A 115343-nucleotide genomic window follows, 5' to 3' on the forward strand; every position below is an offset into this window, starting at 1 on the left:
GTGCGGGGGGATGGGTGGGGGTGGTGGATACCCAGCGTTACGGGGGGCTGGGGGTTTTGTCGCCTATGGGGGTGGGGGGTCTGTTGGGGGGCGGGTGCGGGTTGTTTGTGGCTGGGCGCGCAGTTCCTCGCGCCCCTGGAGGGGCGCTTCCCTCGGCGGTGTTACGCGTCCGTCAGCCTTGCCTCCTCCAGGTCCAGTGAGCGTTGGAGGCGGCGGCGGGTCGTGTCGCTGATGGTGTGGTCGTCGTAGAGGCGCTGTAGTTCTGCCGTCTCCACGGCGATCAGGTCGCGGCGGAGTTGGCGGTAGACCAGGTCGGCCGATTCGGCGTGTGCCGCTTGGGTGTTGTTGTCGGAGAGGCGGTCTCGGGCGTCGTCGAGGCGGGCGTTGAGGCCGCGGCGGAGGCGGTCGAGGACTACGTCCGGGACCGCTTCCAGCTCGGCCAGTTCGTCGAGGCGGCGGATGCCCGCGTCGGCCAACCGGCAGCGGGCGGAGGCCTCTTCGCGTTCCGTGTGGTCGGGTTCCAGGGCGATGCCGGAGCGGCGGACGACCGGCGCGAGGGTGAAGCCCTGGACGACGAGGGTGACGACCACGACCGATGTGGTGAGGACCAGGACGAGGGGGCGGTCGGGCAGGGTGGCGCCGGTCCTGGTGACCTCGGGGATCGACAGGGCCGCCGCCAGCGGGAGGACGCCTCGGGTGCCCGCCCAGGTCAACACCATTGGCACCCGCCAATTCACCCTGTGCACCCCGCCCTTGCGCTGTACGACCGCCGACAGCGGCGCCAGCCACAGCAGTCGTACGGCGATCAGGGTGCCCGCCACCGCGAGCGCGTAGAGGGGCCATGCGCGGTCGCCGTCGGACAGTGCCCGTACCTGGGCCGGTAGCGCCAGCCCGATGAGCGAGAACACCACGCTCTCCAGGAGGAACACCACCGTGCCGTAGACGGCGTGGAGTTGGAGCCGTATGCGGGCGTTGGTGAGGCGGTCGCCGCGGCCGCCGAGGACAACTCCGGCCACCACGACCGACGTTACGCCGGAGGTGTGGGCGCCCTCCGCGAGGACGTAGGCCGCGTACGGGGTGACCAGGGAGATCACCGTCTCCAGGACCGGGTCCTCGGTGCGGCGGCGGATCAGGGTGACGACGTACGCCACGGCCGCTCCGATGACCGTGCCGCCGCCCGCGAGGACGACGAACTCCCCGCCCGCCGCACCCCAGTTGGCCGCCGCCGAGGTCACGGCGACGGTCACCGCGACCCGGAACAGGACCAGCGAGGTCGCGTCGTTGAACAGGGATTCCGCCTGGACGAGCATCTGGATCCGGGGCGGCAGGGCGAGGCGTCGGCCCAGTGCGGTGACGGCGACCGGGTCGGTGCTGGCGAGGACCGCGCCGAGCACGAACGCCATCTGCCAGGAGAGCGGGGTGACCGTCGACGCCACCCAGCCCACCGCCGCCGCCGACGCCAGGACCAGGCCGATCGCGAGGATCCCGACCGGCTTCCACACCGCCTTCAGTTCGCGCCACGACATGTCCTCGGCGCTGGCGTAGAGGAGGGGCGGCAGGACGATCAGACCGATCACGTCCGGGCTGATCTCGATCGACGGAGTGCCCGGCAGCAGCGCTACGGCGAGACCGGCGACCACGAGGAGGGAGGGGGCAGGGATCCGCCAGCGGCGGGCGAACGTCGCGACCAGCGTCGCCAGTACCACGAGTGCCAGAACCGTACCGACGCCGCGCATGCCGTCCCCTTGTGGTCTTGGACGAGCCCATGCGGGCTCCCCGCCGACCAGACTTCCCGGCACACCGCGGTCACCCTAACCCGGCCGGGCGCCGTCAAGACAGTGTCAACGTCCTCGCGGGCGGCGCCAGAGACGCGTCAAGAAGCCTGCCCGAGGCGCCGCGGGGCGCTTGTCTGGGAGGCGATGAACGACGTACGACGCGGGCGACTGAAGGTCTACCTCGGGGCGGCCCCGGGTGTCGGCAAGACCTACCGCATGCTCGACGAGGCACGGCGCCGGGCCGCCCGGGGCGCCGATGTGGTGGTGGGGTTCGCCGAGTGCCACGGGCGTCCGCGCACCGAGGCGATGCTCGACGGCCTGGAGGTCGTGGCGCGGGCCCAATGCGCTTACCGGGGTGGGTACTTCGAGGAGATGGACCTCCCCGCGGTGCTCGCGCGCCGCCCCGAGGTGGCCGTCGTCGACGAGTTCGCGCACAGCAACGTCCCCGGCGGTGGCCGCAACGCCAAGCGCTGGCAGGACATCGACGTGCTGCTCGCCGCCGGCATCGACGTCGTCACCGCCGTCAACGTGCAGCATCTGGCCTCCCTCAAGGACGTCGTCGAGAAGATCACCGGGGTGCCGCAGCACGAGACGGTGCCCGACGACGTCGTACGCAGGGCCCAGCAGATCGAGCTGATCGACATGCCGCCCGAGGGACTGCGGCGGCGCATGGCGCACGGCAACATCTACACACCGGAGAAGATCGACGCGGCCCTCGCCAACTACTTCCGGCCCGGAAACCTCACCGCCCTACGGCAGTTGGCGCTGCTGTGGGTCGCCGACCGGGTCGACGAGGCCCTGCACACCTACCGCGCCGAGCATGCGATCGGCGGGGTGTGGGAGACGCGGGAGCGCGTGGTCGTCGCGCTCACCGGCGGCCCCGAGGGCGACACGCTGATCCGGCGCGCGGCCCGCATCGCCGACCGCTCCGCCGGCGGCGACCTGCTCGCCGTGCACGTGGCCCGCAGCGACGGACTCGCCGCCGGGGTGTCCCACGCCTCGCTCGCCCGGCAGCGGCGCCTCGTCGAGGACCTGGGCGGCAGCTACCACTCGGTGGTCGGCGACGGTGTCGCCACCGCCCTGGTCGACTTCGCCCGCACGGAGAACGCCACCCAACTCGTCCTCGGCACCAGCCGTCGGGGCCGGGTCGAGCGATTTCTGACCGGCCCCGGCACGGGTGAGACAGTCACGGAACTGAGCGGTGACATCGACGTCCACCGCGTCACCCACGAGCGGGCCGGACGCGGCACCCTGCTGCCGTCCCGCCGCCGCACTCTGTCCACGGCACGGCTGATTGCCGGGCCCGTGGCGGGACTTGTGCTGCCGGTGCTGCTCACCGTCTGCCTCGCCCAGGTGCGCGGCACGGTCAACCTCACCAGCGAGGCGCTGCTGTTCCTGCTCGCGGTGGTCGGGGTGGCCTGCATAGGCGGCGTGGCCTCGGCGGTCATCGCGTCGGTGACGGCCTCGCTGCTGCTCAACTACTGGTTCATCCCGCCCATCGGCCAGTTCACCCTGGACGACCCCAACGCCCTCTTGGCGCTAGGGGTGTTCACGGTGGTGGCGGCGACGGTCGCCGCCGTGGTCGACCGTTCGCTACGACTCTCCCGGCGCTCGGCGCGTGCCACCGCCGAGGCCGAGACGATGTCCTCCCTCGCGGGCAGCATCGTGCGCGGAGGCCAGACGATCCCGGCGCTGCTGGAACGCACGCGGGAGACCTTCGGCACGGACTCGGCGGAACTCGTCGACGAGCCACCGGACCACGAGGTCGGCTCCGGGGTCACCACGGTCCCGGCGGGGCCCGGCGCGTACCTCGTCCTGCGCGGACGCACCCTGTCCTCCTCCGAGCGGCGCGTCCTGGCCGCCTTCGCCGCGCACGTCGGCTCCGCCGTCGAACGGGCCCAACTCGCCGAAGCCGCCGCCGAGATCGAGCCGGTGAAGGCCGCCGATCGTTTGCGTACGGCGCTGCTGCGGGCCGTAGGACACGACTTGCGGACGCCGCTCGCGGCGGGGTGGGCGGCCGTGACGTCGTTGCGCGGGCGGGATGTCGAGTTCTCTGCGGAGGACCGGGACGAACTCCTCGCCACCGCCGACGAGTCCATGGCCAAGCTCAACCGACTGCTGGAAAATCTCCTCGACTTGAGCCGTCTCGAAGCGGGCGTCCTGCCGCTGAGCCTGCGGGCGACGAGCCTGGAGGAGGTGCTGCCGATGGCGCTCGCGGACGTGCCCGATGTGGACCTGAGGGACGTCGAATCGATACCGCCGGTGCTCGTCGATCCGCCCCTGCTGGAACGCGTGATCGCCAACCTCGCCGGCAACGCGGCCCGGCACACCCCGGCCGGGCGGCGGGTCATGGTCACCGCCAGTGCGCTGGGCGGGCGGGTGGAGCTGAGGGTCGTGGACCGGGGGCCCGGTCTCCCAACTACCGGGCGCGAGGGCCTCTTTGAGCCCTTCCAGCGGCTCGGCGACACGGACAACACCACCGGCCTCGGGCTGGGTCTCGCCCTCGCGCGGGGCCTCACGGAGGCGATGAACGGGACGCTCACGCCCGAGGACACGCCGGGTGGCGGACTGACGATGGTGGTGTCTTTGCCGCTGGCTGAACGGGTGGGGCAATCGGACGTGGCGCCGGTTGCTCCAACTTCGTACCGGGCTCCGTGAATTCGCCGGCGGCTGCGGCTCCGGGTCGGGCAGCCGGGGGCGGCTCGGCCTTGGTGGTGTTCTTGCCGCTGGCTGAACGGGTGAGTCAACCAGAACCGGCGACGGCCGCCCCCACTCCGAAGCGGGCACCGCAACTCCCCACCGGGCGCGGTGAATTCCGACAGTGGCGACTACGCCAACTCCGGACCGGGCACCGTGAATCCAGCCTGCGGGGACTACGCCAACTCCGGACCGGACACCGTGAATCCAGCCCGCCGCCGCTACTCCAGGCCGGACACCTTGAACACGGTCTCCGCCGTCTCGCGCTCGACGCGTTCCGCGACCCGGCGCAGGGCGGTCGCGCCGCAGGTGAGTGAGCCGGAGGCGATGGACTTGCGGGAGTCCTCGGAGACGTGGTGCCACAGGTCGGGGTTGGTGACCAGGACGTCGGGGTCGATCTCGACGTGGCCGCCCAACTCGTCGCGCAGCAGGAGCCGTTGAGAGACGCCGTCCAGACAGCGGACGGACACCAGGCGGTCCGTGCGGACGTGGCGTTCGCGCAGCAGGCCGCGTGAGGAGAGCCAGCCCTCGCCCGCGCGGACCCGGGCCGGGTACAGCACCACGAGGAGCAGGACGGCGAGGGTGAGCCAGAGCGCGCCGCGCCACAGGGTGAGACGGCCGCTCAAGTGGTCGACGAGCAGCAGGAGTCCGAGCAGCGCGCCCGCGCAGCGGAACGTGTCGCGCAGGTCCCGCGCCCACCGGCGGTCGTGCGCGTGTGCGTCGTCGGGGCGTCCCATGGTGGTGACGGTAGGGACTCCGGGCGTACGGAACCCGGGCCTTGACGCGACTCTGACGGGCGGCCGGTGGTTCTTGACGCCGTCGCAGCGGCGGAGGGCGGTTGCCCTGGTCACACCGTCGTCAAGTTCGCGTCAAAGAACGCGTGTTCGGCGCGAAGAAGACGCAAGGAGAAGGGGAAACCAGCCACGGCGGGACAGAACCTGGAGCGCACTCGCGCGTTCCCGTCACCGCGCGTCCGTACGTGAAGGAGCCACCAGCATGACCGTTCTCGCTGTCCAGCCGGGCGCGACGCCCGCCGACGAGGAGCCCCCGGATACCGGCGAACGCCACCGGCTGACCGCCCTCGCCGGCTTCGCCGCGCTGTCCCTGGACGCCATGGCGTCGGTGGCCTACGGCCCCGAGGCGATCGTCCTCGTGCTGGCCGCCGCCGGTGCGCACGGGCTCGGCTTCACGTTGCCGGTCACACTCGCCATCGCCGGCCTGCTCGCGGTGCTCGTCGCGTCGTACCGGCAGGTCATCGCGGCCTTCCCGGACGGCGGCGGCTCCTACGCCGTGGCGAAGACCCACCTCGGCGCGCGGACGAGCCTGGTGGCGGCGGCCTCGCTGGTGCTGGACTACGTACTGAACGTCGCCGTGGCCGTCACGGCCGGTGTCGCCGCTCTGACCTCGGCCTTCCCGGGACTGTACGACGACCGGCTGTGGCTCTGCCTCGCCGTGCTCGTGCTGGTGACGGCCGTGAACCTGCGCGGGATCGTCGAGTCGGCCCGTGCCTTCATCGTGCCGACCATCGTGTTCGTCGGCTCCATCCTCGTGCTGATCGCGGTCGGCCTGTTCCGGTCCGCGCCGGTGAGCACGGCGACCGCCGACGGACACGCCTCCGCGCTCGCCGACAACGCGACGAGCGTGGGTACTTTGCTGCTGCTGAAAGCATTCGCCAGCGGCTGCAGCGCCCTCACCGGTGTCGAGGCCATCGCCAACGCCGTGCCCTCCTTCCGCGCGCCCCGCGTGAAGCGGGCCCAGCGCGCGGAGGTCGCCCTCGGCGCGGTGCTCGGCGTGATGCTGATCGGCCTGTCGGTGCTGATCTCCCGCTTCCACCTCCAGCCGGTCCAGGGCGTCACCGTCCTCGCCCAGCTCGCGGACGCCTCCCTCGGCCACAACTGGGCTTTCTACGTCATCCAGTTCGCGACGATGATCCTGCTCGCCCTGTCCGCGAACACGTCCTTCGGCGGGCTGCCGGTGCTGTTGAAGCTGCTGGCCCGCGACAACTACCTCCCGCACGTCTTCGCCCTCAAGGCCGACCGCCAGGTGCACCGCCACGGCGTGCTCGCGCTGGCCGCGGTCTCGGCCGCGCTGCTGGTGTTCTCCGGCGGCGACACCAACACCCTCGTGCCGCTCTTCGCGATCGGCGTCTTCGTCGGCTTCACCGTCGCGCAGGTCGGCATGGTCCGGCACTGGCGCGGCGAACGCGGCTCCGGCTGGCGCGGAAAAGCCCTGCTGAACGGCTTCGGCGCGCTCCTCACCGGCATCGCTGCCGTCGTCGTCACCGCGACCAAGTTCGAGGAGGGCGCCTGGCTGATCGTGATCACGCTGCCCCTGCTCGTGGCGGCCTTCGAGACCGTGCACCGCACCTACGAGCACATCGGCGAACGGCTCGGCCTCGGCCGTATCCCGGAGCCCCCGCACCGCGACCGGTCTGTGGTGATCGTGCCCGTCTCGTCCTTGTCCCGCCTGACCTCCGAGGCGCTGACGGCCGCTGCCTCCCTCGGCGACGAGGTGCGCGCGGTCACGGTCTGCTACCCGGACCCCGAGGACCGCGCCCACCTCCACGCCCTGGAACGCGCCTGGGCCCAATGGGACCCCGGCGTCCCCCTGGTCCAACTCCCCTGCGAACGCCGCACGTTGGGCCGCCCGATCGCCGCCTACGTACGCGAGGTGTCCGCGACGGAACCGGACACCCGGGTGACCGTCCTGATCGCCGAGGTGGAACCCGTACGGCTGTGGCAGCGGCTGCTGCAGAACCAGCGGGGGGCTGTCGTCGCCCATGCGGTACGGCGGGACACGGATGCGGTGATTTGCAGGCTGCGGTTCCGGCTGTTCTGACGCGGGGGGTGTGAGGTGGGCGGAACAAAACGCCTTTTACGGTGCCGGCCGCCACAATCCAGCCCGTCCGGCGTTTGAGGACGAGGCCCCTTCAGGGCCGATGCGGGGGTCTGGGGGCGCAGCCCCCAGAAGCCCACGGGCCGGTGCCCCCGCCGCCGTAGAACCCCGCTCGCGACCCGAGGCCCCGCCCCGCCCCGCCGTAAGAGTCCCGTCAAAGCCGTATGCGTCGCCGTAAGGGACCCGTCAACGGCGGCCGAATCCGGTCACGGGCGCGGTTACCTCTAAGCGTCCGTTCCATTCGAACCTCATTCCAGGAGCTCACGATGGCCGATCTGGCCTTCGTCGTCACCACGATCGCGGTCTTCGCGCTGGTGGCCCTCGTCGCCAAGGGGGTGACGAAGCTGTGACCGCCGAGAACATCGTCGGCCTCGTCGTGGCCGTCGCCCTGCTGGGCTATCTCGTCCTCGCCCTGATCTTCCCGGAGAGGTTCTGAGAGCGATATGGGTCCCGTCCTCGCCGGTGTGCTCCAGCTGATCGCGCTCATAGCGGCGCTGGCGCTCGCCTACATCCCCCTCGGCAACTACATGGCCAGGGTCTACTCCTCCGACAAGCACCTGCGGGTCGAGAAGTGGATCTACAAGGGCATCGGTGCCGACCCGAACACCGAGATGCGCTGGCCGGCGTATCTGCGCAGCGTGCTCGCCTTCTCGGCGGTCGGGGTTCTCTTCCTCTATCTGCTCCAGCGTCTGCAGGGCATCCTGCCTGGCTCGCTGGGGTTCTCCTCGGTCAACCCGGCGCAGTCGTTCAACACGGCCGTGTCGTTCGTGACGAACACCAACTGGCAGTCGTACTACGGCGAACAGACCATGGGTCACGTCGTGCAGACCGCCGGGCTCGCCGTGCAGAACTTCGTCTCCGCGGCCGTCGGCATCGCCGTCGCGGTGGCTCTCGTACGGGGCTTCGCGCGCTCGCGCACCGGTGAACTCGGCAACTTCTGGGCCGACTTGGTGCGCGGTGTCATCCGCATCCTGCTGCCGCTGTCCGTGGTCGCGGCGCTCGTGCTCGTCGCCTGCGGTGCCATCCAGAACTTCTCCGGGATCCACGAGGTCGGTCAGTTCATGGGCGGCCACCAGCAGTGGAACGGCGGCGCGGTCGCCTCGCAGGAGGCCATCAAGGAGATCGGCACCAACGGCGGCGGTTACTTCAACGCCAACAGTGCCCACCCCTTCGAGAACCCGACGCCCTTCACGAACCTCTTCGAGATCTTCCTGCTGCTGGTCATCCCGTTCGCGCTGACCCGCACCTTCGGCGTGATGGTCGGTTCGATCAAGCAGGGCTACGCGATCCTCGCGACCATGGCCACCATCTGGGTCGGCTTCGTCGCCCTGATGATGTGGACCGAGTTCGCCCACCACGGCCCGGCGCTCCAGATCGCCGGCGGTGCGATGGAGGGCAAGGAACAGCGCATCGGCGTCGGCGCCTCCTCGATCTTCGCGGTGTCGACCACGTTGACCTCGACGGGCGCGGTGGACTCCTTCCACTCCTCGTTCACCGGTCTCGGCGGCGGAATCACCATCCTGGGCATGCAGTTGGGCGAGATCGCACCCGGTGGTACCGGCTCCGGCCTCTACGGAATGCTGATCATGGCGGTCATCGCGGTGTTCATCGCCGGGCTGATGGTCGGCCGTACGCCCGAGTACCTGGGCAAGAAGATCGGCACCCGCGAGATGAAGCTCGCGGCCTGCTACATCCTGATCACCCCGGCCCTGGTGCTGATCTTCGCGGCCGCCTCCATGGCGCTGCCGACCCCGCCGCACTCGATGCTGAACTCCGGCGCGCACGGCTTCTCCGAGGTGCTGTACGCCTTCACCTCCGCCGCGAACAACAACGGCTCGGCCTTCGCCGGTCTGAACGCGAACACCGACTGGTTCAACACCATGACCGGGCTCGCGATGGTGCTCGGCCGCTTCCTGCCGATGGTGTTCGTGCTGGCGCTGGCCGGTTCGCTCGCCGAGCAGAAGCCGGTGCCGGTCACGGCAGGCACCCTGCGCACCGAAAAGCCTTTGTTCACCGGCCTGTTGGTGGGCGCGATCCTCATCATCACCGGTCTGACCTACTTCCCGGCGCTGGCGCTGGGACCGCTGGCCGAGGGGCTGGCGTCATGACCACCCGCACAGACAACCAAGAAAACCAAGAGGACTCGATGTCCACTGCCACTCCGACCCGGGCGCCGCACAGCGATGTGCCGACCGGTCACAAGGACGAAGGGCGGGTCGGCGCGGGCCTGTTCGACCCGAAGCAGCTGATCAAGTCCCTGCCCGACGCCTGCCGCAAGCTCGACCCGCGGGTGATGGTCAAGTCGCCCGTGATGTTCGTGGTGTGGATCGGGTCCGTGCTGACCACGGTCTTCTCCTTCAAGGACCCGGGCGACTGGTTCGGCTGGGCGATCAGCGCCTGGCTGTGGCTGACCGTGATCTTCGCCAACCTGGCGGAGGCCGTCGCCGAGGGCCGCGGCAAGGCGCAGGCCGACACCCTGCGCAAGGCCAAGACCGACACGGTGGCCCGGCGCCTCACCGGCACGACCGAGGAGCAGATCCCCGGCACCGAACTGCGCATCGGCGACCTGGTGGTGTGCGAGGCCGGCGACATCATCCCCGGCGACGGTGACGTCGTCGAGGGCGTCGCGTCCGTGGACGAGTCGGCCATCACCGGCGAGTCCGCGCCCGTCATCCGTGAGTCCGGCGGCGACCGCTCGGCCGTCACGGGCGGGACGAAGGTCCTCTCCGACCGCATCGTCATCAAGATCACGACGAAGCCCGGCGAGACCTTCATCGACCGGATGATCGCCCTCGTCGAGGGCGCCGCCCGGCAGAAGACGCCCAACGAGATCGCGCTGAACATCCTGTTGGCGTCCCTCACCATCGTGTTCCTGCTCGCCTGTGCCACGCTGCCGCCGTTCGCGGATTACGCGGGCACCCACCTCACGATGATCGTGCTGGTGGCCCTGCTGGTCTGTCTGATCCCTACGACGATCGGCGCACTGCTCTCCGCGATCGGCATCGCGGGCATGGACCGGCTGGTGCAGAGGAACGTACTGGCCATGTCCGGCAGGGCAGTTGAGGCCGCCGGTGACGTCTCGACCCTGCTGCTCGACAAGACCGGCACCATCACCCTCGGCAACCGCCAGGCCTCCGAGTTCGTGCCGGTCACCGGCACCACCGAGGCAGAGGTCGCCGACGCCGCCCAGCTCTCCTCGCTGGCCGACGAGACGCCCGAGGGCCGCTCCATCGTCGTCCTGGCGAAGGAGAAGTACGGTCTGCGCGAGCGCCACCAGGGCGAGTTGGCCCACGCCGAGTGGATCGCGTTCACCGCGCAGACCCGGATGTCCGGCGTCGATGTGGACGGGCGCAAGATCCGCAAGGGCGCGGCCGGTTCGGTCGTCACCTGGGTCCGGGAGCGGGGCGGCGAGGTGTCCGAGGACGCCGGCGCGCTCACCGACCGGATCTCCGCGGCGGGCGGCACCCCGCTGCTCGTGGCGGTCGAAGACACCGACGGCGCACGGGTGTTGGGCGTCATCCACCTCAAGGACGTCGTCAAGGCGGGCATGCGCGAGCGGTTCGACGAACTGCGCCGCATGGGCATCAAGACCGTCATGATCACGGGCGACAACCCGCTGACCGCCAAGGCGATCGCCGAGGAGGCGGGCGTCGACGACTTTCTCGCGGAGGCGACTCCCGAGGACAAGATGGCCCTCATCAAGCGGGAGCAGGCCGGCGGCAAGCTGGTCGCGATGACCGGTGACGGCACGAACGACGCGCCCGCGCTGGCCCAGGCGGACGTCGGCGTCGCGATGAACACCGGCACGTCGGCCGCGAAGGAGGCCGGCAACATGGTCGACCTCGACTCGAACCCGACCAAGCTCATCGAGATCGTCGAGATCGGCAAGCAACTCCTCATCACCCGGGGCGCGTTGACGACGTTCTCGATCGCCAACGACGTAGCGAAGTACTTCGCGATCATCCCGGCGCTGTTCGCGGCGGTCTACCCGGGCCTGGACAAGCTCAACATCATGCACCTGGCCTCGCCCGACTCCGCGATCCTCTCCGCGGTCATCTTCAACGCGCTGGTCATCATCGCGCTGGTCCCGCTCTCCCTGCGGGGCGTGCAGTACCGGCCGGTCAGCGCCGACAAGATGCTCCGCCGCAACCTCGGGATCTACGGCATCGGCGGACTGATCGCCCCCTTCATCGGCATCAAGATCATCGACCTCCTCATCTCCCTCATCCCCGGAATCGGCTGATCGGCTATGAACAACTCGGTATCCAACACAGCCCGGTTGCTCTGGGCGGGCCTGCGCGCCCTGCTCGTGCTGACCCTGGTGACCGGCGTCATCTACCCGCTGGTCGTCACCGGGATCGCCCAGGGGATCTTCCCCGGCAAGGCGAACGGCTCGGAGATCAAGTCGGAGGGCAAGGTCGTCGGCTCGTCCCTCATCGGGCAGTCGTACAACCTGCCGTTGAAGAAGGGGCAGGAGACCCCGGACCCGGATCTGAAGTGGTTCCAGGGCCGGCCGCAGAACGGGCTCGGCACCAACAGCATCAACACGCAGTACTCGTTGATCCTGTCCGGCGCCACCAACCTCTCCGCCGACAGCAAGGTCCTCGTCCAGCAGGTGAAGGACGCCAAGGCCGCGGACATCAAGGACAACTCGGTGCCCGGCTACACGGTCAAGGCGTCCCAGGTGCCCGCCGACGCGGTCACGTCCTCCGGCTCCGGCCTCGACCCGGACATCTCCCCGGCCTACGCGGACCTCCAGGTCCACCGCATCGCCGAGAAGAACGGCGTGTCCGTCAGCCAGGTGCAGAAGCTGGTCGACGAGCACACCGACGGCCGCACCCTCGGCTTCATCGGCGAGCCGACGGTGAACGTGCTGGAGCTCAACATCGCGCTCAAGTCCCTTGTGACGAAGAGCTGATGGCGTTACACGACCGGCAGGGGAGTCGGCGGCCCGGGGGAGATCCCGGTGCCGCCGACTCCCACCGCCATGCCAGGGACCACACGAAAGGCACACCCCCATGACACGGGTGCTGGTGGTGGAGGACGACCCGCAGCTCGTACGGGCCCTCGTGATCAACATGCAGGCCCGGCAGTACGGCGTCGACGCCGCCCCCGACGGCGCCACCGCGCTCCGGCTCGCGGCGGCGCGGCAGCCGGACGTCGTGATGCTCGACCTCGGACTGCCCGACATGGACGGCGTCGACGTCATCAAGGCGCTGCGCGGCTGGACCCGGGTCCCGATCCTGGTGCTGTCGGCCCGGCAGGCCTCCGACGAGAAGGTCGCCGCCCTCGACGCGGGCGCCGACGACTACATCACCAAGCCGTTCAGCATGGACGAACTCCTCGCCCGGCTACGGGCGGCGGTCCGCCGCGTCGAGGACGTGCCGCTCGCCCCGGCGACCACCCTCGTCACCACCGACGACTTCACGATCGACCTGCTCGCCAAGAAGGCCACCCGCGACGGGCACGACATCCGGCTCACCCCCACCGAGTGGCATCTGCTGGAGATCCTGGTCACCAACCCGGGCCGCCTGATCACGCAGAAGTACCTGCTCCAGGAGGTGTGGGGGGTGACCCAGAGCAACAAGACCAACTATCTCCGGGTCTACATGGCCCAGTTGAGAAGGAAGTTGGAGGGGGACCCGTCGAGCCCCCGCTATCTGATCACCGAGCCCGGCATGGGCTACCGCTTCGAAGGATGACATGGGACGCGGCAAGCTCCGGATCTACCTCGGCGCGGCACCGGGCGTCGGCAAGACGTACGCGATGCTGTCCGAGGCGCACCGGCGGATCGAGCGGGGCACCGACTGCGTGGTCGCCTTCGTGGAACACCACAGCAGACCCCGCACCGAGGTGATGCTGCACGGCCTGGAGGAGATCCCGCGCCGTGAACTCGCCTACCGGGACACGACGTTCACCGAGATGGACGTCGACGCCGTCCTCGCCCGCCACCCCGAGGTCGCCCTCGTCGACGAACTGCCGCACACCAACATCCCCGGCTCCCGCAACGCCAAGCGCTGGCAGGACATAGAGGAGTTGCTGGCGGCGGGCATCGACGTGATCTCGACCGTCAACATCCAACACCTGGAATCCCTGGGCGACATCGTCGAGTCCATCACCGGCGTACGCCAGCAGGAGACCGTCCCGGACGAGGTCGTCCGCCGCGCCGACCAGATCGAGCTGGTCGACATGTCACCGCCCGCGCTACGGCGCCGGATGGCCCACGGCAACATCTACAAACCGGACAAGGTCGACGCGGCCCTCTCCAACTACTTCCGGCCCGGAAACCTCACCGCCCTGCGGGAGTTGGCGCTGCTCTGGCTCGCCGACCGGGTCGACGCCTACCTCCAGGAGTACCGCAGCGAACACCGTGTCTCGGCGATCTGGGGCTCGCGGGAGCGGATCGTCGTAGGACTGACCGGCGGTCCGGAGGGACGCACGCTCATCCGCAGGGCCGCGCGCCTCGCCGAAAAGGGCGCGGGCGGTGAGGTGTTGGCGGTCTACATCTCCCGCAGCGACGGACTGACCTCGGCCTCCCCGAAGGAACTCGCCCAACAGCGCACCCTGGTCGAGGACTTGGGCGGCACCTTCCACCACGTCGTCGGCGAGGACATACCGGCCGCACTGCTGGACTTCGCGCGCGGGGTCAACGCCACCCAGATCGTCCTCGGCGTCTCCCGCCGCAAGGGCTGGCAGTACGTCTTCGGGCCCGGCGTCGGCTCCACGGTCGCCCGCGAGTCCGGCCCCGATCTCGACGTCCACCTCATCACGCACGACGAGGCGGGGAAGGGACGCGGACTGCCCGTGAACCGGGGCACGCGGCTGGGGCGCGCCCGCATCGTCTGGGGCTGGCTGGCCGGAATCGGCGGACCGCTGCTGCTCACCTGGCTGTTGAGCAGTGTCGCCCCCGAAGTCGGCCTGGCCAACGACATGTTGCTGTACCTGTCCCTGACCGTGGCGGCGGCCCTGCTCGGCGGACTCTTCCCCGCACTGGCCTCGGCGGCGGTCGGATCGCTGCTCCTGAACTGGTACTTCACCCCGCCCGTCCACACCTTCACCATCGCCGACCCCAAGAACATAGTGGCCATCGCGATCTTCGTGGCCGTAGCGGTGTCGGTCGCGTCGGTGGTGGATTTGGCAGCCCGTCGCACCCACCAAGCGGCCCGGCTGCGCGCCGAGTCCGAGATCCTCTCCTACCTCGCGGGCAATGTGCTGCGCGGCGAGACCAGTCTGGAGGCGCTCCTGGAACGCGTCCGGGAGACCTTCGGCATGGAGTCCGCCGCCCTGCTGGAGCGCGCGAGCGACGTCGAACCCTGGACCTGCGCGGGCAGCGTGGGCCCCCGCCCCTGCCAGAACCCGGAGGACGCGGACGTCGACGTACCGGTCGGCGACCACATGGCCCTCGCCCTCTCCGGCCGGGTCCTGCCCGCCGAGGACCGCCGGGTCCTGGCCGCCTTCGCCGCACAGGCCGCCGTGGTCCTGGACCGCCGCCGCCTCCGCGAAGAGGCGGACCAGGCAAGGGCGTTGGCGGAAGGCAACCGCATCCGCACGGCACTCCTGGCCGCCGTGAGCCACGACCTGCGCACCCCGCTCGCCGGCATCAAAGCGGCGGTGTCCTCGCTCCGTTCCGAGGACGTCGCCTGGTCGGACGAGGACCAGGCCGAGCTGCTGGAGGGCATCGAGGACGGCGCCGACCGCCTCGACAACCTCGTCGGCAACCTCCTCGACATGTCCCGCCTCCAGACCGGCACGGTCACCCCGATCATCCGCGAGGCGGACCTCGACGAGGTGATCCCGATGGCCCTGGGCGGCGTCCCCGAGGACAGCGTCGAACTCGACATCCCCGAAAGCCTGCCCATGGTCCCCGTAGACAAGGGCCTGCTGGAACGCGCCGTCGCCAACATCGTCGAGAACGCGGTCAAATACAGCCCGGAGCGAACTCCCGTACTGGTCAAGGCAAGTGCCATCGCCGACCGCGTCGAGATCCGGGTCGTCGACCGCGGCCCCGGCGTCCCCGACGAGGCCAAGAACCGCATCTTCGAACCCTTCCAGCGCTACGGCGACGCCCCGCGCGGCGCCGGGGTAGGCCTCGGCCTCGCGGTCGCCCGCGGCTTCACCGAGGCCCTCGGCGGCACCCTCAGCGCCGAGGACACCCCAGGCGGCGGCCTCACGATGGTCCTCAGCCTCCACCTCGCCCCCGCACCCGCCCTTGCCCCCGCCGAAGGTTCCACCTACAGTCCCGCTCCGTAAGATTCGGCAAGCAGCCCGAAACTTTCGAGAACGGGCTGTACGGAGGGGCGGAGACCCATGCGGACCTACGACAACCCGGTCATCGGCGGCTTCCACCCCGACCCCAGCGTGTGCCGGGTCGGCGAGGACTACTACCTCGCGTGCTCCAGCTTCGAGTACTTCCCGGGGGTCCCGCTCTTCCACAGCCGCGACCTCGTGCACTGGCGCCAGATCGGCAACGCCCTTGACCGGCCAGGGCAGTTGGACCTGCCGGACGACACCCCCGCCTCGGCCGGCATCTACGCCCCCACCCTCCGCCACCACGACGGCCGCTTCTATCTGATCACCACCGACGTGCGCGGCAAAGGCACCTTCTTCGTCACCGCCGACCGCCCCGAGGGCCCTTGGTCGGACCCGGTCCTCGTCGACATCCCCGGCATCGACCCCGACCTGGCCTGGGACGAGGACGGCAACTGCTGGTGTGCTCTCGCCGGGGTGACGGTCTCCCGCATCGACCCGGCGACCGGCAAGGTCCTGGAGGGCCCGCTCCCGATCTGGTCAGGCACCGGACTCCAGCACCCGGAGGCCCCGCACCTCTACCGCGTCGGCGACTGGTGGTACCTGATGATCGCCGAGGGCGGCACCGCACACGGCCACAGCGTGTCGATCGCCCGCGCCCGCTCGCCACGCGGCCCCTACGAACCGGCCCCCGCCAACCCGATCCTGACCCACCGCAGCACGGACCTCCCCATCCAGAGCACCGGCCACGCCGACCTGGTCACCGCCCCCGACGGCACCTGGTGGATGGTGCTGCTCGGCACCCGTCCCCGGGGCTGGTTCCCCGGCTTCCACGTGCTCGGCCGCGAGACGTTCCTGACCCCGGTGGAGTGGGTGGACGGCTGGCCCCGGGTCGGCCCGGTACGGGAACAGCACCCGGCACCGGAGGCCTGGCATCCCTTCCAACTCCCGCCTGTACGCGACGACTTCGACGCCCCGACCCTCGCCCACTCCTGGATCTCCCCGCGCAGCCGACCGGACGCCAGCTGGTCGCTGACCCGGCGGCCAGGCTGGCTGACTCTGGACGCGAAGTCCGCCCCGGTGTTCCTCGGCCGCCGCCAACAGCACCCCGACTGCCGCGCGTCCGTCCGGATCGACCCCGGCTCCGGCCGCGCCGGTCTCTCCGTCCGCATGGACGAGGCGCATCGCTACGACATCGAGGTCGCCGGGGGAGCGGTGAGCGTGGTCGCGCGGATCGGTCCCGTACGGCAGCGGATCGCCTCGCGCGCGGTACCGCCGGGCCCGGTCACCCTGACCGTCGACATCGCCGCGACCGACGCCGACACACGGGCCCCCGACATCCTCACGTTCTCCGTGGAGGGTCCCGAAATGGCCGTAGAACTGGCGGAGTTGGACGGACGCTATCTTTCCACGCAAGTGGCGGGGGGATTCACCGGACGGGTGATCGGCATGTACGTGACCGAGGGGGAGGCGGCCTTCGACTGGTTCGACTACCAGGAGGCACTGCGATAGCGGTCGACTACGCGGGGTGACCGACCCCGGAAATGCGTCGGGGCCGGTGCGCACCTCATGTGTGCGGCCGGCCCCTCATGTCCCTGAAATGCTCAAGCGGGAAATGCTCAAGCGGCTGTCACCACTTGGCGGTGCGGGGCGATGATCTGCCCGTCGGGCAGGAGCTCACCGGTGTCCTCGAACAGGAGAACGCCGTTGCACAGCAGGCTCCAGCCCTGTTCCGGGTGGTGCGCCATGAGGCGGGCGGATTCCCGGTCGGCGGATTCGGCTGTGGGACACGGTGGCTGGTGCTTGCACATTGGTGGGATCTCTCGCTCTGTTGTGGTCATGTCCGTCCCCCGTGGTGTTGAGTCGGTCCGAACCCAGTGTTGCCCCATGGACGTCAATCCGCAGGGATTTAGCAGCACCGCTTCTCACAGGTTCATGACGCATCACCCGCGCGGACGGTTCATCCCAATTCCCAGCTCGTACGAGCTTTTTCGTGCTCGGACGAGCGTTACGAGCGTGAAAGGGCCGGAAACGCGATCGTACCCCGCCACCGGGAATTCGGTGACGGGGTACGAGGGTGACCGGAGGGGAAAGTCAGGCGGGAGAACCGAGCAGCGGCGCCGGAGTCACCCGATGGGTCAGCACCGGCAGCAACTCGGCGACCCGGTGCGGACGGTGGGCCGCGATGCCGGGCGGTGCCGGGGCCAGCGGGACCAGCAGATCGGACGCGACGGGGTGGCCGCCGGAGCCGTCCTCGGTGAGGTCGCCGTGCAGCCAGAGGGTGAGCATGTAGAGGCCGGGCACTGAGAGAAGGCGCGGCTGGTAGGCGCCCTTCATGTTCTCGGCCTGGCGCAGCGCCCGCTCGGTGGAGGCGATGTACGGACCCTCGAAGAAGTGCGAGAACGCCCACCCGTCGGGGGTCAGCATCGTCTCGGCCGCGGCGACCGCGCGGTCCCCGCAGCGGATCAGGAAACGCCATCCGGCCAGCCGGGTGACGGCCGTCCCGTCCGCGGACACGCGGTCCAACACATGCAGGGGCAGCGGGAGTTCGGGTGTTGCCGGTCCCTGGGCCGCGCGCAGGGACGGCGTCTTGGCCTCGCGGACCGCGGTGGGGGAACCGAGTGCCGTGAGAACGGAGCGCAGGGCGGGCGCGGGAGCCGGGGGGACATGCAGCGGCATGGTGGGTCGCCTCTCATTCGACAGGCACTGATGGCGCGAGGGCGGGGCGGGGGCGGACGGCGCTGTCAGCTCTCGGGGTCAGGGAGGCCGGGCCGGGTTCCGTGAGCATGGGTGCGGCCTGCCGCACGTCACCTAGACGGCAGGTTCCAGGACCGGGGCGCCAACCTTCTGCCTTGTTCGCGGAGTTTATACGACACGGGTTCAGACGATGTTTCGTCTAACCGTTTCCCGTATGAACAACAAGGACCTATTAGGCCAGCGATTCACGGGAATCATCCCGGTTCCGAACGGGCCCTACGGCGATGACCTCGGGATATGTCACCGATGGGGTCGGCCAATTCTCGTCGGCGTTTTTCACGAGGTTCTCATTGCGCGGGAACTGCTCGCTGCCGCATGCCTCGTGAATGTGCCGCGGGTCACGTTCGGCCAGAGTAGCGGGCGCCGGGCCGGTCCGGGGACGTTATCGATCGCCAGGTCTGGGCATCATCCTTCCTGACCCGGGGACGAGTGGGACGAGGAGGTGAGGCATCGTGGGGGAGAAGGTCGTTTCGGGAGGATCGTTCGAGCTCGCCGACCGTCAGCGCTACCGCGCCAAGCTGCGGCGCTGTCTGACGGGGCTGGAGCGGCTGCTGGCCGAGAAGCGGTTCGACCGCCCGAAGAACCTCATGGGGCTGGAGATCGAACTGAACCTCGTCGGTTCCGACGGCATGCCGAGAATGCTGAATGGCGAGGTGCTGGAACGCATCGCGAGCCGAGATTTCCAAACAGAACTCGCCATGTTCAATCTGGAAGTCAACATTGCCCCACACCGATTGGAGGGCCGGGTATTCGACCGGCTCGCCGAGGAGATCCGTACGTCACTGGCATATGCCCATCGGAAAGCGGGCGAGGTCGACGCGGGAATACTGATGATCGGCATTCTGCCGACGCTCGACCGGGACGACCTGGTCTCCTCGAACCTCTCGGCGGTCGACCGCTACACCCTGCTCAACGATCAGATCGTGGCCGCCCGCGGCGAGGATTTCGTCCTCGACATCGAGGGCGTCGAGCACCTCACCTGCACCTCGGGCTCCATCGCGCCCGAAGCCGCCTGCACCTCCGTGCAGTTGCACCTCCAGGTCACCCCGGACCGCTTCGCCGACGTGTGGAACGCGGCCCAGGCCGTCGCCGCCGTCCAGGTCGCCGTGGGCGCCAACTCGCCCTTCCTGTTCGGCCGTGAGCTGTGGCACGAGTCCCGGCCCCCGCTCTTCCAGCAGGCCACGGACACCCGCCCGCCCGAACTCCAGGCCCAGGGCGTCCGCCCCCGCACGTGGTTCGGCGAGCGGTGGGTCACCTCGGCCTACGACCTCTTCGAGGAGAACCTGCGCTTCTTCCCGCCCCTGCTCCCGATCCACGACGACGAGGAACCCCTCGACGTCCTCGACGCGGGCGGCATCCCCACCCTCGCCGAACTCGTCCTGCACAACGGCACGGTGTACCGCTGGAACCGCCCGGTCTACGGCATCGCCGACGGCGTCCCGCACCTGCGCGTCGAGAACCGCGTCCTGCCCGCAGGGCCCACGGTCACCGACGTCATCGCCAACACCGCGTTCTACTACGGCGTCGTCCGCGCGCTCGCCGAGGAGTCGCGCCCTGTGTGGACCCGGCTGCCCTTCGAGGCGGCAGCCGCCAACTTCGACACCGCGTGCCGCCACGGCATCGACGCCCGCCTGCTCTGGCCCCGGCGCGGACGCCTCGGCGGCACCACCGAGATCGACGCGGTGGCCCTCGTACGCGACGAACTGCTGCCGCTCGCGGAGGCCGGACTGGACGCGTGGGGGGTCGAACCGGCTGACCGGGACCTGTACTTGGGCGTGATCGACGAGCGCTGCCGCCGTCGTGCGAACGGCGCGACCTGGCAGTCCGCCACGTTCCACCGGGCGCTGGAACAAGGCCTCGGCAGGGAGGCCGCGCTGGCCGCGACCACCCGTCGCTACAGCGAGTTGATGCATCTCGGGGAGCCGGTCCACACGTGGCCGGTGGGGTTGCCGGAGCCGGTGCCGCTGGGGTGAGGTGTGGGGGGTGGGTTGTCGGGGTGGGTGAACTGCCGCTGTTTCAGCCCGCGTTGGCCGACGCGCCCGCCGCCACGATGGCTTGGAGGATCACCGACTGGATCTGGGTCGGGTTGGTCACCTCGTGGCCCGAGCCGCCGGTCGCCTCGGCGATCTGCCGGGCCTCCTCCTTGTCGGCCTCCGGACCCACCCCGATCATGATGAGCGGCACCGGCCGCTCGGGGCTGGCGAGTTGACGCAGCTGCTGGATGAGCGTGGTGCGGGAGATGCTGCCCGGGTCCTGGTTGACCCCGTCGGTCAGGATGACCAGCGCGTTGAACTTCCCCTTCGCGTAAGAGGACGTGGCCGCCTTGTACGCGGCGAGCGTGGTGTCGTAGAGCCCGGTCGCGCCGTTCGGTACCGGCTTCAGCGAGCCGAACGCCGCTGACAGGGCGTCCCGTTGGGTGCCGTCGCCCTTGTGGTCGCCGAGCCGCTCGGTCGGGACGAGGACGCGGTAGTCCTTGTCGCCGTCGAGCTTCGTCGAGAACTCCCACAGCCCGATCTCGTCCTCGGGCGTGAACGTGGCCAGGGCCTGCAGCAGCGAGGCCTTCGTGACGTCCATCCGCGACTGCCCGGTCCCCGGCACCGTCTCCGCCATCGAGCCGGACGCGTCGACGACCGTGGTGATCCGCGCGCTCTGCACCGTGATCGTCCAGGTGCCCAGGGCCTCTTGGAGCGCCGTGTCGGAGGCGGGCTCGGGCGCGGCGACGGCGTACGGCTGCGGACTGCTGCCACCGGCCTTCGCGACCACGGCCTTCGGCGCGGCGTCGTCATCCGTGCGGAAGCCGTACTTCTCCATCAGCTTCTGCTGCGCCGGCTGGCTCAGATAGGTCATGAACCGGATCGCCGCCCGGCTCTGGTCCGTGGTCAGCCGCTCCTGGTCGACCAGGTTGTACGGGTAGTCGAGCCGCGGGGAGCCGTCCTTCGGGTAGAAGAGATCCAGGCTCCCGTCGCTGTCCGCCGACGCGTTGTACGCGAACGCCGACTGCTCGCTGAGGACCAGCGCCTGGTTGCGCTTCGGATTGCCCTGCTCGGTGCCGGACGAGTTGCGCGGCAGGGTGTCCAGGACCTGGCTGTCGGTGTCCGAGGTCCGCTGCGACAGCGTCTTCATCATCGCCGCCGCCTGTGTGGCCCCGCCCTTGACCTTCGAGGCGGCCGTGCTCAGCTGCGTGAGCGCCAGCAGTCCCGTCGCGCTGCGCGCCGGGTCGGCCGCGCCCAGCCGCAGCGAGTCGTCCTGGAGGGTGGCACCGGCCAGGTCCAGCCAGCTGTACGTCTTCTGCGGCCACCCGAGCGACTTCGCGGCGGCCGGGACCGTCGCCACCCCGACCGGCGTGGAGGCCACGTTGCCCGCGGGCGTCACCTCCGTGGCGGCGCTGTCGGCGGCCGACGAGACCTCGTTCACCCACAGCTCCGAGTCGGGCACCCACACCTGCGCGTCCGGGTGTTTGCCCGCCTTGAGCGTGTCCGCGAACTTGTACGACTCCTGGGCGGTCACCGAGATGTTCAGACACTGCCCGTCGGACGTGATGCCCTCGTCGCGGGCCTGCCCGGCCGCGGCGCGCAGGGCGGGGGTCATGTCGGGGGAGGCGGCGATTCTCAGCCGTACCGCGTCCTTGCGGCAGGAGGAACCGAAGGAGAGCAGCCCGCTCTGCACCGCCACCGCGGTACCGCTGGCGACGGTCAGCACGAGCACCGTGGCGATCGCCACCGTACGGCGGCGCGCGCGAGGACGGGGGTCGCTGCCGCCCGCCCCGTACTGATCGGGCAAGCTGTGACGTCCCATGACGGTGATGCCCCTCCCTGTTGAACCACGTGCCGGTATGCGGCCGTATGGCAGACATGGGGGAGGTGCACCCCGAATCGCGTCCGTCCCCCCAACGGCCTGTCACGCACGATCTTCGTAAGTTCTTTCGAGACCCTAGCGGGGCGAAGATGGGCATGAGGCGGGATTTCCGAACTGAAGGCAGGTGTGCAGGTGGAGGCAGGGCAGGTGGCCGAATCTTTTCCGCTGGAGCGGCCCACACGGCGGATTCTCCGGTCCGAGGCACTGCTCGTTCTGGGGCTTTCGCTAGGTGCGAGCGGTGTGTCAGCCCTGATCAGTTTTGTCGGATCGGTCACGAAACCGGGGGGCCTCAAGGACCAGGCGGCCACCCTCAACGCCTCGGCCGCGCCGGGCCGTCCGTGGCTGGATCTCGCCTGGCAGCTGTTCGGCATCGCCTCGGCGCTCGTGCCCGTCGCCCTCGTCGCGCACTTCCTCCTGCGGGAGGGCGAGAGCCTGCGCACGATCGGCTTCGACCGCACCCGGCCCTGGCCCGACCTGGGCCGCGGGGCTGCGATCGCGGCGGTCATCGGCAGCACCGGCATCGCTTTCTACCTGTCCGCCCGCGGTCTCGGCTTCAACCTCACGGTGGTGCCGGAGGCGCTGCCCGACGTCTGGTGGAAGTACCCGGTCCTGATCCTCTCCGCGATGCAGAACGCGATCCTCGAAGAGGTGATCGTCGTCGGTTATCTGCTGCGCAGGCTGGGCCAGTTGGGCTGGACGCCGGGCACCGCGCTGGTGGCCAGTTCCGTACTGCGCGGTAGCTACCACCTCTACCAGGGCATCGGCGGCTTCGTCGGCAACATGGTGATGGGCGTGGTGTTCGTGTACCTGTACCGGCGGTGGGGTCGCGTGGGTCCCCTGGTGGTGGCGCATTCCCTGCTCGACATCGGGGCGTTCGTCGGTTACGCGCTGCTGGCGGGGAAGGTGGGCTGGCTGCCGACGGCGTAGGTCGGGTAAGTCGCTTGCGGGGCAGGTCTGTTGAGGATCAGGCGAGCAGCTCGCCGTCGATGACCGTGACCGCGCGTCCGGTCAACAGGGTCCGGTCGCCCCGGAGTTCGGTACGGACGCGCCCGGAGCGGGGGGAGGCCTGCAGCCCGGTGAGGACCGTGCCGCCGAGCCGCTCGGACCAGTACGGAGCCAGCGCGGTGTGCGCGCTGCCGGTGACCGGGTCCTCGTCGATCCCGACGTTGGGGAAGAAGCAGCGGGAGACGAAGTCGTAACCCCGGGTGGGGTCTTCGGCCCGGGCGGTGGCGATGATGCCGCGCTCTGAGTGGGCGCCGAGAGCCTTGAGGTCCGGGGCGAGTCCTACGACGGTCTTCTCGTCGGCGAGTTCGACGAGGAGGTCGCCGATGTTGGGGCCGGTGTCGAACGCGGTCAGCGGCTCGGCGCCCAGGGCCTCGGCGACACCGTCCGGGATCTCGACGGGGGTGAGTGGTGCGGTCGGGAAGTCGAGGGTGATCGACCCGTCACCGGCTGGCGTGGCGACGAGCACACCGCTCCGCGTGGCGAACCGTACGGTCCCTTCCTGTGCGCCGGTGGTGTGCAGCACGTGGGCCGTGGCGAGGGTCGCGTGCCCGCACATCGCGACCTCCGTCGCCGGCGTGAACCACCGCAACGCCCAGTCCGCGTCCCCGCCTTCGGGCAGTCGGTGCGCGAACGCCGTCTCGGCGTGATTCACCTCCAGCGCGATCTTCTGGAGCCGGTCGTCCGCCGGGAAGGCGTCGAAGGTGTCGAGGAGCAGGACCCCGGCCGGGTTGCCGGCGAAGGGGCGGTCGGTGAAGGCGTCGACGATTCGAATCCGCATGGCTTGACGCTAGGCGCTGCGTGGAGCCGCGGGCCAAGGCCAATTCGGGGGGACTGGACCGATTCAACGGCGGGGGTGCTCCGGTTTCCGGGCCAGGAAGGCGGCGTGCGTCCGCTTCGCCCCCTCGGCCGGTTCCAGGACCAGGCGTGCGGTGAGCGTGAGCCCGGCCTGTGTCAGCAGCCCGGCGATCCGGTCCGGCGGGAGCAGGTGGGACTCGTAGGACACGGGGTGGCCGCCGTACGCCTGTGTGGGACGCAGGAGTTGGCCGTCTCCGACGTGGCCGGCCAGCAGCAGGTGGCCGCCGGGGACCAGCGTGCGGTGGAACTCACCGAAGACGACGGGGAGTTGGTCCGGCGGTGTGTGGTGGGTGGAGTAGTGGGCCAGGATGCCGCCGAGCTCGCCGTCCCCGATCGGCGGCGCGGTCATCGAACCCACGGTGAAGGCCAGGTCCGGGTGGGCCCGGAGGGCCAGTTCGATCATCTTGGGGGAGATGTCGATGCCGAAGACAGGCACCCCGAGGCCCGCCATGTACGCCGTGATCTTCCCGGGCCCGCACCCCAGATCCGCCACGGGCCCGAGGTCGGCCGCCCGCACGGTCTCGGCGAACGCTGCCAGCATCGCGCGGGACACCGGGTCCAACTCGCCCGGTTCCTTGACGAGTTGGACGTAGGCGGCGGCGACGGTGTCGTACGACTCCCGGATCGCGGCGAGGTAGGAAGGCGGCTGCTCGGTCACGCCGGTGACTCTAGGGGGCGTCGTCGGGAGGAGGCGGACGGGGCTGCCGGGCGGCTGCCGGACCGGGCTGTCGGAAGGGGGTTGTCATCCGAACAGTTCCGATATATCGTTGACGCATCGCGACAGATCAACGATGGAATGGAGTGATTGCGATGCGTACCCACGGATACGAGCGTGGACATGGACAGGACGGACCCTCCCGGCGCGGCCGGGGTGGTCCTGACGGGCGGCGTGGGGCTTTCGGTCCCTTCGGGCCCGGTGGACCTGGTGGGCCCGGTGGCCCCGGATTCGGGCCGGGCTTCGGTCCCGGTCCCTGGGGCGGACGAGGGCGCGGCGGCCCGAGGGGTGGCAGGGCGCGGCGCGGCGACGTGCGCGCGTCGATTCTGGCCCTCCTCAAGGACCGGCCGATGCACGGCTACGAGATGATCCAGGAGATCGCCGAGCGCAGCGGCGGCGCGTGGAAGCCGAGCCCCGGCTCGGTGTACCCCACCCTGCAGCTGCTGGAGGACGAGGGCCTGATCGCCAGTGAGTCGGAGGGCGGCAAGAAGCTCTTCGCCCTCACCGAGGCCGGCCGTACCGCGGCCGAAGAGGGTCCGGACGCCCCCTGGGAAGAGGCTTCCCGCGGGGTCGACTGGGAGGCCCTCAGTGAGATCCGCCAGGCCGGCTTCGGTCTGATGGAGGCCTTCGGCCAGGTCTGGAAGACCGGCAGCAAGGAGCAGCGCGAGAAGGCGCTGACCGTCATCAACGACGCCCGCAAGAAGCTGTACCTGATTCTGGCCGACGAGGACTGATGTCCTCGGGGTCGGAAGAGGTGGCAGGCCAAGGCGCCTCACGGAACTTCCGTGGGGCGCCTTCCCTGTGCGCGTTCCCGTTCCTGCGGTGCCCCGGCGCGTTCCTCAGGCCACCAGCCCGGCCAGTTTGCGCAGCGACTCGTTCAGGGCAGCCGTACCCGAGTCCTTCAGTTTGCCCGCCATCAGCGACACCGCCGCCCCCGTGAACTCGCCGTCGATCCGGACCGTCGTGGCGTCGCCGTCGGGTGTGAGCGTGTAGCGCGTGGCGACGTTCACGGCCATCGGGCCCTTGCCGCGGATGGCGAACACCCGGGCCGGTTCGACCTCCTCGATGGTCCACTCGACCTCGGCCGGGAAGCCCATCAGCTTCATGTTCTCCTGGAAGGTCCCGCCCACCGCGAGCGCGTCCGGGCCGCCCTTGGGGAAGTTGGTGTGGGTCGCGTTCCACTCGCCGTACGCGGACCAGTCCGTGAGTTGAGCCCACACCTTCTCGGCCGGGGCCTCGATGCGTGCCTCCGCGCTGATTTCGGCCATGCGACCACCTCTTCGTATCGGGCTACCGTGTCGCGGAACGTAGCCGCAGGGCGCGCAACATTCAATACTGATGAACCGTCAGGAATTGTGTGCGTGGGCCGAGTTGCGCGGTTCAGCTCACCCGTCGTATGACCGCCGCGTCGAACAGGTCCCACGCGCGCGGGTGGGCACTCTCGTCGTGGCAGTGCCACGCGTCCCAGAACAGGTCGGCGAGCAGCGCGTCCTCCGGGGCGTACACCCGGTACACGTACTGTCTGCCGTCGACCGCCGGCAATGCCACCAGCCAGCACCTGCTCTCCACGTTCGCGAAAGACGTACGCCGGGTGCAGCGCGGTTGCGCACGGGGCGCGCGGCGGTCGGGCGCGCGCCTCTCGGGGGCAAGAGGCGTGATCTCATCCGTAAGGAGGAGATTCCGTCGCTCCGGGTCCACTCTGTGTGGGACGCCGAAATGCAACCCTCCGGGGATGCCCTCAATGCGGGGGACTGATGGGGTAAGGGTGTGCAACCCCAGATCCCCAGGCAGTCGGCCCGCGAGCAAGGAATCCACCGCGCGGACAACGATGCCAGGCTCAGTGCAGAGCTGGCAGCGGTGGTCGCCGGTGCGCGCCGCCGGGCCCTGCGGGACGGGGACCGCCAGATCGACACGGCCCACCTGCTGCACAGCCTCCTGGAGTCCGACCCCGAGGCGCGCGCCGTCTTCGGCGACGGCCCGCAGATCGCCCGGCTCCTCGGCTATCTCGTCCAGCGCAGCATCGGCTACGGCCTCCGCTGGCAGGGCACGGTCGAGGACTCCGGCGCGATCCCGGTGATCCCCGCGGCGGAGGGCTGGTCACCGCTGGCCGCCGACGCCCTGGAGTACGCCTGCGAGCGCGCAGGACTCCGCGACGGCGACCTGGCCTGCGGCATCGACCTCCTCGCCGCGATCGTCGCGGACCCGGAGTCCCGCGCCGTCGAGGTCCTCCACCGCGCGGGCATCGAATCCCCCGAGGTGTTGATCTGGATCGAGGGCCGCTCAGGGGAGTACGTCAGGGGCGCCGAGACGGGTTGCTGAGGGTCCACGCCGTGAGACAGGTGTCAACGGGGGTGACGCTCCTGTCGTCCCCTGTCATCATGTGCCCGTGCATACGTCTGAGAGCAGTGCGGCCGGAGGTGGCGGCGGTAAGGGTGTCGGGCTGGGCCTGGCGCTCGGATCCGCGCTGGCCTTCGGGGGATCCGGGGTCGCGGCGAAGCCGTTGATCGAGGCGGGGCTGGACCCGCTGCACGTGGTGTGGCTCCGGGTCGCCGGCGCGGCCCTCGTGATGCTGCCCCTCGCCGTACGCCACCGCGCGCTCGTACGGACTCGCCCCGCGCTGCTCCTCGGGTTCGGGCTGCTCGCCGTGGCCGGTGTCCAGGCCTGCTACTTCGCCGCGATCTCCCGCATACCCGTCGGGGTCGCCCTGCTCGTGGAGTACCTCGCCCCCGCCCTCGTGCTCGGCTGGGTGCGGTTCGTGCAGCGGCGGCCGGTCACCCGTGCCGCCGCGCTCGGTGTCGTCCTCGCGGCCGGGGGGCTCGCCTGTGTCGTCGAGGTGTGGACGGGCCTGAGCTTCGACGCCGTGGGACTGCTGCTCGCGCTCGCCGCCGCCTGCTGCCAGGTCGGCTACTTCGTCCTGTCCGACCAGGGCGGCGACGCCGGCGACGCGGCCCCCGACCCCCTCGGCGTGATCGCGTACGGCCTGCTCGTCGGCGCCCTCGTCCTGACCGCCGTGGCCCGCCCCTGGACCATGGACTGGTCGATCCTCGCGGGCGACGCCCACATGAACGGCACCCCGGTCCCGGCCGCCCTGCTGCTCGTCTGGATCGTCCTGATCGCCACGGTCCTGGCGTACGTCACCGGAGTCGTCTCCGTCCGCCGGCTCTCCCCGCAGGTCGCGGGCGTCGTGGCCTGCCTCGAAGCCGTCATCGCGACCGTCCTGGCCTGGATCCTCCTCGGCGAACACCTCTCCGCACCGCAGATCGCCGGCGGAGCGGTGGTCCTGCTGGGCGCCTTCATCGCCCAGTCCTCGGCACCGACGAAGGGCTCCGTCGACCCGGTGGCGGGCGGCGGCCCGGAACGCGAGCCGGCCACCCGGGAGACGACGGCCTGAGCGCCGTACGACAGCTCGTCCCGCCACCTGCTCGCCGCACCCACCCCCTCCCCGCAGGCTGGGGTAATTTCTAACCGGTCACCGGGGCGGGCGGCGGTTAGATTTACCCCCAGCTTCCAGCGCCCCCCACCAGACCGTCCGTCAGCTCGGCCGGCGACGTGCATGCCGCAGCTCGCGGTCGACGGCCCACGCGTCGGCGACCGGGCCGATGTGGCCGAGCTTGTCGGGGTTGATCACCGCGCGGATGGTCTGGATCCGGCCGTCGAGGACGTCGAGGGCCAGGGCGTGGAGGACCTTTCCGTCGCGGTCGCGGAAGAGCGCGCCGGGCTGGCCGTTGACCTCGTGCGGTTCGTACGACACGTCGATGCGGATCAGCCAGGGGAAGACCGTGCCCAGCACCCGGGCCACGTTCTCCGCCCCGGCGACGGCCTTGGCCAGCTGTGGGGCCTTCCCGCCGCCGTCGCCGACGAACTGCACGTCGGCGGCGAGCAGTTCACGCAGTCCGCCCACGTCGCCCTCCTTCAGCGCGTCGAAGAACCGGGTCGCCAGCTCCTCCCGCTCCTGCCGGTCCGCGGCGAACCGGGGACGCCGGTCCGCCATGTGCCGCCGCGCCCGTACCAGCAACTGCCGGCACGCCGACTCCGAACGCCCCACGGTCGTGGCGATCTCGTCGAAGCCGAAGGCGAACACCTCCCGCAGGACGAACACCGCCCGCTCCAGCGGGCTGAGCTGCTCCAGCAGCAGAAGGGCCGCCATCGACACCGAGTCGGCCAGCTCCACCGACCGCGCCGGATCCTGGTACGGGTCGCTCAGCAGCGGCTCGGGGAACCAGGGACCGACGTACTCCTCCCGCCGTACCCGGGCGGAACGCAGCACATCGATCGCGATCCGCGTCACCGTGGCCGACAGGAAGGCCTTGGTCGACGTGGGCCGGGTGGCCGTGCCGTCGAACCGCAGCCAGGTCTCCTGCACCGCGTCCTCGGCCTCGCCCACACTGCCCAGAATCCGATAGGCGATCGAGAACAGCAGTGGCCGCAGCTCCTCGAACTCCTCGACCTTGTTCACGCCGAATCCCCTTCCCCTGCCCGTAGTTGTCCGAGTCAGCCGAACAGGCCGGGCTCGTAGTCGCCCGCGCACGGCTGCCGGGTGATGATGTTCAGCCGGTTCACCGAGTTCATGAAGGAGACCAGGATGACGAGCGTGGTGAGCTGCTCGTCGTCGTAGTGCTTGGCGGCGTGCGCCCACACCTCGTCGCTCACCCCGCCGGCCGCGTCCGCGACCCGGGTCCCCTCCTCGGCCAGCTCCAGCGCGGCCCGCTCCGCCTCGGTGAAGACCGTGGCCTCCCGCCAGGCCGCGACCAGGTTCAGCCGCACCGAGGTCTCGCCCTCGGCCGCGGCCTCCTTGGTGTGCATGTCGACGCAGATGGCGCATCCGTTGATCTGGCTCACGCGCAGCGCCACCAACTCCTGCGTCAGCGCCGGCAGCGCCGACCCCTTGAGCGTCCGGCCCACCGCCATGAACTGCTTGGCGGCCTTGCCGGCGATCGGGCTGGAGAGGTAGTTCAGTCGTGCGTCCATCGTGTGCCTCCGTGGGCTGTGTTCGTCACTGGCTACACCCCCGAGACGAGACAGCCCGGCCCCCTGTGACATCGGCGAAAGTGACCTGCGTCTCTCACCCGCCGGCCCCTAGTCTGACCCCCACGACCCGCTCGCCTCGGTCGTGGGCCTCGCGGTGACGGAGGCACGGGGGGCGGCAGCGGACGAACAAGCCCTTGAGTGACGGTAGTTCGCTTCCTCAGCCCTCGCTCCGCCGCCGTAGCAGATGCTCCCGGGCCACCGCGTCCCGAGGACCGCCCCGCTCCACGAGCCCCGCCGCGATACGGTCCTGGACCTCGGTCGCGCGATGGTTCGCGTACTTGAACTTCGCCCGTACGCCGGTCACTTCGAGCCGTACGACCCGGATACCGGACAGCATCCGTCCGTACGGCGCCTCGCCCGCGGTGACCGTGGAGGAGCCGCCCTCGGGCTGGAAGTGGCCGACCTGGCGGTTGAGCAGGGTCGCCGTTTCGACGGGGTCGTCCACCAGGTGGGCGGTGCACCGGAGTTGGACCGCCGCGTAGAAGCTGGTCGGCACGCCGTGCTCGGGCGGGCCGTCCGGGTCCGCCTGCCAGGGGCCGGGGACGTAGACGTAGTCGTCGACGACGCTCAGGACCACCTGGGGGTCCGTCTTCAGCGCGCGCAACAGGGGGTTGGGGCGGGCGAGATGGGTGATCGCCTCGCCGCGCCCGGGGTCGTAGGCGAAGTGGAGGGGCTGGACGAACGGGGGTTCGCCGGAAGGGCCGTTGACGGCCAGCTGCCCGAAGTCGTGCGCGGCGAGCCAGTGTTGCCACTCGGCGTCGTCGTGCGGCGCGTCCCAGGGGTGGATGAGCATTACAACGCGGCCAGGTAGGAGGGGAGTTCGGTGCCGGGGGCCAGGTCGTCGTTCGGGAGTGGGGCTCCGTAGGCGGGGGAGAGCGGGACCACTCCGGCCCAGTGGGGGAGGTCCAGGTCCTCGGGGTCGTCGTTCGCGCCGCCGGTGCGGAGCTTGGCGGAGACCTCGTCGAGGTCGAGGCGGATCACCATGGTGGCGGCGAGTTCCTTCTTGTTGGCGGGCCGCGAGTCCGCCGACCGGCCCGGCACGACGTGGTCGACCAGCGCGTCCAGCGCCGTCCGCTTCTCCTCGGGGTCCGTCACCTGGTGGGCGATGCCGTGCACCACCACGGAGCGGTAGTTGATCGAGTGGTGGAACGCGGAACGGGCCAGCACCAGCCCGTCGACGTGCGTGACCGTCAGGCACACCGGGAGCCCCGGGTCGGCCTGCCCCGTCATCCGCAGCGGGCGCGCGCCCGTCGACCCGTGCACGTACAGCCGCTCGCCGACCCGCCCGTACAGCGTCGGCAGCACGACCGGCCTGCCGTCCCGCACGAAGCCGAGGTGGCAGACGTAGGCCTGGTCGAGTATCGCGTGCACCAACTCCTTGTCGTACGACGCCCGTTCCGCGGAGCGGGTGGGGACGGTCCGGTCGGTCGGCGTGTAGGTGGTCCCCTGCATGGTGCTCTCCATTGGCGTGTGTGCTGTCGGGGGGTGTGGTGCCCGGTTGTCTTTCATATTGCACTAATGCATAATGTGCTTTGTGCTAGGAGGATATCGGATCGAAGGGCGACGCGCAGCAGACATTGCCGCGGACGTCGAGCGCGCGGTGGGTTCGGGAGAGCTGGAGCCCGGGCAACTGCTGCCGCCCATGCGGGAGTTGGCGATCGAGCTCGGGGTGAACCCGAACACGGTCGCGGCCGCTTACCGGACGCTGCGGGAGCGCGGGGTCATCGAGACCGCCGGGCGCCGGGGCAGCCGGGTGCGGCCCAAGCCGGCCACGACCGGGCGCGAGCACATCCGGGTGGATGTGCCGGCGGGGGTGCGTGACGTGTCCCACGGCAACCCGGATCCGGTGCAACTGCCGTCCCTGGTAAGAGCGTTCACCTACGCCGCCGAACGCGCCGACCGCGAACCGGTCATGTACGGCGACGACCCGGTCGAACCGGAGCTGGCCCGCATCGCCCGCGCCGAGCTGGACGCGGACGGCGTGCCGGCCGGCCCCGTGGCCGTGGCTTCCGGCTCCCTGGACGCCATCGAGCGGGTCCTCGCCGCCCATCTGAAACCCGGGGACACTGTCGCCGTAGAAGATCCGGGCTGGGGCAGCCTCCTCGACCTCGTACCGGCGCTGGGGCTGCGCGTGACCCCCGTCCGGGTCGACGACGAGGGGCCGCTCCCCGACGACGTGCGCGCCGCGCTGGAGTCCGGCGCGCGCGCCCTGATCGTCACCGACCGGGCGCAGAACCCCACGGGAGCGGTGGTGAGCGCCACGCGCGCAGGTGCCCTGCGTTCCGTGCTCCGCCGCCACCCGGAGACCCTGCTGATCGAGGACGACCACGGCCACGGCATCGTCGACCAGCCCCTGCACCCCCTGGCCGGTACCACCCGGACCTGGGCCTTCGTCCGCTCGGTCGCCAAGGCCTACGGCCCCGACCTGCGGCTCGCCGTGCTCACCGGCGACGCTGTCACCCTCGACCGCGTCCGCGGCCGCCAACGGCTGGGCCCGGGCTGGGCCAGCCGCATCACCCAGCGGGCCGTGGCCCGGCTGTGGGCCGACGGCGCCGTGGACACACCGGCGGTGGCGGCCGCGTACGGCGCCCGCCGCGACGCGCTGATCGCCGCGCTCGCCGAACGCGGGGTCGCCGCCCACGGCACCAGCGGCCTCAACGTCTGGATCCCGGTACCGGACGAGACCGGCGCGGTCTCCCGCCTCCTCCACGCCGGTTGGGCCGTGGCCCCGGGCGCCCGCTTCCGGCTGAGCGCGCCCCCGGGCATCCGGGTCACCGTGTCGACGCTGACGGCCGACGAGGCGGGGCCGCTGGCTGAGGCGATCGCTTCCGCGAGTGGACCGGCGCCGGTCCGGGGCTACGTCTGAGGCTTCACGGGTGCTTACGACCCCTCGGCCGCACCTGCGTGAGCGCCGCCCCCGCCAACACGATCACCGCTCCGACCGGCGTCGACCAGGTCAACGACTCGCCCAGGATCGCGACGCCCGCCGCCGTGGCGATGACCGGGATGAAGTACGTGACCATCTGGGCGGTGGTGGGGCCGACTTCGGCGACGAGGCCGTACTGGAGGAGGACGGCGAGGCCCGTGCCCAGGGCGCCCAGCGCGGCGATCGCCAGGAGGGGCAGGAGCGGGAAGTGGGTCGGAGTGGACGTGAACAGCGGGGTGATCGCGGCCAGTTGGACCGTGGCCAGCAGCAACTGGGCGCCCGTCAGGGAGAGATGCGAGGCGCCGGCACCCGCCAGTGTGCGGCGGACGTAGATCCAGCCGATCGCATAGCTGAGCGAGGCCAGCAGAGCCATCGCCGTGCCCCGCGCGTCCAGGCCGCTGAAGCCCTGCCACGCGCCGAGGACCGTCAGGACGCCCAGGAAACCGAGGCCCAGGCCGGCGACGCGGACGCGGGTCGGGCGGTCCTCGGAGAGGGCGACCAGGGAGAGTGCCATGCCCCAGAGCGGCGAGGTCGCGTTGCAGATGCCCGCGAGCGTGGACGGGATCGTCAGCTCGGCGTAGGCGAAGAGGGAGAACGGCAGGGCGTTGAGCAGGAACGCGGCGACCGCCAGGTGGGCCCACGTGCGCGCACCGCGCGGCAGCCGCTCCCGCTTCACCGCCATCGCCGCCGCGAGCACCACCGTCCCGAACAGCAGCCGCCCGAACGTGACTTGGAAGGGCGCGTACCCGTGCGTGCCCACCTTGATGAGCAGGAAGCTGAAGCCCCAGATGAGGGAGAGCGCCCCGAACCGCAGCCGCCAGTCGAGGGCACGGCGGGGGAGGGGTGAGGTGGTGTCCCGGGCCTGCATCCGGGTGGTGGCGGTGGTGGTGCCGACTGCGCTCATGCGTACCAAGATCCTGGCCCCGACCTCGTAGCACAAGCGAGAATTGACGCCAGCTATCTCGTAGTATCGCTTACATGTTGAACCTGGAGCGCCTGCGCACCCTGGACGCCCTCGCCCGGTACGGCTCGGTCAGCGGCGCGGCCGAGGGGCTGCATGTGACGACCTCGGCCGTGTCGCAGCAGATGTCCAAGCTGGAGCGGGAGGTGGGTCAGCAGCTCCTCGCCAAGAACGGCCGGGGGGTACGGCTCACCGACGCCGGCCGGCTCCTCGCGGAGCACGCGGGCCGCATCCTCTCCCAGGTGGAGCTGGCCCAGGCCGATCTGGAGGCCCAACGCGGCCAAGTGGTCGGCGAGTTGAGGATCTCCGCGTTCCCGACCGCCGCCCGCGGCCTGTTCCCCACCGCGCTCGCCGCCCTGCGCGCCCGCCACCCCGCCCTGCGCGTCCGCTCCACGGAACTGGAACCGGAGAACGGCATCGCCGGCGTCGTGCGCGGCGACCTCGACCTCGCCGTCGTCCTCGACTGGTACAACAAGCCGATGCCCCTGCCCGACGGCCTGGTCAAGGCACCGATCCTGGACGACCCCGCCGACGTGGCGATGCCGGCCGATCACCCGCTGGCCGGGCGCGACGAGGTGGACCTCGGGGAGTTCGCCGACGACGAGTGGATCACCTGGGCCGAGGGCGAGTTCTGCCACGAGTGGCTGATGTTCACCCTGCGCTCCCGCGGCATCGAACCGATCATCGGCCACCGCGCCGCCGAGACCCACACCCAACTGGGCCTGGTCGCCGCCGGGTTGGGCGTGTGCGTCGTCCCCCTCCTGGGCCGCAACCCGATGCCCGCCGGAGTCGTCACCGTCCCCCTGAAGCAACGGGTCCGCCGACACGTCTACGTCGTCTGGCGCGCCGACGCCGACCGCCGCCCGTCCATCCGCGCGGCGGTCGAGGCGCTGCGGGCTGCGGCGGAGACCGTCGGCTGAGCAACTGCCTTACAGCGCCGCCAACTTACGGAAGTCCCAGGAAGTGAGCGTGTCCGGCGTCAGTCGTACCCACGCGTGCCGCCCGTCGTACGGCATCGCGTCCAGCCCGAAGTTCTTCTGGGCGAACAGCTTCTCCACGGGGACGAGTTCGGGATGCGGCTCGCCCGTGCGCGGGGCCTCGCCCACGAACTCGGCGGTGCCGGACAGTTCGACGCCCCGCAACTCGTCGTAGGCGTGGCCGCCGTCGACGACCACCGCGACGCGCGGGTCGCGGCGCAGGTCGGACCAGCGCTTGCTGCGGGTGATCGAGTACAGCCACAGGGAGGTGCCGTCCCAGGCGAACCAGAGGGGGCTCACGTGCGGGGCGCCGTCCGCGGAGAGGGTCGCGACACGGCAGGTGCGCTCGGTGGTGAGGAACTCGTCCAGTTCCTCGGGTGTCATCATGATCTTCCGGCCTCGACGCTGAGTGGCGGTCATGCGATCCCCTTCGGTGACGGAACGCGCGGCGGGCAGCCGCTTCTGACGGTGCGTCAGAATATGCGGCCGGAGGAACGTCGGCCGTCTTCCCTCCGCACGCGATGCTCGTTACTGTCGCCCGCCCCGGCCGTCGACGACAAGGGAGAGCCGTGCCGTCGCACGAACAACTCAGTGAGATCCTCGACACGGTGAGCACTGCCCTGCTGACCGTCGAATGTCAACAGGGGGTGGTCGGACCGGACAGCGCGCTGCCCGAACTCGCCCTCGCCGCACGCCAGTCGGGCGCGCTCGCGAACGTGGCCCGACTCGTCGCCGCCGCGCACGAGAGCGGGGTGCAGGTGATCCACGCCGTCGCCGAACGCCGGCCGGACGGGCGCGGCGCGAACCGCAACGCCCGGCTGTTCCGCGCCGCCGAACGCCTGCCCGTGCAGCAGCTGTCGGGCACCACGGCGGTGCGCGTGGCGCCCCCGATCGAGGTCGCCGACGAGGACTTCGTCGTACGACGGCTGCACGGTCTGTCGCCGATCCAGGGCACCGACGTCGACGCGCTGCTGCGCAATCTCGGCTGCCGCACACTGATCGTCACCGGCGTCTCGGCCAACGTGGCCATCCCCAACGCGGTGTTCGACGCCGTCAACCGCGGCTACACCGTCGTCGTCCCCAGGGACGCCATCGCGGGGGTGCCCGCTGACTACACCCCCGCGATGATCCGCAACACCCTCGCATTGGTCGCCACGGTCGCGACCACGGACGAGGTGCTGGGCTGTCTCAAACGGCCGCGCAGGGCACGTCGCGGCTGACCGTCACGCCAGGGTGATCGAGTCCCCGGAGACGGTGATCTGCTCGGCGGGCAGGCCCTGCGTGGCCGGGCCCTTCTTGACGCTGCCGTCGGTGACGGAGAACTCGCTGCCGTGGCACGGGCAGACGATGGCCCCGCTGCTGATGCTGCTCACCGCACAGCCCTGGTGGGTGCACTTCGACGAGAACGCCTTGTAGGTGCCCGCCGTCGGCTGGGTGACGACCACGCCCTGGCTGGCGAAGATCTTGCCGCCGCCCTCGGGGATGTCGGAGGTCTTCGCGAGTTCGGTGCCGCCCGCGTCACCCTGGGCGGTGGACGCGCCGGCCGTGCTGGTGGAACCCGAGGAGCTCGAGGTGTCCGACGACGAGTCGTCGCTGGACGAGCACGCGGTCAGCGCGACGGCGAGTCCCGCCGCGCCGACCGCCGCCAACGCGGTGCGACGGGACGGCGTGGTGACGGGTTCGAACGATTCGCTGGTCATGCTGACGTTCCTTCCATGGGAAGCATGTGTGGGTCTGCAAAGGGGTACGAGGTGCGGGCGACCGTCGTTCAGACGGTGTCGAGAGCTTGGCCTGATCGAGATCAGGCAGACGTAAAACGTCCCTGTCGTTCAGCTGTCAGCCGCGCATAAGGCCTGTACAGGCACCTGCGACCCGGGGCGATACTTCAAGGAAGCCGTCGCGCCCCGGCCCGCCGAGGGCGGCTCGCGCCGGTCGGCTCCACGGTCGCCGCGAAGGTCTCGTTTACGTAGCGGTCCGCTCAGCGGACTCCCGTCGTTCGGGGTCCGGACCGGTGGACCCAATAATGAGCCCACTCGATTCCAGGGGTGCCGCACAGAGGCGGCTTGATCCCGAAATGCCGCCGAAATATCGCCGCGAGAGCACCGACCGTATCCGTCGGGCCCACGCAATGCTCAGGCCGATCTCCACAAGAGCCGGCCGAGCGGAACTTGAAGACTCTCCCGCAGTCCCCTGACATCGCGCGGACTTACACCACCGAGAAACCGCCATGACGGCGGCCTCCCCCCTCACCTCCGGTGAATCCCGCGTACCCCTTTACCGCCTCGACGCCGGAGGTCTCAGATGACACGCACGCGCCTTCCTCTCACACGCACGCGCCTTCCTCTCACCTTCACGGCCGGTGCCGCCGCGCTGGCGTTCCTGACCACCGCTTGCGGTGGCGGAAACAGCGCTTCGTCCGGCACCGCGAAGGCCCAGGACCCGAACGTCCTGACCGTCGCCTCGGCCATCGCGCCCAACAGCCTGAACCCCGGGCTGGGCGGTTCCTCCGACCCCCAGCAGTACTTCTTCGAGCTGGCCTACGACACGCTGATCCGCCAGGCACCGGACGGGAAATACACGCCGGCCCTCGCGACCAAGTGGGGCTTCGTCGGTTCCGGCAGCAAGACCTTCGACATCACTCTGCGGTCCGGCGTGAAATTCAACGACGGCTCCGCACTCACCGCCACGGGCGTGAAGAATTCACTGCAGTACTACGCCAAGGCCGGCGGACCGCTCGCGGCGGACCTGGCCCCCGTGGGGGCGATCGACGTCGTTTCCGATCTCCAGCTCCGCATTCACCTGAAGACGTCCGACCCGCTGCTGCCGCTCTATCTCTCCAGACCGACGACCGGCGAGATCATCAGCCCCATCGGCCTCAAGAAGACGGGCGAACTCGGCACCGCCACACACGGCGCCGGACCCTATGTGATCGACAAGGCGCAGACCGTCTCCGGGCAGACCTACACCTACGTCCCCAACCCCACGTACTACGACAAGTCGCGCGTGCACTGGAAAAAGGTCGTCGTCAAGGTCATCAAGGACGAGAACAGCACGCTCAGCGCTCTGCGTTCCGGAGAGGTCGACTACGCGCTCGGCGATTCCACGACAGCGAAATCCGCGAAGTCCGCCGGATTCCAGGTCCTTTCGAGCCCTTACTCGATCATGGAGCTGATGATCCAGGACCGCGCGGGCACCATGGTCAAGGCACTCGGTGACCTTCGGGTGCGGCAGGCCATGATGTACGGAATCAACCGGGACTCGATCGCCAAGGCCCTCTACGGAACGTACGCGAAGGGCTGGGACTATCCCGTTCTCGCGGGCACGAGCGGCTATACGCAGGGCAGTGAAGGGAAATACGCCTACGACGTCGCCAAGGCGAAGAAGCTGCTGGCGGAAGCGGGTTATCCCAACGGTTTCACCCTGCCCATCACCGTGAATCTCACCGGTGTCGGAGAGTCCCAGGCAGCGGAGGCCTTCGCCGCGGAAATGGCGAACATCGGGATCAACGTGAAGATCAATGTCCCGGCGAACGTGAACGAACTCTTCTCCACCTACTCGAAGTACGCGGGCATGATGTTCGACTACGGCGACGGAATCTCCCCGCCGTACGCCCAGGGAAACGACCTGCTGTACAGCTGGGGCAACCCGCTCAAGGTCAGCGACAAACAACTCGACACGCTCTACAGCCAGGCGGCCTCCGCACCGACCGCCGAGCTCCAGGAGCAGGGCTGGCAGAAGTTCGAACAGCGCCTGTCCGACCTTTCCTGGACCATCCCGATGGTCTCCATGGAAAAGATCGTCTACGTACGGCCCGGCCTGAAGGGCGTCGACCTCTCGACCACGAATCTCACACCCGACCTGACGTCGTTGTACGCCGCCAAGTGACCCTACGGAGAAAGGCTCCACGTCATGTGGCGAACCAGCGGAATGCGGATCGTGCAGGCTGTGCCCCTGCTGCTTTTCGTCTCGGCGCTCACCTTCTTCCTCCAGCTGTTCATTCCCGGTGACGCCGCCAAGTCCATCGGAGGTCTCAGCGCCTCACCCCAGTCGATCGCCGCGCTGCGGCACCGCCTCCACCTCGACCAGCCGGTCTGGGAGCGCTACTGGGCCTGGTTGACGGACGCGGTCCACGGCGACCTCGGGCGGTCGATCAGCAGCAACGAGTCGGTCGCCGGGTCGCTCAACACCCGGCTGGGGGTGACGCTCTCCCTGGTGATCGCCACCACTCTGCTCGCGCTGGTGATCGGAATCGTGCTGGGCATGGCCGGCGCCCGCGGCGGGCGCACCACGCGGATCGCCGCGGACACCGCGTCCATCGCGGGCATGACCGTCCCCGCCTTCTGGGTCGGTCTGCTGGGCATCTGGGTCTTCAACACCCGGTTCGGCCTGCTGCCCGCGAACGGCTACGTGTTCTTCGGGACGTCCGCCGGCGGCTGGCTGCGCTCGCTGCTGCTGCCGGTGGCCGCCCTGGCCTTCGCGCTGGTCACGGTGATCGCCAAGCAGACCCGGGAGCAGTTCGCCGACGTGCTGAGCCGGGATTTCGTACGGAATCTGCGGGCCAACGGCGTCAGCGAGTGGTCGATCCTCTTCAAGCACTCGCTACGGCATGTCTCCGTCACGGTCCTGACCGTGGCGGGCAACAACCTCATCGGACTGCTCGGATCGGCCGTGGTGATCGAGGAACTCTTCGGCCTCCCCGGCCTCGGCAGCGCGGCCGTCACGGCCGCGTCCAGCGGCGACATCCCGGTCATCCAGGGAGTGGCGGTGTACTTCACGCTCATCGTCGTCGGCCTGAACCTCCTGCTCGACCTCGCCATCGGCTGGCTCAACCCTCAGGCGGTCGCCGCATGAGCACACAGGAGACATCGATGACGAAACCCGGGCTTCCCCAGCAGACGGAGAACGCTCCCGCTTCGCCCGCCGCCACCCCGGCGCGCCCGCCGCACGAGTCCGGCCTCCGCCGCGCCCTGCGCCGGCCGCGTATCGCGATCCCGGCCGTGATCCTGGTCCTGGAACTGATCGCGTCGTTCGGCGCCCGCTGGCTCGCGCCGTACCCACCCCAGCAGGCGGACTTCACCGCCGCGTTGTCCGGCCCGAGCGCGAAACACCTGCTCGGCACCGACCGGCTCGGCCGGGACGTGCTGTCGCGGCTGATGTACGGCGGCGCGGACACGTTCAAGGACATCGCGCTGGCCGTGGCGATCACCCTGGTGATCGCGGTCCCCCTGGGCCTGGTCATCGGCCTGCGCAGGGGCCGTATGGACGCGGTGCTGATGCGGCTGGCCGACGTGGTGATGTCGATCCCCGGCATCATCCTGCTGCTGATCGTGCTGGCCCTGTTCTCGCAGAGCATGACCGCGGCGATGATCGTGATCGGTCTGCTGTCGGTCCCCGGCATGATGCGCGTCGTCCGCTCGGCGTCGCTGACGGTCGGCCGCGAGACCTACGTCGCGGCGGCACAGGTGTCCGGCCTCAGCACCTGGCGCGTGGCCCGGCGGCACGTGCTGCCGCGGATCACCGGCCTGATCCTGGTCAACACGGCGCTGGCGTGCGCGAACACCCTGCTCATCGCGGCCGGCCTGAACTCCATCGGCCTCGGCGTCAAGCCGCCCGCCCCGTCCTGGGGCGGCATGATGGCCGACGCCGCCCAGACCCTGAACCAGAGCCTCTGGCTGGCCATCCCCACCGGCGGCCTGGTCGCCGTCACGGCCGCCGCCCTGATCGTCCTCGGCGACGGCCTGCGCGACATGCTCGCCGAGCGCTGGTCCGGCGTCTCCCACGCGACCCCGACCCGGCGCCGCAAGGCAACTGCCAAGACAGCGGCCCCTGTTGAGGTACCGGTGTCCGACGACGCCTGGCTGCTCGCCGAGCCGGATCCCGTCGTACGGCTCACCGGGGTGACCGTCACCGCGGACACCCCGGAGGGCGAGGTCGCTCTGATCAGCGACGTGAGCCTGTCCGTGGGGCAGGGCCGCACGGTCGGACTGGTCGGCGAGTCCGGCTGCGGGAAGTCCATGACCGGGCTGGCGCTGCTCGGCATGCTGCCGAACGGAGCCCGTATCTCCTCGGGCACGGTCGAGATCGACGGCACCGACGTCACCTCGTTCGATGTGGCCCGGTGGCGGGACCTGCGCGGCGGCACCATCGCCTTCATCTCGCAGGAGCCCATGGTCGGCCTCGACCCCCTGTTCACCATCGGCAACCTGCTGCGCGAGGCGGTGCGCACCCACGAGCGGCTCTCCCGCAAGGAGGCCACCCGCCGGGTCCGTGAACTGCTCGCCCAGGTCCAACTCCCCGATCCCGACCGGGTGATGAAGCTGCGCCCCTCGCAGATCTCGGGCGGCATGGCACAGCGCGTCTCCATCGCCGTCGCCCTGGCGGGACGCCCGCGCATCCTCGTCGCCGACGAACCGACCACCGCCCTCGACGTCACCGTCCAGCGCGAGATCGTCCAGTTGCTGCGCACCATCCAGCGGGACACGGGCATGGCCCTGCTGATGATCAGCCACGACTGGGACGTCATCGCCGAGGCCTGCGACACCGCCCTGGTCATGTACGCGGGCCAGGTGGTGGAAGCCGGTCCGACCGAACGCGTCATGACCGCGCCGCTGCACCCGTACACCCGCAAGCTGCTCGCCGCGAACCCCCGCCTGGCGACGGTCGGCGAGCCCATCCCGACCATCCCCGGCACCGTGCCGCCCCCGGGGCAGTGGCCCGTCGGCTGCCACTTCGCCGACCGGTGTCCCGACCGCGTCGACCGGTGCACCGAGGCGCCGGTCGTCCTGATACAGCCCGGCGAACTGGGCGTGGCCCGCTGTCTGTTGGTGGGCGAAGAGCTGGAGGTGTCCTCGTGAGCACGACCGCACGGCCGCTGCTCGACATCCGCGACCTGTCGGTGTCGTACCACCGCGCCGGCAAGGGCACCCCGGCCATCCGGGACGTGTCCCTGGACATCCGGCCGGGCGAGACCGTCGCCCTGGTCGGGGAGTCCGGTTCCGGCAAGTCCACCCTGGGCCGGGCCGTGCTCGGCCTGACGGCGGTCACGCAGGGCACGATCCTGTTCGACGGCCAGGACATCACCCACGCCCGCGGGGCCCGGCGCCGAGAACTGAGCAAGAGCGTTCAGGCCGTCTTCCAGGACCCCAACGGCTCGCTCAACCCGGCCCTGACCGTCGGCCAGACCCTGGCCGAACCGCTGCTCGTGCACGCCCGTGACGAACGGGCCGTAGTCCACGAGCGGGTACGGGAGGTGCTGGCGCTGGTGGGGCTGCCGCCCGAGGCGGCCGACCGCTATCCGCGCCAGTTCTCCGGCGGGCAGCGGCAACGGATCGCGATCGCCCGGGCGTTGGTGATGGCACCGAAACTCATCGTGTGCGACGAGCCCGTCAGCGCGCTCGACCTGTCGGTCCAGGCACAGATCCTGAACCTCTTCAGCGACCTCCAGCGGGAGACGGGCGTCAGCTACCTGTTCATCTCCCACGACCTCGCCGTGGTCCGCCACCTCGCCCAGCAGATCGTCGTCCTCTATCGCGGTGACGTGGTGGAACAGGGCACGACCGAGGACGTCTACGCGGATGCCCAACACCCGTACACACGAAGGCTGTTGGCGGCGGCCGGGGTCACGTCCGTCTCCGCCCGCTGACGCAGGCAGCACCCAACTCCCGTACACGGAGGCACACATGCAGCAGTTCGCCGAGCGTCTCGGCATCACCAAGCCCCCGGAACAGTCCGGCTTCAGCGCCGAACGGCTGGGCCGGATCGCCGAGTTCTTCGACCGGCAGACGGACCGCGGGGTCATTCCCGGATGGTCGGCGGTCGTCGCCCGCGACGGAGAACCCGTGTACGCGGCGGGCGGCGGACTCCGGGACCTCGAACACGGGCTCCCGGTCGAACCCGGAACGCTGTGGCGGCTGTACTCCATGACCAAACCGGTGACGTCCGTCGCCGCCATGATGCTGGTGGAGCGCGGCCTGCTCGGACTCGACGACCCGGTCAGCGCCTACATCCCCGAGTTCGCGGACATGCGCGTGTACGACGGCGGGTCCCCGGCGAGTGTCCGGACCCGCCCGGCCGCCCACCCGGTGACCGTGGGCCAACTCCTCACGCACACCGCCGGGTTGACTCTCGGGCTGGCCCACATGGACCCGGTGGACGCGCTGTACCGCGAGGCGGGCCACGACGTACTCCCCTTGCCGGGCACGACACTTGAGCAGATGTGTGCCGAAGTGGGCGCGCTGCCGCTGCTGTTCGAACCGGGCACCGCGTGGAACTACTCCCTCGCCGTCGACGTGCTGGGCCGGATCATCGAGGTCTGCAGCGGCCAGAGTCTCGACACCTTCATGGAGACGAACGTGCTCGGCCCGCTCGGGATGACCGACACGACGTTCTCGCTCGCCCCCGAACGCGTGCCGGACCTCGCGGAGATCTACAGCCCGGAACCCGACTCGGGCCGCCTCGCCGTGAACCAGGAACTGCGGCCCACCTTCCGCCGACCCGCGGAGTTCCCCTCCGGCAGCGGCGTTCCCGGACTGGTGTCGACCCTGGCGGACTACCACCGGTTCGCGGCCATGCTCGTACGCGGCGGCGAACTGGACGGCGAGCGGCTGCTCGGCCCCCGCACGCTCGGGCTCATGACGGCCAACCACCTGCCCGGCGGCGCCGACATCAACTCCTTCGGGCAGTACCCCGACGACGAGCACCGCGGCTGCGGCTTCGGGCTGGGGTTCTACGTCGTCACGGACCCCGTGGTCGCGGGTTCGTTCGGCAACAAGGGGGAGTTCGGCTGGTCCGGCGCGGCGAACACCCACTTCTTCGTGGACCCGGTCGACGGCGTCACGGCCGTGTTCTGCACCCAGGTCGTCACCTGGGGCAAGCACCGACCGCCGCTGCGCCGCCAGCTGCGGAACCTCGTGTACCAGGCCATGACCAGCTGATCCCGTCTCCCGCGGTCAGGACGCGGTGGCCCCGTGATCACCCCCCGCTACCATGGGCAGCCGAAACTCCCCGGACTCTCCCCGGGACCGCAGACGAGACGGATGGCCCGGGAACATGCTGGAAGAGGTCGTCGCGACCCGCTTCATCACCCCCCTGCGCGAGGGCGGCTCGCTGCCGGGACTCGTCGAGGGTGACGACCTCGCGCCGTACGTCATGAAGTTCAGCGGCGCCGGGCAGGGCCGCAAGACGCTCGTCGCCGAGGTTGTCGTGGGGGAACTGGCCCGTCGGCTCGGCTTCCGGGTGCCCCGCCTCGTGACCCTCGACCTCGACCCGGTGCTCGGCCTCGGCGAACCCGACCAGCAGGTCCAGGAGTTGCTCAAGTCCAGCGGCGGCACCAACCTCGGCATGGACTTCCTGTCCGGCGCCCTCGGCTTCGACCCGCTCGCCTTCACGGTGAGCCCCGAGGAGGCCGGCCGGATCGTCTGGTTCGACGCCCTCGTCAACAACGTCGACCGCTCCTGGCGCAACCCCAACTTGCTGATGTGGCACGGCGACCTGTGGCTCATCGACCACGGCGCCACCATGATCTGGCACCACAACTGGCCCGGCGCCCAGACCTCCGCCGCCCGCCCCTACGACGCCGCCGACCACGCCCTCGCCCGCTTCGCCCCGGACATCGCGACCGCGGCCGCCGACCTGGCTCCGCGCGTCACCGAGGAACTCCTCGCCGAGGTCACCGCCGAGATCCCCGACGCCTGGCTGACCGACGAACCCGGCTTCGACACCCCGGACCTCCTCCGTGAGGCGTACGCGGCACCCCTCCTCGCGCGCGTGCCCTTCGTCCACGAGCGCATCAAGGGACTCCAGTGACCGAGCGCCACATCATCCGCCCGAGCGAGGCGAACACCCGGGACGTCTTCGAGTACGCCCTCCTCCGGGTCGTACCGCGCGTCGAGCGCGGCGAGTGCATCAACGCGGGCGTGCTCGTCTACTGCCGCGCCCAGTCCTACGTCGGCGCCCGCACCCATCTGGACGAGGCGAGGCTGCTCGCTCTCGACCCGGCGGCCGACGTGGCCGGAATCCGGGCCGCGCTCGGCGCCGTGGAAGGTGTGTGCGCGGGGGGTGCGGCGGCCGGGCAGGCGGCGGACGACGATGCCGGGCGGCGGTTCCGGTGGCTGATCGCGCCCCGGTCCACGGTCGTGCAGCCTGGGCCCGTGCACACCGGTCTCACCGTCGATCCGGCGGCCGAGACGGAGCGCCTGCTGGACCTGCTGGTGAGGTAATGGATCACACCCGGCCGCGCGCACGTTGACACCGAGTGCCAGGGCTTCTAGCGTCACGTAGGCCGAAGGTACTAAGCGGTCGCTCACCGGCGGACCGCAAGGGCGAGAGTTTCTCAAGGGCGAGGAGAACCAGCAATGTCCACCACTGAGCAGCGGGTCGCGATTGTCACCGGCGGAGCGCGGGGCATCGGCGCCGCCACCGCCGTACGTCTCGCGGCCGAGGGCCGTGCGGTCGCCGTGATCGACCTCGACGAGGCCGCCTGCAAGGACACCGTGGAGAAGATCACCGCGGCCGGCGGCAAGGCCCTCGCGGTCGGCGCCGACGTCTCCGACGAGGCACAGGTCGAGGCCGCCGTCGCGCGCATCGTCGCCGAGCTGGGCGCCCCGACGATCCTCGTGAACAACGCGGGCGTGCTCCGCGACAACCTGCTCTTCAAGATGAGCGTCTCCGACTGGGACACCGTCCTGGGCGTGCACCTGCGCGGCTCGTTCCTGATGACCAAGGCCGTCCAGAAGCACATGGTCGACGCGGGCTTCGGCCGGATCGTCAACCTCTCCTCGTCCTCCGCCCTCGGCAACCGCGGCCAGGCCAACTACTCCGCCGCCAAGGCCGGTCTCCAGGGCTTCACCAAGACCCTCGCCATCGAGCTCGGCAAGTTCGGCGTCACGGCCAACGCCGTCGCCCCCGGCTTCATCGCCACCGACATGACCGCCGCCACCGCCGCCCGCGTCGGCATGGGCTTCGACGACTTCAAGGCCGCGGCCGCCACCCAGATCCCGGTGCAGCGCGTCGGCGAGCCCGACGACATCGCCAACGCCGTCGCCTTCTTCACGAACGAGGCGGCCGGGTTCGTCTCCGGCCAGGTGCTGTACGTCGCCGGCGGACCGCTCAACTAGGGAACACGGAACCATGACTGAACTCCCCGAACTCTCCGGCAAGGTCGCCGTCATCACCGGCGCCAGCCGCGGCATCGGCTACGGCGTCGCCGAGGCGCTGCTCGCCCGCGGCGACCGGGTCTGCATCACCGGCCGCAGCGAGGACGCCCTCAAGGAGGCCGTCGAGACCCTCGGCGCCGAGCGCGTCATCGGCGTCGCCGGCAAGGCCCACGACGAGGCCCACCAGACCGTCGTCGTCGAGCGCACGATGGAGGCCTTCGGCCGCGTCGACTTCCTGGTCAACAACGCCGGTACGAACCCGGTGTTCGGCCCGATCGCCGACCTCGACCTGAACGTCGCCCGCAAGGTCTTCGAGACCAACGTCATCTCGGCGCTCGGCTTCGCCCAGAAGACCTGGCACGCCTGGCAGAAGGACAACGGCGGCGCCATCGTCAACATCGCCTCCCTCGCCGGCGTCTCCGCCTCGCCGTTCATCGGCGCGTACGGCGTCAGCAAGGCCGCGATGATCAACCTGACGCTCCAGCTGGCGCACGAGTTCGCGCCCGGCGTGCGGGTCAACTCGATCGCCCCGGCGGTCGTGAAGACCAAGTTCGCCGCCGCCCTGTACGAGGGCCGTGAGGCGGAGGCCGCCGCCTCCTACCCGCTGGCCCGCCTCGGCGTCCCGTCCGACATCGGCGGCACCGCCGCGTTCCTCACCTCGGACCAGTCCGACTGGATCACCGGCCAGACGCTCGTCGTCGACGGCGGCATCCTCCTGAACGCCGGAGTCGGCTGACCAACTCCGCCCGGGCGCCGGTTCTTTGCTGTTCCCTTGACGGAACCGGCGCCCGTGTCGAGACATAAAGCACGCACAGCCGAATGACAACGTCGTCATAAAAACGCTGCTCAACAGCCCCTCCCGAACCACCTTTCCGCGCCGCGGAACTGCGGTACGGTCTGCCGACCCTTGGTACGGCGGATCGAGGAGCGAGCGCGTGTTCAACCGGAACCGAGGCCTGCGGGCGGGCGCGGCGATCGCGTCCATATCCCTGGCGGCCGGATGCGGAGTGTTCTCGGACGGGAATTCCGACGACCGCGGACCCATTGTCGTCGGCACCACCAGCGCCCCCAGCACCCTCGATCCGGCCGCCTCCTGGGACGGCTCCTGGGAGCTGTTCCGCAACATCTACCAGACGCTGCTCGCCTACCCGTCCGGCGCGACCACGCCCGAGCCGGACGCGGCCAAGAGCTGTGATTTCACGGACAGTTCGAACACGGCCTACCGCTGCGAACTCCGCGCGGACATGAAGTTCGCCGACGGCGACACCCTCGACGCCCAGGCCGTCAAGCACTCCATCGACCGGATCCGGCAGATCGACGAGCCGGGCGGACCCGCGGGCCTGCTCGGCAGCCTCGACCGGGTGCAGGTGACGGGCGACCGCGAGGTCGTCTTCCACCTCAACAAGCCCGACGCCACCTTCCCGTTCGTGCTCGCCACCCCGGCCATGTCGATCGTCGACCCGGACGACTATCCCGCGCACTCGCTGCGCAAGGACGGCAAGGTCTTCGGCTCCGGGCCGTACACCCTGAAGTCGTACGACGACGGGAAACAGGCCCGACTCGTCAAGAACGGCCGCTACAAGGGCTTCGCCCGGCGCGAGAACAGCGCGGTGACGATCCGCTACTTCCAGGACTCCGGCGCCATGGTGAAGGCGCTGCGGGACAAACAGATCGACGTCACCTACCGGGGTCTCGCCGCGGACGACATCATCACCCTCCAGGGCCGCGCCTCCAAGAGCCTGCAACTGGTCGACGGCTCCGGCACCGACATCAACTACCTGGTGTTCAACCCCAAGGACAAGTGGGCCGGGAACCTCGCCGTCCGCAAGGCCGTCGCCCAGCTCGTCGACCGCGGGGCGATCACCCACAAGATCTACCGCGACACCGTGGACCCGCTCTACTCGATGGTCCCGAAGGGCCTCACCGGCCACACCACCGCCTTCTTCGACGACTTCGGGGACCCCAGCGTCCCCAAGGCCCGCCAACTCCTCACCGATGCGGGCATCCACCGGCGCGTCCCACTCACCCTCTGGTACACGACCGACCGCTACGGCTCCGAGACCGCCCTCGAATTCCGGGAACTGAAGCGGCAGTTGGACGACTCCGGGCTGTTCTCGATCACCCTGAGGAGCCGCCCCTGGAAGACGTACGTGACGGGCTACCAGAAGGGCGAGTACCCGGTGTTCGGGCGCGGCTGGTCCCCGGACTTCCCCGACGCCGACAACTTCATCGCGCCGTTCGTGGGGAAGCAGAACGCGCTCGGTACGCCCTATCCGTCGACCAGGATCACCGACGTACTGCTGCCCGAGTCCCGCAAGGAGAGCGACCGGGCCGACGTGGTCAAGGAGTTCGAGGACGCCCAGCAGGTCATGGTGGACGACGCGCGGCTGCTGCCGCTCTGGCAGGGCCGGCAGTACGTGGCCGCGAGCGAGGACGTCTCCGGCGGGGAGCAGGCCCTCGACCCGTCGACGATCATGATGATGTGGGAGCTGTACCGCAAGACCAGCTGGTGACCCGGCTTTCGGCACCCGTTGTCAGTGGCCGCCTGTAGGTTCTGGGCATGGAGGCGACCGCACCGCGCGGTCGCTCCGCATCGCAGTCGCCGCACACGGTAAGGAAGTTGACGTGACCGACATCTCCATGCTCCCCGAGTCCTGGCGCGGGGTCCTGGGCGACGAGCTTCAGCAGCCCTACTTCAAGGAGCTGACCGAGTTCGTCGAGGAGGAGCGCGCGAAGGGTCCCGTCTTCCCGCCGCGCGAGGAGGTCTTCGCCGCCCTGGAGGCGACGCCGTACGACCAGGTGAAGGTCCTGATCCTCGGTCAGGACCCGTACCACGGCGAGGGCCAGGGCCACGGCCTGTGCTTCTCGGTCCGCCCCGGCGTGAAGACCCCGCCCTCCCTGCGGAACATCTACAAGGAGATGAAGGAGGAGCTGGACCTCCCGATCCCGGACAACGGCTATCTGATGCCGTGGGCCCAGCAGGGCGTCCTGCTGCTCAACGCGGTGCTCACGGTCCGCTCCGGCGAGGCCAACTCCCACAAGGGCAAGGGCTGGGAGAAGTTCACGGACGCGGTGATCCGCGCGGTGGCCGACCGCCCGGACCCGGCGGTCTTCGTCCTCTGGGGCAACTACGCGCAGAAGAAGCTCCCCCTGATCGACGAGGAGCGCCACGTGGTGGTCAAGGGCGCGCACCCCTCCCCGCTGTCGGCGAAGAAGTTCTTCGGCTCCCGTCCGTTCACCCAGATCGACGAGGCGGTGGCCAAGCAGGGCCACACCGCCATCGACTGGCGCATCCCGAACCTGGGCTGACCCCACCGGGGCCGGTCCGGGGCCGCCTGACGGGGATTGTCAGTGCCGCCGGTTAGCTTCGACGGGGACAGCCAAGGTGGCTGGCGAGTGCGGAGGACGCGGTGGCGGAGCGACAGGAGCAGGCGGCGCCGGACGCTCTGCTGACGCGGATCGGACAGGTCGTCATGCTGCACCACGGCGGCGACCGCGAGGAGGCCCGGGAGCGACTGCTGGGCCTCTGGGCGGAGCTGGGCGAGGACGGCGACCCGCTCCACCGCTGCACCCTGGCCCATTACCTCGCCGACACCCAGGACGACCCGACCGACGAACTGGCCTGGGATCTAAGGGCGTTGTCGGCGGCGGACGAGCTGACGGACGGGCGGGACGCGGGGGACGCCGGTCAGAAGGGCGCGGTGGCGGTGCGCGCCTTCTACCCCTCCCTGCACCTCAACCTCGCCGCCGACTACGAGAAGCTCGACCGCCCGGACGCCGCCCGCACCCACATCCGCCGCGCCCGCACCGCCTGCACCGTCCTCGCCGACGACGGTTACGGCAACGGGGTGCGGGCCGCGATCGGACGGCTGGAGCTGCGGCTGGGCGACGGGGGCGGTGGCGCGGGCGAGAGCTGGGGGCCGCCGAGACAGCGGCCGTAGGGTCCCGTCGTGGCACCAGCCCCAAGGGGTCCCGCTCGCCTCAACGGCCGTACGTCTGGCCGCAGATGATCGACTGCGGGCTGTCCGACTGCCAGCCGCCGTATTTCTTGCCCAGGGCGCAGACGTCCTGTGTGTTCTTGGGGACCGACTTGACCACGTCGGGGATGTCCGCGCCCGGCTGCCGGGGGTGGTGTGGCTTCGGGTGCGGATGGGGGTGGGGGTGCGGGTGTGAGCGGGGGACCGGTGCCTGGGCCGCCGGTGGGGGCGGGGCCGGCGCGTGGTGCGGCGGATGCGTGGCGGGTTTCGGGTGGTGGGACGGGTTGATCAGTTCCAGCGCCTCCCGCGCCGGGGCCTGTACGACCTGCGGCTCCGCGCTGCCGTCCGGGCGCGGCACCGACGCGTGGGACGGTACGGCCGGGAGAGCGGGGGCCGCCGGCCGCTGGACGGTCACACAGCCGGAGAGGGCCGAGACAGCCACGGTGACCAGGAGCGTTGCGGTGGTCGTCGTTCGATGCACCCGCGCAACTCTGCTGGTTCCGGACCCGATGGGGACAGCGGACGGGCGGATGATGCCCCACACGGGTGATCTCCGCCCCCTTACGGACGGCCCGCGCCCGCTCCGGGTGACGTGACGTCAGTCGTCGGTGTCAGTCGCCGGTGTTCCCGTCGATCCGCTCGCGGAGCAGGTCGGCGTGGCCGTTGTGCCGGGCGTACTCCTCGATCATGTGGGTGTGGATCCAGCGCAGGTTGAAGCGCTCGCCGGTACGCCGGTGCTTGCCCAGGGAGACGTCGTCGAGGGCGAAGCGGGCCGCGTGCTCGTTCGCCGCCGCGATCTCGGCCTGCCAGGTGGCGTACGCCTCGGCCCAGGTGTCCGCCTCGGTGAGGTGGAAATCGCCGTCCGGGTCCTCGTCGCTGTAGTAGATCGGGGTCAACTGCTCGTCCGACATGACCCGGCGGTACCAGCTCCGCTCGACCTCCGCCATGTGCCGCACCAGGCCCATGAGCGTCAGGTTCGACGGCTCCACGGAAGCGGTCCTCAGCTGTTCGTCGGTCAGGCCCTCGCACTTCCAGGCGAGGGTGTCCCGGTGGTACTTCAGCCAGCCGTCCAGCATGGTGCGTTCGTCGGCGGTGGTCCCGGGTTCACTGCGCTCAATCGTCATCCCCGCATCCTCGCGTGCTGCGACCGCCCGCACCAGCGGATATTCCATCGCCGTATGCTTCCGAGGAGGTACGGGAGGTACCGCTGGGCGAGCGTTGGGAGACTCCGTGAAGGTCGGCTGCATCGGGCTCGGTGACATCGCGCAGAAGGCGTACCTGCCGGTTCTCGGCGGACTGCCCGGGGTGGAGCTGCATCTGCAGACCCGCACGCCCGCCACCCTCGCCCGGGTCGCGGACGGCCTGCACCTCCCGGCGGACCGGCGGCACACGGACCTCGACGCGCTCCTCGCGCAGGGCCTCGACGCCGCGTTCGTGCACGCGCCCACGGCCGTGCACCCCGAGATCGTCACCAGGCTGCTGGAGGCGGGCGTACCGACGTACGTCGACAAGCCGCTCGCCTACCAACTCGCCGATTCCGAGCGGCTGGTGCGGCTCGCGGAGGAGCGGGACGTGTCGCTCGCGGTGGGCTTCAACCGCCGTTACGCCCCCGGGTACGCGCAGTGCGTCGACCACCCGCGCGAGCTGATCCTCATGCAGAAGAACCGGATCGGGCTCCCCGAGGAGCCGCGCGCGATGATCCTGGACGACTTCATCCACATCGTGGACACCCTGCGGTTCCTGGTGCCGGGTCCGGTCGAGGACGTGACCGTGCGCGCCCGCGTCCAGGACGGACTGCTGCACCACCTCGTGCTCCAGCTCTCCGGCGACGGCTTCACCGCGCTCGGGGTGATGAACCGGCTCAGCGGCTCGGTCGAGGAGATCCTGGAGGTCTCCGGCCAGGACACCAAGCGCCAGGTCCTCAACCTCGCCGAGGTCGTCGACCACAAGGGCCAGCCGACCGTACGGCGGCGCGGGGACTGGGTGCCGGTGGCCCGGCAGCGCGGCATCGAGCAGGCCGTGCTCACGTTCCTCGACGCCGTACGCGCCGGCAAGGTGCTCAGCGCCCGGGACGCGCTGGCGACTCATGAACTGTGCGAGCGGGTGGTACGAGAGGTCGCGGACCGGTCCGCCGCAGCCTGAGCGCCTGCGCGCCCTCGCCGGCGCACATGGCCGCGAGCACCAGCAGTGCCATGCCGACCGGCCAGGCGCCGTAGCGGACGTACGGCGTGATGCCGTGGGCGAGCGGGACGTCGTAGACCTGGGTGGTGCTCTTGTTCGTGCCCAGCCAGGAGCCGATGCGCTGGCCGCTGGGGCCGTAGACGGCGGAGACGCCGGTCAGGGTGGCGTGGACGACCGGGCGGCCGGTCTCGGCGGCGCGCAGGGCGGCGAGGGTGGCGTGCTGTTCGGGGGCCCAACTGCTCTGGAACGACGAGGTCGAGGACTGGGCGAGCAGGACGTCGGCGCCGTCCTGGGCGAGATGGCGGCTCATGTCGGGGAACGCGGTCTCGAAGCAGATCAGCGGGCCGACGCGCAGTCCGTGTCCCACGTTCATCACGACCTGCTCGGTGCCGTGCCTGCGGTCCACGCCCGCCGCCTTGCCGACGGAGGTGGCCCAGCCGAGCAGCGAGCGGAACGGGATGTACTCGCCGAAGGGGACGAGCCGCATCTTGTCGTAGCGGTCGCCGGTGAGACCCTTCGGGCCGACCAGGATCGAGCTCTTGTAGATGCCGGGCTTGTCGGAGCGCTGGGCGTCCACGTTGACCAGGATGTCGGCGCCGGTCTCCTTGGAGAGGGCGGCGATACGGCGCGCGAGATCGGGCCGCTTGCCGAGGTCGAAGCCGACACTGCTCTCGCCCCAGGCGATCAAGTCGACGTTCTGACCGGCCAGTTGGCGGGTCAGCTGCTCCTCGCGGTCGAAGCGCCGGACGTCGCTGTCCTCGCCGGTGACGATCCCGGGCTGTACGACGGCGATCCGCACATGGCCGTCGACGTCGGGGCGCGGCGACCACACCCAGGCGGCGGAGGTCGCGGCGGCGGTGGCCAGGAGCCCGGCGACGGCGGGCACCCGGACCTCGCGGACCGCGACCAGCACGGCGACCGCGACGTTCACGGCCACCACCAGGAAGCTCAGCAGCCACACCCCGCCGACGGACGCGAGTCGCAACGCCGGTTCGACCTGCCACTGGGTGGAGCCGAGCAGGCCCCAGGGGCCGCCCAACCCCTGCCAGGACCGGACGAGTTCGACCATCAGCCAGCCCGAGGGCAGCACGAGCAGCGCGGCACCGCCCCGCCGGGGAGACGGCACGCCCCCGAGGAAGCGGCGCACCAGCCAGCCCCACGGCGCCCACAGCACGCCCAGCAGCCCCGCGATGACCACGATGAACACGCTCAGGCTCGGCACCAGCCAGCTGTGCACGGCCAGCATGAACCCGAGCCCCCCGAACCATCCGTCGTAGACCGCCCGCCGCCCGGTCGGCGCCGAGCGCGTCAGCAGGATCCAGGGGACGAGCGCGACGTAGGCGAACCACCACAGGGACGGCGCCGGGAACGCGAACACGGGCAGGGTGCCCGCGAGCGCGGCGAGCAGGGAGCGCCGCCAGGGGGAGACGAGCCAGTCGCCGAATTTCCTCATGCGAACCCCCTACCCGCTGGTGGCTCCGGTGTGCGTGCCGCGGCCGATCATCCCGGACGGCGGACGCCGAACCGGTCGTATCAGTGGACCACGGCTTCCGGGCGCCGCTCGGGAAGGCGCCGCCACTTCTCCTCCACGACGACCTCGGTCAGCCGCCAGCCGTCGTCCGTCCGCAGCAGCCCGAACGCGTACCGCCCGCCGCACACGAAGTCGGGAGCGGTGAGGCGGTCGCCCTCATCGCTCTCCCCGTCCTTGGCGAAGCGCATCGGATTGACGTAGTCGGCCTGGACGCGGGCGGTGTCGTCGGTGTGCTGGTCCAGTGCACCGAAGCGGATCCGCCGGTTCACGATCAGATGCTGCCGCATCGAGAACAACTGCAGGCTCTCCGCGAGCCATCCGGCGACCTGTTCCGCGTTCCCCTCGATCCCTCCGGCGGACCGGTAGTCGGCACGCCCGTCCGGGGCGAACAGTTTCCGGTACGCCTCCCAGTCGCCGTCGTCCACCGCCACCGCGTATTCGGTGACCACTTCGTCCACGGCCAGCCGGTCCATCACAATCGCCAGTTCCACACGCTGCGTCATCGGCTCAGTGTTGGCTACGGAGCGTGTCGCGCCAAGGGGGACGCGGATACGAGGTGGGGAACATTCGGTGGTGTTCGACGGTTCTCCGCCGATCTTCATCCCGATCTTCTTCTGTTTCCGTCGCGAGGAGCACTCATGAAACGTCTTGTCACGGTCGTCACCGGGGGCAGCCGGGGGATCGGCGCCGCGACCTGCCGACGGCTCGCGGAGGACGGGCACGACGTGGTGGTGGGCTACGGAGGGGACGTGGACGCGGCCGAGGCCGAGGAAGTCGCGGAGGGGGTACGGCGTTCCGGCGCCCGTGCGGTCCGCGTACAGGCGGACACGTCCGTGGAGGCCGACGTCGAGCGGCTCTTCACCTTGGCCGCGAAGGAACTCGGGCCGGTCACCGGGCTGGTGAACAACGCCGGGGTGACCGTGTCCTCCGCCCGCCTCGCCGACACCGACCCCGCTGACCTGCGCCGGGCCGTCGAGGTCAACCTCCTTGGGACGCTGCTGTGTTCACGCCGGGCGGCGCGGGTGATGACGGCACGGGGGAATGGCGTGATCGTGAACGTGATGCCGTGCACCGCCGACCCCGGCGACGTCGTCCATCACGTTGTGACGAAGGCCGCCGTCGACGCCCTCACCCAGAGCCTCGCCGGGGAACTCGGCCCCGACGGCATCCGCGTCAACGCGGTCGAACCCGGAAACACCGAGGAAGTCGCCGCCGCGATCGCCTGGTTGATGTCACCGGACGCGTCGTACGCGACGGGGACGGTGATACGGATGACGGGCGGGCGGTGAGGCCCTACGCCCCGGCCCGCAGCCGCTCGAACGCCGTAGGCCTCGGCCTCCCCGGCAGGAAGTCCCGGATACGGCGGGCGCATTCGGCCGCGTCCAGGCGGCCGGTGTCGCACTCGAGGTCGTAGACGCCGTGCGCGTGGACCTGGGCGAGCTGGCGGGCGGCGAGCCCGGGCGGGCGGTCGGCGCGGGCGCGCTCGCGGCGCTCCAGCTCCTCCGGGGGACAGCGCACGCCGACGAGGACCACGTGCTCGGGGACGAACAGCGAGAGGCAGTCCCGCAGCCGCCACTCGGCGCTCAACACATGGTCCATGACGACGTTGTTGCCGGCGGCGGCCATCCCCGCGACGGCGCGGTGATAGCCCCGCCAGGTGCGGTGCAGCATGGTGTCGAGCTGGTCGGGTGCGATCGGCACCGGCGCGCGCATCGCGTGGAACGCGTCGACCGGCAGATGGAAGTACGGCTCGTCCAGGATCGGCAGCAGCTCGGCCGCGATGCTCGACTTGCCCGAACTGGACGTGCCGTTCAGGAAGATGACGAGGCCCTGGCGCGGCGGCACGCTGCTGAGCTGCTCCACTCAGGCCGCCGCGATGACCTCGTCGCGGATCGCCGCGGCCCACTCGACCACCAACAGCTCGTATTCCTCCCGCTCCTGGGTCGAGAGCGAGCCGCCCGCACGCAGCCAGAGTGCCCGGATCTGCTCGTTCACCTCGGAAGCAGACCGCACGGAACCAGGGGCCACGGAATCGGGGGACATGCGAACAGCCTAGGGGCAAGGACTGACACTGCGCTACCGGACGGCTACTCAGACCGTATGGGGTTGGTCACGGGCGAGTTGACCGGAGAGCCCAACGCGGCCCGGACGATCGGTCGGGGTGGATCGCCGAAGCCGGTCGCCGTCCGGTGGGTCCCGGTCCGGGGACGCGCCGGGCGAGGTGAGGGCCGAAGTGCGGCAGCGGTCGAGGTGGTCGGGCGTCACGCGGGCGAACTGCTGTGTCGGCGCCATGAGTTGGTTCACCCCCGCCGCTCGGCCCACACCCGCGACCACTCCAGCAACGGCCCCATCGCGATCACGAGTTCCGTGCCGAGCGCGGTCAACTGCCAAGCCCCGTCCGGCGTCTGCCCCGCAATGTCCGCCTCACGCAGCTCCGCCAGCCGCGTGGACAGGACGCTGGAGGACATGTCGTCGCAGCGGCGTTGCAGGTCGCGGAAGCCGATCGGGGTGTCGTGCCGGTGGAGTTCCCAGATCACGCGGAGTGTCCAGCGTCGCCCGAGGAGGTCGAGCGCAGCCATGACCGGACGGCCGGTGGTCGATCCGCGCACGGGGCGACCGGGGACGGGGGTCGGTTCCAACTGGGCCTCCTCGCCCGGCTCATGGTGATCGCCGGGTACGAACTCCTGACTCACTCTTGCGCTTCGATTTCAGAAGCGCAAGAGTCGGTGGACATGAACCCGGACATGAAACAGCGCATCGAAGGTGTCACCCGGCCATACGCCCCCGACACCGACCGCGCCCTGCACCGCTGGATGCCACCCGGCGTCACCCGTGAACCCCTGATGCTCTTCAAGGTCCTCGAACGTCATCCCGAACTCGCCTCCCGCATGCGGGCGTTGGGCTCCGGCCTCCTTGTCCACGGCCTCCTGAGCACCGCCGACCGCGAACTCGTCATCGCCCGCGTCTGCGCGCGCTCCGGCTGCGCCTACGAGTGGGGCGTCCATACGGCGACGTACGCCGAAGCCGCCCAACTCGCCCCGCGCCAGATCACCTTGACCGCGACCGGCACCCCGGATGACCCGGCCTGGTCGCCCCGGCAGTCCGCGCTGCTCCGAGCCGTCGACGAACTCCATGCCGACGCCCGGCTGAGCGAGCCCGTCTGGTCCGGCCTGCGGGAGCACCTCGACGAGCCCGATGCGATCGAGTTCCTCGTGCTCGCCGGGTGGTACCGCACCATCGCCTACGTTGCCAACGGCGTCGGGATCGAGCCCGAGCCCTGGGCCCTTGCTCTGCCCGGGAGTTGACTCAGCCCGCCGACTCCGCCGCGTGCGGGCTCAGCGCGCCCGCCGTCACCAGCGCGATGATGACGATGCCGAGGGCGACGCGGTAGTAGACGAACGGCATGAAGCTCTTGTGGGAGATGAACTTCATGAACCACGCAATTACGGCATATCCGACGACGAACGCGATCGCCGTCGCGAACATCGTCGGCCCCCACGCGACATGCCCTTCCTCCGCCGCGTCCTTCAACTCGAAGGCGCCCGAGGCCAGTACGGCCGGCATGGCGAGGAGGAAGGAGTAACGGGCCGCCGCCTCACGGGTGTAGCCCATGAAGAGGCCGCCGCTGATGGTCGCGCCCGAGCGGGAGACGCCGGGGACCAGCGCCATCGCCTGGCAGAGGCCGTAGAGGAGGCCGTCCTTGGTGTTGAGGTCCAGCAGGGTCTTGCGCTGCTTGGGGGCGCGGTGCCGACCGCCGTTCTCGTCTCGGGCCGCGAGGCGGTCGGCGATGCCGATGACGATGCCCATCACGATCAGCATGGTGGCGGTGACGCGCAGGTCGCGGAACGGGCCCTCGATCTGGTCCTTGAGGGTCACACCGAGCACGCCGATCGGGATGGAGCCGACGATCACCAGCCAGCCCATCTGGGCGTCGTGGTCGCGCCGCATCTCCTTGTTGGTGAGCGACCGGAACCACGCGGCGAGAATCCGCCCGACATCCTGGCGGAAATAGATCAGCACCGCCGCCTCCGTGCCGAGCTGGGTGATCGCCGTGAAGGCCGCGCCCGGGTCCTCCCAGCCCGAGAAGGCCGCCGTGAGCCGCAGATGCGCGCTGGAGGAGACGGGGAGGAACTCGGTCAGCCCCTGGACGAGTCCGAGGATGAGGGATTCAAACCAAGACATGGAGTTACGGCGTCCAAGTGCTGATCGAGGAGGGGCAAAGGACACACCAAAACGCCGCGCGCGGTGAACGAGTGTGTGTGAGGGGCAGCGTAGCGTCCCCGTGTGACAGGCCGGACACAGGGGTTTCACGGCGGTCGCGCGGCTCCGGACGCAGAGGTTTCAGGGCCGTTGCGCGACTCCGTACACAGAGGTTTCACGAGTGGTCCGACGACTCCGGGTTCGCGGTGTTGACCAGCTGCGGGGGCGGCGCATACGTTGCAGCGGAGGAAAGCGCTTGCTGCATGCGCTCGCTGTCCCCGGAGGAGTGCTGATCACGACCATGTCCACACCCGCCACCAACCCCGGGGCCCGCCAGCCCTTGCCCCCGCTCACCGGCCGACGCGTCCGGGCCGCCGTGGTCGGCGCCGGTGCCATCGGCCGCGGCTCCCATTTCCCGGCGCTCGCGCGGCTCGCCGAGGAGGGTGAGACCGAGGTCGTCGCCGCCGTTGACATCGATGCCACGTCGGTCGAGTCGTTCTGCGCCGAGGCCGGGATCCCGCACGCCTACACCGACCTGGAGCAGATGCTCCGGGAACAGCGGCCCGACCTCGTCACCATCTGCACCCCGCCCACCCTGCACCGCGCGCAGACCATCGCCGCGCTGCGGGCCGGTGCCTGGGTCTGGTGCGAGAAGCCCCCGGTGCCGACGCTGGCCGACTTCGACGCCGTGGAGGACGAGGAGGGCGAGCGCGGGGGTCCGTACGCCTCGATCGTCTTTCAGCACCGGTTCGGGTCGGGCTCGCGGCATGTGCGCAAGCTGCTCGCCGAGCAGGCGATGGGACGGCCGCTCGTGGCGCACTGCCAGACCACCTGGTACCGCGACACCGCTTACTACGCCGTGCCCTGGCGCGGGCGCTGGGAGACCGAGGGCGGCGGGCCCGCGATGGGACACGGCATCCACCAGATGGATCTGCTGCTCGATCTGCTCGGGCCGTGGAGCGAGGTGAAGGCCATGGCCGGGCGGCTGGTCCACGACGTGGAGACCGAGGACGTCTCGACCGCGCTGGTCCGCTTCGAGAACGGCGCGATGGCGACCGTCGTGAACAGCGTGCTGAGCCCCGACGAGGTCAGCCGTATCCGCATCGACTGCGAGCGCGCCACCGTCGAACTCACCCACCTGTACGGGCACAGCAACGACAACTGGCGCATCACGCCCGCCCCGGACGTGTCGGGGGACGAGGCGGCGGCCTGGCAGGACTTCGGTCCCGACGTGCCGAGTTCGCACCTGGAGCAGCTGCGTGAACTCGTCGTGAGCATGCGCGCCGGCGAACGCCCGCGCAGCAGCGGCACGGACGGGCGGACCAGCCTGGAGCTGATCACCGCGCTCTACAAGTCGGCGTTCACGGACACGACCGTCCGGGCCGGCGAGATCGGCCCCGGAGACCCCTATTACACGGCGCTGCACGGTGGCGCCCCCGGCTGGGCGCCCGTGGCGCGCGAGGAGGTGCCGGCGTGACCGGCCTGCGTATCGTCCATGCCCACGGGGACCGCGTCACGGTGACCGAACCGGCCACCGGCGTCGAGCTGTTCAGCTATGTGTACCGGCCCGAGGCCGCCTGGGAGGCGCCGAAGCCGTACCTCCACCCGATCAGGACGCTGGCCGGTGACGTCGTCACGGACTACCGGCCCAACGACCACCGCTGGCACAAGGGGCTGCAGTTCACCGCCTCGCATCTGTCGGGCCAGAACCTGTGGGGCGGCAACACATACGTTCACGGCGAGGGGTATCTCCAACTCCCGGAGCGGGTCGGGTCGATGGCCCATGTCGGCTTCGACGAGATCGACGCCGACACCGACCGTCTCGTCATCGCCGAACGGCTCACCTGGCACCCGTACAGCGGTGAACTCTGGGCCGACGAGCAGCGCCGGATCGAGGTGCACGACGTCGACACGGAGTCGGGTTCGTGGGCGCTGACCTGGACGAGCGCCGTGACCAACCGCCGTGACGAGCCCCTGCGGTTCGGCAGCCCGACCACCCACGGGCGCGAGGCGGCCGGCTACACGGGCCTCTTCTGGCGCGGCCCGCGCGCCTTCCGCGACGGCCGGATCATCGGCCCCGACGGCGAGGGCCCCGACCTGATGGGCTCCCAGGGCCCCTGGCTCGCCGTCTCCGGCGAGCACGACGGCACCGACGGGCACGGGACCGTCGTCTTCGCGCACGCCCCGGAGAACGACGAGTCCGGCGCCCAGGGCACCCACCCCGCCCACTGGTTCGTCCGCAACGAGCCGTTCGCGGGGATCGCCCCCTCCTTCGCCTTCTACGACGAGCTGGAGCTCGCCCCCGGGGACACCCTCACCCGGCGCTACCGGGTGGTCGTGGCCGACGGAGCGTGGGAGCGGGAGGAGATCGCCAAGTACCTGGAGGCGCGCCCGTGGTGAGCGGCTTTTCCGGTTTGCCGGGCGGGGTCGCCGTCTCGCATCTGTCGGTCTACGACTGGCCGGCCGAAGCTGACGGCGGGGTGTGCGGCGGAACTCCCCATATGCACCTGACCTGTTCGGAGGGGTACGTCGTCACCGGCGGGCGGGGCGCGGTGCAGACGCTCACGACGTCCGGGTACGAGGTGACGCCGCTCGCGGCCGGAACGGTCGCCTGGTTCACGCCGGGCACCATCCACCGGCTCGTCAACGAGGACGACCTGCGCATCACCGTCCTCATGCAGAACAGCGGCCTGCCCGAGGCGGGGGACGCGGTGCTCACACTGCCTCCGCGGTACCTCACCGACCCGGAGACGTACGCCTCCGTCACCGTGATCCCGGCCGACGCGCCCGAGGCCGAGCAGGAACGTGTTGCCCGGGCCCGGCGCGACCTCGCCCTGGAGGGTTACCGGGCGCTGCGCGAGGCCGAGGGCCCGGAAGCGCTGGCCGCTTTCCATCGGGCCGCCGCCACGTTGGTACGGCCCCGGCTCGCGGAGTGGCGCGAGCGCTGGGAGCGGGGGGCGCGGGCCGCTGCCGAGGCTACGGGGGCGCAGCTCGACCGGCTCGAACAGGGGGACTTCTCGCACCTCGCCGATGCTGGTGTACGGGCTGAACAGCCGTCCGCGTACGGGAAGTTCGGGATGTGCGGGCGGTTGGACGTCTACAAGGGGACCGTCTGAGGCCGAGGGCCTTCTAGGCTGCCGTCGGGCCTGTCACGGTCCAGCCCGGTGACTGCGGGTGGGCCGTCAGGTCCTGGTGATGGACCGGGGTGCCGCACGCCGTGCAGGTGACGACCGGGACCAGTTCGTTGCCGCAGATGTGCTCGATCACCATGGGGCGATCGTCATCCTTCTGGAGATGGCGGTCGCCCCATGCCATGAGGGTCATCAGGACCGGCTCCAGTTCGAGCCCCGCCTCGGTGGGCCGGTACTCGAAGCGCTGCGGGTGCTCGCTGTACGTCCGCCGGGTCAGGATCCCGGCGTCGACGAGGCGGCGCAGCCGAGCGGCCAGGACGTCGCGCGGGGCGCCGATGTTGCGGACCAGTTGGTCGAAGCGGCGGTTGCCGAGGCACACCTCCCGTAGGACGAGCAGGGAGTACTTCTCGCCGACGAGTGCGAGGGCGTCGGCGATGGAGCAAGGGCGCGGGTCTTTGGGGGTGGGCTTGTTTTTGAGGGGGGCCATAGCACCCACTTTAGAGGAGGGTTTGATTTTCAAACTGACGGGGTTATGGTGAGTTTGGATTTCCTACTCACTAGTAGTGCTCGCTGGTAACCACGGAGGCCCGTCCCATGCGTGACGCAGTGATCGTCGAAGCCGTACGCACGCCCGTAGGCAAGGGCAAGCCGAACGGCACCCTCGCCCAGGTCCACCCCGTCGAACTCCTCTCGCACACCCTGCGCAGCCTCGTCGAGCGCACCGGGATCGATCCGGCGGTCATCGACGACGTCATCGGCGGCACGGTCACCCAGGTCGGTGAGCAGGCCGTCAACATCACCCGGCAGGCCGTTCTGTCGGCGGGCTTCCCGGAGTCGGTGCCCGCGACCACGGTGGACCGCCAGTGCGGCTCCTCCCAGCAGGCCGTGCACTTCGCGGCGCAGGGCGTGATCTCCGGGGCGTACGACATCGTCGTGGCCTGCGGGGTGGAGTCCATGGGGCGGGTGCCGATGGGGTCGAGCGTGCTGCCCGGCACGGATCCCTTCGGTCCCGGTGTCGCCGGGCGCTATCCGGAGGGCCTCGTCCCGCAGGGCATCAGCGCCGAACTCATCGCCGCCAAGTGGTCGATGACACGCGACCAGTTGGACGCCTTCGCGGTCTCCTCGCACCTCAAGGCGGCCGCCGCCTGGGACGCGGGCCTCTTCGACGCACAGGTGGCACCCCTGGAGGGCGCGTCGCGCGACGAGTGCGTACGGCCCGGCAGCACGACCGAGATCCTGGCCGGCCTCAAGCCCGCCTTCTACGACGCCACGTACGCCGAGCGCTTCCCGCAGATCGAGTGGAACATCACCCCCGGCAACTCCAGCCCCATCAACGACGGCGCCTCCGCCGTGCTCATCACGTCCAGTGAGACGGCGGCCAGGCTCGGCCTGCGCCCGCTCGCCCGGCTGCACAGCTTCGCGGTGACCGGTTCCGACCCGCTGCTCATGCTCACCGGCGTCATCCCGGCCACCGAGAAGGTGCTGCGCCGGGCCTCGCTCACCCTCGACGACATCGACCTGTTCGAGGTCAACGAGGCGTTCTCCAGCGTCGTGTTGGCCTGGCAGCAGGAGACGGGCGCGGATCTGGCCAAGGTCAACGTGCACGGCGGGGCCATCGCGATCGGGCATCCGCTCGGGGCGAGCGGTACGCGGCTGACGACCACCCTGGTGCACGCGATGCGGGACCGCGGGGCGCGCTACGGGCTGCAGACGATGTGCGAGGCGGGCGGTCTCGCCAACGCGATGATCCTTGAGTCGGTCTGATCCCTCAGGGGGCCCGCAGGTGGTGGCGCTTGCGCCAGGCCACCACGGCGCCGCCCAGCGCGGGCAGGGCAATGCAGGCCATCGCGATCAGGAAGGCCGGTGAGGTGGGGTTGGAGGCGCGGGCACCGGCGACGACGTAGGCGGCGGTGTTCGGGAGCGAGCCGAGGGCCGTCGCGAGCAGGAACGGCGTCCAGCGCATGCGGGAGACGGCGGCGCAGTAGTTCACGCCCCAGAACGGCAGTCCCGGGAAGAGCCGTGCCGCCATCATCGACCGGAAGCCGTGCTTGCTGAGCTGCCCGTCCGCGGCCTTCAGCCAGCGGCCCCGCAGCAGCGGGCGCAGCGCGTCCTGGCCCAGCACGCGGCCCAGGCCGAAGGAGATCCCGGCGCCGAGCACCGTGCCCGCCAGCGCCGCGCCGGTGCCCAGCTGGGAGCCGAACAGCGCGCCCGCCGCGAGGTTCAGCAGGGGGCGCGGTACGAACGCCACGCTGCACAGGCCGTACGCCGCCGCGAACACCAACGCGGCCATGGCGCCGCCGAGTTGGGGCGGCCAGCCGTCCGAGAGGAGCCGCTGTGGGTGGAAGAGCAGTACGGTCGACGCGGCCCCGGCGAGCAGCACGAGGAGCAGTGACAGTCGCGACCACGGCGAGAGCAGGGCTCTGGTGCAGCGCGCGGCGAAGCCGGTCGGGACGAGGTGCGGCAGCGGTGCTACGGCCATGGCCGCGGGGACGGTCACGACTGCGGCGAGTGCCGGGACGGGGGCCTGGGGAGTGGCCGTGGCGGTGCCCCCAGAGCGGGTGCCCCCGGAGTCGGTGGCGGCATCGGCGAGCATGTCGGCGACCCTAACCGACCTGTGTATGTGATCGCCGTATGGTTCGTCTCATGAGCGTCACAGGTGCGGGCACCGTGCGGGTGCCGGGCAGCGTTCTCGCGGACACCGTGCTGGAGCGGCTCACGGCCACGTACGCCGCCGCGGCCGATCCGGAACGGGCCGTGCCCATGCGGGCGTACATGAAGGACATCGCGCCCTTCCTGGGCCTCACCACACCCGTACGCAGGGCGTTGTCCCGCACGGTCCTGGAGGGGACACCCCGCCCCGACGAGACCGACTGCACCGCGATCGCGCTGCGCTGCTGGGAGCTGCCGGAGCGCGAGTACCAGTACTTCGCGGTGGACTATCTGCGCCGCCATGTGAGGCACTGCACGTCCGGTTTCCTGCCGGTCGCCCGTCATCTCGTCTCGACGGTCCCTTGGTGGGACACCGTCGACGCACTCGCCTCCCACGTGGTGGGAGGCCTGGTCGCCGCCGATCCGAAGCTGGCGGCCGACATGGACGAGTGGATCGTCGACGAGGACATGTGGGTCGCCCGTACGGCCCTCCTCCACCAACTGCGCTACAAGGAGCGCACCGACGCCGAACGCCTCTTCGCGTACTGCCTGCGCCAGTCCGGGCACCCGGACTTCTTCATCCGCAAGGCGATCGGCTGGTGCCTGCGCGAGTACGCCAAGACGGACCCGGAGGCGGTCCGCGGGTTCCTCGCCCAGGAGAAGGGGCGGTTCGCGCCGCTGTCGGTGCGCGAGGCCCTGAAGAACATCGGCGCCTGACGTCCCACGGGCTGATAAATCGTTCGACGCCGGGCAAAGCGTCGGCAATGATCGGCCTCATGTTCCGGTACGCCTTCCACCTCGCAGCACCCCCTGTCGCGGGTGCTCCGAAGGCTGCCGTTCCCGTTCTCGTCGCCGCAGTCGACGGCGCCCGAAGCTGACCCTCTCCGGATCGTCCGGCGGACCCCGCAGGGGGAGGGTCGGCTGGTCCTCGGGGTCCCCGCATCCACTTCACCAGGCTTCGAGGTACCGCCATGTCCAAGACGGCATACGTCCGCACGAAACCGCATCTGAACATCGGCACGATGGGCCATGTCGACCACGGCAAGACCACCCTGACCGCCGCCATCACCAAGGTCCTCGCCGAGCGCGGCGCGTCCACCTTCGTACCGTTCGACCGGATCGACCGGGCGCCGGAGGAGGCCGCGCGCGGCATCACCATCAACATCGCGCACGTCGAGTACGAGACCGACACCCGGCACTACGCGCACGTGGACATGCCGGGCCACGCCGACTACGTCAAGAACATGGTCACCGGGGCCGCGCAGCTCGACGGGGCGATCCTCGTCGTCTCCGCGCTCGACGGGATCATGCCGCAGACCGCCGAACACGTGCTGCTCGCCCGGCAGGTGGGCGTCGACCACATCGTGGTCGCGCTCAACAAGGCCGACGCGGGCGACGACGAGCTCACCGACCTCGTCGAGCTGGAGGTCCGCGAACTGCTCACCGCGAACGGCTACGGCGGCGACTCCGTGCCCGTCGTACGGGTGTCCGGCCTCAAGGCCCTTGAGGGGGACCCCCGTTGGACGGCCTCGATCGACGCGTTGCTCGACGCCGTGGACACGTACGTGCCCATGCCCGAGCGGTATCTGGACGCGCCGTTCCTGTTGCCGGTCGAGAACGTGCTCACGATCACCGGGCGCGGGACGGTCGTCACGGGGGCGGTCGAGCGGGGCACGGTCCGGGTGGGTGACCGGATCGAAGTGCTGGGCGCGGGCGTGGACACGGTGGTGACCGGACTGGAGACCTTCGGCAAGCCCATGGCGGAGGCGCAGGCCGGCGACAACGTGGCGCTGTTGCTGCGGGGTGTGCCTCGGGACGCGGTTCGGCGAGGGCATGTCGTCGCGGCGCCGGGGAGTGTTGTGCCTCGGCGGCGGTTCTCGGCGCGGGTGTATGTCCTGTCGGCGCGTGAAGGTGGGCGTACGACCGCGGTGTCCACGGGGTACCGGCCGCAGTTCTACATCCGTACGGCGGACGTTGTCGGGGACATTGATCTCGGGGAGGCGGTGGTTGCGCGGCCCGGGGACACCGTCACGATGGTGGTCGAGCTGGGGCGGGACGTGCCGTTGGAGCCGGGGCTCGGGTTCGCTATCCGTGAGGGTGGGCGGACTGTGGGGGCCGGGACGGTTACGGAGGTCGACTGAACCCTTGGGTGGCTGAGGGGCGTGGGTGGCTGCGGGCCGGTGGGGGCTGGTCGCGCAGTTCCCCGCGCCCCTTTCGGGGCGCCTTGCTGGGCCGGAGAAGAGACAGCGCCGGCATCGGGGGCAAGACGGCACCGGCACAATGGACCCGTGAACGAATCCCTTCCCGTGGACGAGCCGATACCCGTGACCCGGGACGTAGATCACGGGGTCGCCAAGCTCATGCCCGACGTCGACCGGGAGCGGGCCTGGTTGTTGACCGTCGACGGGGCGCCGCAGTCCTACGTGGACCTGGACGCGCCGACGCACCTGGAGTTCGAGTACACGCGGCGGCTCGGGCACGTGCTGGACACCCTCGCGGAACCGGGGCGTCCGCTGGACGTGCTGCACCTGGGCGGCGGGGCGTTCACGTTGCCGCGGTACGTGGCGGCGACCCGGCCCGGTTCGCGGCAGGATGTGGTCGAGGCGGATCGCGGGTTGCTGGAACTGGTCACCGAGCACCTGCCGTTGCCGGACGGCGCCGGTGTCACCGTGCACGGCGCCGATGCCCGCGCCTGGCTGGAGGCGGCGCCTGACGGGTCGGCCGACGTGATCGTGGCCGATGTGTTCGGCGGTTCGCGGGTTCCGGCGCACCTCACGTCCGTGACCTACGCCCGTGAGGCCGCCCGCGTTCTGCGTGCCGACGGCGTCTACCTGGCCAACCTCGCCGATGCCGCCCCCTTCGCCTTTCTGCGTGCCCAACTCGCCACGTTCGGCGCGGTGTTCCAGGAGCTGGCGCTCATCGCGGAACCGGCCGTCCTGCGCGGTCGGCGCTTCGGCAACGCGGTGCTCGTCGCCTCGCAGCAGCCGGTCGAGACGGCGGCCCTGGTCCGGCTCGTGGCATCCGACGCGTTTCCCGCGCGGCTCGAACACGGGCTCGCGGTAAGGGAGTTCATCGGTTCGGCGCGACCCGTCGAGGACGAGGACGCCGTTCCGTCACCCGAGCCCCCCGACGGAGCGTTCGGCATCGGCTGATCCGTTCGCGGCCCGTTCCGGCTTCTCGTCGGGCGGCGATGTCGATCCGGTGCGCCGCCGCAGGTTCCGTACCTCCGGTACGCACAGCGTCGCCCCCGTGACCAGCGTGACCAGAGCCGCGCATCCCCACAGGGCAGCCGTACGCCCGAAGGCCGACTCCGTTGGGCCGGCGGCCGCCGCGGCGAGCGGCATCAGCGCGATCGAGCCGAACCAGTCGTAGGCGGAGATGCGGGAGAGCTTGCCTTCCGGGATCTCCTGGTGGAGGGCGGTCATCCAGCTCACCCCGAAGATCTCGACCGTCGTGCCCGCGATGAACATCACCGCGAACAGGACGCCGATCGGGACCGGGACGGCGAGGGCTGCGGACGGGAGGGCCAGGGGGAAGATTCCGAGCATGCCGGCCAGGAGGAGGCGGCGGGGTTTCCAGCGGGTCATCAACAGGGCGCCGGCGACCGTGCCCGCGCCGAACGCCGCCAGGGCCAGGCCCCATGGGCCCGCGCCGCCGAGGCTGTCGCGGGCGACGAGTGGGCCGTAGACCGCGTCCGCCGCGCCGACGACCGCGTTGGCGATGGAGAAGGCCACGACGATGGACCACAGCCACGGGCGGCCGATGAACTCCCGCCAGCCGTCCCGGAGATCGGCCAGCATCCCGCCGCCCGGTGCGCGGGGCGGGATGTGGCTCACGTCGAGGAAGGAGCGGAGTCCGCCGGCGACGGCGAACGCCGCCGCGTCGATCGCGAGCACCCAGCCCGGGCCCACCGCCGCGACCAGCGCGCCGCCGAGCGCCGCGCCGCCCAACGACGCGCCCTGCATCGCCATCCGGAAGACCGCGAACGCCCGGCCCGCCTGTTCGCCGCTCACCGTGGACATGAGCATGCCCTCGGCGGCCGGGCCGAAGAACGCCTGGCCGGTGCCGCCGAGCGCGGTCAGCAGCATCATCTGCCAGAGGCGGGGGTCGCCGGTGAGGACGAGTACCGCGAAGGTCGCCTGTGACACGCAGCTCAGGGCGTTCGCCGCGACCATCACGTGGTGCCGGGGCATCCGGTCCGAGATCGCGCCGCCGATCAGCAGGAACAACACCAGCGGCAGTGTGCGCGAGGCGGCCACCAGACCCACGTCACCGCTGTCGCCGCCCGACTCCAGCACGGCGAACGCCGACGCGATCAGCGCGCCGTTGCCACCGAGACCGGTCGCCACCGCGGCGGCCGTCAGCAGGGTGTAGTTGCGGCCCGCCCAGTCGGGTCGGCGCGGTCGACGGGAGGCGGGGGCGACGGTCATCGGCCGACTATCGCCGTCCACGCCACACCCCGCCAAACGGATTGCCGCCAGAATCAAGCCAAACGGTCGATGCCCAACGACCCACGGCTGTCAGCTGGTTGCGCCCGTCGGGTCCCCGTGCAGCCGTACGGTGCTCAGGATCTGCTGGATCGTCGCGTCGGGGATCTCCTCGCTGACGCCCTTCGCGCCGTAGAGCGTCCAGGACACGAAGTCGTCCGCCGAGTTCTTGAAGGCGAACGTGGTCGCCTTGCCGTCGGAGGAGCACTTGCCGGTCTTCGGCACGCCGGACGTGTACGAGGTGGCGACGCTGCCGACGACACCCGACTTCGTCGTGTACGGCTTCGCGGCGCCGATCTTCAGGTACTTCTTCGACGAGTCCTTCTGGTCCGTGTACCCGCCGAACGCGAACGCGGCCGCGTCACCGCGCGCGGTGCTCGCCGTGTCCTTCGCGCCGTCCTCGCCCTTGGTGCCGCTCGACGCCAGCGACGACGTCTCCTTCGTGCCGTCCTTGTTGTCGTCGGACTCGCACCAGTTCTGCTTGAGATAGGCGGGCGCGGAGAAGCCGATGTACGGGGAGCCGTCGCCCTTCACCTCGTCCTCGAAGAACGTGAAGGTGCCCGGCTTGCCGACCTCCCAGGTGGCGGGGACGTCGAAGGCGGTGCCGTACTTCTGGTTGACGACGACCTTCCAGCCCGCGATCGTCGGCTTCTCGGTCTCGTTGCCGCGCGGGTTGTCGTCCGAACCGGAGGAGGAGGCACTCGGGTCCGCGGACGCCGACGGCGACTGGCTCGCCTTGTCCGTGCCGCCGTCCGCCTTGTCGTCCTTGTTGCCGCCGAGGACCAGGAAACCGGTCACACCCGCCGCTACGACGACAGCCGTGGCGGCGACGATCGCGACCAGCTTCGTCCGGTTCCCGCCGCCCCCGCCCTGCGGCGGCTGAGGAAGCTGCGGTCCGCCCGCGGGACCCGGAGCGCCCCACTGAGGCTGCTGCTCATAGGGATTGGGCTGCTGGTAGCCGGGCTGCTGATACGGATTCGGCTGTTGGTACCCCGGCTGCTGGTACGGGTTGTCCTGCGGGTTCTGCTCGCCCCCGGGCGGCTGCTGTCCTGGCCACATGGGCAGTAACCCTAGTGCGGCCCCGGACACGGTTGGGTCACCGCCCCTTGTCAGGGTCGTACCAACTCCATGCCGAGTGGACGGCCGCGCGGTGTGTGCGGGCGCACACACCTGGCCAGATGTGGCTACTCGTGGGTAACATCACCGTCATGAGTGCTGACCAGATGTCGATAGGCGAATTGCTCGCCGCCACGGTGCCGATGGTTCGGACCCTGAACCTGGAGTACCTGGAGACCAGTCCGGAGCGGGCCGTGCTGGCCCTGCCGGATCAGAGCGAGTACCGCAACCATGTCGGCGGGCCGCACGCCGGTGCCATGTTCACCCTGGGCGAGTCCGCCAGCGGCGCGATCGTCCTCGCCGCCTTCGGCGACCAGCTCTCGCGGGCCGTGCCGCTTCCGGTCAACGCCGAGATCGCGTTCAAGAAGATCGCCCTCGGCCCGGTGAGGGCCACCGCGACCCTCGGCCGCCCCGCCGCCGACGTCGTCGCCGAACTCGACGCGGGCGAGCGCCCCGAGTTCCCGGTCACCGTCGCCATCCAGCGCGAGGACGGCGCCGTCACGGGCGAGATGACGGTCACCTGGACCCTCCGGCCGAACGGCTGATCAGTTCAACTCCGTTACGGGGGACCGGTCATCGCCTACGGATGACCGGGCCCCCGTGTGCGTGACGTGCGCGGGGCGGGTGGCGTTCAGGCCGCGATCCGCGCACCCCCGCTGACCTTGCCGGTCTCCCCGCTCTCCCCGCTCTCCAGTCCCGCCACGAACTCCTTGAGCCACGCGACGAATTCGGGCCCCAGATCGTCGCGGTCGCAGGCCAGCCGGACCACCGTGCGCAGGTAGTCGGCCTTGTCGCCGGTGTCGTAGCGCAGGCCCTTGAAGACGACCCCGTGGACCGTGCCTCCGGCGGCCAACTCCTGCAGGGCGTCGGTGAGTTGGATCTCGCCGCCGCGGCCGGGCGGGGTGCGCTCCAGGGTGGGGAAGATCGCGGGGTCGAGGACGTAGCGGCCGATGACGGCGTAGCGGCTCGGCGCGTCCTCGCGGGACGGCTTCTCGACGAGGCCGGTGACGCGTACGACACCCTCCTCGCCGGTCGGCTCCACGGCCGCGCAGCCGTACAAGTGGACTGATTCCGCGGGGACTTCCATGAGGGCGACGACGCTGCCGGCGTACCGCTCGCGGACCTCCAGCATCTGGCTGAGCAGGGTCTCGCGCGAGTCGATGAGGTCGTCGCCGAGGAGGACCGCGAAGGGCTGGTCGCCGACGTGGTGGCGGGCGCAGAGCACCGCGTGGCCGAGGCCGAGCGGGTCGCCCTGGCGGATGTGGTGGATGTCGGCGAGGCGCGCGGGGTCGCGTACGGCGTCCAGGCGCACGGTGTCGCCCTTGGCGGCCAGGGCCTGTTCGAGCTCGAAGGCGTGGTCGAAGTGGTCCTCGATGGCGCGCTTGTGCCGGCCGGTGACCATCAGGATGTCGTCGAGCCCGGCCGCGGCGGCCTCCTCGACGACGTACTGGATCGCGGGCTTGTCGACGACCGGGAGCATCTCCTTCGGCGTCGCCTTCGTCGCGGGCAGGAACCGCGTGCCGAGCCCGGCGGCCGGCACGACCGCCTTGCGGACCGTGGGGACGCGGGCGGGTGCGGGGGTGGCTGAAGAGTGGGGGGTGATCATGGGACCCATGGTGGCCCGCCCCGATGAGAGCGCCCCGAGAGAAACATCGGAGTTCCCTGTGTGCCTCCCTTAGTTCACGGGGGAGTTGGAGATTGTGTGGAGACGCCTGTGGATACCCGCGGTAACCAATCTGAATTCATAGCGTTTTGAACATCGGTCACCCGAACTCCTTGTTTCCTGTCTGAAGCTTGTGCGAGTGTGAGCCACCTCGTGAGGCCAGTCGTGAGAAGGCAATGGTCAGGGTCGTTTCTGACAGTTCATAGGTATGCACCAATCAAGCACCTGCTTTCCGATGGTCGGGCATTCGTGTGCCGTCCTGCGGCTTGGAAGGAAATGGTCCCGTGCAATCCCCGTACCCCCCACGCCCGCCGTTCCCGCCCCGCCCCGGATCCAGCCCGGGGGAGTCCGACCGCAATCTCGTGGCGCAACTCGGCGATAAGGCGGCGGGCACCCGTGCCGTGGCACTGCTGCTGGCACGACACTGGCAGGCGACAAGCGAATATGCCGTCATCTGCCTTGCCACCGCCGACAGTTCGGCGTCCATGGTGGCCGGCGCGGCCTTTCATCAGGTACTGGCCGGCCGCGCCACCGGCGGCGCCCTGCGTCCCCAACTCCTCGTGGCGGTAAGGGAGATGGTGAAGAAGTGGGCGGCGGAGGAGCGAATTGCCGCGGTGCTGCCGGAACTTCGTAAACCCACTGGCGCCCGAGGTCTACGCGCGGCGAGGCCCGGCACCTCCGAAAGGCGGAAGCTCGCGGAGCGCGCTTTCGGCGCGCTGTCCGGCGCCTCCCAATGCCTGCTGTGGCACACCGAGGTCGAGGCCGAACCCATATCCGTACCGGCCGGTCTGCTGGGCGTGGACGAGGTCACCGCGAGTGCCGCGCTGGATCAGGCGCGAGAGCAATTCCGGCAGGGCTGTGCACGTGCCCATAAGGAACTCGCGCCGACCGCGGAATGCCGTCACTACAACCGGCTCCTCGACGTCCCGATCCGCCGCGGCGGCAGTCTGTTGCCCGATGTGCAACGGCATCTCATGACGTGCCGCTACTGCCGTTTCGCGGCAGAGCAGTTGAGCCATTTCGACGGCGGCCTCGAAGTGCTGCTCGCCGAGACCGTCCTCGGCTGGGGCGCCCGCCGCTACCTCGACTCACGGCCCGGCCGCGAGACCCCCGAGACCTACGCCCGCGTCGCCCGCCGCCCGATGGGCCGCCACCGCCCCACGCCCGACGGCCGGTTGGCCTTCCCGCGCAGGCACCCCAAGGCCGCGCTCGTGGGCGTGGGCCTGACCTCCCTCGCCCTGCTCGCGACCGTGCTCGCCACCAAGGGCTGGACCGAAGGGGGCAACACGCCCGATCCGCACGTCACTTGGGGCGCCGCCAGCGGCAGTTCGACCCGCCCGAGCCCGGTCGGCGCGCCCTCGTCCGACGGTTCCGCCGCCTCCGCTTCGGCCGCCGGTGCCGACGGGGGAGTCGCGGGAGTCGTCCAGCAGGGCGTCCTGCGCAGCCTCGCCTCCGGCCTGTGCCTCGACATCCCGGGCGGCGAGGTGCGGTCCGGCGCCGCCGTCACCATGGCTGCCTGTTCCACCGCCGGATCACAGCAGTGGTCGTACGACCAGGACGGCCTGCTGCGCAGCCTCACCGACCCGGGACTCTGCCTCGCCACCGACACCACCGCGCGCACGGTCACGCTGGCCGGCTGCCTGGTGCACGCGGGCGAGGTGCACTACGACCTGACGGTGCGCGGCGAGTTCCTGCTCCGCTGGAGCCAGGGGCTGGCCGTCGCTCCCGCGAGCGCGAAGGCGGGGGCGCGGGTCGTGGTGACGGACCGGAACGGGTCCGCCGGGCAGCGGTGGGCGCTGGAATCCGCGGCCGACGCGCGGGTCGAGCTGGGCGGGCCGACCGGAAAGGGCGAGGCGGACGGGAAGGGGACGGGGGAAGCGCCGGGGGACGGCGCACCTGACGCGCCCGTGCCGCCCGAGGGCGCCCCCCAGGGCGACGTACCGCCGCCCCCTCTCTCGAACCTGCCGGAACAGGACCAGCAGCAGTACGCGCCCCGCGCCGCTCAGGTCGCCTGCTGCGACGAACCGGCGCCGGAGCCCGGGCCCTCGGGTGGCGACGCCGGTGCCGTGCAGCCGCTGACGGCCGTGGGGGACGCCGTGGGAAATGTCGTGGGAGGCGTCCTTGGCACGGTCACCACGCTTGTTCCGTCCCTTTAGTGAGCTGAGCTGAGCTGAGCGCCGGGGCACCCTTTCCCAGAAAGCGTGACACTTCTCGCGAAAGTGTCACGCTTTCTCGGCTGTGCAGGGTCGCCCAGGCCCACTGACGGGATGGGCCAACAGCGTCCCACCGGGTTGGCCCCGCAGCTCTGTCACCCTTCGGTACTTGTGGGCGCGCGGCCGATTCCTGTTCAGGTCATTGACACGAGTCAGTGACGGTCATAGTTTTCCCGCCGCGCCAGTGGTGTCTAACGGGTCGTCAAGTAAGTGTTCGCGCACGGTGAGTTCAGATACCGAACACAGCCCGGGACATCGAGGCGCACCCGCGGTCCACAACGTCGTGCCCGCACACCGAAGGAGTGACGGCTCATGACCGACACCGTGTCCCGGCGATCCGCCCTGCGTCTGCTGGGCGGCGCGATCGCCGTCGCCAGCGCGGCCACCACCGGACTCGTCTCCCCGTCGCACGCGTACGCGCAGGCCAGACCCGAGGCGGGGGCCGGACCCCGCGTCGAAGGACTCCTGGCCAAGCTCACCCTGGACGAGAAGATCTCCCTCCTGCACGGCGCCACCGACCCGGACTCGCTCGGCCAGGCCGGCTACATCCCCGGTGTCCCCCGCCTGAAGATCCCGCCCCTCCGGCTCACCGACGGACCGGCCGGCGTCCGCGTCACCGCACACGCCACCGCCCTCCCGGCACCCGTCCTGCTCGCCTCCGCCTTCGACCCCGAACTCGCCCGCCGCTACGGCCAGGTCGTCGGCCGGGAAGGCCGCGCCCTCGGCCAGGACGTCCTGCTCTCGCCGATGGTCAACCTCATCCGCACCCCGTACGCGGGCCGCAACTTCGAGACCCTCAGCGAGGATCCGCTGCTCGCCGGTGATCTGGTCGCCGCCGAGATCAAGGGCATCCAGGGCGAGGGACTCATCGCGACCGTCAAGCACTTCGCGATGAACAACCAGGAGAAGGACCGCGACTCCATCGACGTACGGGTCGACGAACAGACCATGCACGAGATCGAGTTGAGGGGTTTCGAAGCGGCCGTCGACGCGGGCACCGGTGCGGTGATGGGCGCGTACAACAAGGTCAACGGCACCTTCGCCTGCGAGAACAAGACCCTCCTCACCGACGTCCTGCGCGGCCAATGGGGCTTCGAGGGCTGGGTGATGACCGACTGGTTCGCCGCGCACAGCACGGTCGCCGCGATCACCGCCGGCCTCGACATGGAGATGCCGGACGGCACCTACTTCGGCGCGCCCCTCAAGTCGGCTGTACAGAACGGCAGTTTGCCCGAGCGGTACGTCGACCGCGCGGTGCGCCGGATCCTCGGCGTCATGGACCGGTTCGGGCTCCTCGACGGCAGCGTGCCGCCCCGGCCCGATCGCAACGCGAAGGCGGGCGCGGCCGTAGCCCTGGAGGTAGCCAAGGCGGGCGCCACCTTGCTCCGCAACGAGCACCGCACCCTCCCGCTGACCGGCAGCGGCGGCATCGCGGTGATCGGTCCCACCGGCACCCTGCCCTTCGTCAGCGGCGGCGGCAGCGCGCATGTCGTACCGGACCACGCGGACAGCCCGCTCGACGCGATCAGGGCGCGGGCGGGTTCGCGGAATCGGGTGACCTACGCGCTCGGCGAGGACCTGTTCGGCAAGGCCATCCCCGCGTCCGTACTCTCCCCCGCCTTCGACAGCGAGGGCCAGCGGGTGGACGCGGGCAAGACCTGGCAGTACGACGGCTCGCTCACCGTGACCGAACCCGACGAGTGGACGTTCGTCCTGCACTTCGACTCGGCACCCACGGCCCGGCCCCAAGTCCTCCTGGACGGAGCGGAGTTGTTCCCGATCGCGGCCGGGTACGGCGAGTACTTCTCCGGCGGCCTGGTCTCGGTCGACCCTGACGGCCTCTCCGTCCGCCGCAAGACCCTCACGCTCGCCCGGGGCACCCACACCCTGAAGATCACTGCCGCGGGTGGCGACGCCGGACTCCTGTTCCGGCTGCGGCGCATCACCGGCGCGACCCGCGCCCAGGACGTCACCGAGGCGGTCACCGCGGCACGCGCCGCGCGCAATGTCGTCCTGTTCGCCTACGAGGACGCCACGGAGGGCCTCGACCGCACCACCCTCGAACTCCCGGGGAACCAGGCGACGTTGATAGCAGCGGTAACAGCCGCGAACCCGCGCACCACGGTGGTCCTCAACACCTCGTCGTCCACGTCGATGCCGTGGCTGGCCCGCACCGGCGCGGTCCTCCAGATGTACTACCCGGGCCAGGAGGGCGCCGCCGCCACGACCGCCGTCCTGTTCGGTGACTGCGACCCCGGCGGCCGGCTCACCCAGTCCTTCCCGGTCGACGACGCCCACCACCCGGTCGCCGGCGACCCCCTCCGCTACCCCGGCGTGAACGGCGTCGAGGAGTACTCGGAGGGCATCCACGTCGGCTACCGCTGGTACGACGCGGAGGGCGTCCGGCCCCTCTACCCCTTCGGGCACGGACTCTCGTACACCTCCTTCTCCTACGAGGACGCGTCGGCGCGGCGGAACGGGCACGGGATCGACGTGACCTTCACGGTCCGCAACACCGGCCGCCGGGACGGCGTCGCGGTGCCACAGGTGTACGTCGGCCGCTCACCGGACCTCCAACTCGACCAGGCTGTAAGGGTGTTGGGCGGCTATCGGCGGCTCGTGCTGCGGGGCGGGGAGCGGCGGCGGGTGACCGTGCACGTCGATGCGCGTACTTTGTCGTCGTGGGACGCGAAGCGGCACGCGTGGGTGCTCGGGCGCGGGCGGCGGGCCGTGTGGGTGGGGGCCTCGGCGGGGGATCTGAGGGTGCGGACGAGTGTCGACGTGAAGTGAGCGGCGCAGGGCGCGATCCACAAGGTAAGGTAAGCCTTACTTAACTTGGTGGAATCGTTGGAGGGATGCCTCGGCATTCCCCTGGAGGCCCTTATGGCGGACAACCCAAGCGACCTGATCCTCACCCGGGTGCGGCTCGGTGCCGGTGGGCCGCTCGCCCGGGTGCGGGTGGCGGACGGCCGGATCACTCACGTCGTACCCGAGACGGACGCGGGCTCGGGCGTCGAGGTCGGCGGTGGGCGTCAACTCGATCTGAACGGGCGGGTGTTGCTGCCCGGGCTGTGGGACGCGCATGTCCATCTGGCGGAGTGGGCGAGTGCCCGGCACCGGCTCGATCTGGCCGGTACCGGGTCCGCGCGGGCCGTGGCCGACCTCGTCCGGGAGCGGGCCGGGGCGGCCGACGGCTCGGTGCTCTACGGGTACGGGTTCCGGGACGGGCTGTGGGCGGATGCCCCGCACAAGGCACTGCTGGACGCGGTGCTGCCCGACCGGCCGGTAGCCCTGGTCAGCGCCGATCTGCATGCCGCGTGGCTCAACTCCGCCTGCCTCGAGCTCGTCGGCCGGGGCGACCATCCCACCGGCCTGATCCGGGAACACGAGGCCCACGAGGTCCTGTCCGCCCTGCCCGCCGCGCCGGACGACGTGGTCGACGGGTGGATCGAGGAGGCCTGCCGGGCTGCCGCAGCGCGCGGGGTCAGCGGTGTCATCGACTTCCAGTTCGGCGACACGGTCGCGGACTGGGAACGGCGTTCGGCCCGATTCCGGCCCGCCGTACGGGTGTCGGCCGCGGTGTATCCGAGCTACCTGGACGCGGCGATCAAACGCGGGCTGCGGACCGGGGGCGCGGTCGGCGCCGACGGGAGCCTGGTTCAGGTCGGGCCGTTGAAACTCTTCACGGACGGTTCGCTCAACACCCGCACCGCCCTGTGCCGCGACCCCTATCCGGGACTAGAGGGCACGGACGGCGCCCACGGCATCGAGGAGACGGCGCCCGACGAGCTCGTACGGCTCATGCGGCGCGCCGCGGCGCACGGCATCGAACCCGCCGTGCACGCCATCGGCGACCGCGCCAACACCGTTGCCCTGGACGCCTTCGAGGCGGTGCGCTGCCGCGGCCGGATCGAGCACGCGCAGTTGCTGAGCCCCCAAGACCTGCCGCGCTTCGCCCAGTTGGGGGTCACGGCGGGCGTACAGCCCCGGCACGCGACGGACGACCGTGACGTGGCCGACCGGCACTGGGCCGGACGCACCGAACGCGCCTTCCCCTACGGCGACCTGCTCGCCGCCGGGGCCCGGCTGGAGTTCGGCTCGGACGCCCCGGTCTCGCCCTTGGACCCCTGGCTGGCCATCGCATCCGCCGTCAACCGCACCGACGACGAACGCCCCGCCTGGCACCCGGAGCAACGCCTGTCCGTAGCGGACGCGTTGGTCGCGGCGGCTCGCGGACGCCGGCTCATCAGGGTCGGTGACCCGGCCGACCTGGTGGTCGTCGACGCGGACCCGCTGGACGCCGAACCGGACACCCTGCGCGCCATGCCCGTCCACGCCACGATGACCAACGGCCGCTGGACCCATGGGCCTTACTGAGCCGGTACCGCGCTCGCCCTTCCCACGACATCCGGCGACCGGTGAGAGGCCGATGCGTATGCCGACATCCGACATGGTCCCGTACGTCATGCCCGGCTCCGCCGCGCTGCCCCCGGACCGGACGGGCTGGGCCATCGACCCGGGCCGCGCGGCGCTGGTGGTCCTGAACGTGCAGAACCATTTCCTGCACGTCCTGCGGGAGTCCTCCGCGCCGGTCGGTGAACTCCTCACCGGGGTCGGCCTGTTGACGGAGTCGGCGCGGGCAGCCGGGATCCCCGTCCTCTACACCCTCAAGACCGCCGAGCGGGAACCGGCCGGCCGGGAGACCAGCTTCGGGCATCCACGTCTGCCCGGTGGCGAGGACTCCCGTGACGTCGTGGACGCGATCCGGCCGCAGGTCGGGGACAGCGTGCTGGTGGCGAAGCGGTTCAGCGCCTTCGCCGGGACCCGACTGCGGCGCAGGCTCGCGGAGTTGGGGCGCGACCAGCCGGTCATCGTCGGGGTGTTCGCCCGCACCCAGGTGCTGCTCACGGCGGCCGACGCGTGGATGCAGGACATGGAGCCCTTCGTCGTCGCGGACGCGGTGGCCGACCGGGCGCACGACGACCACCGGATGGCCGTGGACTGGATCGCGGCGACGTGCGGAGCGGTGCGGACCGTGCGGGGTGTGGTGGACGTGTTCGGCGCGCCCGATTCCCAACGCCGTTGATTTGACGGAGGTTTGACCAACGGCGACCGCACGCACAGAGAAAACACGCAGAGAGAAAACCCCGGGCCCGGAAGGGACCGTACCCTCCGGGCCCGGGGAGTCGGGGTGGGTCAGACGGGCAGTTTCGCCGCCTGTACCGACCGGTGGATCTCCTCCGCCCGCACCGCGACCGTCGACAGCAGCGTGCTGGTCAGCCCGTGCGTGTGCTCCGTGCCGCCCTGGAGATAGAGGCCCGCGGTGACTTCGGGGACCGTCTCGACCCGGTGGTCCCGGCCCACGCGGACCTCGTCGCCGTCGTCCCGCAGGCAGAGCTTCGCCGCCTCGCCGAGCAGTGAACTCAGGTCGCGGGGGCGGTAACCGGTGGCGAGCACCAGCACATCCGCGGACAGCACCTGCTTCTCGCCGGTGGGCAGGAACTCCACGGCGACATCGAGACCGCCGTCCGACGCGGGGTCGACGGCGCGGATGCGGGAGACGTTGAGGAAGCGCAGCCGTTCCCGGCCGGCCACCTTCTCCCGGTACGCGGTGGCGTACAGCGCCTCGATCAACTCCATGTCCACCACGGAGTAGTTGGTGGAGCGGTGGTAGTCGATCAGCGACTGCTTGACCTCGGACGGCGCCGAGAAGTAGACGTCCACCGCCTCCGGGTCGAAGATGCGGTTCGCGAACGGGCTGTCGTCGGCCGGGGTGTAGCCGTATTTGGCGAACACCGAGCACACCTCGGCGTCCGGGAAGGTGCGGTGCAGATAGTCCACCGCCTCGGCGGCGCTCTGCCCGGCGCCGAGCACCACGGCCCGCTGTACGGGCCTGCCCTCGTCGGCGAGCCGGGTCGCGCGGGGGATCAACTCGCTGTTGTGCCAGATGCGTTCGGCCAGTTCCAGGCCCGGCGGCACATGCGGCTCAAGCCCCATCGCGACGCTGATGTTGCGCGCCCGGCGGGTGATCGTCGTACCGGAACCCGAAGGGTCGCGGCTGGTGACGTCGAAGTAGGCGATCTCGCCGTCGTCGCCCCGCACCGGGTCGACGGCGACGACCTCGCTGCCGTAGGAGACCAGGTGGGAGACCCGCTCGGCCGCCCACTCGAAGTACTCGTGGAACTCCACGCGCAGCGGGAACAGGGTCTTCTGGTTCAGGAAGTCGATCAGTCTGCCCTGCTCGCGCAGGAAGCAGAGGAAGCTGTAGTCGCTGGTCGGATTCCGCAGCGTGACCAGGTCTTTGAGGAACGACACCTGCATCGTGGCGTCGTCGATCAGCATGCCCCGGTGCCAGCCGAAGCGCGGCTGGCGTTCCAGGAACAGGGCGTTGAGACGGCTGTCTGCCGGAAGGCTCTTGTTGTGCTCCTCAACCGCTATGGACAGAGCGAGATTTGACGGACCGAATCCGATTCCGAGTATGTCGTGGACCACTTCGGAATCCAGTAGCGGTGACTTCACCGTGGCATCGCCTCCCTCAGGCAGCCCAATGCTAGATAAGGTAAGGCTTACCTTGCAATGAGTCGTTGAAGGGAAGGACCGTCATGCGGGTCGTCATGCTCGGCTATCAGACCTGGGGTCACCGCACGCTGCAGGCGTTGCTGGACTCCGACCACGAGGTCGTTCTCGTCGTCACCCACCCGAAAAGTGAGCACGCCTACGAGAAGATCTGGGACGACAGCGTCGCCGAACTCGCCGAGAAGAACGACGTCCCCGTCCTGCTGCGCAACCGCCCCGACGACGCCGAACTCCTCGACGCCGTACGGGAAGCACGGCCGGACATCATCGTCGCCAACAACTGGCGGACCTGGCTGCCGCCGGAGCTGTTCGACCTCCCGCCGCACGGCACCCTCAACGTCCACGACTCGCTGCTGCCGTCGTACGCGGGCTTCTCGCCGATCATCTGGGCGCTCCTGAACGACGAGCCGCGCGTCGGCGTCACCGCGCACCGCATGAACGGCGAACTCGACGCCGGGGACGTCCTGATCCAGCGCTCGGTACCGGTCGGACCCGCCGACACGGCGACCGACCTGTTCCACCGCACCGTCGACCTCATCGCGCCCATCGTCCGCGAGTCCCTCGACCTGATCGCCTCCGGCCGCGACGCCGGCCAGTGGGTGCCGCAGGACCGCAGCCGCGCCAGCTTCTTCCACAAGCGCTCGGCCGAGGACAGCCGTATCGACTGGAGTTGGCCCGCGGAACGCCTGGAGCGCCTCGTACGGGCCCAGTCGGACCCGTACCCGAACGCCTACGCCTTCCACCGCGGCCAGCGGCTCAGGATCGTCTCCGCGGCCGTCTCGGAGGGGCGCTACGGCGGCACCCCGGGCCGGATCTTCATCCGCGAGGGCGACGGGGTGGTCATAGTGGCCGGCCCGGAGGCCCATACCGGGCGCGGCCGGGGGCTGTTGGTGCGCCGGGTGCGCACGGACGACGGCACGGAGTACGCGGCCGGCGACTACTTCCGCACGATGGGCGGGTACTTGACGTCCCGGCCCTGAGCGGGCGGCCCCACGTCGGGCGGCGGGCTGTGGCGGCGGGGCAGGGGTAGGTGTTTGGAAAAGTGTGACACTTCTCGCGAAAGTGTCACACTTTTTCGGAGACACCTGGCTGCCCGGCCGGAGAGACGCCGTCATGGTGGTGCCGTCCCAGCGGTATCACCAACGGCGTGCCGCTCACCGGGTCGGGCGTGATCCGGCAGCGCAGGTCGAAGACGTCCTCGACGGTCGCCTCGGTGACGACATCGGCGGGCGCGCCCTCGGCGACGATGCGGCCGGCCTTCATCGCGATGACGTGATCGGCGTACCGGCAGGCCTGGTTGAGGTCGTGCAGCACCATCACGACGGTGCGGCCCTCGCGCCGGTTGAGGTCCGTGATCAGGTCGAGTACGTCGATCTGGTGGGCGAGGTCGAGATAGGTCGTCGGCTCGTCGAGGAGCAGGACCGGGGTGCCCTGGGCGACGGCCATGGCGATCCACGCGCGCTGCCGCTGGCCACCGGAGAGTTCGTCGACCGGGCGCTCGGCGAGGTCGGTCAGGTTGGTCGCCTCCAGGGCCGCGTTCACGGCCTCCTCGTCGGCCGCCGACCACTGCCGCCACCAGGTCTGGTGCGGGGACCGGCCCCGGCCGACGAGGTCGAGGACCGTCAGCCCCTCCGGCGCGACCGGCGTCTGCGGCAAGATGCCCAGTTTGCGGGCGAGTTCACGGGTCGGCACGGACCGCAGCGCCACGCCGTCCAGCTCCACCACGCCCTCGCGCGGGGCCAGGAGCCGGGCCAGCGCCCGCAACAGGGTCGATTTCCCACAGGCGTTGGCGCCGACGATCGCCGTGATCCGGCCGGTCGGTACCGTGAGGTTCAGGTTCTCGACCACGACCCTGCCGTCGTAGGCGAGATGAAGATCACGCGCCCGCAACTCCGGCCCGGCGGCCGGGGATTCGGACGTCCGCGGGGCACGCGGGTCAGTGGTCGACATGCGATCAGCCTCCAGAGCCCGCGCGGTTGGCGCGGATGAGCAGCCACAGCAGGACCGGCGCGCCGAGGGCGCCGGTGACGATCCCGACCGGCAGTTCCGTCCCCGGAACCGCCTCGCGGGCGAGGAGATCGGAGCCGAGGACGACGAGCGCGCCGGTGAGACCGGAGACGAGCGGGGGCGGCGACGAGGTGCCCGCCAGCCGCTGGGCGATCTGCGGACAGGCCAGCGCGACGAACGCCACCGGACCGGCCGCCGCCGTACCGAACGCGACCAGGCCCACACCGGCCAACAGCAGGGCCAGCCGGACGGGTTGGACGGGGGTGCCGAGTCCGGCGGCCACGTCGTCGCCGAGCATCAGCGTGCGCATCCAGCGGCCCATGCCCAGGGTGATCGGCAGGAGTACGGCCAGGGCGATGGCCAGCGAGTCCACCTGGTTCCAGGTCCGGCCGTTGAGGTTGCCGACCAGCCAGCCGAGCGCCGCCTCCGCCTCGAAGCGATTGCCGCGCGCCACAAGGAAGTTGGTGGCACTGGAGCAGATCCAGGACACCCCGATGCCGACGAGGATGATGCGGTAGCCGGTGGCCCCGCCCTTCCACGCCAGCACGTACACGAGCAGCGCGGTGGCCAGTGCGCCGAGCAACCCCAGCGTGGACAGCCCGAGTCCGCCGGTCCAGCCCAGAACCACCGCCGCCACCACGGCGGTTCCGGCACCCTCGGTGAGCCCGATCATGTCGGGGCTGGCCAGCGGATTGCGGGTCATCGTCTGGAACACCGCCCCGGAGACCCCGAACGCGACGCCGACCAGCAGCCCGACCAGGGCACGAGGCAGCCGTAGATCCTGGACGACGATGACCGTGCCCGCGTCGCCCGAGCCCCACAGGGCCCGGATGACGTCGGTGAAGGCGACGGGATATTCGCCGATGGTCAGGCCCCAGCAGAACAAGAGAAACGCGCCGAGCGTGACCCCAACTCCCGTGAGGAGCAGGCGTGGACGCAGTACGCCGGACACCGGGGGCACGGTCAGCCGGAACGGCCGGTCGGCGAGGGCGGCGCGCGGGGGAGCGACTACGGGTGTGGGCACGCTCATACCTCCGCGAGCTTCCGGCGGCGGACCAGGACGATGAAGAACGGGCCGCCGAGGAAGGCGACGAGGACACCGGCCTGGATCTCGGTCGGGCGGTCCACCATCCGGCCGAGGATGTCGGCGGACAGCAGCAGGAGGGGTGCGAGCGCGGCCGAAAGGGGCAGCAGCCAGCGGTAGTCGGGGCCGATCCCGGCGTACTGCGCGAGCACTCGCGCGATGTGCGGGACGACCAGACCGAGGAAGACCACCGGACCGATGACGGCGACGGACGCGCCGGTCAACAGCACGACGGCGGTGACCCCTTGGAGCCGTACCAGACCCAACCGCCGTCCCAGGGAGGCGGCCACGTCGTCGCCGAGGGCCATGCTGTTGAGGGCGGGCGCGCAGGCCAGGGCCAGGACCGCGCCCACGACGAGGAAGGGCAGGATGCGCACCAGCTCGCCGGAGTCCTGGTCGGCGAGGGTGCCGGCCGACCAGAAGCGGTAGCGGTCCAGGGCGTCCTGGTCGGTGAGGACGACGGCGCTGGTGAACGACTGGAGCAGCGAGGTGATGGCGACCCCGGCGAGCGCCAACTTGACCGGTGTGGCCCCGGATCGGCCCATCCGGCCGAGGAAGAACACCACGACGCTCGCGACGAGCGCCCCGCCGAACGCGAACCACACATAGCCGTAGAGCGATGCGACTCCGAACACGCCGACCGCCATGACGATCGCGAAGGACGCTCCCGCGCTCACCCCGAGAATTCCCGGGTCCGCGAGGGGATTTCGGGTCAGGGCCTGCATCAGCGCGCCGGACAGGCCGAGCGCGGCACCCGTCGTCAGGCCGAGCAGGGTGCGGGGCACGCGCACCGACCAGATGACGTTGTCGACGAGGCGGCTGGGCGGATGGCCCAGGACCGAGCGCACGACCTGGTCGAGCGGCACGCTGAGCGCGCCGAGGGCGACCGACAGCAGGGACAGCAGGACGAGGAGGGCGACGATCACCGTCACCAGCACCGTGGTGCGAAGCCTTCTGCCTGAAGCCACGTGCCGGTCTCCATGTCGTCTTCCGGGTCATCTTCGGTGCTCTGGAGCCCTGTTGGCGGACCACCGGGCAGCCCGGCCAGCAGCTTAGGTGAGCATAACCTCAGCGGCTGTGACGTGGACCTGTGGTTCCGGGGTGGGTCTATCAAGTAAGGCAATGCTTACCTTACTATGCGAGCGGTCGCGGCTCCGCTGAGCCGTTCCACACGCATTGGGAGGCACGGGCAGCTGTGGCGGGCAACACGCTTTCTTCCGCACGGTCAACGGAGACGAACGACTTCTGGCGACGGCGGTTCGCGTCACCGGTACCTGAGACGTCCCTGCCGCTGGACTTTCCCCGTCCGCCGCGCCAGGACGGCACGGCGCCCCGCGCGCGACGCGCGACCCCCCTCGCCGTGACGGCCGACGAGGCCACCCAACTCACCGCCTTCGTCGCCCTGTTGCACCGCTACGGCGGCACCACGGCCACCGAGACGGCGGTAGCCCACGAGGGCCTCCCGCTCCGCGTCACGATCGACGGCGACACCCCGTTCGCCCAACTCCGCGACCAGATCGCGGCCGTTCGCGAGGAGGCCGCGGCCCACCACCTCCCGACCGCCGATCTGCTACGGCTCCTCGCCCCCGAACCCTTCCGTGGCGGCGGCCTGTTGTGCGCCACGGGCTTCGGTCCCGCACCCTGGGACGAGACCGGCCCCTTGGACCTGGCGCTCACCGTGGCCGACGGCGAGGTGTCGGCGGACTACCGCACCGACCTCTTCTCGCCCGCCACGGTCGACCTGATCCTCGGCCACTACGGCACCCTCCTCACCGACGCCGTCGCCCGCCCGGACACCCCGGTCGCCGACCTCGAACTCCTCGGCGAGGACGAACGGCACCGCATCCTGCACGGCTGGAACGACACCGAGCACGACGTCCCCGCGCTCACCTGGCCCCGCATGTTCGCCGACCAGGTCGCCGCCCGCCCCGACGAGATCGCCCTCATCCACGAGGACGTCCGCCTCACCTACGCCGAACTCGACGCCCGGGCAGCCAAGTTGGCGCACGCCCTGGTGGCCCGGGGCGCCGGACCCGAGCAGGTCGTCGCGCTCGCCGTACCGCGCTCGGCCGACATGATCGTCGCCGAGGTCGCCGTCCTGAAGTCGGGCGCCGCCTATCTCCCGGTCGACACCGACTACCCGGCCGACCGCATCGCGTACATGCTCGACGACGCCCGCCCGGTCTGCCTCGTCACCACCGCCGAGATCGCCCCCGACCTCCCGCCGGACCTCGACCCGCTGGTGCTCGACGTCCCGGAGACGGTCGCCGAGCTGGCCGCGTACCCGGCCCAAGGCCCGTCCACCGCCGACGAGTTGACGACCGCGCACGCGGCCTACGTGATCTACACCTCCGGTTCCACCGGCCGCCCCAAGGGCACGGTCCTCTCCCACGGGGGCGTCGCGAAACTCGTCGCCACCCAGCGGGAACGCTTCGGCATCGGCCCGCACAGCCGGGTCCTGCAGTTCGCCTCGCCCAGCTTCGACGTCGCGTTCTGGGACCTGTGCCTCGGCCTCCTCTCCGGCGGCCGTCTGGTCGTCGTCCCCGCCGACCGCCGCGTCCCCGGCGCCCCGCTCGCGGACTACGCGAACGAGCACGGCATCACCTTCATGATCCTGCCGCCCGCGCTCCTCGCCGCCATGCCCGAGGACGTCCAACTCCCGCCCCAGGCAACCCTCCTGGCGGGCACGGAACGCGTCTCGCCCGAGCTGGTCGGCCGCTACGCGCGCGGCCGGATGATGTTCAACGCCTACGGCCCGACCGAGGCCACCACCAACTCCACCCTCGGCCTGTGCGACCCGGACACCCCGCCCGGCACCATCGTGCCCATCGGCATCCCCGACCCAGGCACCCGCGCCTACGTCCTCGACGACCGCCTGCGCCCGGTCCCCGCCGGTGTCACGGGAGAGCTCTACCTCGGCGGCGCAGGCCTGGCCCGCGGCTACCTCGGCCGCCCCGCCCTCACCGCCGAACGCTTCGTCGCCGCCCCCACCGACATGACCGCCGCACCCGGCGAACGCCTTTACCGCACAGGTGACTTGGTCCGCTGGAAGACGGACGGCCGACTGGAGTTCCACGGCCGCGTCGACACCCAGGTCAAGATCCGCGGCTTCCGCATCGAACCCGGCGAGATCGAATCCGTCCTGCGCTCCCACCCGTCCGTCGACCAGGCCGCCGTCGTCGTCCGCGAGGACCGCCCCGGCGAACGCCGCCTCGCCGCCTACGTAGTGCCCTCGCTGGACGCCGAGCCGAGCCCCGACGAGGGGGTGGCCGAGTGGAAGGACCTGCACGAACTCCTTTACTCCGCCGCCGGATCGGACGGCTTCGAGGAGAACTTCGCGGGCTGGAACAGCATGTACGACGGCCTGCCCATCCCCCTCGCCGACATGCGCGAGTGGCGCGAGGCCACCCTCGACCGCATCCGCGCGCTACGACCCCGGCGCATCCTGGAAATCGGCGTCGGCAGCGGCCTGTTGCTGTCCCGGCTCGCCCCGGACTGCGCCGAGTACTGGGGCACCGACCTCTCCGAGGAAGCCGTACGCGCCCTGGACGCCCAGGTGTCCGTTGTCCCCGAACTCGCCGACCGCGTCACCCTGTTGGCGCGCCCCGCGCACGACCTCACCGGTCTGCCCGAGGGCCACTTCGACACGGTCGTCGTGAACTCCGTCATCCAGTACTTCCCCGGTGGGGACTACCTGACGGGCGTACTCCAGAACGCGGCCGCCCTTCTCGCCCCCGGCGGCGCGGTGTTCGTCGGCGATGTACGCAACCTGCGACTGCTCCGCACCCTGAGCGCGGCCGTCGAGAGCGGACGGGCACGGGACGAGGCGGACGACGACAAGGAAGCCCTGCGCGCCGCCGTGGACCGCGCGGTCGCCTGGGAGGGCGAACTCCTCGTCGACCCCGACTACTTCACGAGCCTCGACGGACTCAGCGCCGACATCCGCGTCAAGCGCGGCACGCACCACAACGAACTGACCCGGTACCGCTACGACGTTGTGCTCAGGCCGCAGGCGGATACGGCCGAGGAGACACCCGAGTCGCCCTGGCCCGCGCTCGGGTCGGTCCAGGCGCTGGACGAGCTGCTCGCGGGACGCCCGGACCGGTCGAGGATCACCGGTATCCCCAACTCCCGTCTGGCCGACGACCTCGCCGCGCTCGGCACCCTCGACGACAGCAGCAGGCCGGCCGCCGGATCGTACGGTGTGGATCCCGAGGCCCTGTACGAGATCGCCGCGCGGCACGGTTACGAGGTGGCGCTGACCTGGAACGGGGGTGCGGAGGACGGCAGTTTGGACGCCGTGTTCGCACCCGAGGCGGACGGGCAGGCGCTGGTCCGGTACCGCCCGGGCGGCGGCCACCCGCTCACCAACCACCCCGCGCCCTTCCGCAACGTCAACGCCCTGATGTCGACCCTGCGGACACACGCCACCGAGTATCTGCCCGACTACATGGTCCCGGCCGCGTTCGTCCCGCTGGACCGGCTGCCCGTCACCCCGAGCGGCAAGCTGGACGTCGCCGCGCTGCCCGTCCCGGACCTCACCCGCCTGCTGAGCGCGGGCCGCGCGCCCGAGACGGCCCGCGAGCAACTGCTGTGCGACCTGTACGCACGGGCCCTCAAGGTGCCCTCGGTCGGCGTCGACGACGACTTCTTCGCGCTCGGCGGCGACAGCATCGTGGCCGTCCAACTCCTCATCCTGGCCCGCCGCGCAGGCCTGGAACTCACCCCGCGCGACGTCTTCCGCCACCGTACGGTCGCCGAACTCGCCACGGTCGCCCGCACGGGTACGACCGACGATGACGACACCACCCCCTGGCAGACCTTGAGCGAGGTGCAACTCGCCTTCGTGCAGGGCGAGTTCCCCGTCGCCGTCGAGGAGGTGCTGCCCCTCGGCCCGCTCCAGGAAGGCTTCTTCTTCCACGCGCTCGTCGACGGCGCCGAACTAGACGCGTATGTCGTCCAACAGGTCATCGAGCTGTCCGGACCGGTCGACGGCACCCTGCTCCGCGAGGCCGCCCAACGACTCATCGACCGGCACGCCCCGCTGCGCGCCTGCTTCCGCCAGACACCCGACGGCCGCCCGGTCCAGCTCATCGCCACCGGTCTCGAACTGCCGTGGCGCGAGGTCGACTTGGCCACGCAGGACGACACCGCGGTCCGCCGCGCCCTCGCCGAGGCCGTCGCCGCCGACGAACGCGCCCAGCGCTTCGACCTCGCCCGCCCGCCGCTGATCCGCTGCGCGCTCATCCGCTTCGGCGAGGACCGCAGCCGCCTAGTCCTGACGTTCCATCACATCGTCGCGGACGGCTGGTCCTTGCCGGTCCTCCACCGCGAACTCCTCGCCCTCTACGGCGAGAACCCGACCCCGCTCCCCGAAGTCGCCCCGTACCGCGGCTACCTCCGCCGCATCGCCGGCGCCGATCGCGAGGCGGCCCGAGCCGCTTGGAGCACCGCGCTCGCCGGGGTCGACGAGCCGACCCGGCTGGTGGAGACCCCGGCGCCCGCCGGACCCGTCGAACCCGCCCAGATCCGCGTGGAGTTGAGCGAGCGGGTCACCTCACGGCTCGCCGCCCGTGCCCGCGAACGCGGAGTCACCCTCGGCACGCTCGTCCAGGGCGCCTGGGGTCTGCTCGTCGGCCGTATGACGGGCCGCGAGGACGTGCTGTTCGGCACCACGGTCGCCGGACGTGACGCCGCTGTCGACGGCATCGAGTCGATGATCGGCCTGTTCATCAACACCCTGCCCACGCGCCTGCGTTGGGCTCCGGGCGACACCCTGGGCACGCTCCTCGACCGGCTCCAGGACGAGCAGAGCGCACTCCTCGATCACCAGCACCTCGGCCTCGCCGACATCCAGCGCGCCACCGGGCACGCGGGCGACGGTGAACTCTTCGACACCCTCGTGGTGTTCGAGAACTACCCCGGCGGCGAGGGCGCCCCGGGCATCACCGACCCCACCGGCACGATCGCCGTCGCCGGACACGCCTTCCACGACGCCGTGCACTACCCGCTGGCCCTCATCGTCAAGCCCGGCCGCCGCCTCGACCTGCGCCTCAAGCACCACGCCCGACGCCTCGACGCCGACGCCGTGCAGTCCCTCGCCGACCGGCTCACCCTCATCCTGCACGCGCTGGCGGACGACCCCGGAGTCCGCGTCGCGGACCTCGACCTGCTGACTCCGGAGGAGCTGGCGGACGCGCATCCGGCGGGGGAGACCCGGCCGGTTCCGGCGACCACGCTCGCCGCCGCGTTCGCCGCGCAGGTCGCGCGTACTCCGGACGCGACGGCTGTCGTCTTCGACGGTACGACCACGCTCACCTACGCCGAACTGGACGCGCGAGCCACGGAGTTGGCCGCGAGGCTGCGGGCCAAGGGCGAAGGCCGGGAGCGGTTCGTCGCCGTCGCCGTACCCCGCTCGGCGGAGCTGATGGTGGCGCTGCTGGGTGTCCTGAAGTCAGGCGCGGCGTATCTGCCCCTCGACCTGGACTACCCGGCCGAACGGCTTGCGTACATGCTGGCCGACTCGGGGGCGACGACGGTCGTCACGACGGAACGGGACGCGCACCGGCTGCCGTCGGTCGACGGCCTGGACGTTGTGCAGGTGAAGGGAGAAGGCACACCGACCGCCGAACTTCCGGACCCCGCCCGCCCCGACGACCCCGCCTACCTCATCTACACCTCCGGCTCCACCGGCCGCCCCAAGGGTGTAGTCGTCACCCACCGCGCCATCGGCAACCGCCTGGCCTGGATGCAGGACGAGTACGAACTCACCCCCGAAGACAGGGTGTTGCAGAAGACCCCGTCCAGCTTCGACGTGAGCGTCTGGGAGTTCTTCTGGGCCCTGCGCGAGGGCGCCGCCGTAGTCCTCGCCGCCCCCGATGGACACCGCGACCCCGCCTACCTGTCCCGCCTGATCCGGTCCGAGGGCATCACGACGATGCACTTCGTGCCGTCGATGCTGGAGGCGTTCCTCGCCTCCGACGAGGTCACCGCCGACCCGGCGTGGGCGGGCAGCCTGCGCCGCGTCTTCAGCAGCGGCGAGGCCCTGTCCGGATCCGCCGCCCACCGCTGGCACGAACTGACCGGCGTTCCGCTGCACAACCTCTACGGCCCCACCGAGGCTGCCGTAGACGTGACTTACCACGCCTACGACGGCGCGCCCGACACCACCGTGCCCATCGGCCGCCCCGTGCGGAACACCGGCCTGCGCGTCCTCGACTCCTGCCTGCGCCCGGTCCCCGACGGCGTGCCCGGCGAGCTGTACCTGACCGGCGTCCAGCTGGCCCGCGGCTACCACCGGCGCCCCGCGCTCACCGCCGACCGCTTCGTCGCCGACCCGTACGCCACCGAACCCGGCGCCCGCATGTACCGCACCGGCGACCTGGTACGCCGCCGCCCCGACGGCACGATCGACTACCTCGGCCGCACCGACCGCCAGGTCAAACTCCGCGGCAACCGCGTCGAACTCGGCGAGATCGAGGCCGAGTTGACCCGACTCCCCACCGTGGCCCGGGGCGCCGTCGTCATCCGCGACCAGCGTCTCGTCGCCTACGCGGTGCCGGCATCCGGAGCCACGCTCGACCCGGCCGCCCTGCGCGCCGCCCTCGCGGACGCGCTGCCCGCACCCCTGGTCCCGGAGGCGTACGTCGTCCTCGCGGACCTCCCCCTGACCCCGAGCGGCAAGCTGGACCAGGCCGCGCTGCCCGCCCCCGAGGCCGAGCGCGCCGAACGCCGGGAGCCCGCAGGGCCGTTGGAGCAACAGCTCACCGACATCTTCGCGGCCGTCCTCGGCATCGAGGACGCCGGACCGGACGACGACTTCTTCCGGCTCGGCGGCGACAGCATCAGCTCCATCGGGGTCGCCAGCCGGGCCCGCGCGGCCGGCCTGGACCTGAGCCCGCGCGACGTGTTCACCCACCGCACCCCGGCCGCCCTCGCGACGGCTGCCGGCATCGCAACGGCCGCTCCGAGCATCCGAGTTGAGGCCTTCGCCCTCACGGAAGCCGAGCACGCCCGCGTCCGTGCCGTCGCCGCCCCGGCGGAGGTCGCCGACGTCTGGCCGCTGGCCCCCCTCCAGGAGGGCCTGTTCTTCCACTCGGCGTACGACGAGGGCGCGTTGGACGTCTACACCGTCCACGAGACCTTCGACTTCGCGACCCGCCTCGACACCACCCGGCTGCGCGCCGCCGTCCGCACCCTCCTCGACCGCAACCCCGGCCTGCGCGCGGGCTTCACCAGCGACGGCCTCGACCAGCCGGTGCAGTTCATCGTCGAGGACCCGGAGATCCCCCTCGAAGAGGTCGACCTCTCCCTCCTCCCCGCCGCCGAACAGGACGTACTCCTCAGGGAGTTGACGGACGCCGAACGCAACCGCCGCTTCGACCTCTCCGCACCCCCGCTCTTCCGCCTCCTCCTGCTCCGCCTCGGCGCGGAACGCGGCGACCGCCTCGTCATCGGCCGCCACCTGATCCTCTGGGACGGCTGGTCGGCCTGGCTCTTCCTCGACGAGCTGTTCGCGCTCTACGAGACGGGCGGCGACGCCAACGCCCTTCCCGCCCCCGGCAGTTACCGCGACTACCTCACCTGGCTCGAGGAGCAGGACGACTCGGTCGCCGCGGCAGCCTGGCGCACCGCGCTCGCCGGTCTCGACGAGCCGACGCTGCTCGCGCCCACCGCCACCGACGGCCTCGAACCGGTCATCCCCGACCAACTCGACGTACGCCTGTCCGCCGAACTCGGCGACCGGCTCCGTGAGTTGGCCCCGGCCCACGGCCTGACCCTCAACACGATCCTCAACGCGGCCTGGGGACTCACCCTCGCCTCCGCGACCGGCCGCGCCGACGTCGTGTTCGGTACGACGGTCGCCGGCCGTCCCAGCGAGGTCCCGGACGTCGGCAACATCATCGGCCTGTTCCTCAACACGGTCCCGACCCGCATCGCCCTCGACCCCGCCGAGCCGGTCCTCGACCTGCTCCGCCGCATCCAGGGCGAACGCCTCGATCTCATGCCCTACGAGCACTTGAGCCTCGGCGTGCTCCAGGCGGAGACCGGCCACCGCAAGCTCTTCGACACGCTGTTCGTGCTGCGGAACAACGACACCGAGGAACGGTTGGCGGACCTGAGGACCCGGCACGGCGCCACGGCCGTCGCCAACGTCGACGCCACGCACTACCCGGCCAACCTGGTCATCACCCCGGGCCGCGAGATCGCCGTCACCCTCACCCACCGCCCCGACCTCGTCCCAACCGACCGCGCCCAAGCCCTCCTTGACCGCTTCGCCCTGCTCGTCGACCGCCTCACCGCCGACCTCACGGCCCCGGTCGGCTCCCTCGACCCGCTCCTGCCCGCCGAACACGCGGCGCTACGACGGGAGTCGGCGGCCAGCCGTGTCCCCGACCCCGAGGACACCATCGCCGACCTGCTGGCCGCGCAGGCGGAACGCACCCCGGACGAGCGGGCCCTCGTCTTCGGCGAGCGCAGCATGACGTACGCCGAACTCGACGCCGCCGTAAACCGGTTGGCCCGGCTGCTGATCGACCGGGGCGCGGGCCCCGAGCAGGTCGTCGCCCTCGCCCTGCCGCGCTCCCTCGACATGGTGGTCGCGCTCTTCGCGGTCCTGCGCACCGGATCGGCCTACCTGCCACTGGAGTTGGACCACCCGGCCGACCGCCTCTCCCTGATGCTGGCCGACGCCCGCCCGCTGCTCCTGCTCAGCACCTCGGCCGTATCGGCCACGCTGGACGGCGAGATGACCCGGGTCCTGCTCGACACTCCTGAGATTAAGGGGGAGTTGACGGCCCAGTCGGACGCTCCGGTACGCCTCCGCTTCAGCCTCGAACACCCTGCCTACGTCATCTACACCTCCGGTTCCACCGGCCGCCCCAAGGGCGTCGTCACCCCCTACCGGGGTCTGACGAACATGCAGTTGAACCACCAGAAGGAGATCTTCGAACCCGCCATCGCCTCCGCCGGCGGGCGGCGCCTGCGCATCGCGCACACCGTGTCCTTCGCCTTCGACATGTCGTGGGAGGAGCTGCTGTGGCTCGTCGAGGGCCACGAAGTGCACGTCTGCGACGAGGAGTTGAGGCGTGACGCCGAGGCGCTGGTCGCGTACTGCGAACGCCACCGCGTCGACGTTGTCAACGTCACCCCCACCTACGCCCGACTCCTCATCGAGCAGGGCCTGTTGGAGGGCCACGTCCCGCCGCTGGTGCTGCTCGGCGGCGAGGCCGTACCCGAGACGGTGTGGACGGCACTCCGCGACACCGAGGGGACCTACGGCTACAACCTGTACGGGCCGACCGAGTACACCATCAACACCCTCGGCGGCGGCACTCTCGACAGCGACACCCCCACCGTCGGCAAGCCCATCCGCGGTACCCGCGCCCACATCCTCGACGCCTGGCTGCGCCCGGTGCCCGACGGTGTCCCCGGCGAGCTGTACATCGCCGGAATCGGCCTGGCCCGCGGCTACTTGGACCGTCCCGCGCTGACCGCCGAACGCTTCGTCGCCGACCCGTTCGGCGAACCCGGCGAGCGCATGTACCGCACCGGCGACCTGGTCCGCCGCAACCCCGACGGCAACCTCGACTTCCTCGGCCGCACCGACGACCAGGTCAAGATCCGCGGCTACCGCATCGAACCCGGCGAGATCGAAACCGCCCTCAGCCGCCACCCGTTGGTCGCCCAGGCAGCCGTCGTCGTCCGCGACGAACGCCTCGTCGGCTACGTCGTCCCCTCCGGCGCCGACTCCGCCGAACGCACCGCCGCCGAGGCCGCGCAGGTGGGGGAGTGGCAGGAGATCTACTCCGACGAGTACGAGGAGATCGGCACCGCCGTCTTCACCGAGCAGTACGACGGCTGGGACAGCTCCTACGACGGACAGCCCATCCCCTTCGAGGAGATGCACGAGTGGCGCGAGGCCACCCTCGCCCGCATCGGCGCCCTCAAGCCCCGCCGCATCCTCGAAATCGGCGTCGGATCAGGCCTGTTGCTGTCCCGGCTCGCCCCCGACGCGGAGGCGTACTGGGCAACTGACTTCGCCGCGCCCGTCATCCGCAAGATCGGTGAGGAGGTACGGCGCGACCCGGCCCTCGCCTCCAAGGTCGAACTGCGCTGCCGCCCGGCCGAGGACCTGAGCGGTCTGCCGTTCGCCTACTTCGACACGATCGTCATCAACTCCGTCATCCAGTATTTCCCGAGCATCGACCACCTGACCGCCGTCCTGCACGGCGCCATGGAGCTACTCGCGCCCGGTGGCGCCCTGTTCGTCGGCGACGTCCGCAACCTGCGCCTCGCCGGCACCTTCCACACCGAGATCCAGCGTACCCGGGGCACCGCCGAGGCGGACCTGGAGCGCGCGGTGGAACGCGGCCTGCGCCTGGAGAAGGAACTCCTCGTAGACCCCGACTACTTCACCACCCTCGGCTACGGCGTCGACCTGCGCACCAAGCGCGCCCAGCACCACAACGAACTGTCCCGCCACCGCTACGACGTCGTCCTCTACGCCGACGAGCCGGACGTCCGCCTGGACAACGCCCCGTCCGTCGACTGGGCCACCGGCAACACCATCGGCGAACTCCTGCGCGGCGACTGGTCGTCGGCCGAGGCGATCGGCCAACTCCTCGCCGGCAACTGGTCCGCGACCGGCGCCACCGCCGAACGCCCTCGCGGCGAACGCCCCGAGGCCCTCCGCTTCACCGGCATCCCCGACGGCCGTACGTCCGAGACGGGCGTCGACCCCGAGCACCTGCACGAACTCGGTACGGCGGCCGGATACCGGGTGCTGACGACCTGGTCGGGGGAGACAGGGACCTATGACGCCGTCTTCCTGAAGTCGGACGAACTACGCCTGACCGGCGGCCTGTTCCGCCCCGGCGGCGGCACCCACCCCTACGCCAACGACCCCACCGCCGCCCGCGAGGCGAGCGCGCTGGTGCGGCGGCTGCGCGATGACCTGGGCCGTGAACTGCCCGACTACATGGTCCCGTCCGCCTTCGTCACCGTCGACGGCCTGCCCATGAACGCCAACGGCAAGCTCGACGTCCGCGCCCTGCCCGACGCCGAACCCGCCGTCGCCCTCGGCGGCGGACGCGGCCCGCGCACCCCGCAGGAAGAGGTGCTCTGCCGCCTGTTCGCCGAGGTGTTGGGCCTGCCCGAAGTCGGGGCGGAGGACAACTTCTTTGACCTGGGCGGTCATTCACTCCTCGCCACCCGACTGGTCAGCCGCGCCCGCACTGAACTGGGCGCCGAACTCGCCATCCGCGACCTCTTCGAGGCTCCCACCCCCGCCCTGCTCGCGGGCCGCGCCGACCAGGCGAGCCCGGCCCGCCCGGCGGTCACCCCGGTCGCCGAACGGCCCGACCGCATCCCACTGTCGGCCGCCCAGCGACGGCTGTTGCTGGTCGAGGAGATCACCGGCAGCGGCGTCGCCTACAACTTCCCGCTGGTCATCCGGCTGCGCGGCACCGTCGACACCGATGCGCTGACTGCCGCCCTGCGCGATGTGGCCGGCCGCCACGAGGCACTGCGGACGGTCTTCCCGACGCATGAGGGCGAGCCGTACCAGAGGATCGTCCCGGCTGAAGAAGTGACCGTGGCCTGCACGGTCCTCGACTGCGCCGAGGACGAGCTGCCCGCGCTGATCGAGTCCGCCCAGCGCCGCCCCTTCGACCTGACCACCGAACTCCCGTTGCGCTGCGAGGTGTTCAGGCTCGGCCCGGACGAGCATGTCGTCGCCGTCGTCCTGCACCACATCACCACCGACGAGTGGTCCGACCGCCCCTTCCTCGCCGACCTCGACACCGCCTACGCGGCCCGCCGCGAGGGACACGCACCCGAGTGGGCACCGCTGCCGGTGCAGTATGCCGACTACACCCTCTGGCAGGACGACCTCCTCGCCCGCACCGGCGAGGCCCAACTCGCCCACTGGGAAGACGCGTTGCGGGGCGTGCCCGACGAACTCGCCCTGCCCGCCGACCGACCGCGCCCCGCCGAGCCGACCGGCCACGGCGGCAAGGTCCGCCTGGAACTCCCCACCGCCACCGGCCACGCCCTGCGCGACCTCTCCGCCGCCACCGGCACCAGCATGTTCATGCTGTTCCAGGCCGCCACGGCCGCTCTGTTGAACCGGCTCGGTGCGGGCGACGACATCCCGCTCGGCGCCCCCATCGCGGGCCGCACCGACGAGGCCCTCGCCGACCTGGTGGGCTTCTTCGTCAATACGCTCGTGCTGCGGACGGACGTGTCCGGCGACGAGCTGACCTTCCGCGAACTCCTGGGCCGGGTAAGGGAGTCGTCCCTCGCCGCCTTCGAGTACCAGGACCTGCCCTTCGACCGGGTCGTCGAGGCCCTCAACCCGCCCCGCGTGGCCGGCCGCAACCCGCTCTTCCAGGTCATGCTCGGCTACCACCACCGCCCCGACGGCGACCCGGACGTACTCGGCCTCGCGACCGAGTGGTTCGACATGGACACCGGCATGGCGAAGTTCGACCTGCACTTCACCTTCGTCGACGAGACGGGCAGCGACCGGGTAGTCCTGCTCCTGGAATACGCGACCGACCTCTTCGACCACGGCACCGTAGAGCGAATCGCCGGTCGCATGGCCCGCCTCCTGGACCACGCGGCAACCCAACCCGACAGCGCCGTAAGGGACTTCGACCTCCTGACGGACGCCGAACGCGTGCTGGTCCTGGGGGAGTGGAACACCACCGACCACCCGGTCCCGGCCACCACCCTCCCGGAACTCTTCCGCGCCCAGGCCGCCCGCACCCCCGACGCCACAGCCCTCGTCTTCGAAGGGCAGTCGCTGACGTACGCGGAGCTGGACGCCCAAGTGGAGCGAACAGCACGGGTGTTGGCGGCGCTGGGCGCGCGCCCCGAGCAGACCGTGGCCGTATCCCTCCCGCGCTCACTCGAACTCGTCGTCGCCCTCCTCGCCGTCCACCGAGCCGGAGCCGCCTACCTCCCGCTCGACCCCGACTACCCGGAGGACCGCCTCGCCCTCATGGTCGAGGATGCCCGCCCGGTGTACGTCATCCGCGACACCCTGCCGACCGGTTCCGAGGGCCAACTCCCCACGTCCTACGACCCGTCGAGCCCGGCCTACGTCATCTACACCTCGGGCTCCACCGGCCGCCCCAAGGGCGTCGTCGTCCCGCACGAGGGCATCGTCAACCGGCTGCTCTGGATGCAGGACGCGTACGGTCTGACGGCAGCCGACCGGGTGCTGCAGAAGACGCCGTCCAGCTTCGACGTGTCGGTGTGGGAGTTCTTCTGGCCGCTGATCACCGGCGCCGCGTTGGTCGTCGCCCGCCCCGAGGGCCACCGCGACCCGGCCTACTTGGCCGGCCTGATCCGCGAACAGGCCGTCACCACCGTCCACTTCGTGCCCTCCATGCTCCAACTCTTCCTGGAGGAACCGGCCGCAGCCGACTGCACCGGCCTGCGCCGAGTGATGTGCAGCGGCGAGGCCCTGCCCGTCGCCGTCACCCACCGGTTCCATGACGTCCTGACCACCGCCGAACTCCACAACCTCTACGGCCCGACCGAGGCGTCGGTCGACGTGACGGCCGTGGAGATCGGCCCCGACGCGACGAGCGTCCCGATCGGCCGCCCGGTGTGGAACACCCGCACCTACGTCCTCGACGCGGGTCTGCGTCCCGTACCGCCGGGCGTCCCGGGCGAGTTGTACCTCGCGGGCATCCAGCTCGCACGCGGCTACCTCGACCGGCCCGGCCTGACCGCCGAGCGGTTCGTCGCCGACCCGTACGGCGCCCCGGGCGCCCGGATGTACCGCACCGGCGACCTGGCCCGCTGGAACGCCGACGGGACCATCGAGTACCTGGGCCGCACCGACGACCAGGTGAAGGTTCGCGGCTTCCGCGTCGAACCTGGCGAGATCGAGGGCGTGTTGACCGCCCACCAGTCCGTCGCCCAAGCGGTCGTGGTGGTCCGGGAGCAGCGCCTCGTCGCGTATGTGGTGCCGGCCGGGGACACAGGGGCGCTCGGAGCCCACACCTCCGCCGCCCTCCCCGCCCACATGGTCCCGGCCGCCTTCGTCACCCTCGATGCGCTGCCCCTCACCCCCAACGGCAAGCTCGACCGCGCCGCCCTGCCCGCTCCCGACTTCACGAGCAACACCGGTACGGGCGTGGGCACTTCACCCCGCAACCCGCGCGAGGAGATCCTCGCCGGACTCTTCGGTGACGTCCTCGGTCTCGAACGCGTCGGCGCCGACGACGACTTCTTCACCCTCGGCGGTCACTCGCTGCTCGCCATGCGCCTGGTCAGCCGCGTGCGTACGGCACTTGGCGCCGACCTCACCGTCCGCACAGTCTTCGAGGCGTCCACGCCCGCGCTCCTCGCGGCCCGCCTCGACGACCGGGCCGGTGGCCTGCCCGCCCTCGTCCCGGCCGACCGACCCGGCGAACTCCCGCTCTCCTACGCCCAACAGCGACTGTGGCTGCTGCACCGCATCGAGGGCCCGGGAGGCACCTACAACATCCCGGCCGCCTGGCGTCTCAGCGGCACACTCGACCGGGATGCCCTGTCCGCCGCCCTGAACGACCTCGCCGTACGACACGAAAGCCTGCGCACGGTCTTCCCCGAGCGGGACGGCCGCCCCCACCAGGTCGTGCTGAGCGAGGCCTCCGTGCCCCTCCACCACAGCCGCGTCACGGAGACCGAACTGGCGGCCGGGCTCGCGGAGACCGCCGCGTGCGGCTTCGACATCGACCGCGAACTTCCGCTGCGGGCCCATGTGTTCGAGGTGAGCGAGGACGAACACGTCCTGCTGCTGGTGCTGCACCACATCGCCGGCGACCAGTGGTCCGACGGCCCGCTGTGGCGAGACCTGGCCACCGCGTACGAGGCCCGCTGTGAGGGACGGGCGCCCGAGTGGGCACCGCTGCCGGTGCAGTACGCGACCCCGACGACCCGGACAGCCGACAGTCCCGCCAACTGGCTTACTGGCAAACCGCCTTGGCGGGCCTGCCGGACGAGCTCGCGTTGCCCACCGACCGCCCCCGCCCGCTGGAGAGCAGCCATCAGGGTGGCGCGGTCGGACTGATCCTCGACCCTGAACAGACCCGACAGCTGCGCGCGTTGGCCCGTCGCCACGGCGTCAGTATGTTCATGGTCACCCAGGCCGCCGTCGCCGCGCTGCTGCACCGGCTCGGCGCCGGGGACGACATCCCGCTCGGCGCACCCATCTCCGGTCGGGGCGACGAACACCTCGAAGACCTGGTCGGCTTCTTCGTCAACACCCTTGTCCTGCGCACCGATCTGTCCGGCGACCCCACGTTCGCCGAGCTGCTCAGCCGCGTCCGGGACACAGACCTCGCCGCCTACGAACACCAGGAGCTGCCCTTCGAGCGGCTGGTCGAGGCGATCAACCCGACCCGCTCACTGGCCCGGCACCCGCTGTTCCAGGTGATGGTCGTCCACCTCGACGACGAGGGCGCCACCCCCGCCCTGCCCGGCCTGACCGCCCGGCGTGAGGAACTCGGCCAGCAGGGTGCCAAGTTCGACCTGAGCTTCGACTTCGTCGAGCGGGGCGAGGACGGCATGCGGTGCTGGATCGAGTACAGCGCCGACCTCTTCGACGAGTCGACCGCCGAACTCCTCGCCCAGCGGCTTGAGTTGCTGCTCGCTCAGGTCGCCACGGACCCCGACCGCCGCATCGGCGCACTCGACGTCCTGCGCGACGACGAACGCGCCCTCGTCCTCACCGACTGGAACAGCACCACCCGGACCGTCCCGGACCTCACCCTCCCGGAACTCTTCCGCGCCCAGGTCGCCCGTACCCCCGAGGCCACGGCGGTCGTCTTCGAGGACACCGCCCTCACCTACGCCGAACTCGACCTGCGCGTAGAGCAGTTGGCACACACACTTGCCGCGCAGGGAGCCCAGGCCGAGGCGCTCGTCGCCGTCGCCCTGCCCCGCTCCCTCGCCCTCGTGGTGTCCCTCCTCGCGGTCCACCGCGCGGGCGCCGCCTATCTGCCCCTCGACACCGGCTACCCGGCGGAACGGCTCGCGTACACGCTCGCCGACGCCCGCCCGGTCTGCCTGATCACCGCCGAGGGCGTCACCCTCCCGGATATCGACGTGCCCATCCTCACGGTCGACGCGGACGGCACCCCGGACCACCCGGCGTACGCACCGCTGCCCACCGCCCACGACCCGCGTCACCCCGCCTACGTCATCTACACCTCCGGCTCCACGGGCCGCCCCAAGGGCGTCACCGTCCCCCACCAGGGCATCACCAACCGCCTGTTGTGGATGCAGGACACCTATCGCCTCGACGCCGACGACCGGGTGCTGCAGAAGACCCCGGCCGGGTTCGACGTGTCGGTGTGGGAGTTCTTCTGGCCGCTGATCACCGGCGCCACGCTCGTCGTGGCCCGCCCGGAGGGCCACCAGGACCCGACCTACCTCGCCGAACTGATCCGACGTCAGCACATCACCACGGCCCACTTCGTGCCGTCGATGCTGCGCGCCTTCCTCGACGAGCCCGGCGCCGCCCGCTGCACCGACCTGCTCCAAGTCATGTGCAGCGGCGAGGCGTTGCCCGCCCCACTGGCCGCCCGCTTCCGCCATAGCCTCCCGGGCAGCCGCCTGCACAACCTCTACGGCCCGACCGAGGCATCCGTCGACGTCACCGCCCACGAGGTTTCCGCCGACCCGGCCACCGTGCCGATCGGCCGCCCGGTGTGGAACACCCGCACCTACGTCCTCGACGCCGGACTCCGACCCGTAGCGCCCGGTGTGGCCGGCGAACTGTACCTGGCGGGCGTCCAGTTGGCGCGCGGCTACCTGGGCCGGTCCGCGCTGACCGCCGAGCGCTTCGTCGCCGACCCGTACGCCACCGAGCCCGGCGCCCGCATGTACCGCACCGGCGACCTGGCCCGCTGGACCCGGGACGGCGAGCTGGAGTACCTCGGGCGCGCCGACGACCAGGTCAAGCTGCGCGGCTTCCGCGTCGAACTCGGTGAGATCGAGAGCGTGTTGGCCGCCCACGAGAACGTCGCGCACGCCACCGTCGTCCTGCGGGACGAACGCCTCGTCGCGTACGTCGTGGCCCAGGGCACTGTGGACTCGGCCCAACTCCGCGCCCACACCGCCCAGTCGCTGCCCGACCACATGGTCCCGGCTGCCGTCGTCACCCTCGGCGCCCTCCCGCTCACCCCCAACGGCAAGCTGGACCGCCGTGCCCTGCCCGCCCCCGACTTCGCCGCCGAGGTCACCGACACCCGCCCGCGCACACCGCTGGAGGAGACCCTCTGCGCGCTCGTCGCGGACGTGCTCGGTCTCGAACGCGTCGGTGTCGAGGACGACTTCTTCTCGCTCGGCGGCGACAGCATCGTCGCCATGCAGTTGGTCGCCCGCGCCCGTGTGGCCGGGCTCACCTTCAGCCCGCGTGACGTGTTCCGCCACAAGTCGGCGGCGGGCCTCGCCACCGTGACCGCCACCACGGTCACCGCCGACCGCGACGACGACGTCACCCTGCTCGACCTCACCGCCGACGAGCGCGCCGAACTGGCCGCCCTGCCCGCCGGAACCGAGGTTCTGCCCGTCTCTCCGCTCCAGGCCGGCCTGCTCTTCCACGCCGCCCTCGACTCCGGCGACGACGGCCCGGACGTCTACACCGTCCAGGTCTCCTACGACCTCGAAGGCCCCCTGGACGCCGACCGGTTGCACAGCGCGGCCCAGTCCGTGCTCGACGCGCACGAGAACCTGCGCAGCGGCTTCCGGCACCTGTCCTCCGGACGGCCCGTGGCCGTCGTACCGCGCACGGCCGTCCTGCCCTGGCGGCAGCTCGACCTCACGGACGACCCCGAGGAGTGGGAGCGTCTGCTCGTCCAGGAGCGGCGCCGCTTCGACCCCGAACGGCCGCCGCTGCTCCGGCTGTTGCTGGCCCGGCTCGGTCCTGACCGGCACCGGCTCGTGCTCTCGCACCAGCATCTCCTGCTGGACGGCTGGTCGTTGCCGCTGCTCACCGCCGAACTGTGGGCGCGCTACGAGGGCCGTACCCCGGTCACGCCCGCCCCTTACCGCGCGCACCTGCGGCTGCTGGCCGCGCAGGACCCGGCCGTCTCCACCGCCGCGTGGGCCGAGGCTCTCGGCGGACTGGCCGAGCCGACGCGGCTCGCGCCCGTCGACCCCGACCGGGCGGCCGTCGTACCGTCCACCCACACCGTGGAGTTGGACCCGGACCGCACGGCCGAGCTGGAGGCTTTCGCGCGCCGTCAGGGCGTCACCGTCAACACCCTTGTCCAGGCCGGCTGGGGCGTGCTGCTGGGTCGGCTCACCGGCCGGGACGACGTGGTGTTCGGCGCCACCGTCGCCGGGCGCTCGCCCGAACTGCCCGGCGCCGAGTCGATGATCGGCCTGTTCATCAACACCGTCCCGGTGCGGGTGCGGGTCCGCCCGGAGGAGAGCACGGCCGCACTCCTCGACCGGCTCCAGGACGAACAGTCCCGGCTCATCGCCCACCAGCACCTCGGCCTCGCCGACATCCAGCGGACCGCCGGACTCGGCGAACTCTTCGACACGCTCGTGGTGTTCGAGTCGTACCCGGTCGCCGACGACGAAGAGGGCGGCGACGGACCGCGCGTCACCGTCCGCGACCACGAGGACTCCACCCACTACCCGTTCGCGTGGGCGGTCGAGCCCGCCGAACGGCTGCGGCTCACCGCCGAGTTCAGGCCCGACCTCTTCCAACCGGCCGTCGTACGACGGATCACGGACGCCCTGACCGCCCTGCTCACCGGCATGGCGGCCGAGCCCGACCGTCCCGTCGGCCGACTGGACCTGCTCGCTCCCGCCGAGCGGCACACCGTCCTGGAGACCTGGAACTACACCGCGCTGCCCGCGCCCACGACCGAACGGCTCGGCACCGTACCGGAGTTGTTCGTCGCCCAGGCCGCCGCCGACCCCGGCGCGGTCGCCGTCACCGACGGCCGGACGACCTGGACCTTCGCCGAACTCGACGCCCGCACCGACCGGTTGGCGCGCGTCCTCGCCGGACACGGCGTCGGACCCGAGCGGATCGTGGCCCTCGCGCTGCCCCGCACCGCCGACCACATCGCCGCGATCCTCGCCGTGATGAAGGCGGGCGCCGCCTATCTGCCCCTCGACCCGGACCTCCCCGAGTCCCGCCTGACCGGCATGCTCGCCGACGCCCGCCCGGTGCTGATCCTGGCCACGGAGGAGACGGCCGCCACGCTGCCCGCAACGACCGTCCCCGTCCTACGACTTGACGCCCCGACCGACGGACTCCCTGAGGCCGAACCCGTCGCCCCCAGTCCCGACCACCCCGCCTACGTCATCTACACCTCCGGCTCCACCGGCCGCCCCAAGGGCGTCGTCGTCACCCAGCGAGGCATCGCCAACCTCTTCCACAGCCACCGCCACGACCTGCACGAGGTCGCCAAGCGGCGCACCGGACTGCGGCGGCTGCGGGTCGGGCACGCCTGGTCGTTCTCCTTCGACGCCTCCTGGCAACCGCAGTTGTGGCTGCTGGACGGGCACGCGCTGCACATCGCCGACGACGAGACCCGCCGCGACCCCGAACTCCTCGCCGCGTTCATCCGCGACCGGGGCATCGACTTCATCGAGGTCACCCCGTCGCTCCTCGCGCAGATGGCGGACAGCGGCCTGATCGGTGACGAGGGCGACTGCCCGCTCTCCGTGGTTGGCTTCGGCGGCGAGGCCGTACCCGAGTCGCTGTGGGCACGGCTGGCCGCGCTTCAGGACACCGAGGCCTTCAACCTGTACGGCCCCACCGAGGCCACCGTCGACGCGCTCGTCGGACGGGTCCGTGACAGCGCAACTCCGGTCGTGGGACGCCCGGTTCACGAGTCCCGCGCCTACGTCCTCGACACCGCCCTGCGCCCCGTACCGCCCGGCGTGACCGGTGAGTTGTACCTGTCGGGACCGGGCCTGGCCCGCGGTTACCTCGGCCGGCCCGAACTCACCGCCGAACGCTTCGTCGCCGACCCGTACGCCACAAAGCCCGGCCGGCGCATGTACCGCACCGGAGACATGGCCCGCTGGACCGAGGACGGCCTCCTGGAGTTCGCCGGACGCACCGACGACCAGGTCAAGATCCGCGGCTACCGCATCGAACTCGCCGAGATCGAGGCCGCGTTGGACACCCACCCGGCCGTCACGCAGACCGTGGTCGTCGCCCGCGAACACCGGCCCGGCATACGGCAGTTGATCGCCTACGTCGTCGCCGACGAGGCGGACGGGACCGAACTCCGTGCCCACGCCGCCTCCGCTCTGCCCGACTACATGGTCCCGGCCGCCATGGTCGTCCTGGACCGGCTGCCGCTGCTGTCCAACGGCAAGCTCGACCGATCCGCCCTGCCCGCACCGGACTTCACCGCGCAGGGCGGCGGCCGGGCCCCTTCGAGCGACGCCGAGCGCACCCTCCGCGACCTGTTCGCGTACGCCCTCGGACTGCCCGCCGAGGCCGTCGGCACGGACGACGACTTCTTCACCTTCGGCGGCGACAGCATCGTCGCCATGCAACTCGTCGCCCGGGCACGCGCCGGTGGCCTGCGGGTCACGCCCCGGCAGGTCTTCCAGCACCGAACTGTCGCCGCCCTCGCGGCCGTTGCCGTCCCGCTCGGCAGCGACGAACGGCACGCCGTCCACGACGACGGCACCGGAACCGTCCCGCTCACCCCGATCATGCGCGGCCTGCTGGAGCGCGGTGGCCCGATCGCCGCCTACCACCAGGCGGCCCTGGTCCAGACCCCGGCCGACCTGACCGAACCCGGCCTGCTGACCGTGCTCACGGCACTCGCCGACCGGCACGACATGCTCCGGGCCCAACTCGTCCGCGAACCCGAGTGGTTGCTACGGGTACCGGCCGCACGCGACACCGACGTCAGCACCTGGCTCACCCGCGTCTACGTGCGCGGGGCGGACGACGACGCACTGCGCGCCGCCATCTCCCGCCACGCCGAGGCGGCTCGGGTCGGGCTCGACCCGGACGCCGGGGCGATGGTGCGGGCGGTCTGGTTCGACGCGGGACCCGGACAGCACGGCCGACTCCTCATCCTCGTCCACCACTTGGTGATCGACGGCGTCTCCTGGCGCGTCCTGCTGCCCGACCTGGCCAGCGCCTGGGCGGCGGTCAGGGGCGGCCGTACGCCCGAACTCGCCCCCGTGGAGCTGTCGTTCGCCCGCTGGTCCCGGCTTCTCGGGACCCGCGCGACGGACCCCGCCACCGAGGACGAACTGCCGTGGTGGACCTCCGCCCTCGCCGAGGGTGCCGAACTCCCGCTGGCCCGCCCGCTCGACCCGGCCCGGGACACGGTCGCCACCACCCGGTACGTCTCCGTGTCCCTGCCCGCCGACGTCACCGGCCCGCTGCTGAGCCGGGCTCCGGCCGCGTTCGGAGCCACCGTCAACGACGTACTGCTCACCGCGTTTGCACTGGCCGTCGGTGACTGGCGCACCCGCACCCTCGGGGCCGAACAGCAAGGCGGGCCAGTACTGGTGGACGTGGAGGGCCACGGTCGTGAGGAGCAACTCGCGGGTGACGCCGACCTGTCCCGTACGGTCGGCTGGTTCACCAGCGTCGTACCCGTGCGACTCGACCCGGGCGAGGCCGCGTTGGCGGACGCCGTCACGGACGGACCCGCGCTGGACGCGGCCCTGGCCCGGATCCGCGAGCACCTCGCCGCGCTGCCCACCGCCGGTATCGGACACGGCCTGCTACGCCACCTCAACCCGGGGACCGGCCCGCGCCTCGCCCAACTCGGCGAGCCGCAGATCGAGTTCAACTACATGGGCCGCTTCGACCGCCCGGCTGCTGCCGACTGGTCCTACGCCCCCGAGGACGACGCCGCCGACCTCGACGCCGACCCCGGCCAGCCGATTTCCCACGCCCTGACCCTCAACGCCATCACCGAAGACCGCCCGGAGGGACCGGAGTTGAGCGCCCACTGGGCGTACGCCGCCGAACTCCTCACCGAGGAGCAGGTACGGGACCTGGCCCGCACCTGGTTCCGGGTACTGGAGGCGGTCGTACGACGAGCGGCCGTACTCGACAAGCCCTGACCGAACTCCACTTGCACACCAGTCCGCATCAGAGAGGCAAGGAACCCCCGACATGAGCAACCCGTTCGAGAACCCCGAAGGCGTCTACTCCGTCCTCGTCAACGACGAGGGCCAGCACAGCCTTTGGCCCGACTTCGTGGACGTACCGGCGGGCTGGACGGTCGCGTACGGACCGGCCGCGCGGCAGGAGTGCCTCGACCACATCGAGGCCAACTGGACGGACATGAGGCCGAAGAGCCTGGCCGAGGTCGACGGGGTCTGAGCACACGAAAGGGGGGCGGGTCCGAACTACCTCGGACCCGCCCCCCTTTCACGTTCCCGTGGGTCAGGACGCCGGCTGCTCCACCTTCGTCGACGTCTTGCCGTCCACCGCGGCCGCGAGCTGCGGCACCATGCGGTCCAGGACGTAGGGGATGCTCAACACGGTAGACAGGGATACCGCGTTGCCGTAGTCGCTGGTCTCCTTGATGAAGACCTCGCGGCCCTGCTTCACCACGTTCAGGTCGCCGTAGATCTTGTCGTTGTGCAGCTTGGTGACGGCCGTGGTGGTGTCCGGGACGATCCACACGGCGACCTTCTGGTCGAGGAGGTCGTAGCGCTCCTTGCTGATGTTCGCGCCGAACGTGTCACCGATGACCTTGTCGAGGTCCTTCGGGAGCGAGAAGCCGAGGTCGGAGAGGAGGCGCGAGCGCGGGTCCTGGCTGCCGTAGACGAAGACGCCCTCGTACGGGGTCGCCATGACGGCCGACGCACCGGCGAAGGAGGGGTTGGCCTTCTTGGCCGCCGCGAACTTCGCCTCGACGCCCGACACCAGGGTCTTGGCCTCGGCGGACTTGCCCATCGCCTTGCCGATCTCCTCGGTCTGCTGCTGCCACGGCACGCCGTAGTCGTTGTAGGCCTTCGGCTGGGCGACGACCGGCGCGAACTGCGACAGGCTCTGGTACTGCGCCTTCGTCAGGCCCGAGTACACGGCGAGGATCAGATCGGGCTTGAGGGCGGCGATCTTCTCCACCTGCGGGCCGGTGCCGGTGTCCTTGAGGACGGTCGGCGCCGGTGAACTCCCCAGCTTGTCCTCGGCCCATGGGCCGATCGCGCCCTTGTAGCCGCCGAGCCACTCGGTCGTGCCGACCGGCACCGTGCCCAGGGCGAGGACCGCGTCCTGGTCGGTGAGACCGACGGTGACGATCCGCTTGGGCTCGGACTTGATCGTCGTACTGCCGAACTTGTGGGCGATCGTCACGGGGAACGCGTCCGCGGAGGCTTTCGCCTCAGCGCCCGACGTGCTCGAACTGGACGACGTGGAGTCGGAGTTGGAGGAACCGCAGCCGACCGCCGTGACGGCCAGCAGGAGTACGGAGGCGAGCAGGCCGGACAGCCGTGAAGCTCTGGTGGCGCGGGGCATCGGATGATCCTTCTGTTCGTCGCGGTGGGTTCGGCGGGGGGTGACAGGTCTGAGGGGGGGGGAGCTAGTGGGCGTCGGGGGCTGCCTCGGTGGTACGGCTGCCCGACCAGGCGTGCCACAGGGCGGCGTACTGGCCCTGGGCGGTGAGGAGTTCGTCGTGCGTGCCGCTCTCCACGACCCGGCCGTCGCTCAGGACGATCACCCGGTCCGCGGAGGCGGCCTGGCTGAGCCGGTGCGCCACGACCAGCGCGGTACGGCCGCGCAGCGCCTGTTCTGCGGCCTCGTCGAGCTGTCGCGCACCCGAACTGCCCGCCTCCGCCGTCGCTTCGTCGAGTACGACGACGGGCGGGTCGGCCAACAGCAGCCGGGCGAGGGCGAGTTGCTGCGCACGGTCGGCGGTCAGCCGGTGACCGCCGTCGCCGACGACCGTGTCCAACCCCTCCGGCAACGCCTCGACCCAGCCGAGCGCGCCCACCGTGTCGAGCGCCTCCCGGAGTTCCTCGACGTGCGCGTCCGGGCGGGCCAGCCGCAGATCCTCGGCGAGCGGCCCGGCGAAGACATGCACCTCCTGCGTGACCAGCCCGACCAGGTGACCGGCCTCGTCCGGCTCGGCGCCGCCGACGTCGATCCGGCCCGACTGCGGGCGGTGCAGCCCCGCGACCAGCTTGGCGAGGGTCGTCTTGCCCGCACCGGTCGTACCGACCAGCGCGACCCGCTCCTTCGGCCGTATCTCCAGGTCCACGTCGTGCAGCACCGGGCGGCCCGGCACATACGCGTGGGAGACACCGGTCAGTGTCACGGACGGCGGTCCGGCAGGGGCCGTACGGTCGTCCGCGCGGTCGGCGACCACGGGCGCGGGCTCGTCCACGACCCCAACGAGCCGTGCCAGCCCGGCCGTTGCCGACTGGGCGTCGTCCAGCAGCACCAGCGCGGTGTTGACCGGCCCGAAGAGACTGGCGAAGTACAGCGCCGCCGCGGTGGCCGTACCGACCGACGCGGAACCGTCCCGCACCAGCAGGTACCCGGTGACCAGGACCGCGGACAGCCCCAAGTACTCGGCGATGTGCAGCCGGCTGTAGAAGCGGAGCATCAACTGCACGCCGCTCATGGTGAGTTCGACCGCCGAGCGCGAGCGTTCGGTGACCCGTCGGGTGTGCCCCTTCTGCAGCCGGTACGCCCGTACGGTCCGCGCCCCGCCGATGGTGTCCAGCAACTGCTGCTGCTGGGTCCCGGTGGCGATGCGCTCCTTGGCGTACAGGGGAACGGCGTTGCGCACATACCAACGGGCGGTGTGCGCCTGTACCGGCACCGCGATCAGCGCCGCGATCAGGAACCGCCAGTCCAGCAGGGCGAGCGCGCCCAGCGTCAGCACGATCGACAGCGCGGACCGGGCCAGCTCGGGCAGCGCCCCGCGCACGGCGTCGGCGACCCGCGAAACATCGCGCGTGACACGGGAGTTGAGGTCGCCGGAGCCTGCCTTCTCCACCCGGTCGAGGGGGAGTGACAGGGCGCGCTCGACGAACAGTTCGCGCAGCCGCGCCAGCGCGGTCTCCCCGAGCCGCGACACGAGGGACATGCCGAGCGCGGTGGTCACCCCCTGGACCAGGGCGACCCCGGCCAGCGAGACCACCGGGAAGGTGAGCGCGTCGGGGGAGCGGTGCTCGGTGACGATGTCGACGATGTGGCCCAGCAGCGGCTGGGTGAGCAGCCCGACGGCCGTGGCGAGCACCATCAGCCCGAACCCGGCGGCGGCCAAACCCCGCTGCGGGCGCAGGAGTTCACGCACCGCGGCGCGGGTGCGGGCGGGGGTGGCGGTGGGGAGGAGGGTGCGGTCGGAATCCGTCCGTATGTCGTCCGTCGTCATGCCAGCACCGCCGTCCGGTAGGTCGCGTCGGTTCGTACGAGGTCCGCGTGGGTGCCCTCGGCGCCGACGCGTCCGGCGTCGAGGAGGATCACGTGGTCGGTGACGGCGAGCAGGGCGGGGCTGTTGGTCACCACGATCGTGGTGCGGCCCTGCCGGAACTCCCGCAGGCCACTGGCGATACGGGCCTCGGTCACCGTGTCGACGGCCGTGGTCGGATCGTGCACGACCAGGACGGGCGGCCCGGCACGCAACGCCCTTGCCAGCAGCACGCGTTGACGCTGACCGCCCGACAGCGAGCGCCCGCCCTCACCGACACCGGTCGCGGTGCCGTGCGGCAGGGAGCCGGCGACCTCGTCGGCACGGGCGGCGGCCATGGCACGCTTGGTGAGGAGACCGGCCTCGCCGCCTTCGGAGTCGTCCTCCGGTGTCACGTTCGCCGCCATCGAGCCGTCGAACAGCGCCGCGTCATGCGCGGCGACCAGCACAGCGGCTCGAAGTCCCGCAGGATCAAGCCGAGTCAGAGGCACGCCGTCCAGCTCGACGGACCCCGACTCCGGATCGGTCTCCCGCCCCAGGCACCGCAGCAGCGCCTCCGCACCGGCCGGGTCGGTCACCGCGATGCCGGTCAACCGCCCGGCGGGCAGGTCGAGATCGACACCGTCGAGCCCACCGAGCCGTACGCCACGCAGCCGCAGTTCCCCGCGGACGGGCTCGGTGACCGGGTCGTCGCCGTCCACGACGGCGTGCCCGGTGGCCAGCACCTCGGCGACGCGCGCGGCCGAGGCACGGCCCTGCGCCAGCTCGGCGTTGACCCAGGCGAAGGTCTCCAACGGCCCCAGCAGGAACAGCGCGAGCCCCACCGCCGACACCAACTGCCCCAGAGTCATCGACCCGTTGAGCGCCAGCCGACCGCCCACGAGAGTGATCAGCGCGATGAACCCGCCGGTGAGCGCGAGCACGAGCCCGGTCTGCCAGGACGCGGCACGCGCCGAACGCAGCGTGGCGGCAAGGGAGATGCGACTCGTCCGGCGATACCGCTCGACGGCGGCGTCCTGCGCGCCGAGCCCCTTCAGCACCCGCAGCCCGGCCACCAGGTCGGCGGCCACGCCCGACGCGTGAGCGGCCTTGTCCTGCTCGGCCTCGCTGCGCCGCTCCAACGGCTTGCTCAGCAGATGCCCCAGCCACAACAGCACGGGCGTGCCCAGCAGCACGATCAGCCCTAGTGTCACGGACGTCAGCAGCAGCGCGACCGCGCTCACCGCGACACCCGCGAAGGCCCAAATCCCGGCCATCAGCGCCATGTTGACCGCGCCGACCCGTTTGGCGTCCTCGGTGGCGACGTTGGCGAGTTCCCCGGGCAGCCGTCCCTCCTCGGCGCCGCCACGGGCGTCGAGCACCCGCCCCACGATCGCCAACCGGAGTGTGTGCGCGGCCTCTTCGGCACTGCGCTCACCGGCCTTCGCGCCCAGCCGGAAACTCCACGACAGCGTCACGTACATGACGGCCAGTACGCCGAGCCAGAGCGCCAGACGTCCGGCGTTCCGCCCGGCGACGGCCTGGTCGATGACGACACCGATGAGCACCGGCACCAGGGCTTCCCCTAGTTGGTGCACGCTTCCGAGCGCCGAGCCGAGCGCGACGCGCCGGGTCTGTCCCTTGACCGAGCGCGTCAGGACGTCCCGCCCCGACAGTTCCCCTGCTCCCACCAGCCACCCTCCGGAAACCGGCCAACTTAGGCAAGGCTACTCTAAGTGAATCTCCGGTAGGTGATGCCCTTTCGGTCCGCCCGGGACGTAACGGAGCGGTTTCGATGCGGTCGGCGGAGCCGCTGTCCTGGAGGTTCTCCGAGCGCTCGCCCGAGGGGCGTTGCCGTCCAAAGCCGAGCGGTAGGCTTCACAGGTGCGCCCGACGCGTTCGGGGCGCACGCCGGCAAGACAGCACAGTCCGCGCATTCAGGAGGACCGGCGTTGCACGTCCAGGAATGGCTCGACTCGGTTCCGGCGGTGGCCGTCTACGCCCTGGTGGCACTCGTCATCGGGGTGGAGAGCCTGGGCATCCCGCTGCCGGGCGAGATCGTCCTGGTCTCGGCGGCCCTGCTCTCCTCCCAGCACTCGGGCATCAACCCGATCATCCTGGGCGCCTGCGCCAGCCTCGGTGCCGTGATCGGCGACTCCATCGGCTACGCGATCGGCCGCAAGGGCGGACGCCCGCTGCTCGCCTGGCTAGCGAACAAGTTCCCCAGACACTTCAGCGAAGGCCATGTGGCCACAGCCGAGCGTTCCTTCGAGAAGTGGGGCATGTGGGCCGTCTTCTTCGGCCGCTTCATCGCCCTCCTCCGCATCTTCGCGGGCCCCCTCGCAGGCGTACTCCACATGCCCTACTGGAAGTTCCTGATCGCCAACCTCCTCGGCGGAGTCATCTGGGCCGGCGGCACCACAGCGGTCGTCTACTACGTAGGAATCGTCGCCGAGGACTGGCTCAAGCGCTTCTCGTACTTCGGCCTGGCGGCAGCGGTACTGGTAGGCCTCGCCTCCATGCTGATGGTGCGCCGCAAGGCGCAAAAGATGACGGCGGAGAAGAACGAGCCCGAGCCAGTAAGCGCCACCGACTGACGAAGGGGCGCGGGGAACGGCGCGACCAGCCACACGCGACCCGCACCCGCCAGACGACCTACTCATGCACCCCGCGATGCGCCTTGGCCAACTCCGCATACATGGTGCCGTTGAGGGTCAACCCCTCCCGCTCCTCAGAGGTCAACTCCCGCCGCACCTTCGCGGGCACACCGGCGACCAGTGACCCAGCGGGCACAACCATCCCCTGCGGCACCAACGCCTGAGCCGCGACCAGCGAACCCGCCCCGATCACCGCCCCGTTGAGCACCGTAGCCCCCATCCCAATAAGGCAGTCATCCTCAACGGTCGCCCCATGCACAACGGCGTTGTGCCCCACGGAAACCCGCTCCCCGACACTCACCGGAAACCCCGGATCCGCATGCAGCGTGCAGTTGTCCTGGATATTGCTGCTCGCCCCCACCGAGATCCGCTCGACGTCACCGCGCAACACCGCCCCGTACCAGACACTCGCCCCCGCGGCCAGCGTCACATCCCCGATCACCGACGCCGTAGGAGCCACAAAGGCCGCCCCATCGACCTTCGGCTCGCGCCCACCAATACCCACGATCAACGCCCTGTGCGTCATAAGACCCTCCCAACCGTCGGAGACACCCGCACGGTACGACACCGGTAGGGCGAAGATCACAGCGGCCGGACCTCATGGGTGCGGCTCCCGCTGAGTACCGTGGCCGGGTGCCCAACCGCAAGAACACGTTCTCAAAATGGCGGAGCCGCCTCGCGCAGCGCGCCGTCCACGCGGGCTGGGCCTGGGTGCAGCGCACGGGCTCGGTGACGGCCGAGAACCCCGGCCGCTTCCGGTTCGGCGAGATCGGCGAAGCCACCCGGCTCGCCTTCCCGCTGGGCACAGTCTTCGGCGAACCCTGGATCCACCTCGGTTCCCACTGCATCGTCGGCGAACAGGTCACCCTCACGGCAGGCCTGATGCCGGACCTCGACCTCGGCCCCGACCCGATCCTGCGCCTGGGCGACGGCGTGGTCCTCGGCCGCGGCAGCCACGTCATCGCCGACACGACGGTCACCATCGGCAGCGACTGCTACTTCGGGCCGTACGTCTACGTCACGTCCACGAACCATTCCTACGACGACCCGCACGAGCCCATCGGCAAGCAGTGGCCGCGCATGGAACCCGTCGAGATCGGCCCCGGCTGCTGGATCGGCACCGGCGCGGTGATCCTCCCGGGCGCGCGGATCGGCCGGAACGTGGTGGTGGCGGCCGGTGCGGTGGTCCGTGGCACGGTGCCCGACCATGCCGTGGTGGCGGGGGCGCCCGCACGGGTCGTACGCCGCTGGACGCCTACCGAGGGCTGGCAGCCACCGCTCCGGACCCCCGCACCGGTGCCGATCCCCGCGGATGTGACCCCGGACCAACTCCGCGCACTCGCGGGCCTGGACGAGGCGAGCGCGGCACGCCTGGCCGAACTCGACGAGAACGTGATCGCCCACCTCGCGGAACTGGACGCGGAGGCCTGACCGGCACGTGGGCGGAGGCCTGATCCGGCAGTTACGCCTAGGCTTGACCCGGCGCTCATGTCGAGCCCCCCGGCCCTCGACCCACCCGGCACTCGCACCCCCGGGTCCCCGTCGCCCGCCGGCACTCGCCCCCCTGGGCGCCCGCCGCCCCCGGCATCCGACGCCGCCCCGCCCACACCCCCTCACCCCGTAGCCAACAACAACGTCCCCACCAACGCCAACCCCGCCCCCGCCGCCTGAATCCCCCGCAACCGCTCGCTCAGGAACCCCCGCGCGGCCAGCGCCGTAACCACCGGATACAACGACGCCAGTACCGCCGCCACCGTCACCGGCCCATGCTGCGCGGCGATCGAGTACGTCCCGTTGGCCGCCACATCCGCAAGCCCCACGAAGGCCAGCGCCGGCAGTGAACCCCAGGGGAACCCGCCCGCCGGGAGCGCGACCCCGCCGCGCCGCACGGAGACGTAGAGCGCGGCCCCACCCGTGGCCACATTCGTCACGCGCTGCACGAACAGCGCGAGGAAGAGCCCGGTCACGGTCGTCGACGCCTCCGCGATCAGAGCGAACACCGTGCCGAAGCCGAGCGCGGCGATCAGCGTCAGCAGGATCGTCTGGCGTTGTACGGGCGCACCGCGCAACTGCGGACCGCCCGCGAGGACGACCCCGGTGACGGCGACCGCGATCCCCGCCGCCTGCAGCAGACCGGGGCGCTCGCCGAGGAACAGCCCCACCCCGACCGGTACGGCCACGCTCAGCGTCGCGAGCGGCGAGACGACGCCCATCGGGCCCAGGGCCAGCGCCTTGTAGAAACTGAACAGCGCGACCGGACCCACCACCCCCGCCGCCAGCGCGAACCACAGCCGCGGCCCGGCCTCGCTCCAGCCCCCGGTCGCCACCACGACCGCGCCGAGCACGGCCGCCGCGATCCCCTGCGAGACCACGACCACCGTCAGCGCCGGGGTCCGCCGGGTCAGCAGGCCTCCGCCGAAGTCGGCCAACCCCCACAGGAGGCTGGTGGCCAGGGCGAAGAATGCTGTCACGGGGTGCCTCGCAGTACAGTTCGGTGAACGATCGGGTGCAGCACACCGTAGTTCGATCCATTGCACCCTGTCATCCATAATATTGAACTCAAGGTATGGGCGGAACGTGTCGGACCTCGACCTGCTGAACCAGTCCCTGGCTCGCAACGTCAAGCACTGGCGCTCGGTGCGCGGCTTCACCCTGGACGTGCTCGCCGCCCGGGCCGCCGTCAGCCGGGGCATGCTCATCCAGATCGAGCAGGCCCGCACGAATCCCAGCATCGGCACGGTCGTGAAGATCGGCGACGCCCTCGGCGTCAGCATCACCACCCTGCTCGACTACGAACAGGGCCCGAAGGTCCGCATCGTCCCCGCCGACCGCGCCGTACGCCTCTGGCACACCGACGCCGGCAGCTACAACCGCCTCCTCGCCGGCACCGAGGCCCCGGGACCGCTGGAGATGTGGGACTGGCGCCTGATGCCGGGCGAGGCCAGCCCCTCCGAGCCCCACCCCACCGGCACCGTCGAACTGCTCCACGTCATCACCGGCGAGCTGACCCTCACCGTGGACGGCGAGGACCACGTCGTCCCGGCCGGCGCGAGCGCCACCTTCGAGGCCAACACCCCGCACACGTACGGCAATCAGGGCGACGAGCCGATGGAGATGGTGATGGCGGTGTCGGTCCCGCCCGTGCACCGGGAGGCCCCGTGAGCCGTCGCCGTACGGCTGTTAGCGTGCCGTCATGCGCGCACCCATCGGACACTTCGACCACGCCACCCCGGCCCCCGACTGCCTCGACGAACTGACCCGCCCGGTCGCCGACGCCGTGCGCGCCTGGCAGGGCAGCGTCCCCGCCGAGCAGTTCGTCTACGTCGACACCGACCCCGAGTGGGCCGACACCGCCACCTTCGTCGAGCACTACGGCCGTGAACTGCTGGAGCAGTCCGCGAACTGCGTGGTCGTCGCCGGGAAGCGCGGCGGCGAGACCATGCTCGCCGCGTGCGTGGTCCTGTCCACCACCCGCGTCGACGTGAACGGCGTAGTTCGCCGCCAACTCGGCGCCCGCAAGGCCTCGTTCGCGTCGATGGACACCGCGACCGGCGAGAGTGGCATGGAGTACGGCGGCATCACCCCCGTCGGACTCCCCGCCGACTGGCCGGTGTTGGTCGACTCGGCTGTCGTCGACCTGCCCTACGTCCTGGTCGGCAGCGGACGCC

At 70.9% G+C, this 115343-nt stretch carries 88 protein-coding genes and 1 pseudogene (1 of these 89 running past the window's edge); 51 read left to right on the forward strand and 38 right to left on the reverse strand.

The features are described from left to right. Positions 1 to 161 precede the first annotated feature (161 nt). A complete protein-coding gene (locus OO69_RS26845) occupies positions 162 to 1736 on the reverse strand; it encodes a Na+/H+ antiporter (RefSeq protein WP_033283371.1) in 1575 nt (524 codons plus the stop codon). A 183-nt stretch (positions 1737 to 1919) separates the two neighbouring features. On the opposite strand from OO69_RS26845, the gene OO69_RS26850 reads away from it, so the two are divergent. Beyond that, entirely contained in the window at positions 1920 to 4433 is a 2514-nt protein-coding gene (locus OO69_RS26850; RefSeq protein WP_033283372.1) for an ATP-binding protein, read from the forward strand. Between the two features lie 260 nt (positions 4434 to 4693). On the opposite strand, the gene OO69_RS26855 is transcribed toward OO69_RS26850, so the two are convergent. Continuing rightward, positions 4694 to 5209: a hypothetical protein gene (locus OO69_RS26855; RefSeq protein WP_033283373.1), complete on the reverse strand. Its 516-nt coding sequence runs from the start codon at positions 5207 to 5209 to the stop codon at positions 4694 to 4696. A 259-nt stretch (positions 5210 to 5468) separates the two neighbouring features. On the opposite strand from OO69_RS26855, the gene OO69_RS26860 reads away from it, so the two are divergent. From OO69_RS26860 to OO69_RS26895, 8 genes are all read left to right on the forward strand, one after another. Then, positions 5469 to 7310, forward strand: coding sequence for an APC family permease (locus tag OO69_RS26860; protein ID WP_033283374.1), 1842 nt, complete (start codon positions 5469 to 5471; stop codon positions 7308 to 7310). 403 nt (positions 7311 to 7713) lie between these two features. Further along, on the forward strand, positions 7714 to 7803 hold the full coding sequence (gene kdpF, locus OO69_RS49815) for a K(+)-transporting ATPase subunit F (RefSeq protein WP_016434100.1): 90 nt from the start codon (positions 7714 to 7716) through the stop codon (positions 7801 to 7803). A gap of 7 nt (positions 7804 to 7810) precedes the next feature. Continuing rightward, positions 7811 to 9475, forward strand: a complete 1665-nt coding sequence (gene kdpA, locus OO69_RS26870; protein ID WP_033283375.1) for a potassium-transporting ATPase subunit KdpA — start codon at positions 7811 to 7813, stop codon at positions 9473 to 9475. A 38-nt stretch (positions 9476 to 9513) separates the two neighbouring features. Continuing rightward, a complete protein-coding gene (gene kdpB, locus OO69_RS26875; protein WP_033283376.1) occupies positions 9514 to 11610 on the forward strand; it encodes a potassium-transporting ATPase subunit KdpB in 2097 nt (698 codons plus the stop codon). Positions 11611 to 11616: 6 nt separating this feature from the next. After that, positions 11617 to 12285 (forward strand): potassium-transporting ATPase subunit C, encoded by a 669-nt coding sequence (locus OO69_RS26880; RefSeq protein ID WP_033283377.1) that lies wholly within the window; start codon positions 11617 to 11619, stop codon positions 12283 to 12285. 100 nt (positions 12286 to 12385) lie between these two features. Next, positions 12386 to 13069, forward strand: coding sequence for a response regulator (locus OO69_RS26885; RefSeq protein WP_033283378.1), 684 nt, complete (start codon positions 12386 to 12388; stop codon positions 13067 to 13069). 1 nt (position 13070) lies between these two features. Beyond that, a complete protein-coding gene (locus tag OO69_RS26890; RefSeq protein ID WP_033283379.1) occupies positions 13071 to 15617 on the forward strand; it encodes a sensor histidine kinase in 2547 nt (848 codons plus the stop codon). A 57-nt stretch (positions 15618 to 15674) separates the two neighbouring features. Beyond that, positions 15675 to 17126, forward strand: coding sequence for a glycoside hydrolase family 43 protein (locus tag OO69_RS26895; protein ID WP_051801215.1), 1452 nt, complete (start codon positions 15675 to 15677; stop codon positions 17124 to 17126). A 107-nt stretch (positions 17127 to 17233) separates the two neighbouring features. Here the strand turns inward: OO69_RS26895 and OO69_RS26900 are convergent, their stop codons facing one another. Together OO69_RS26900 and OO69_RS26905 are read right to left on the reverse strand one after the other, a co-directional pair. Beyond that, on the reverse strand, positions 17234 to 17425 hold the full coding sequence (locus OO69_RS26900; RefSeq protein ID WP_033283380.1) for a DUF5999 family protein: 192 nt from the start codon (positions 17423 to 17425) through the stop codon (positions 17234 to 17236). A 283-nt stretch (positions 17426 to 17708) separates the two neighbouring features. Beyond that, on the reverse strand, positions 17709 to 18293 hold the full coding sequence (locus tag OO69_RS26905) for a hypothetical protein (protein WP_033283381.1): 585 nt from the start codon (positions 18291 to 18293) through the stop codon (positions 17709 to 17711). A 530-nt stretch (positions 18294 to 18823) separates the two neighbouring features. Between OO69_RS26905 and OO69_RS26910 the strand changes: the two genes are divergently transcribed. Continuing rightward, on the forward strand, positions 18824 to 20344 hold the full coding sequence (locus tag OO69_RS26910) for a glutamate-cysteine ligase family protein (RefSeq protein ID WP_033283382.1): 1521 nt from the start codon (positions 18824 to 18826) through the stop codon (positions 20342 to 20344). 43 nt (positions 20345 to 20387) lie between these two features. On the opposite strand, the gene OO69_RS26915 is transcribed toward OO69_RS26910, so the two are convergent. After that, positions 20388 to 22166: a substrate-binding and VWA domain-containing protein gene (locus tag OO69_RS26915; RefSeq protein ID WP_033283383.1), complete on the reverse strand. Its 1779-nt coding sequence runs from the start codon at positions 22164 to 22166 to the stop codon at positions 20388 to 20390. A 186-nt stretch (positions 22167 to 22352) separates the two neighbouring features. Here OO69_RS26915 and OO69_RS26920 point away from each other — a divergent pair, with 186 nt between their 5' ends. Then, the gene (locus tag OO69_RS26920; protein WP_033283384.1) at positions 22353 to 23153 is read left to right on the forward strand and encodes a CPBP family intramembrane glutamic endopeptidase; all 801 of its coding nucleotides are present in this window, start codon (positions 22353 to 22355) and stop codon (positions 23151 to 23153) included. A 37-nt stretch (positions 23154 to 23190) separates the two neighbouring features. On the opposite strand, the gene OO69_RS26925 is transcribed toward OO69_RS26920, so the two are convergent. Continuing rightward, positions 23191 to 24009 carry a PhzF family phenazine biosynthesis protein gene (locus OO69_RS26925; protein WP_033283385.1) on the reverse strand — a complete coding sequence of 273 codons (819 nt, stop codon included), beginning with the start codon at positions 24007 to 24009 and terminating at the stop codon, positions 23191 to 23193. A 63-nt stretch (positions 24010 to 24072) separates the two neighbouring features. Beyond that, a complete protein-coding gene (locus OO69_RS26930) occupies positions 24073 to 24744 on the reverse strand; it encodes a class I SAM-dependent methyltransferase (protein ID WP_033283386.1) in 672 nt (223 codons plus the stop codon). Positions 24745 to 24896: 152 nt separating this feature from the next. Here OO69_RS26930 and OO69_RS50365 point away from each other — a divergent pair, with 152 nt between their 5' ends. Further along, complete coding sequence (locus OO69_RS50365) at positions 24897 to 25535, forward strand: PadR family transcriptional regulator (protein WP_078652573.1); 639 nt, start codon at positions 24897 to 24899, stop codon at positions 25533 to 25535. A 105-nt stretch (positions 25536 to 25640) separates the two neighbouring features. Here the strand turns inward: OO69_RS50365 and OO69_RS26940 are convergent, their stop codons facing one another. Then, positions 25641 to 26069: an SRPBCC family protein gene (locus tag OO69_RS26940; protein WP_033283388.1), complete on the reverse strand. Its 429-nt coding sequence runs from the start codon at positions 26067 to 26069 to the stop codon at positions 25641 to 25643. Between the two features lie 112 nt (positions 26070 to 26181). Then, positions 26182 to 26349 carry a hypothetical protein gene (locus OO69_RS51415; RefSeq protein WP_106971117.1) on the reverse strand — a complete coding sequence of 56 codons (168 nt, stop codon included), beginning with the start codon at positions 26347 to 26349 and terminating at the stop codon, positions 26182 to 26184. 219 nt (positions 26350 to 26568) lie between these two features. Here OO69_RS51415 and OO69_RS26945 point away from each other — a divergent pair, with 219 nt between their 5' ends. Together OO69_RS26945 and OO69_RS26950 are read left to right on the forward strand one after the other, a co-directional pair. After that, positions 26569 to 27120 carry a Clp protease N-terminal domain-containing protein gene (locus tag OO69_RS26945; protein ID WP_033283389.1) on the forward strand — a complete coding sequence of 184 codons (552 nt, stop codon included), beginning with the start codon at positions 26569 to 26571 and terminating at the stop codon, positions 27118 to 27120. A gap of 61 nt (positions 27121 to 27181) precedes the next feature. Beyond that, positions 27182 to 28192, forward strand: a complete 1011-nt coding sequence (locus tag OO69_RS26950) for an EamA family transporter (RefSeq protein WP_033283390.1) — start codon at positions 27182 to 27184, stop codon at positions 28190 to 28192. A gap of 141 nt (positions 28193 to 28333) precedes the next feature. On the opposite strand, the gene OO69_RS26955 is transcribed toward OO69_RS26950, so the two are convergent. The 4 genes from OO69_RS26955 to OO69_RS26970 all read right to left on the reverse strand — a co-directional run bounded on the left by OO69_RS26955 (position 28334) and on the right by OO69_RS26970 (position 31293). Further along, the gene (locus OO69_RS26955; RefSeq protein ID WP_033283391.1) at positions 28334 to 29257 is read right to left on the reverse strand and encodes an RNA polymerase sigma-70 factor; all 924 of its coding nucleotides are present in this window, start codon (positions 29255 to 29257) and stop codon (positions 28334 to 28336) included. 35 nt (positions 29258 to 29292) lie between these two features. Beyond that, positions 29293 to 29769 carry a carboxymuconolactone decarboxylase family protein gene (locus tag OO69_RS26960; protein ID WP_033283392.1) on the reverse strand — a complete coding sequence of 159 codons (477 nt, stop codon included), beginning with the start codon at positions 29767 to 29769 and terminating at the stop codon, positions 29293 to 29295. 217 nt (positions 29770 to 29986) lie between these two features. Beyond that, positions 29987 to 30622 (reverse strand): FMN-binding negative transcriptional regulator, encoded by a 636-nt coding sequence (locus OO69_RS26965; RefSeq protein WP_033283393.1) that lies wholly within the window; start codon positions 30620 to 30622, stop codon positions 29987 to 29989. Next, the gene (locus tag OO69_RS26970; RefSeq protein ID WP_199811034.1) at positions 30622 to 31293 is read right to left on the reverse strand and encodes a pyridoxamine 5'-phosphate oxidase family protein; all 672 of its coding nucleotides are present in this window, start codon (positions 31291 to 31293) and stop codon (positions 30622 to 30624) included. Before OO69_RS26970 ends, OO69_RS26965 begins: the two co-directional genes overlap by 1 nt. Positions 31294 to 31363: 70 nt before the next feature. On the opposite strand from OO69_RS26970, the gene OO69_RS26975 reads away from it, so the two are divergent. After that, positions 31364 to 32695, forward strand: a complete 1332-nt coding sequence (locus tag OO69_RS26975) for an aminotransferase class I/II-fold pyridoxal phosphate-dependent enzyme (RefSeq protein WP_106971118.1) — start codon at positions 31364 to 31366, stop codon at positions 32693 to 32695. Positions 32696 to 32699: 4 nt separating this feature from the next. Here the strand turns inward: OO69_RS26975 and OO69_RS26980 are convergent, their stop codons facing one another. After that, positions 32700 to 33659 carry a DMT family transporter gene (locus tag OO69_RS26980; protein WP_234444535.1) on the reverse strand — a complete coding sequence of 320 codons (960 nt, stop codon included), beginning with the start codon at positions 33657 to 33659 and terminating at the stop codon, positions 32700 to 32702. A gap of 74 nt (positions 33660 to 33733) precedes the next feature. On the opposite strand from OO69_RS26980, the gene OO69_RS26985 reads away from it, so the two are divergent. Further along, the gene (locus OO69_RS26985) at positions 33734 to 34636 is read left to right on the forward strand and encodes a LysR family transcriptional regulator (RefSeq protein ID WP_033283397.1); all 903 of its coding nucleotides are present in this window, start codon (positions 33734 to 33736) and stop codon (positions 34634 to 34636) included. A 9-nt stretch (positions 34637 to 34645) separates the two neighbouring features. Here the strand turns inward: OO69_RS26985 and OO69_RS26990 are convergent, their stop codons facing one another. Beyond that, positions 34646 to 35113, reverse strand: coding sequence for a pyridoxamine 5'-phosphate oxidase family protein (locus OO69_RS26990; protein WP_199811035.1), 468 nt, complete (start codon positions 35111 to 35113; stop codon positions 34646 to 34648). Positions 35114 to 35262: 149 nt separating this feature from the next. On the opposite strand from OO69_RS26990, the gene OO69_RS26995 reads away from it, so the two are divergent. Then, positions 35263 to 35913 carry a cysteine hydrolase gene (locus OO69_RS26995; protein ID WP_033283399.1) on the forward strand — a complete coding sequence of 217 codons (651 nt, stop codon included), beginning with the start codon at positions 35263 to 35265 and terminating at the stop codon, positions 35911 to 35913. A gap of 3 nt (positions 35914 to 35916) precedes the next feature. On the opposite strand, the gene OO69_RS27000 is transcribed toward OO69_RS26995, so the two are convergent. Further along, complete coding sequence (locus tag OO69_RS27000; protein WP_033283400.1) at positions 35917 to 36393, reverse strand: Rieske (2Fe-2S) protein; 477 nt, start codon at positions 36391 to 36393, stop codon at positions 35917 to 35919. A 601-nt stretch (positions 36394 to 36994) separates the two neighbouring features. On the opposite strand from OO69_RS27000, the gene OO69_RS27005 reads away from it, so the two are divergent. The 12 genes from OO69_RS27005 to OO69_RS27060 all read left to right on the forward strand — a co-directional run bounded on the left by OO69_RS27005 (position 36995) and on the right by OO69_RS27060 (position 49787). Beyond that, positions 36995 to 38578 (forward strand): ABC transporter substrate-binding protein, encoded by a 1584-nt coding sequence (locus tag OO69_RS27005; protein ID WP_033283401.1) that lies wholly within the window; start codon positions 36995 to 36997, stop codon positions 38576 to 38578. A 24-nt stretch (positions 38579 to 38602) separates the two neighbouring features. Then, a complete protein-coding gene (locus OO69_RS27010; RefSeq protein WP_234444536.1) occupies positions 38603 to 39544 on the forward strand; it encodes an ABC transporter permease in 942 nt (313 codons plus the stop codon). A 17-nt stretch (positions 39545 to 39561) separates the two neighbouring features. Continuing rightward, on the forward strand, positions 39562 to 41547 hold the full coding sequence (locus OO69_RS27015; RefSeq protein WP_234444537.1) for a dipeptide/oligopeptide/nickel ABC transporter permease/ATP-binding protein: 1986 nt from the start codon (positions 39562 to 39564) through the stop codon (positions 41545 to 41547). Next, the gene (locus OO69_RS27020; RefSeq protein ID WP_033283403.1) at positions 41544 to 42335 is read left to right on the forward strand and encodes an ABC transporter ATP-binding protein; all 792 of its coding nucleotides are present in this window, start codon (positions 41544 to 41546) and stop codon (positions 42333 to 42335) included. Before OO69_RS27015 ends, OO69_RS27020 begins: the two co-directional genes overlap by 4 nt. 37 nt (positions 42336 to 42372) lie before the next feature. Then, a complete protein-coding gene (locus OO69_RS27025) occupies positions 42373 to 43626 on the forward strand; it encodes a serine hydrolase domain-containing protein (protein ID WP_033283404.1) in 1254 nt (417 codons plus the stop codon). 115 nt (positions 43627 to 43741) lie between these two features. Further along, on the forward strand, positions 43742 to 44497 hold the full coding sequence (locus OO69_RS27030) for a HipA family kinase (protein ID WP_033283405.1): 756 nt from the start codon (positions 43742 to 43744) through the stop codon (positions 44495 to 44497). Continuing rightward, complete coding sequence (locus tag OO69_RS27035) at positions 44494 to 44910, forward strand: DUF3037 domain-containing protein (protein ID WP_033283406.1); 417 nt, start codon at positions 44494 to 44496, stop codon at positions 44908 to 44910. Before OO69_RS27030 ends, OO69_RS27035 begins: the two co-directional genes overlap by 4 nt. Positions 44911 to 45045: 135 nt before the next feature. Further along, entirely contained in the window at positions 45046 to 45807 is a 762-nt protein-coding gene (fabG, locus tag OO69_RS27040; protein ID WP_033283407.1) for a 3-oxoacyl-ACP reductase FabG, read from the forward strand. 13 nt (positions 45808 to 45820) lie between these two features. Then, a complete protein-coding gene (locus OO69_RS27045; RefSeq protein WP_033283408.1) occupies positions 45821 to 46582 on the forward strand; it encodes an SDR family oxidoreductase in 762 nt (253 codons plus the stop codon). A 199-nt stretch (positions 46583 to 46781) separates the two neighbouring features. After that, positions 46782 to 48359 (forward strand): ABC transporter substrate-binding protein, encoded by a 1578-nt coding sequence (locus tag OO69_RS27050; protein ID WP_033283409.1) that lies wholly within the window; start codon positions 46782 to 46784, stop codon positions 48357 to 48359. 112 nt (positions 48360 to 48471) lie between these two features. Beyond that, positions 48472 to 49155, forward strand: a complete 684-nt coding sequence (gene ung / locus OO69_RS27055) for a uracil-DNA glycosylase (protein WP_033283410.1) — start codon at positions 48472 to 48474, stop codon at positions 49153 to 49155. Positions 49156 to 49256: 101 nt separating this feature from the next. Beyond that, positions 49257 to 49787, forward strand: coding sequence for a hypothetical protein (locus tag OO69_RS27060; RefSeq protein WP_033283411.1), 531 nt, complete (start codon positions 49257 to 49259; stop codon positions 49785 to 49787). Positions 49788 to 49827: 40 nt separating this feature from the next. On the opposite strand, the gene OO69_RS27065 is transcribed toward OO69_RS27060, so the two are convergent. Together OO69_RS27065 and OO69_RS27070 are read right to left on the reverse strand one after the other, a co-directional pair. Further along, the gene (locus tag OO69_RS27065) at positions 49828 to 50304 is read right to left on the reverse strand and encodes a hypothetical protein (protein WP_033283412.1); all 477 of its coding nucleotides are present in this window, start codon (positions 50302 to 50304) and stop codon (positions 49828 to 49830) included. A 130-nt stretch (positions 50305 to 50434) separates the two neighbouring features. Beyond that, on the reverse strand, positions 50435 to 50947 hold the full coding sequence (locus tag OO69_RS27070; RefSeq protein ID WP_033283413.1) for a DinB family protein: 513 nt from the start codon (positions 50945 to 50947) through the stop codon (positions 50435 to 50437). 106 nt (positions 50948 to 51053) lie between these two features. On the opposite strand from OO69_RS27070, the gene OO69_RS27075 reads away from it, so the two are divergent. Then, the gene (locus OO69_RS27075) at positions 51054 to 51965 is read left to right on the forward strand and encodes a Gfo/Idh/MocA family protein (RefSeq protein WP_033283488.1); all 912 of its coding nucleotides are present in this window, start codon (positions 51054 to 51056) and stop codon (positions 51963 to 51965) included. Here the strand turns inward: OO69_RS27075 and lnt are convergent. Both lnt and OO69_RS27085 read right to left on the reverse strand, forming a co-directional pair. Continuing rightward, on the reverse strand, positions 51883 to 53457 hold the full coding sequence (gene lnt, locus OO69_RS27080) for an apolipoprotein N-acyltransferase (protein ID WP_033283414.1): 1575 nt from the start codon (positions 53455 to 53457) through the stop codon (positions 51883 to 51885). The genes OO69_RS27075 and lnt overlap by 83 nt on opposite strands. A gap of 80 nt (positions 53458 to 53537) precedes the next feature. Further along, on the reverse strand, positions 53538 to 54038 hold the full coding sequence (locus OO69_RS27085) for a nuclear transport factor 2 family protein (RefSeq protein ID WP_033283415.1): 501 nt from the start codon (positions 54036 to 54038) through the stop codon (positions 53538 to 53540). A gap of 135 nt (positions 54039 to 54173) precedes the next feature. Between OO69_RS27085 and OO69_RS27090 the strand changes: the two genes are divergently transcribed. Further along, positions 54174 to 54824 (forward strand): SDR family NAD(P)-dependent oxidoreductase, encoded by a 651-nt coding sequence (locus OO69_RS27090; RefSeq protein WP_033283416.1) that lies wholly within the window; start codon positions 54174 to 54176, stop codon positions 54822 to 54824. A gap of 4 nt (positions 54825 to 54828) precedes the next feature. Here the strand turns inward: OO69_RS27090 and OO69_RS27095 are convergent, their stop codons facing one another. The 3 genes from OO69_RS27095 to OO69_RS27105 form a co-directional block, all read right to left on the reverse strand. Then, on the reverse strand, positions 54829 to 55398 hold the full coding sequence (locus OO69_RS27095) for a chloramphenicol phosphotransferase CPT family protein (protein ID WP_033283417.1): 570 nt from the start codon (positions 55396 to 55398) through the stop codon (positions 54829 to 54831). Beyond that, positions 55399 to 55578: a hypothetical protein gene (locus OO69_RS27100; RefSeq protein WP_033283418.1), complete on the reverse strand. Its 180-nt coding sequence runs from the start codon at positions 55576 to 55578 to the stop codon at positions 55399 to 55401. A gap of 257 nt (positions 55579 to 55835) precedes the next feature. Further along, positions 55836 to 56114 carry a winged helix-turn-helix transcriptional regulator gene (locus OO69_RS27105; RefSeq protein WP_078652579.1) on the reverse strand — a complete coding sequence of 93 codons (279 nt, stop codon included), beginning with the start codon at positions 56112 to 56114 and terminating at the stop codon, positions 55836 to 55838. A gap of 153 nt (positions 56115 to 56267) precedes the next feature. Between OO69_RS27105 and OO69_RS27110 the strand changes: the two genes are divergently transcribed. Beyond that, a complete protein-coding gene (locus OO69_RS27110) occupies positions 56268 to 56840 on the forward strand; it encodes a carboxymuconolactone decarboxylase family protein (RefSeq protein WP_234444538.1) in 573 nt (190 codons plus the stop codon). Position 56841: 1 nt separating this feature from the next. On the opposite strand, the gene OO69_RS27115 is transcribed toward OO69_RS27110, so the two are convergent. Next, the gene (locus tag OO69_RS27115) at positions 56842 to 57717 is read right to left on the reverse strand and encodes an undecaprenyl-diphosphate phosphatase (protein WP_033283419.1); all 876 of its coding nucleotides are present in this window, start codon (positions 57715 to 57717) and stop codon (positions 56842 to 56844) included. 319 nt (positions 57718 to 58036) lie between these two features. On the opposite strand from OO69_RS27115, the gene OO69_RS27120 reads away from it, so the two are divergent. Genes OO69_RS27120 through OO69_RS27130 form a run of 3 tightly spaced genes read left to right on the forward strand, consistent with a single transcriptional unit; the run spans position 58037 to position 60851 of the window. Then, the gene (locus tag OO69_RS27120; RefSeq protein WP_199811036.1) at positions 58037 to 59212 is read left to right on the forward strand and encodes a Gfo/Idh/MocA family protein; all 1176 of its coding nucleotides are present in this window, start codon (positions 58037 to 58039) and stop codon (positions 59210 to 59212) included. Next, entirely contained in the window at positions 59209 to 60135 is a 927-nt protein-coding gene (locus tag OO69_RS27125) for a PmoA family protein (protein ID WP_033283421.1), read from the forward strand. The genes OO69_RS27120 and OO69_RS27125 overlap by 4 nt, the downstream gene beginning before the upstream one ends. Then, positions 60129 to 60851, forward strand: a complete 723-nt coding sequence (locus OO69_RS27130) for a cupin domain-containing protein (RefSeq protein ID WP_033283422.1) — start codon at positions 60129 to 60131, stop codon at positions 60849 to 60851. The genes OO69_RS27125 and OO69_RS27130 overlap by 7 nt, the downstream gene beginning before the upstream one ends. Positions 60852 to 60864: 13 nt before the next feature. Here the strand turns inward: OO69_RS27130 and OO69_RS27135 are convergent, their stop codons facing one another. Then, positions 60865 to 61353 carry a winged helix-turn-helix transcriptional regulator gene (locus OO69_RS27135; protein WP_033283423.1) on the reverse strand — a complete coding sequence of 163 codons (489 nt, stop codon included), beginning with the start codon at positions 61351 to 61353 and terminating at the stop codon, positions 60865 to 60867. Between the two features lie 107 nt (positions 61354 to 61460). On the opposite strand from OO69_RS27135, the gene OO69_RS27140 reads away from it, so the two are divergent. Next, on the forward strand, positions 61461 to 62630 hold the full coding sequence (locus OO69_RS27140) for a thiolase family protein (RefSeq protein ID WP_033283424.1): 1170 nt from the start codon (positions 61461 to 61463) through the stop codon (positions 62628 to 62630). A gap of 4 nt (positions 62631 to 62634) precedes the next feature. On the opposite strand, the gene OO69_RS27145 is transcribed toward OO69_RS27140, so the two are convergent. Further along, positions 62635 to 63459, reverse strand: a complete 825-nt coding sequence (locus OO69_RS27145) for a TVP38/TMEM64 family protein (protein WP_033283425.1) — start codon at positions 63457 to 63459, stop codon at positions 62635 to 62637. Between the two features lie 50 nt (positions 63460 to 63509). On the opposite strand from OO69_RS27145, the gene OO69_RS27150 reads away from it, so the two are divergent. From OO69_RS27150 to OO69_RS27160, 3 genes are all read left to right on the forward strand, one after another. Continuing rightward, complete coding sequence (locus OO69_RS27150; RefSeq protein ID WP_033283426.1) at positions 63510 to 64232, forward strand: DNA alkylation repair protein; 723 nt, start codon at positions 63510 to 63512, stop codon at positions 64230 to 64232. Between the two features lie 254 nt (positions 64233 to 64486). Next, positions 64487 to 65656, forward strand: a complete 1170-nt coding sequence (tuf, locus tag OO69_RS27155; protein WP_033283427.1) for an elongation factor Tu — start codon at positions 64487 to 64489, stop codon at positions 65654 to 65656. Positions 65657 to 65821: 165 nt separating this feature from the next. After that, positions 65822 to 66667: a spermidine synthase gene (locus OO69_RS27160; protein WP_033283428.1), complete on the forward strand. Its 846-nt coding sequence runs from the start codon at positions 65822 to 65824 to the stop codon at positions 66665 to 66667. Here the strand turns inward: OO69_RS27160 and OO69_RS27165 are convergent. Both OO69_RS27165 and OO69_RS27170 read right to left on the reverse strand, forming a co-directional pair. After that, positions 66629 to 67945: an MFS transporter gene (locus OO69_RS27165; protein WP_033283429.1), complete on the reverse strand. Its 1317-nt coding sequence runs from the start codon at positions 67943 to 67945 to the stop codon at positions 66629 to 66631. The two genes, OO69_RS27160 and OO69_RS27165, sit on opposite strands and share 39 nt — an antisense overlap. Positions 67946 to 68035: 90 nt before the next feature. Further along, positions 68036 to 69061, reverse strand: a complete 1026-nt coding sequence (locus tag OO69_RS27170) for a membrane protein (RefSeq protein WP_033283430.1) — start codon at positions 69059 to 69061, stop codon at positions 68036 to 68038. Positions 69062 to 69225: 164 nt separating this feature from the next. Between OO69_RS27170 and OO69_RS27175 the strand changes: the two genes are divergently transcribed. Then, the gene (locus tag OO69_RS27175; protein WP_033283431.1) at positions 69226 to 69663 is read left to right on the forward strand and encodes a DUF4442 domain-containing protein; all 438 of its coding nucleotides are present in this window, start codon (positions 69226 to 69228) and stop codon (positions 69661 to 69663) included. A gap of 86 nt (positions 69664 to 69749) precedes the next feature. Here the strand turns inward: OO69_RS27175 and galU are convergent, their stop codons facing one another. After that, the gene (galU, locus tag OO69_RS27180) at positions 69750 to 70724 is read right to left on the reverse strand and encodes a UTP--glucose-1-phosphate uridylyltransferase GalU (protein WP_033283491.1); all 975 of its coding nucleotides are present in this window, start codon (positions 70722 to 70724) and stop codon (positions 69750 to 69752) included. A 341-nt stretch (positions 70725 to 71065) separates the two neighbouring features. Here galU and OO69_RS27185 point away from each other — a divergent pair, with 341 nt between their 5' ends. The 4 genes from OO69_RS27185 to OO69_RS27200 all read left to right on the forward strand — a co-directional run bounded on the left by OO69_RS27185 (position 71066) and on the right by OO69_RS27200 (position 78080). After that, positions 71066 to 72937 (forward strand): RICIN domain-containing protein, encoded by a 1872-nt coding sequence (locus OO69_RS27185; RefSeq protein ID WP_234444539.1) that lies wholly within the window; start codon positions 71066 to 71068, stop codon positions 72935 to 72937. A gap of 369 nt (positions 72938 to 73306) precedes the next feature. Continuing rightward, positions 73307 to 75784 carry a beta-glucosidase family protein gene (locus OO69_RS27190; protein WP_033283433.1) on the forward strand — a complete coding sequence of 826 codons (2478 nt, stop codon included), beginning with the start codon at positions 73307 to 73309 and terminating at the stop codon, positions 75782 to 75784. Positions 75785 to 75877: 93 nt separating this feature from the next. Continuing rightward, on the forward strand, positions 75878 to 77371 hold the full coding sequence (locus tag OO69_RS27195) for an amidohydrolase (RefSeq protein ID WP_033283434.1): 1494 nt from the start codon (positions 75878 to 75880) through the stop codon (positions 77369 to 77371). A 58-nt stretch (positions 77372 to 77429) separates the two neighbouring features. Continuing rightward, a complete protein-coding gene (locus OO69_RS27200) occupies positions 77430 to 78080 on the forward strand; it encodes an isochorismatase family protein (protein ID WP_051801216.1) in 651 nt (216 codons plus the stop codon). Between the two features lie 110 nt (positions 78081 to 78190). Here the strand turns inward: OO69_RS27200 and OO69_RS27205 are convergent, their stop codons facing one another. After that, a complete protein-coding gene (locus OO69_RS27205) occupies positions 78191 to 79513 on the reverse strand; it encodes a lysine N(6)-hydroxylase/L-ornithine N(5)-oxygenase family protein (RefSeq protein WP_033283436.1) in 1323 nt (440 codons plus the stop codon). A gap of 83 nt (positions 79514 to 79596) precedes the next feature. Here OO69_RS27205 and OO69_RS27210 point away from each other — a divergent pair, with 83 nt between their 5' ends. Further along, a complete protein-coding gene (locus OO69_RS27210; RefSeq protein WP_033283437.1) occupies positions 79597 to 80550 on the forward strand; it encodes a methionyl-tRNA formyltransferase in 954 nt (317 codons plus the stop codon). A gap of 85 nt (positions 80551 to 80635) precedes the next feature. On the opposite strand, the gene OO69_RS27215 is transcribed toward OO69_RS27210, so the two are convergent. The 3 genes from OO69_RS27215 to OO69_RS27225 are packed head-to-tail and all read right to left on the reverse strand — an operon-like array spanning position 80636 to position 83599. Next, on the reverse strand, positions 80636 to 81520 hold the full coding sequence (locus OO69_RS27215; protein WP_033283438.1) for an ABC transporter ATP-binding protein: 885 nt from the start codon (positions 81518 to 81520) through the stop codon (positions 80636 to 80638). Positions 81521 to 81524: 4 nt separating this feature from the next. After that, on the reverse strand, positions 81525 to 82607 hold the full coding sequence (locus tag OO69_RS27220; RefSeq protein WP_033283439.1) for a FecCD family ABC transporter permease: 1083 nt from the start codon (positions 82605 to 82607) through the stop codon (positions 81525 to 81527). After that, entirely contained in the window at positions 82604 to 83599 is a 996-nt protein-coding gene (locus tag OO69_RS27225) for a FecCD family ABC transporter permease (protein ID WP_033283440.1), read from the reverse strand. Before OO69_RS27225 ends, OO69_RS27220 begins: the two co-directional genes overlap by 4 nt. A 257-nt stretch (positions 83600 to 83856) precedes the next feature. Between OO69_RS27225 and OO69_RS48910 the strand changes: the two are divergent. Then, a pseudogene (locus OO69_RS48910) lies at positions 83857 to 105737 on the forward strand (non-ribosomal peptide synthase/polyketide synthase). 52 nt (positions 105738 to 105789) lie between these two features. Beyond that, positions 105790 to 105999, forward strand: a complete 210-nt coding sequence (locus OO69_RS27235; RefSeq protein WP_033283441.1) for an MbtH family protein — start codon at positions 105790 to 105792, stop codon at positions 105997 to 105999. A 63-nt stretch (positions 106000 to 106062) separates the two neighbouring features. Here the strand turns inward: OO69_RS27235 and OO69_RS27240 are convergent, their stop codons facing one another. The 3 genes from OO69_RS27240 to OO69_RS27250 all read right to left on the reverse strand — a co-directional run bounded on the left by OO69_RS27240 (position 106063) and on the right by OO69_RS27250 (position 110709). Beyond that, positions 106063 to 107139: an iron-siderophore ABC transporter substrate-binding protein gene (locus tag OO69_RS27240; protein ID WP_033283442.1), complete on the reverse strand. Its 1077-nt coding sequence runs from the start codon at positions 107137 to 107139 to the stop codon at positions 106063 to 106065. Between the two features lie 64 nt (positions 107140 to 107203). After that, positions 107204 to 109003, reverse strand: coding sequence for an ABC transporter ATP-binding protein (locus OO69_RS27245; protein WP_033283443.1), 1800 nt, complete (start codon positions 109001 to 109003; stop codon positions 107204 to 107206). After that, on the reverse strand, positions 109000 to 110709 hold the full coding sequence (locus OO69_RS27250; RefSeq protein ID WP_199811038.1) for an ABC transporter ATP-binding protein: 1710 nt from the start codon (positions 110707 to 110709) through the stop codon (positions 109000 to 109002). Before OO69_RS27250 ends, OO69_RS27245 begins: the two co-directional genes overlap by 4 nt. 261 nt (positions 110710 to 110970) lie before the next feature. Here OO69_RS27250 and OO69_RS27255 point away from each other — a divergent pair, with 261 nt between their 5' ends. After that, the gene (locus OO69_RS27255) at positions 110971 to 111615 is read left to right on the forward strand and encodes a DedA family protein (protein ID WP_033283444.1); all 645 of its coding nucleotides are present in this window, start codon (positions 110971 to 110973) and stop codon (positions 111613 to 111615) included. A 58-nt stretch (positions 111616 to 111673) separates the two neighbouring features. Here OO69_RS27255 and OO69_RS27260 read toward each other — a convergent pair whose 3' ends face one another. Next, positions 111674 to 112201: a gamma carbonic anhydrase family protein gene (locus tag OO69_RS27260; protein ID WP_033283493.1), complete on the reverse strand. Its 528-nt coding sequence runs from the start codon at positions 112199 to 112201 to the stop codon at positions 111674 to 111676. Between the two features lie 107 nt (positions 112202 to 112308). Here OO69_RS27260 and OO69_RS27265 point away from each other — a divergent pair, with 107 nt between their 5' ends. Beyond that, positions 112309 to 113106 (forward strand): acyltransferase, encoded by a 798-nt coding sequence (locus tag OO69_RS27265; RefSeq protein ID WP_033283445.1) that lies wholly within the window; start codon positions 112309 to 112311, stop codon positions 113104 to 113106. Between the two features lie 182 nt (positions 113107 to 113288). Here the strand turns inward: OO69_RS27265 and OO69_RS27270 are convergent, their stop codons facing one another. After that, positions 113289 to 114146 carry a DMT family transporter gene (locus tag OO69_RS27270; protein WP_033283446.1) on the reverse strand — a complete coding sequence of 286 codons (858 nt, stop codon included), beginning with the start codon at positions 114144 to 114146 and terminating at the stop codon, positions 113289 to 113291. A gap of 106 nt (positions 114147 to 114252) precedes the next feature. Here OO69_RS27270 and OO69_RS27275 point away from each other — a divergent pair, with 106 nt between their 5' ends. Both OO69_RS27275 and OO69_RS27280 read left to right on the forward strand, forming a co-directional pair. Further along, positions 114253 to 114837 carry a helix-turn-helix domain-containing protein gene (locus OO69_RS27275; protein WP_033283447.1) on the forward strand — a complete coding sequence of 195 codons (585 nt, stop codon included), beginning with the start codon at positions 114253 to 114255 and terminating at the stop codon, positions 114835 to 114837. A gap of 31 nt (positions 114838 to 114868) precedes the next feature. Next, positions 114869 to 115343: the 5' portion of a YbaK/EbsC family protein gene (locus tag OO69_RS27280; RefSeq protein WP_033283448.1), read on the forward strand. Its footprint extends 83 nt past the window's final position; the window shows 475 of its 558 coding nt (coding positions 1–475); it begins with the start codon at positions 114869 to 114871; the stop codon falls past the right edge of the window.

Origin of the sequence: Streptomyces sp. NRRL F-525, assembly GCF_000716605.1 — a bacterium.
Taxonomy (GTDB): domain Bacteria; phylum Actinomycetota; class Actinomycetes; order Streptomycetales; family Streptomycetaceae; genus Streptomyces.

Bases quoted from the DNA above. Each gene is read 5' to 3' on its own strand.
- OO69_RS27000 (WP_033283400.1), bottom strand. From the start codon at position 36,393: ATGACCAGCGAATCGTTCGAACCCGTCACCACGCCGTCCCGTCGCACC.
- OO69_RS26970 (WP_199811034.1), bottom strand. From the start codon at position 31,293: ATGGAGAGCACCATGCAGGGGACCACCTACACGCCGACCGACCGGACC.
- OO69_RS27115 (WP_033283419.1), bottom strand. From the start codon at position 57,717: ATGTCTTGGTTTGAATCCCTCATCCTCGGACTCGTCCAGGGGCTGACC.
- OO69_RS27005 (WP_033283401.1), top strand. From the start codon at position 36,995: ATGACACGCACGCGCCTTCCTCTCACACGCACGCGCCTTCCTCTCACC.
- OO69_RS27215 (WP_033283438.1), bottom strand. From the start codon at position 81,520: ATGTCGACCACTGACCCGCGTGCCCCGCGGACGTCCGAATCCCCGGCC.
- OO69_RS27085 (WP_033283415.1), bottom strand. From the start codon at position 54,038: ATGACGCAGCGTGTGGAACTGGCGATTGTGATGGACCGGCTGGCCGTG.
- OO69_RS26940 (WP_033283388.1), bottom strand. From the start codon at position 26,069: ATGGCCGAAATCAGCGCGGAGGCACGCATCGAGGCCCCGGCCGAGAAG.
- OO69_RS27025 (WP_033283404.1), top strand. From the start codon at position 42,373: ATGCAGCAGTTCGCCGAGCGTCTCGGCATCACCAAGCCCCCGGAACAG.
- lnt (WP_033283414.1), bottom strand. From the start codon at position 53,457: ATGAGGAAATTCGGCGACTGGCTCGTCTCCCCCTGGCGGCGCTCCCTG.
- kdpB (WP_033283376.1), top strand. From the start codon at position 9,514: ATGTCCACTGCCACTCCGACCCGGGCGCCGCACAGCGATGTGCCGACC.
- OO69_RS27210 (WP_033283437.1), top strand. From the start codon at position 79,597: ATGCGGGTCGTCATGCTCGGCTATCAGACCTGGGGTCACCGCACGCTG.
- OO69_RS27235 (WP_033283441.1), top strand. From the start codon at position 105,790: ATGAGCAACCCGTTCGAGAACCCCGAAGGCGTCTACTCCGTCCTCGTC.
- OO69_RS27240 (WP_033283442.1), bottom strand. From the start codon at position 107,139: ATGCCCCGCGCCACCAGAGCTTCACGGCTGTCCGGCCTGCTCGCCTCC.
- OO69_RS27150 (WP_033283426.1), top strand. From the start codon at position 63,510: ATGAGCGTCACAGGTGCGGGCACCGTGCGGGTGCCGGGCAGCGTTCTC.
- OO69_RS26880 (WP_033283377.1), top strand. From the start codon at position 11,617: ATGAACAACTCGGTATCCAACACAGCCCGGTTGCTCTGGGCGGGCCTG.
- OO69_RS27030 (WP_033283405.1), top strand. From the start codon at position 43,742: ATGCTGGAAGAGGTCGTCGCGACCCGCTTCATCACCCCCCTGCGCGAG.
- OO69_RS27045 (WP_033283408.1), top strand. From the start codon at position 45,821: ATGACTGAACTCCCCGAACTCTCCGGCAAGGTCGCCGTCATCACCGGC.
- galU (WP_033283491.1), bottom strand. From the start codon at position 70,724: ATGATCACCCCCCACTCTTCAGCCACCCCCGCACCCGCCCGCGTCCCC.
- OO69_RS27105 (WP_078652579.1), bottom strand. From the start codon at position 56,114: ATGGCTGCGCTCGACCTCCTCGGGCGACGCTGGACACTCCGCGTGATC.
- OO69_RS27165 (WP_033283429.1), bottom strand. From the start codon at position 67,945: ATGACCGTCGCCCCCGCCTCCCGTCGACCGCGCCGACCCGACTGGGCG.
- OO69_RS27145 (WP_033283425.1), bottom strand. From the start codon at position 63,459: ATGCTCGCCGATGCCGCCACCGACTCCGGGGGCACCCGCTCTGGGGGC.
- OO69_RS27200 (WP_051801216.1), top strand. From the start codon at position 77,430: ATGCCGACATCCGACATGGTCCCGTACGTCATGCCCGGCTCCGCCGCG.
- OO69_RS27260 (WP_033283493.1), bottom strand. From the start codon at position 112,201: ATGACGCACAGGGCGTTGATCGTGGGTATTGGTGGGCGCGAGCCGAAG.
- OO69_RS27245 (WP_033283443.1), bottom strand. From the start codon at position 109,003: ATGACGACGGACGACATACGGACGGATTCCGACCGCACCCTCCTCCCC.
- OO69_RS27135 (WP_033283423.1), bottom strand. From the start codon at position 61,353: ATGGCCCCCCTCAAAAACAAGCCCACCCCCAAAGACCCGCGCCCTTGC.
- OO69_RS27110 (WP_234444538.1), top strand. From the start codon at position 56,268: ATGAACCCGGACATGAAACAGCGCATCGAAGGTGTCACCCGGCCATAC.
- OO69_RS26890 (WP_033283379.1), top strand. From the start codon at position 13,071: ATGGGACGCGGCAAGCTCCGGATCTACCTCGGCGCGGCACCGGGCGTC.
- OO69_RS26925 (WP_033283385.1), bottom strand. From the start codon at position 24,009: ATGCGGATTCGAATCGTCGACGCCTTCACCGACCGCCCCTTCGCCGGC.
- OO69_RS26855 (WP_033283373.1), bottom strand. From the start codon at position 5,209: ATGGGACGCCCCGACGACGCACACGCGCACGACCGCCGGTGGGCGCGG.
- OO69_RS26860 (WP_033283374.1), top strand. From the start codon at position 5,469: ATGACCGTTCTCGCTGTCCAGCCGGGCGCGACGCCCGCCGACGAGGAG.
- OO69_RS27220 (WP_033283439.1), bottom strand. From the start codon at position 82,607: ATGAGCGTGCCCACACCCGTAGTCGCTCCCCCGCGCGCCGCCCTCGCC.
- OO69_RS27120 (WP_199811036.1), top strand. From the start codon at position 58,037: ATGTCCACACCCGCCACCAACCCCGGGGCCCGCCAGCCCTTGCCCCCG.
- OO69_RS26885 (WP_033283378.1), top strand. From the start codon at position 12,386: ATGACACGGGTGCTGGTGGTGGAGGACGACCCGCAGCTCGTACGGGCC.
- OO69_RS27170 (WP_033283430.1), bottom strand. From the start codon at position 69,061: ATGTGGCCAGGACAGCAGCCGCCCGGGGGCGAGCAGAACCCGCAGGAC.
- OO69_RS26990 (WP_199811035.1), bottom strand. From the start codon at position 35,113: ATGACCGCCACTCAGCGTCGAGGCCGGAAGATCATGATGACACCCGAG.
- OO69_RS26960 (WP_033283392.1), bottom strand. From the start codon at position 29,769: ATGGACGCACGACTGAACTACCTCTCCAGCCCGATCGCCGGCAAGGCC.
- OO69_RS27070 (WP_033283413.1), bottom strand. From the start codon at position 50,947: ATGACGATTGAGCGCAGTGAACCCGGGACCACCGCCGACGAACGCACC.
- OO69_RS27010 (WP_234444536.1), top strand. From the start codon at position 38,603: ATGTGGCGAACCAGCGGAATGCGGATCGTGCAGGCTGTGCCCCTGCTG.
- OO69_RS27100 (WP_033283418.1), bottom strand. From the start codon at position 55,578: ATGTCCCCCGATTCCGTGGCCCCTGGTTCCGTGCGGTCTGCTTCCGAG.
- OO69_RS26845 (WP_033283371.1), bottom strand. From the start codon at position 1,736: ATGCGCGGCGTCGGTACGGTTCTGGCACTCGTGGTACTGGCGACGCTG.
- OO69_RS27090 (WP_033283416.1), top strand. From the start codon at position 54,174: ATGAAACGTCTTGTCACGGTCGTCACCGGGGGCAGCCGGGGGATCGGC.
- OO69_RS27015 (WP_234444537.1), top strand. From the start codon at position 39,562: ATGACGAAACCCGGGCTTCCCCAGCAGACGGAGAACGCTCCCGCTTCG.
- OO69_RS27140 (WP_033283424.1), top strand. From the start codon at position 61,461: ATGCGTGACGCAGTGATCGTCGAAGCCGTACGCACGCCCGTAGGCAAG.
- OO69_RS26900 (WP_033283380.1), bottom strand. From the start codon at position 17,425: ATGTGCAAGCACCAGCCACCGTGTCCCACAGCCGAATCCGCCGACCGG.
- kdpA (WP_033283375.1), top strand. From the start codon at position 7,811: ATGGGTCCCGTCCTCGCCGGTGTGCTCCAGCTGATCGCGCTCATAGCG.
- OO69_RS50365 (WP_078652573.1), top strand. From the start codon at position 24,897: ATGCGTACCCACGGATACGAGCGTGGACATGGACAGGACGGACCCTCC.
- OO69_RS26850 (WP_033283372.1), top strand. From the start codon at position 1,920: ATGAACGACGTACGACGCGGGCGACTGAAGGTCTACCTCGGGGCGGCC.
- OO69_RS26905 (WP_033283381.1), bottom strand. From the start codon at position 18,293: ATGCCGCTGCATGTCCCCCCGGCTCCCGCGCCCGCCCTGCGCTCCGTT.
- OO69_RS27190 (WP_033283433.1), top strand. From the start codon at position 73,307: ATGACCGACACCGTGTCCCGGCGATCCGCCCTGCGTCTGCTGGGCGGC.
- OO69_RS26895 (WP_051801215.1), top strand. From the start codon at position 15,675: ATGCGGACCTACGACAACCCGGTCATCGGCGGCTTCCACCCCGACCCC.
- OO69_RS26915 (WP_033283383.1), bottom strand. From the start codon at position 22,166: ATGGGACGTCACAGCTTGCCCGATCAGTACGGGGCGGGCGGCAGCGAC.
- OO69_RS26965 (WP_033283393.1), bottom strand. From the start codon at position 30,622: ATGCTCATCCACCCCTGGGACGCGCCGCACGACGACGCCGAGTGGCAA.
- tuf (WP_033283427.1), top strand. From the start codon at position 64,487: ATGTCCAAGACGGCATACGTCCGCACGAAACCGCATCTGAACATCGGC.
- OO69_RS26980 (WP_234444535.1), bottom strand. From the start codon at position 33,659: ATGAGCGCAGTCGGCACCACCACCGCCACCACCCGGATGCAGGCCCGG.
- OO69_RS27195 (WP_033283434.1), top strand. From the start codon at position 75,878: ATGGCGGACAACCCAAGCGACCTGATCCTCACCCGGGTGCGGCTCGGT.
- fabG (WP_033283407.1), top strand. From the start codon at position 45,046: ATGTCCACCACTGAGCAGCGGGTCGCGATTGTCACCGGCGGAGCGCGG.
- OO69_RS26985 (WP_033283397.1), top strand. From the start codon at position 33,734: ATGTTGAACCTGGAGCGCCTGCGCACCCTGGACGCCCTCGCCCGGTAC.
- OO69_RS27175 (WP_033283431.1), top strand. From the start codon at position 69,226: ATGTCGATAGGCGAATTGCTCGCCGCCACGGTGCCGATGGTTCGGACC.